Source organism: Citrobacter sp. S39 (genome assembly GCF_009495675.1).
GTDB lineage: Bacteria > Pseudomonadota > Gammaproteobacteria > Enterobacterales > Enterobacteriaceae > Citrobacter > Citrobacter freundii.
In genome coordinates this window covers 3,614,396-3,729,738 of record NZ_CP045555.1, presented here as the reverse complement: position 1 = coordinate 3,729,738, position 115,343 = coordinate 3,614,396, and the positions used below count along the sequence as shown (strand labels likewise).

Sequence of the window (115,343 nt, the reverse complement as noted above, 5' to 3'; positions counted from 1 at the left end):
GACTATATAGCGATAGGGGGGCTAATTATTGCTGGCCTTACAATAGTGATTCGATTATTCACTTCTCATCGAAAAGGAATTGTAGATGCAGAACGTAGAATAGGAGAAATTGAAAGTAAACTTGCGGTATTAGAAACACGTACTACAAATACCGAACGGGACGTAGACGATCTATATGAAGTTGTAAGGGAACTTTCAGAAATAAAAAGTGATATTTCCGAAATCAAAGGAATGTTAAAATCTAAATGAAGCCCCTTATGGGGCTTTATCTATTCTTGTGGTTATGACTATTTGGCTATTTGTCTCTCTAAATGTAGAGGTGCTTTTTATATTTGGCAAGTGCCGTGTTGTTTTGTTTTTAAATTTTTTATAATCCCAAATGATGAATGCTATTCCTAAAATAATAACTAAGGAATATATTAATGTATCGGGAAATTTAAACTTATCATTTACATAAAATGATGTTATGGATGCACTAATAGCTACAGCCACACTAAACACACCAATAAGATCAATTTCCCTTTCTAGGAACTGGTTTATCTTAGTTTTTACGCAATAAGTAGCCGCAATGAATGTCAAGATCAAAGATTGTGCACTAACCCAAAGTGAATAATCAGTATCTGGGCATAGATAAATCAACGCAATATTAGCGGCTATAGATAATAATGTAATGACTATAACTACTGCTAATAGTTTAAAGGTTTTCATTAATAATTCCCTAACTACCTGTGCATAAATTTTATAAGGGTATTCTATGGCAAAAGTAGCTAAAAAGAAATCTACTAATCATAATAGGGTTTTGCTGAATTATTGTACCAGTACTTGATGCTTCCTATATTGTAGTGATACCTAGTACTGCTAGGTCTGTGACAACAGATCTTATCAATTATGGTCGGTGGTAGTTAAAAGTAGCCTTGCTAATAAGGCTACCTTTTTGATGGATTAATCAATAGCTAGGATGAACTTTAAAGGCATTAAACAGTTCGTCTCTAATGCTTGCAGGTAATACGAAGTTTATTCCCAAAGGGCTTGCGTGCGGTAGTCGATTGCATATCAATAGCATGTTAAATATATCATGGTAAATTGGATCTATTTCTAATCTTTTGTACATTAGCCCGTTGATGTAGCGATTTAGGAACCCTGCAACAATATCTGCTATTTGTATTGCCGCACTGTCTTTCGAGTCGGTGAACTCAAGTCTAATTTTATCTCTAATGAGGAAGTCTGCATTAGGTATAGGAGGGATATTTGTAGGATCTATAGTTTTAATGTTTTCAATGCAAAATTTCAACGTTGAAGAGAACTCATTTTGCGTGTCATGAAAAAGAATAACATCTTCCCAATCACGGCAATGGTATTTATTTAATCGAGCAAGTAAGTTATAGAAGCAATGGACATGGGCCAGTAAAGCCATTGTGTTATTATTTGAATCAAAATCAGGGATTGGTATAAAATTTTTAAGAGCTTCTTGCTCTCCTATCTTTTCTTTTGCTATTCGATAATCATCAATTGTTTCATCAATCATGAGTATAGTAAAATTGTCATCCTGTAGTTCTTCATGAGGCTCGCTGAAAAAAACTCTGAGACTATTCATTGTAGCTAACAGGTTGTCTTCAGTTGGAGTCATACATGTTTTAAAAAATAGTTTAAAACATTCTTCAGGTGCATTTAAAGAAATGAAGTCAGCAAGTATGTTTCTAATGTATTGATTTTGTCCATCAGTTTCATCTTGCATTGGAGGTACTATAAGATGTGTTACCATTGACGTAGCAATTGTATATTTCTTATCTACTACCTCACAGAGAAAAGGTAATCTTTCATCTACAATAATTTTCACTAAATCAAGCATAACCTCAGGTTTTTTAAAATACACATCCTGAGATTTCAATTCCACACCTGAAATATCATGTTTTTGTTTTAGTTCATCTAATATGTGCTCGATATTAATATCTTCATCTATACCAATGCCAACGTGAGCAAAAATTGGTTGAGTGAAAAAACCTAGATCAAACTTTTCATTAATTAGATCGCCAGTGTTACCACTTTCATCAAAAAAATAATTCATTATTAATTTCCCTTAAATACCAGTACAACAACTGTGCAAGGGTATTTTATGGCAAGAGTAACTAAAAAGGAATCACAACTACATTTAAAAGTAATGGAGTTAGCACATTCAGATAGAGCACTAACAGAAGATGATAAAGAGTTTATCTACAATAACTACAAAGGTGATGGTATCGGTGTAACAGGTAGTTTTTTTTACACCTGAATTCCTTGCATGGGACTTCCTACTAGATGCTGGCTGTAGTGATGACTGTATAGAATTATGTGCGGGTATCGGGCGACTTAGCTACTACCAATTTATACGTAATAAACCATCGCACATAACATGTGTAGAACTGAATCCAGAGTACGTAATGATTGGAAAGCGGGTATTGCCACAAGCCGAATGGGTCACAGGTGACGCACTCCAATACACACCAGAACGTTTCTACCGTGTAGCCTATGGCAATCCCCCATTTGGGAAGATCAAAACGTCAGGGACGTATACAGGCCGTTATAGGGGTAGTGAATTCGAGTACAAGATAATTGATAGGGCAAGGGAGTATTCCAGTTATGGGGCATGGATTGTTCCACAGGGTAGTGCGGGATTTAAGTATTCAGGCCACACGTACTATGACCGTTCAGTACAGACAACCAAGTACCTGAAATTTGAAATGGATACGGGGCTAATCTTACATCCTGGTGTGGGCATCGATACATCAATTTACCGTGACCAATGGAACGGTACGAAGGTAACGTGTGAATCGGTGTTAGTGGACTATGACGGTACTAATCTTTAGTTAACTGTGAATCCAATGTTAGTTCTCTTTTGGGCTGAGGGAGGGATCGCCCCGGCGTCTGCTAGATGATGATAGAAGCAGTTTTGAGCGTAGGGATCAAAAAATTTTATGATGATAAAACAATAATATAGAATTTTATTTTGATTTTTTTGAGTGTTCCCATTGATGATTTTATGCGTCCTTTCGTTTTTTAGCACATGTTAAGAGCCGTTCATATGAATAGTAGAGGCCCCTGAAGAGGTAAACTGAACGACGTCGCTGCTGAAGAAATAAGCAACTCTCATGCCATTTTAGTGGTCAGGAGATCAACGTATTCGGTGATACACCTTCTAAAATTAAGCGTAGATGGCATTTGCAAAACTTGCCTGTGTGCGCAAATGAATTTCAATGGCATATCAATAACTCATCAGCAAAAAAAGCACATCTTATGTAAAGAATTGGAGCGGGATTCATGCGGTGTTCACCGTGCTGCAAGCAAAATGTCATCACTCGCTGAGAAATTAGGGGGTTACATTCTGGGGTGAATACGTAAAATAGTTGGGCTGAAGCGTATTGGCGGTTACACTTTGACCGCTACACATTTGAATAAGGAATTATGGATTGTGACCAAACTCAAACTTCTGGCACTTGGCGTCCTTGCCGCAACCGCAGTTAGCACCGCACAGGCGGAAAGTCAGTGGACTGTTGGCGCGGGTGTTGGTGTGATTAACAGCCCGTACAAACAGTATGACCGCGATGTTTACCCTGTTCCGGTTGTCACCTATGAAGGCGATAATGTGTGGTTCCGCGGCTTGGGTGGCGGTTACTATTTGTGGAATGATACGGCAGATAAGCTTTCCATCATGGCGTACTATGATCCGACGCATTTCAAGCCGGGTGATAGCGATAGCCATGCTTTACGCCAACTCGACAAGCGTAAAAGCAGCTTGATGGCTGGTCTATCATATGTACATAACACCCAGTATGGTTTCCTGCGTACCGCACTGGCGGGTGATACCCTGGATAACAGCAACGGCTTTATCTGGGATCTGGCCTGGCTCTACCGTTACACCAATGGTGGTCTGACCCTGACGCCGGGTATCGGTGTGCAGTACAGCAGCGAAAACTACAACGACTACTATTATGGTGTGTCCAATCACGAGTCTCGCCGCAGTGGTCTGAATAGCTACAACGCTGACGATGGATGGGATCCGTACCTGGAGTTGACCGCGAGCTATAACTTCCTTGGCAACTGGAACGTGTACGGCACTGGCCGTTATGTGCGTTTGAGTGATGAAGTGAAAGACAGCCCGATGGTCGATAAGTCCTGGTCTGGCATCTTCTCGGTAGGTGTGACCTACAAGTTCTGATACTACTCGGTGTCAAACTCAAGCCCGCGCGATATGCGGGCTTTTTTACGTCATTAAAATTAAGACAACCCCCAGATCATGATGGTGCAATTTGTGCACCCTAACAGGACACATGCACGTTGTTTTGCTTTACTGTGGTGCATTAACACAGGAGGGGGCGATGACAGCGAAACAGGTGACGTTTACAGACCAGGTATCGCTTCCTGCTATTGGGCAGGGAACATGGTACATGGGCGAGGATCCAAGCCGACGCCGGGATGAAGTGTCTGCGCTGCAGGCCGGACTGGATCTCGGCCTGCGATTGATTGATACCGCAGAAATGTACGCTGATGGTGCAGCGGAAGAGGTGGTGGGGGAAGCATTAACGGGACGGCGTGATAGCGCTTTTTTAGTCTCGAAAGTTTACCCATGGAATGCCGGTGGACAGAAAACCATTGCCGCCTGCGAAGCCAGTCTGCGTCGACTGAAAACTGATTATCTGGATCTCTATTTGCTGCACTGGATGGGCGATTTTTCATTTACAGAGACCGTCGATGCCATGGAAACACTGATTGCGCAGGGGAAAATCCGCCGTTGGGGCGTCTCAAATCTCGATTATGATGATATGCAGGCGTTATGGCAGGTACCCGGTGGACGGGAGTGTGCAACTAACCAGGTGCTTTATCATTTAGCCTCGCGCGGTATTGAATATGATTTACTGCCGTGGTGCCAGCAGCAGCAGATGCCGGTCATGGCATACAGTCCGCTGGCCCAGGCGGGACGACTGCGTGGCGATTTGCTTTCTAATTCCGTGGTGAATGACATTGCGCGCGTGCACAATGTTAGTGCTGCACAGATTTTGCTGGCGTGGGTAATTCGTCAGTCGGGTGTAATAGCAATTCCGAAAGCCGCAAGCGTAGCGCATGTCGAACAAAATGCCGCCGCGCTGGAGATAACGCTCTCTGTGGATGAGCTGAAGCAGTTAGATAAGGCATATCCGGCGCCAAAAGGTAAAACAGCGCTGGATATGGCCTGATTTGCCAAATGACGCTGCTCACGCAGCTTATCAGGCCAACGGCTGTGTGTGGTTTGTAGGCCGGATAAGGCGTTAGCCGCATCCGGCATGATGCGCAGAGTTGTCTTAGCGTTTAGCAACACGAATAGTCTGCGCGAGGCGAGATGGTTTTTCTTCGGTGGTTTCCTGCGGAGCGGTCGCGTAAGCCGTTTCTACACAAACAAACGTTTTGTAGCCATCATCCGGCATGTCGCCCATACTGACGGACAGCGCCGGGCCAGGGTTCCAGCCCACGACATTCAGGTGGTGGTGGTGGACCACGTCGATATTGCGATTCAACGCATCATCATGAATCACGCTGCACGCTTCCGGATTCAGATAGACACGATCGGTGCGGTCCGGGAAGGTCTGGATACCATCAGCCAGCACATCTTCTTTAGCATCATTCACTTTATCGATCAGGCGATCGCCGAGACCACTAACTTTCACTGCCGCAATGTCACCAACGTTGAAATAGGTATGCAGTGCCGAGGTGGTTTCAAACTCACCGTGAGCTTCCAGCTCCATCTCACAGGTGGCTCCCACTTTGAAACGGGCCAGCAGGCAGAACTCGTGCGGCCAAAGCTGACGCGTTTCGGCATTGCTCTGCAGTTCAAACGTTAACACCACGCCATTGTCGTCTTCGTTGTGCGCTTTCAGCGTCCATGGCAGGTTACGGGCAAAACCATGCGAAGGCAGGCCCTGCTGAGCAGCCGGACCAAACCAAGGCCAGCAAATTGGTACTCCGCCACGAAGCGCTACGCCGGTTTTAAACGGGGTATTGTTGCTTAACCACAGGACTTCCTCTTCGCCGTTTGGTTTCCAGGAAAGAAGATGTGCGCCCTGTAGCGCGAAAGACGCTTTAACCTGGGGGTGATCGACAACAAGAACCTCAAGCTCATCAAGCTGACGGCGGGAGAGGACAGGGGTAAGCTGTTCAATGACCGGGAGAGCGAAAATTTTGTTAATCATGATGCAATCCTTGGTATGTGAATATTTTGGTCATAAAAAAAGGCGACCGAAGTCGCCTTTTTGGATCAGATACTCATCTCAACTTATTTGGAGATGTGAGCAATCAGGTCCAGAACTTTGTTGGAATAACCGGTTTCGTTGTCGTACCAGGATACCAGTTTCACGAAGTTGTCGTTCAGTGCGATACCAGCTTTAGCATCGAACACAGAAGTGCAAACTTCACCGTTGAAATCGGTAGATACTACGTCGTCTTCGGTGTAACCCAGAACGCCTTTCATCGGGCCTTCGGAAGCAGCTTTGATTGCTTTCTTAATTTCTTCGTAAGAAGCAGCTTTTTCCAGACGAACGGTCAGGTCAACAACGGATACGTTCGGGGTAGGAACGCGGAACGCCATACCAGTCAGTTTGCCGTTCAGTTCTGGCAGTACTTTACCTACAGCTTTAGCTGCACCGGTAGAGGACGGGATGATGTTCTGGGATGCGCCGCGGCCGCCGCGCCAGTCTTTGTGAGACGGGCCATCAACGGTTTTCTGAGTAGCGGTGGTTGCGTGAACAGTAGTCATCAGACCTTCGATGATGCCGAAGTTGTCGTTGATAACTTTAGCCAGCGGAGCCAGGCAGTTAGTGGTGCAGGAAGCGTTAGAAACGATGTCCTGACCTTCGTATTTGTCAAAGTTAGCGCCTTTAACAAACATCGGAGTGTTATCTTTGGACGGACCAGTCAGAACCACTTTTTTCGCGCCAGCAGTGATGTGCTTACGAGCGGTTTCATCTGTCAGGAACAGGCCAGTAGCTTCAGCTACTACGTCAACACCAACTTCGTCCCATTTCAGGTTAGCCGGATCACGTTCAGCGGTAACACGGATTTTTTTACCGTTTACGATCAGATGACCGTCTTTCACTTCAACGGTACCGTTGAAACGGCCGTGAGTGGAGTCATATTTCAGCATGTAAGCCATGTAGTCAGCGTCTAACAGGTCGTTGATTGCAACGATCTCGATGTCAGAGCGTTCTTGAGCAGCACGGAAAACAATGCGACCGATACGGCCAAAACCGTTGATACCTACTTTGATAGTCATATATTCCACCAGCTATTTGTTAGTGAATAAAAGGTTGCCTGTAAAATTACAAAAACCTTACGCAGCGTCAAGCGGAATCGTGTCAATCATTGCGACAAATCAATCTGCTGCCTAAGCTTTGCGCAACTGACTCGCCTCACTCTTCCTTTGGGCTTGAAACCACATGGGGTCGGCGGCCCGAATTTTAAAGGGCAATCAAGATAAAAACGTGATTCTGATCACGAATTGCAGGCTGCCATTTCGCAAGGATCAAGTTTAGAACAAAAGTTCGCACTCCGGTGTTAATGTTTTGTTAGAATCTGTCTCGCGATGTGAGTTTAGATAAAGCGAGATGTGAGCAAATGGCTAATCAACCTTCTCCAGAAGAACTGAAAAAAAATTTAACCGAAATGCAGTTCTACGTGACGCAGAATCACGGGACAGAACCGCCATTTACCGGGCGTTTGCTGCATAACAAGCGTGACGGCATCTACCACTGTCTGATCTGCGATAAACCGCTATTTCGTTCCGAGACAAAATATGACTCTGGCTGCGGCTGGCCCAGCTTTTACGAGCCTGTCAGCGATGAGGCTATCCATTACATAAAAGATACGTCACACGGCATGCAGCGCATAGAAATCCGCTGCGGAAACTGTGATGCGCACCTGGGACACGTCTTCCCGGATGGTCCGAAACCTACCGGTGAACGGTACTGCGTTAACTCAGCGTCTTTGAACTTCACCGATAGTGAAAACGGTGAGCAAACCAAGGGTTGAAGAAACGATTCAGCAAATTATTCTACGGAGAGTGGATTTAACATGAATCTTGATGAGATGATCAACAGTATGACGCCGGAAGTTTATCAGCGCTTATCGACTGCCGTTGAGCTCGGAAAATGGCCGGATGGCGTAGCGCTAACGGCAGAACAAAAAGAGAACAGCTTACAGCTGGTAATGTTATGGCAGGCGCGAAACAATATTGACGCGCAGCATATGACGATTGATACCAACGGTGAGATGGTGATGAAGAGCAAGCAGCAGTTGAAGGTTGAGTTTGGTATTACGCCCGAACCGATTGCGACGTTTAAATCCTGATTAACCTGGCCCGGCAAACACAAACATCGGTGTCGGGCCCGCAGTTGCTGTTATTTCTTGTTCATCATCGCCTTCAGGTCGGCAAACGGATTGTATTTCGCCTCGCCGACGTCTTTCTGCGCATCTTCCCCTGCCACTACGGTAGAACCATACTGATCCACCTCAGTGTATTTCGAATGCTCATGATCGTGACAGTACAGGCATAACATCTCCCAGTTGCTACCGTCTTCCGGGTTATTGGAGTGATCGTGATCGATGTGATGTACTGTCAGCTCGCGCAAATTTGAATACACGAACTCACGGGAACAGCGTCCACAGACCCACGGAAAGAGTTTAAGCGCCTTCTCCCGGTAACCGACTTCCAGACGGGCGTAATTTTTAGGGATAAAAGCCATAAAGCTCATGCCTCCAGTAGAAAATGAAGAGCTGCGCCAAAGGTTGACGCAGCAGAATGCGCTAATCATAACCTATTGTGTCAGGCGTTGGGATCAGTGTTTGATGCCTAATGAATCGGCTAACTGCTTCGCCAATTGATTATTGTCATCTGCGCCGTACTCCCAGAACATGGCGCCTCCCAACCCTTTGCTTTTGATGTAGTCGGCTTTTATCGCCACCGAACGCGGATTTTCATAGGAGAGGGCAAAAAGTGCTTTTCCATCTGCAGACTGCACCGACAGCCACGGCACTTTCGCTTCATCATCCCAATGTTGGCTAAAGCGTTTTTGCGGATCGTTGATCAACTTCGCCACGATATCGTTGTACTTCACGTAGGTATCTTTGCTCAGGTCGACGCCCAGTGATTTGAACAACTCAATTTGCGCAGGCTCGAAATAGGGCTGGGTAACAGGATTTTTCTGCGCGTCAGGTTTGCTCCAGTCAATGCCTGGTTCAACGGCGCGTTTTGGTACGCGTCCATAAAAGCCAATGCCCAGATTCATTTGGCTCGGTTTCAGACCGGCAGCAAGATAGTTACTGACCACAAAATCGGCGCTGTACTTATCCGCCGCGGCGACCGTCGGCCATTGCGTCGAATCATACAGGTTCGAGTTAAAATACTGGGTGCCGTAAGCCATGTCATAGGTCATCAGGTTGATGTAGTCGAGCGATGGTGCAATGGCTTTTACATCTACCCAGCTTTTCGGACTTTCTGCATTTGCGCCCACGGCGATGGTCAGCAGTTTTTTATGCCCCAATGCGGCCCGCAGTTCTGTTAGCAGCGCGGTAAAGTTAGCGCGGTCAGCCGGTTGGCTTTCGACCAGTCCCCAGGCGCCGTTAACCGGATATTCCCAGTCGAGATCGATGCCATCCAGACCATATTTCGCAATTATCTCTTGCGCAGACTGAATAAACACTGCGCGCGTATCCTTCGTTGCCGCCGCACCAGAGAATCCACGCGCTCCCCAGCCGCCGACGGAAAGTAACACTTTCAGGTTTGGATTTTGTTTACGCAGCTGTGGAATTTTCAACAAATCATCCTGCACTTTCTGTGAAAGCCAAATTTGATGCAGTTTGCTGGCGTCTTTTAAGGCGTCATTGGTCTCGTCTTTTTCGTTGTTGTAGACAAGGCCAAACGAATAGTTGAGATGGGTTATCTGGCGAACATCCAGTTTATTGATGTCGCCGCCAGGACCGGCAGTGACGTCGCCACCGCCATTAAAGTAGCCAACTGACATCAGTGTATTGGCGGAAACAACGCTGGCGCAGAGCAGGGGTAATGCTGCCAACAAAGGCAATAGTTTCATCGGTGTTCCTCTTTGACATTTAAACAAGTAAACACGCCACGGAAATGGCGTGGCGAAAAAAACAGCATCCGCAGGTTAACAGTTTCATAACAGGAAAAATGCGAAGGGGTTCACGCCATTTTAGCGAAGCGGCTGCCAGGTTCACTTGGTTTTCAATTCATCTTTGCATTTATTTGTGATCTTGGTTGTGAAATGCAGATAATAATCTGTGTTTTAAAGATTTGATGTTGACCTCAAAAATTATATGGATAAGTATGATTGTCACTGATGCAAAACTGAACACAAAGGAAAATTCAATGAAAGCACTGGCAAGATTTGGCAAGGCCTTTGGCGGCTATAAAATGATTGATGTACCGGAACCGGTTTGTGGCCCGGATGACATCGTGATTGAAATCAAAGCGGCGGCTATCTGCGGCGCGGACATGAAACACTACAATGTTGATAGCGGTTCTGATCAATTTAACTCCATCCGCGGCCATGAGTTCGCCGGTAAAATTGTCCGCGTTGGCGACAAAGTTAAGGACTGGAAAGTCGGTCAGCGGGTGGTTTCTGACAATAGTGGACATGTCTGCGGTGTTTGCCCGGCCTGCGAACAAGGCGATTTTCTGTGTTGTACAGAAAAAGTGAACTTAGGTCTCGACAATAACACATGGGGCGGAGGGTTCTCTAAATATTGCCTGGTGCCGGGGGAAATCCTCAAAATTCACCGCCATGCGCTGTGGGAAATCCCACAAGGCGTTGATTATGAAGAAGCGGCGGTGCTGGATCCTATCTGTAACGCCTACAAATCTATTGCTCAGCAATCCAAATTCCTTCCCGGCCAGGACGTCGTGGTTTTCGGCACCGGCCCATTAGGGCTCTTTTCCGTGCAAATGGCGCGCATCATGGGGGCCGTAAATATCGTAATGGTCGGGCTGGAAGAGGACGTTGCCGTACGCTTCCCGATCGCCAAAGAGCTGGGGGCGACAGCTGTCGTTAACGGTTCGACCGAAGATGTGGTTGCACGCTGCCAGGAAATCTGCGGTAAAGACAATCTGGGGCTAGTCATTGAATGCTCTGGTGCCAATATCGCTCTGAAACAATCGATCGAAATGCTGCGCCCGAATGGTGAAGTCGTTCGCGTCGGCATGGGCTTTAAACCTCTCGATTTCTCCATCAACGACATCACCGCGTGGAACAAAAGCATCATTGGTCATATGGCCTACGATTCTACATCCTGGCGCAACGCCATACGCCTGCTGGCCAGCGGAGCGATCAAGGTCAAACCGATGATCACTCACCGTATCGGCCTGTCGCAATGGCGCGAAGGATTTGACGCCATGGTCAATAAAACCGCGATTAAAGTCATCATGACTTACGACTTTGATGAATAACATGTTTATTAAAAGGACGTTATCGCATGGAACAAATAGCAAAACCGCACTGCGGCGCCAGACTGGACAGGCTACCTGACTGTCGCTGGCATACGTCAATGTTTGCGATGGTTGCCTTCGGATTACTGGTTTGCTGGAGTAATGCCGTCGGCGGATTAATTCTCGCGCAGTTAAAAGAACTTGGCTGGACTGATAATTCCACCACCGCCACGTTCTCTGCCATTACGACGGCTGGAATGTTTCTCGGCGCGCTCGGTGGGGGAATTATTGGCGATAAAATCGGGCGTAAAAACGCATTTATTCTATATGAAGCGATTCATATTATTTCTATGATCGTGGGTGCGTTTTCACCCAATATGACCTTTCTGATCGCCTGCCGTTTTGTAATGGGAGTTGGATTAGGCGCGCTGTTAGTGACCTTATTTGCCGGGTTTACCGAATATATGCCTGGCAGAAATCGTGGTACATGGTCGAGTCGGGTCTCGTTTATCGGCAACTGGTCTTATCCACTCTGTTCGCTGATTGCGATGGGGCTGACGCCAGTTATCAGCGCGGAATGGAACTGGCGCGTACAGTTGTTGATTCCTGCGGTGCTGTCGCTCATAGCAACGGTTATTGCCTGGCGCAGTTTCCCTGAGTCGCCTCGCTGGCTGGAGTCTCGCGGGCGCTACCAGGAAGCCGAAAAGGTGATGCGGGCAATTGAGGAAGGTGTCATTCGACAGACCGGTAGGCCGCTGCCCCCAGTCGTAATAGATGATGATGGCAAACAACCGTGTTCTGTTCCGTACTCCGCATTATTAACAGGGGTGTTACTGAAGCGGGTTATTTTGGGTTCCTTTGTTCTGATTGCCATGAACGTCGTCCAGTACACCTTAATTAATTGGCTACCGACAATATTTATGACGCAGGGCATTAATCTGAAAGACTCCATTGTCTTAAATACCATGAGTATGTTCGGCGCGCCGTTTGGGATTTTTATCGCCATGCTGGTAATGGATAAAATTCCGAGAAAGACCATGGGTGTAGGGTTATTAGTGTTAATTGCCGTGCTGGGATATATCTATTCACTGCAAACCAGCATGCTGCTGATTACGCTAATTGGTTTCTTCCTGATTACTTTTGTCTATATGTACGTTTGCTATGCCTCGGCAGTCTATGTTCCGGAAATATGGCCAACCGAAGCGAAACTCCGCGGTTCTGGTCTGGCGAATGCAGTAGGGCGTATCAGTGGTATCGCTGCGCCTTATGCGGTCGCGGTATTGCTTAACGGTTATGGAGTGACGGGTGTATTTGTACTGCTGGGGGCGGTCTCCATTATTGTCGCTGTCGCCATTGCTACCATCGGAATTGAAACCAAAGGCGTCTCTGTCGAAAGTCTCGGTATTGATGCAGTTACCAGCAAATAATATTGATGGGAAATAAAATGAAAAATTCAAAAGCGATATTAAAAACGCCGGGCACGATGAAAATTATTGCCGCCGATATCCCGGTGCCAAAAGAGCACGAAGTGCTGATTAAAGTGGAATACGTTGGAATTTGTGGGTCAGATGTTCATGGTTTTGAATCGGGTCCTTTTATTCCGCCGAAAGATCCCAATCAGGAAATTGGTCTGGGGCATGAATGCGCCGGTACGGTGGTGGCAGTAGGGAACCGTGTGACTAAATTTAAACCCGGCGACCGGGTGAATATCGAACCGGGCGTGCCGTGCGGTCACTGCCGCTACTGCCTGGAAGGGAAATACAACATCTGCCCTGATGTTGACTTTATGGCCACGCAGCCTAATTATCGCGGCGCGCTAACCCACTATCTGTGCCATCCGGAGAGCTTCACTTACAAGTTGCCCGATAATATGGACACCATGGAAGGCGCGCTGGTAGAGCCCGCGGCGGTAGGGATGCATGCCGCAATGCTGGCGGACGTTAAACCGGGCAAGAAAATCGTCATTCTGGGGGCGGGCTGTATTGGTTTAATGACCCTGCAAGCCTGTAAATGTTTGGGTGCTACCGACATTGCGGTGGTTGATGTCCTGGAAAAGCGTCTGACCATGGCCGAGCAACTTGGCGCGACGACCGTGATCAACGGGGCGAAAGAGGACACCGTTGTCCGCTGCCAGCAGTTCTCCGGAGATATGGGGGCCGATATTGTTTTTGAAACCGCAGGTTCAGCGATCACTGTTAAGCAGGCTCCATATCTGGTAATGCGCGGCGGGAAAATCATGATCGTGGGTACTGTACCTGGTGATTCAGCGATTAATTTCCTCAAAATTAACCGTGAAGTGTCTATTCAGACCGTTTTCCGTTATGCCAACCGCTACCCGGTCACGATTGAAGCCATCTCCTCAGGGCGTTTTGATGTGAAGTCGATGGTGACGCATATTTACGATTATGAAGATGTTCAGCGCGCGTTTGATGAATCCGTTAATAACAAATGTGAAATTATCAAAGGCGTTATTAAAGTAAATTATTAATCTATTGAAATGGGAGAAATAACCATGCTGGCAGATATTAAATATTGGGAAAATGATGCTCAAAATAAACATTATGCAATTGCCCACTTTAACGTGTGGAATGCGGAAATGTTAATGGGAGTGATTGATGCGGCGGAAGAATCTAAATCGCCGGTAATTATCTCCTTCGGTACCGGCTTTGTGGGTAATACCTCGTTTGAAGATTTTTCGCATATGATGGTTTCTATGGCGAAAAAAGCCTCGGTGCCGGTTATTACCCACTGGGATCACGGACGCAGCATGGAGATAATCCATAACGCATGGGCCCACGGCATGAATTCACTGATGCGTGATGCTTCCGCTTTTGATTTCGAGGAGAATATTCGCCTGACCAAAGAGGCGGTCGATTTCTTCCACCCGCTGGGTATTCCCATCGAAGCAGAGCTGGGCCATGTGGGTAATGAAACGGTCTACGAAGAGGCGCTGGCGGGTTATCACTACACTGACCCAAGCCAGGCGGCTGAGTTTGTCGAGCGTACCGGCTGTGACTCGCTGGCGGTAGCGATTGGTAACCAGCACGGCGTCTACACCTCCGAACCGAAACTGAACTTTGACGTGGTTAAACGAGTGCGTCAGGCGGTATCCGTTCCGCTGGTGCTGCACGGCGCGTCCGGCATTAGCGACGCGGATATCAAAAAAGCCATTTCATTAGGCATTTCGAAAATCAATATTCACACCGAACTGTGCCAGGCCGCAATGGTGGCGGTGCAGGAGAACCAGGACCAGCCGTTCCTGCACGTTGAACGTGAAGTACGTAAAGCCGTAAAAGCGCGCGCGCTGGAGAAAATCAAATTGTTTGGTTCAGACGGTAAAGCGGAATGACAATATGGATAATATCGAGGTTATTTGTATAGGGGCGGCAATTGTTGATATTCCCTTGCAACCAGTGAGTAAAAATATCTTTGATGTTGAATCTTATCCATTAGAACGAATAGCTATGACCACGGGAGGTGACGCTATTAATGAGGCGACGATTATTTCTCGCCTCGGCCATCGCACGGCGTTAATTGGCCGGGTAGGTGACGATGCTGCGGGGCATTTTATTGTCGACCACTGCCGTCAGGAGAATATTGATATTAAAAGCCTGAAGCAGGATGCTGATATTGATACTTCCATTAACGTGGGTTTAGTCACCGCTGATGGTGAACGCACCTTTGTGACTAACCGTAACGGCAGCTTATGGAAACTGAATATAAACGATGTTGATTTTGACCGTTTCTCTCAAGCAAAGCTGCTGTCGCTGGCGAGTATTTTTAATAGCCCGTTGTTGGATGGCGATGCACTGACGGCAATTTTCACGCAGGCGAAAGCGCATAAGCTCATTATCTGCGCGGATATGATTAAACCGCGACTGAATGAAACGCTGGACGATATCCGTGAAGCGCTGAGCTACGTGGATTATCTGTTTCCCAATTTTGAAGAGGCAAAACTGCTCACTGGGAAAGAGACGCTGGATGAGATTGCCGACAGTTTTCTGAACTGTGGCGTGAAAACCGTCGTGATTAAGACCGGCAAGAGAGGCTGTTTTATAAAGCGTGTTGACATGAAAATGGAGGTCCCGGCGGTGTCAGGAATTACCGCCATCGACACCATCGGCGCGGGGGATAACTTTGCTTCAGGATTTATCTCCGCGCTGCTAGAAGGCAAACCGCTTCGCGACTGCGCGCTGTTTGCTAATGCAACGGCGGCAATATCGGTACTGAGCGTGGGTGCCACGACGGGTGTGAAGAACAGAAAGCTGGTTGAACAACTTCTTGACGAATACGAAGGGTAATAGCGGCAGATGAAAATGATTCCTTTAGGAAGTACGGATATTACGCTTTCCCGCATGGGATTAGGCACATGGGCTATTGGCGGTGGTCCGGCATGGAATGGCGATCTCGATCTGCAGATTTGTATCGATACCATTGTTGAGGCGTATCGCTGCGGTATCAATCTGATTGATACCGCGCCAGGCTACAACTTTGGCAACAGTGAAGTGATTGTCGGTCAGGCGCTGAAAAAGCTGCCGCGCAGCGAGGTAGTGGTTGAAACCAAATGCGGCATCGTCTGGGAGCGAACAGGCAGCCTGTTTAACAAAGTGGGCGATCGCCAGCTGTATAAAAACCTTACGCCTGAGTCTATTCGCGAAGAGGTTGATGCCAGCCTGCAAAGATTGGGTATCGACAGTATTGATATCTATATGACCCACTGGCAGTCGGTCGAACCCTGTTTTACGCCGATTGCGGAAACCGTAGACACGCTGAACGCACTGAAAAAAGAGGGGAAAATCCGTTCGATTGGTGCGGCGAACGTCAATGCCGGGCATATCAGGGAGTATCTCAAACACGGTGAGCTGGATATTATCCAGGCTAAGTACAGCATTCTTGACCGGGCGCTGGAAGCTGAACTGCTGCCGCTATGCCAGCAGAATGGCATCATCGTGCAGGTCTATTCACCGCTTGAGCAGGGGTTGTTGACCGGTACTATCGCCCGAGATTATGTTCCTGGCGGCGCGCGGGCTAACAAGGTCTGGTTTCAGCGGGAAAATATGCTGCGGGTGATTGATATGCTAGGGCAGTGGCAGCCGCTGTGTGAAAAATACCGCTGCACAATCCCCGCACTAGCTCTGGCGTGGATTTTAAAGCAAAGCGATTTGATCACCTTACTGAGTGGCGCAACCGCACCTGAACAGGTTCGCGAGAATGTAGAGGCGTTAACCATTCCCCTGACAGATGATGATTCATTATTGATGAGGCGAATGGCGGAAGCGTTGGATATAAATTAATTCAGATAGGATTGACCTCTGTTTCTGTGTAAAAGAGTATTAAAATCTGTGATTCAGACATGTTCTTTTGAAAATAAATATAGCCTGTGAGATACTAGGGTCTTATTATTACTTTGCAGGAAACAGAGGTATCATCGTGGCGGCAAAAGACAGGATTCAGGCCATTAAGCAAATGGTGGCTAACGATAAGAAAGTGGTGGTATCTAATTTAAGTTCAATCTTTCAGGTGACTGAGGAAACGATTCGCCGCGATCTTGAAAAACTGGAAGATGAAGGTTTTTTGACCCGAACATATGGCGGTGCAGTGCTCAATACCACCGCGTTGTCCGACAATATTCATTTTTATAAGCGTGCAAAATCTTTCTTCGAAGAAAAGCAGATCATTGCACGTAATGCATTACCGTTTATTAAAAATAAGACCACAATGGCTGCCGACTCCAGCAGTACCGCGATGGAATTATTAAAGCTGTTGAAGGAAAGAAACGATCTGACGTTGCTTACCAATTCGGCTGAAGCATTTCATGAGCTGGCGCAGTCAGAAATTAACGTGGTCTCTACTGGCGGTGAGCTGAATAAGAATACGCTGTCGCTGCAGGGAAGAATCACCAAGGAGATTATCAGCCGCTATCATGTTGATATCATGGTGATGAGCTGCAAAGGTTTGGATATGCAGAGTGGGGCGCTTGATTCTAATGAAGCGGAAGCGGAAATCAAAAAAACCATGATCCGCCAGGCGACTGAGGTGGCCTTGTTAGTTGATCACTCAAAGTTTGATCGTAAAGCTTTCGTTCAGCTCGTGGACTTTAGCCATATTAATTACCTAATAACCAATAAGGCACCGGGTGCAGAGTGGATTGCATTTTGCAAAGAGAATAATATTCAACTCGTTTATTAACTATAGCGAGGGTTGTGTCGATATTATTCTAGTTTGCACCTGGGAAATGCCATAAGAATCTAATGATGATGGATGGCGCGGCAAAATTGCTTCTGCCGCGATCGCCATACTTTCTATTTAGCTGAATTTGAGGCATCCAGATGGAACAATGTGACCCTATCGGCGCAAGATTAGATCGCTTACCTTTATCTCGATTTCATTTTCGTATTTTCGGCATTATTAGTTTTAGTTTGTTAACAACCGGTTTTCTCAGCTATTCCGGGAATGTGGTATTAGCAAAATTAGTCAACACTGGCTGGTCAAACAATTATCTAAATGCCGCGTTTACCTCAGCGCTGATGTTCGGCTACTTTATCGGTTCACTAGCCGGCGGCTTTATTGGTGATTATCTCGGTCGACGCAAAGCGTTCCGTATCAATTTGTTAATCGTCGGGGCCTCAGCCTGCGCTGCAACGTTTGTGCCCAACATGTACTGGCTTATCTTCTTCCGCTGTCTGATGGGGATTGGAATGGGGGCGCTAATTATGGTGGGCTATGCCTCATTTACAGAATTCATTCCACCCGCGGTACGTGGGAAATGGTCTGCCCGTCTGTCATTTGTCGGCAACTGGGCACCAATGCTATCTGCGGCAATTGGCGTCGTGATCATTGCACTTTTAAGCTGGCGGGTGATGTTTCTGCTCGGTGGCATGGCAATGCTGTTGGCCTGGTATCTGTCGGGAAAATACTATATTGAATCCCCACGTTGGCTGGCTGGTAAAGGGAAGAGAAGCGAAGCTGAAAAACATCTTATGCAGGTTGAATCGCAAATTGAGCTAGAAAAAAACATCACTTTACCATCCTGCCGGAACGAATGCCCGTCGGCGGATTTAAGCACGGCAAGTGGTTCATTTTGGCTATTGTTTAAGGGGCCAATGTTGCGCTGTACACTGGTGGCGATCACGGTGCTTATCGCAATGAATATTTCGCTCTACACCATTACGGTATGGATCCCGACTATATTTGTTAATTCGGGAATCGATGTAACGAAATCCATATTTATGACCGCGATAATTATGATTGGCGCGCCAGTTGGGATATTTATTGCCGCGTTAATTATCGATCGCTTTCCACGGCGATTGTTTGGCTCATTCTTGTTGATTATTATCGCATTGCTCGGGTATTTCTATTCACTTCAAACTGAAGAGTGGGCCATTCTGAGCTACGGGCTGGTGATGATTTTTTTTCTGTATATGTATGTCTGCTTTGCCTCTGCAGTTTATGTCCCAGAACTATGGCCCACGCACCTTAGATTGAGAGGATCAGGTTTTGTGAATGCGGTGGGAAGGATTGTCGCTGTGTTTACGCCCTATGGCGTCGCTATTTTGTTGACCCGCTATGGATCCATTACGGTCTTTATCGTGTTAGGAATAATGTTGGTTCTATGCGCGCTGATTCTTTTTTGTTTTGGCATCGAAACACGCAAAGTATCGCTGGAAGAGATTTCAGCGCTGGCCTGAGATAACGCGCCGACAGGAGTGACCCTGTCGGCATCGCTTACGGTTGGGTTTCCAGCCAGTCATCCAACGTATACAGCGTTGCACCCGCCGCCGACATTTCTATAAAGGCGTTTGCACTGTCCTGGGGTTGAATATTAACCCCACGGCAGCCGTCGGTAATAACGCTGACGGTGTAGCCAAGATCGAGCGCATCCAGTACGGTGTATTTAACGCAATAGTCGGTTGCCAGACCCATGATGATGAGCTCGGCAATGCGGCGCTCGAGTAGCCAAGCATTTAGCGCGGTAGCCTGACGACGACCGTTATCAAAAAACGCACTATAGCTGTCGACCAGCGGGTTCTCACCTTTAGTGAACGTTTGAGTTATCGCACGCTGGTTCAGCAGCGGATGCAGGGCCGCACCTGCGCTGTTTTGTACGCAATGATCGGGCCAGAACGTCTGCGCCAGGCCATCGAGTTGTCCCTGGCTGTAGGGCTCGACCTGATGCTGGCTGGCAAAACTACCGTGATTAGCCGGGTGCCAGTCCAGACTGGCAACGACCATGTCGCCGCGTAAGGCACACCAGTCAATCAGACGGTTGGCAATATCGATTGTGCTGTCACCTTGTGGGACCGCGAGGGCACCACCGGCACAAAAGTCATTTTGTAAATCGACCAACAGTAAGGCTCGGGCCATGGGCATAGACTCCTTTAATCGTCAGGCGTGAGCTCACCACGCAGATTTTGCGTCATCGCTTCACGGATCGTCTGCGTATCCAGTCCCTGACTCAGCAAATAGTGCAGTTTGGTGAGTGTGGCTTCGACGGTCATATCCGCGCCGCCAATCACGCCAGCATGCGCCAGCGCATTGCCTGTCGCGTAGCCCCCCATGTTCACCTTGCCGGACATACACTGCGTAAGGTTCACCACCACAATGCCACGCGAACTCGCATCTTCAAGTTCTTTCAGGAACTCTTTATTCTGCGGCGCATTCCCCACGCCGTAGGAGCGCAAAATTAATGCTTTTACAGGTTGGCGCAGGAAGTTGCGTACTACATCAGCGGAGATCCCCGGATAAATGGTGACCACGCCAATCGGTTGCGGAGTGATAGGATGCACAATCAACTCACCTGTACCGTGAGGTGCGGGCGGAGTTCCCAGCCGACGAATGTGGATCCCGGCTTCCAGCAGTGGTGCAAGGTTGGGTGAGGCAAACGCGTCAAAACCATCAGCATGCGCTTTAGTGGTACGGTTGCCACGAAACAGTCGATTGTTGAAAAACAGGGTAACTTCATTGATCGGGTAATTTGCTGCAACGTACAACGCATTCAGCAAATTGATTTGTCCGTCAGAACGTAGCTCTGCTAATGGGATTTGTGACCCTGTCACAATGACCGGCTTGCCAAGATTTTCCAGCATAAAAGAGAGCGCCGAAGCCGTAAACGCCATGGTGTCAGTGCCGTGCAGAATGACAAAACCATCGTAATCGTCGTAGTGCGCTTTAATGTCTTCCGCAATATGCTGCCAGTCTTCCGGCGTCATATCGGAGGAATCCATCAGCGGGGCGTATTCGTGGATGGTGAAGTCTGGCATCTCCGGACGGTGGAATTCAGGCATCAATGCCAGCTGGCGCTGCAGATGACCGGAAACGGGAATATAACCCTGTTCTGAGCGCTGCATACCAATGGTACCGCCGGTATAGGCAACGTAAATTGATTTTTTCTGCATGACTTTTCTTCTGTCTCAAAGAAAACCCCTCTTCATCCCGAAGAGGGGTCAATAGTTAGCGAACGTTGGCGCAGGTCAGGCAAAACGCATAGCGGTTTTGCGGATCGTTGAATGCGGCCAGCTTATCGCTTTCGGCTTTTACTGCACTGGCCGCAGAGGCCAGCGGTGGTGGGAGCATAGCCTGAATGGCGTCAGGCAGCATGGCACGAACGGAGCCTGACATGCTGTCCATCACCATATCAACGAATGTCGGTTCGTCCTGATAATACTCAATGTGCCATTGTTTCAGTTTGGCCAGCTCAGCCGCTTTCGCCACGGCGTCATCAAAATCACCCAGACTGTCTACCAGACCGTTGGCTTTCGCATCCTGGCCGGTCCAGACGTGGCCCTGCGCGATTTTGTCAATCTGCTCAGGCGTTGTCTTACGCGCATCTGCGACCAGTGTGATAAAGCGCTTATAGCCGTTCTCGATGCTCAGTTGCATCATTTGCTGCACTTCAGGCGGTAACGCTTTGGTGATGGAGATATCCGCCAGTGGGGATGTCGCTACGCCGTCAGTATGTACGCCGATAGAGTCCAGGCTGTTCTCAACGGTGTTGATCACGCCAAAGATCCCGATTGAACCGGTCAGCGTGCTGGGGTTCGCCACAATGTAGCTTGCTGGGGTGGAGATCCAGTACCCACCGGATGCCGCCATGCCGCCCATGGACACCACAACCGGTTTACCCGCCGCTTTTGCCGCAGCCAGCTCAGCACGAATGACTTCGGAGGCACTGACGCTTCCGCCAGGGCTGTTCACGCGCAGAACAATTGCTTTCACTTTCGGATCAAGACGGGCTTCGCGGATCTGCGCGGCAGTCGTGTCACCGCCCACATTCCCAGGGGTTTCTTCACCGTCCATAATCGCGCCATTGGCGAAGATAACGCCAATGCTGTCTCCAGTATCCGCTGGCGTTTTCAGTGAGTAATCGTAATAGCTGACAGCGCGATAATTTTTATCCGCTTTGCTCCAGCCAAACTGTTTGGTCAGCATTTTTTCGACTTCAGCGCTGGAGGCCAGTGCATCCACCAGTTTGTTGTCGAGCGCATATTTCGCGGTATCACCCCCGACTTTTGTCAAACCGTCCAGCATGGCCTGTGCGCCAGGGAACACCTGCTGAGCAGGGATCTGGCGATTGGCAGCAACCGTATCGAGATAGTTCTGCCACAGCTCGCCGATCCAGCGGCTGTCGGCTTCACGCGCGGCAGGAGACATATCATCACGGATAAACGGTTCTACGGCAGACTTATAAGTCCCGACACGGAACACGTGTGTGGAAACTTTCAGCTTGTCGAGCAGGGACTTGTAGTACAAACCGTTGGTGGCAAAGCCGTGCAGATCAACGGACCCCTGTGGAGAAAGATAAATTTTATTGGCGAAACTGGCGAGGTAGTACTGCCCCTGGCTGAAGTTATCGCCTACGGCAAAGACCGGTTTGCCGCTGTCGCGGAATTCCCGCAGCGCTTTACCGATATACTGCATGGAAGGCTGGTCGGCCCCGGCAAAATTTTTCAGATCCATCACAATGCCGGTGATGTTGCGATCATCTTTTGCCTGGCGAATAGTATTCACGATATCGAACAGGGAGTTTTCCTGCAGGCGATCGGAACTGGCACCAAACAGCTGACGACCAATAACGCTTAAGCGACTGGTGCTCGACGGCTTATCGACAATCACCCCCGAGATATCCAGCAGCAGTGCGCCTCGCTCAGCGTGTTCACTGGTATTGCTGCTGCTGACCTGCATCCAGATACCCACGCCCACCAGCACCAAGAAGATGAAGAACAGGTTAAGCACAAATTCACGGACGAAATTAAGTAATCGCCACGTCCATTTAAAAAATCCGGCAATAAATCGCCACAGGGTTCGCATGTATTCTCCCTACCGATTAACAACACGCCATCCCGAAATCCCGGAGAAAGGCGATAAGATGAGGCTATCGTAATGACCAGACAGGCACTTGTCAGCAGGAATCACCGCCTGTGCTGTAACAAAATCCGCTCACGTGTTAATTTTGTGAACAAATCTCATTGTTGGAGTTAAGCAAATGGATGCACTCGAATTACTTATCACCCGTCGTAGCGCTTCTCGTCTTGTCGAGCCGGCCCCGGCCGGAGAGCAACTGCAAAACATTCTGCGGGCGGGAATGCGCGCACCGGACCACAAAACGCTGCAACCGTGGCAATTCTATGTCATTGAGGGTGAAGGGCGTGAACGCTTTAGCACCGTACTTGAGAAAGGCGCGATTGCCGCAGGTAGCGATGAGAAAGCTCAGGAAAAAGCGCGCAACGCACCGTTTCGCGCGCCGCTGATTATTACCGTGGTGGCGAAATGTGAAGAAAACGACAAGGTTCCTCTGTGGGAACAAGAAATGTCTGCCGGTTGTGCGGTGATGGCTATGCAGATGGCCGCAATTGCCCAGGGCTTTGGCGGTATCTGGCGCAGTGGTGCATTAACCGAAAGTGCGGTCGTTCGTGAAGCATTCGACTGTCGCCCGCAAGATAAAATCGTCGGTTTCCTCTATCTGGGTACACCGCAGCTAAAAGCATCCACGACGATCAACCTTGCCGATCCGAGCGCATTCGTCCGTTATTTCTGATATCAACGGCAAAACTGTCTGGATTCTGAGCAAAGACACTCGAATTCAGACAGTCACTCTTACCACATCATGGAATGAGCGCTACCATATCCGGATTGCAATGACAGGAGATGTCCATGAGCGAGCAAGCTATTCGTTTAACGCAATACAGCCACGGAGCCGGTTGCGGTTGTAAAATTTCCCCAAAAGTGCTGGAAACCATCCTGCACAGCGAGCAGGCGAAGTTTGTTGATCCGAACTTACTGGTGGGTAATGAAACTCGCGACGACGCGGCCGTATACGATTTGGGAAACGGCACCAGCGTTATCAGCACCACCGATTTCTTTATGCCGATTGTCGATAATCCGTTTGATTTTGGCCGCATCGCCGCGACTAACGCCATCAGCGATATATTCGCTATGGGCGGCAAACCGATTATGGCAATTGCTATTCTGGGCTGGCCGCTGGATAAGCTGGCGCCGGAAATCGCCCGCGAAGTCACCGAAGGCGGACGTTTTGCCTGCCGTCAGGCGGGTATTGCGCTGGCGGGCGGCCACTCTATCGATGCCCCAGAGCCTATCTTTGGCCTTGCGGTAACCGGCGTTGTGCCGACCGAACGCGTGAAGAAAAACAGCACCGCAGAGGCAGGGTGTAAGTTATTCCTGACCAAGCCTCTGGGGATTGGCGTTCTGACGACAGCAGAGAAAAAATCACTACTGAAGGAAGAACACAAAGGACTGGCGACAGAAGTGATGTGTCGGATGAACATTGCCGGTGCGGCATTCGCCGATATCGACGGCGTGAAAGCCATGACCGACGTTACCGGTTTTGGTCTGCTGGGGCATCTGAGTGAAATGTGTCAGGGCGCAGGCGTTCAGGCGCAAATTATCTACCAGGATATTCCTAAGCTGCCTGGCGTTGAAGAATACATCGCGCAAGGTGCAGTACCCGGCGGTACCCAACGTAACTTTGCCAGCTACGGACACCTGATGGGTGAAATGCCGCAATCGGTACGCGATCTGTTGTGCGATCCGCAAACTTCCGGTGGCCTACTGCTGGCGGTAACGCCGGAAGCTGAAGCCGAAGTGAAAACGGCAGCGGCGCAGTTCGGTATCGATCTCACCGCCATTGGTGAGTTAGTGGAAGCTCGTGGCGGTCGCGCCATGGTTGAGATTCGTTAACTCGATGCGGTTGTTTATTGCCGAAAAACCAAGTCTGGCGCGTGCTATCGCCGATGTGCTGCCAAAGCCGCATCGCAAAGGCGATGGTTTTATCGAATGCGGAAATGGACAAGTGGTGACCTGGTGTATTGGTCACCTGCTTGAACAGGCGCAGCCGGATGCCTACGACAGTCGTTATGCTCGCTGGAGTCTGGTCGATCTGCCGATTGTCCCGGAAAAGTGGCAACTGCAACCGCGCCCCTCGGTGACCAAACAGCTCAACGTCATTAAGCGCTTTTTGCATGAGGCCAGCGAAGTTATTCACGCCGGTGACCCCGATCGTGAAGGGCAGTTGCTGGTGGATGAAGTGCTGGATTACCTGCAACTGGCGCCTGAAAAGCGCCAGAAGGTGCAGCGTTGCCTGATTAACGACCTCAACCCGCAGGCCGTTGAGCGGGCTATTGAGCGGCTGCGCGCCAACAGTGAGTTTATTCCGCTGTGCGTGTCGGCACTGGCGCGAGCGCGTGCGGACTGGTTGTACGGTATCAATATGACGCGCGCTTACACCATTCTCGGACGTAACGCGGGCTATCAGGGCGTACTTTCGGTCGGGCGCGTACAAACGCCGGTGCTCGGGCTGGTTGTGCGTCGTGATGAAGAGATTGAGAACTTCGTCGCCAAAGACTTCTTCGAAGTGAAAGCGCATATCGTAACGCCCGCCGATGAGCGGTTTACCGCTATCTGGCAGCCGAGCGAAGCGTGTGAGCCGTATCAGGATGAAGAAGGGCGCTTGCTGAATCGCACGCTGGCTGAACACGTGGTGAACCGAATTAACGGTCAACCGGCGATAGTCACCAGCTATAACGATAAACGGGAATCAGAATCCGCGCCGTTACCGTTCTCGCTGTCGGCGTTGCAGATTGAAGCGGCGAAGCGCTTCGGTTTAAGTGCGCAAAACGTTCTGGATATCTGCCAGAAGTTGTATGAAACCCATAAGTTGATTACCTATCCGCGTTCGGATAGCCGTTATCTGCCGGAAGAGCATTTTGCCGGACGTCATGCGGTACTGAACGCGATTAGCGTCCATGCACCGGATCTGCTCCCGCAACCGGCGGTCAATCCCGATACGCGAAATCGCTGTTGGGACGACAAAAAAGTGGATGCGCACCACGCCATCATTCCTACCGCGCGCAGTTCGTCCATCAATCTGAATGACAACGAAGCGAAAATTTACAACCTGATTGCCCGTCAGTATCTGATGCAATTTTGCGCAGACGCGGTATTCAGGAAGTGCGTTATTGAGCTGGATATTGCCAAAGGCAAGTTTGTCGCTAAAGCGCGTTTTCTGGCGGAAGCCGGATGGCGCACGCTGCTCGGCAATCAAGAGCGCGACGAAGATAATGACGGGACGCCGCTGCCGGTGGTGGCAAAAGATGACGAACTGCTGTGCGAAAAAGGCGAAGTGGTTGAACGTCAGACTCAACCACCACGTCACTTTACCGATGCCACGCTGCTGTCAGCGATGACCGGGATTGCGCGATTCGTGCAGGATAAAGATCTGAAAAAGATCCTGCGCGCAACGGATGGTTTAGGTACGGAAGCGACGCGCGCCGGTATTATCGAACTGCTGTTTAAGCGCGGGTTCCTGGTGAAAAAAGGGCGGTATATTCATTCGACCGACGCGGGAAAAGCGCTGTTCCACTCGTTGCCAGAAATGGCGACGCGTCCGGACATGACCGCGCACTGGGAATCTATCCTGACCCAAATCAGCGAAAAGCAATGTCGCTATCAGGATTTCATGCAGCCGCTGGTGGGGACGCTGTATCAGCTTATCGATCAGGCGCGCAGCACACCGGTACGACGCTTTCGTGGAATTGCTGCACCTGGCGGCAGTGGTGGCGATAAGAAAAAGAGTGCGCCGCGTAAACGTCCGGCGAAAAAAAGCCCGCCATCTGAAGAGGCGGGTCTGTAAGTTTGTAGGCCTGATAAGCATAGCGCATCAGGCTTAGCCGGATACGGCACCCGTGCCTTATCCGGCCTACGGGCCTGCAGAGACAATATTAAATCACACCCTGACTCAACATCGCGTCGGCAACCTTTACGAAGCCTGCGATGTTGGCGCCACGTACGTAGTTGGTCTGCTTGCTTTCGCCGCCGTATTCAACGCAGGCATGGTGAATATCCAGCATGATGTGGTGCAGGCGCGCATCCACTTTCTCCGCTTTCCAGCCCAGACGAGCGGCGTTTTGCGCCATTTCCAGACCGGATGTCGCTACACCACCGGCGTTGGCGGCTTTACCCGGTGCGAACAGTACACCTGCCTCGAGGAACAGATCGGTGGCCTCGATAGTGGTCGGCATGTTTGCCCCTTCGGCGACAGCTTTCACGCCGTTGGCGATCAATACGCGTGCTGCATCGACATCCAGCTCGTTCTGCGTGGCACACGGCAGGGCGATATCGACCGGAACCGACCACGGCTGTTTGCCTTCCAGATAGGTCAGGCCAAATTCACGGGCGTAATCTGCTACACGACCGTCGCGGCTGTCTTTGATTGCGCACAGGCGCGCCAGTTTTTCTTTGGTAAATCCGCTTTCGTCGACTACGGTACCGCTGGAATCGGAGGCGGTAACCACCCGCGCGCCAAACTCCATGGCTTTCTCAATGGCGAATTGCGCCACGTTACCGGAGCCAGAAACCGCTACGCGCATGCCTTCAAAGCCCAGACCATGGCGTTTGAGCATCGCTTCGGTGAAATACACCAGACCGTAGCCGGTGGCTTCCGGGCGGATCAGACTGCCGCCGAAAGAGAGACCTTTACCGGTAAAGACGCAGGCGCTGTTATTGGAGAGTTTTTTCATCATCCCGGCCATAAAGCCAACTTCACGGCCGCCCACACCGATATCGCCCGCCGGAACGTCGGTATCGGGACCTAAATGGCGGAACAGTTCGGTCATCAGCGCCTGGCAGAAACGCATGATTTCGCCTTCGCTTTTCCCTTTCGGATCGAAATCGCTCCCGCCTTTACCCCCGCCCATTGGTAGCGTGGTGAGGGCATTCTTAAACGTCTGCTCGAAGCCAAGGAATTTCAGGATCGACAGGTTCACGGAAGGGTGGAAACGCATACCGCCTTTGTATGGGCCAATGGCAGAGCTAAACTGCACGCGCCATGCGCGGTTGACCTGCACCTGATTGCGATCGTCCAGCCATACTACGCGGAACTGGATCACGCGCTCCGGTTCAACCAGACGTTCCAGCAATGACATCTGGCGATAACGCGGGTTTTGCTCAAGGAAAGGCCACAGCGTGGTCATTACCTCACGAACGGCTTGCGCGAACTCGGTTTGATTCGGGTCGCGCTTTTGCACATGGTTAAGGAATGACTCCAGAGAACATGTCTGATCCATAGATATAAGAACCTCTTATGTATTGATATGGTTATATTTTTGATTTTTGTGTTAAGTGTTGTGCAGTTTTTGACTATACCATCAGCACTGTGACGCGACGCAAGAAAAAATTAACCCCGCTAAGTAAATTAATATTGCGTCGTGGGTCATAACCAAAAACGATGATCGAAGAGGCTAAAGTTTCTGCCGATTTATACCGTTATACTGAGCATAATTGTCAGTTAAAAAGGAAAGAATATGCGCCGTTTAATCGTGGCAGGCGTGTTGGCCCTGGTGTCTAGCGCGACGCTGGCAAATCAGCCTTATCGCCCGGATGTGCAGGTTAACGTACCGCCGGAAGTATTCAGTTCCAGCGGTCAGCGGGCGCAGCCCTGTAGCCAGTGCTGTATTTATCAGGATCAAAACTATTCAGAAGGGGCAGTGATTAAAGCTGACGGCGTCTTGCTTCAGTGCCAACGCGATGAGAAAACGATCAGCACAAATCCACTTGTCTGGCGTCGCGTAAAAGAATAAACGCTTCCAGTAGTGGAATATCGGCAGGCGCCAGCGGATAACGCAGCGCCTCTTCGGGTGAACACCAGACGATATCCTGATGTTCATACGCCTTCAGTTCCCCCTGATATGACGGTACATGCCAGGCATGTAAGTGAATCAGTCGGCCCGAAACCTCGCGTTGATGGCTGGCAATGTAGTGCCCCACGACTGCCTCAATGCCCAACTCTTCACGCAGTTCACGAAACAGCGCCTCGGGCTGACTTTCGCCCGATTCAACCTTACCGCCGGCAAACTCCCACATGCCTGACTGATCCGCATGTAGCGGACGCTGAGCCAGTAAAATTTTGCCATCACGTTCAATGATAGCGGCGACCACGTCGAGGGTTTTCATTATATTCATCAAGATCTAACAGCAGAAAATGACATACTATCGTTATCTTTGTTTTATCTAAAGTATTCAGGAGCCACCGTTGAACGAACCTCAGTCGTGGGTAAAGCCGTTAACGCGTATCCCTTCCAGTCTAAAACCGCTCGTTGCTACGCAGAAAAAACATTATGGCGATGTGCTGCATCCCACGCGCTGGTGGGGGCGGATGCCGTTTCTGTTCTGGCTGGTGGCGCTGTTTGTCGGGTTTCTGGAGCGTAAAAAGGCGCGCTTAACGCCGGTGATGCGCGCGCTGTTGATGACCCGCGTTTCTCAGGTGTGCCACTGCGCTTTCTGCGTTGATGCCAACAGTTTACGGCTGGCTGAACGCTGTGGCGCGCTGGATAAAGTCTTACAGGTTGCCAACTGGCAAGAATCGGCGCTATTTAGCGCAGAAGAGCAAGTAGCTCTGGCCTATGCCGATGCGGTGACCGCAACGCCTCCACAGGTTGATGATGCGCTGAAAGCGCAGATGAAGCAGCATTTTACCGATGATGCCATTACGGAAATGACCGCGCTGATTGCGTTTCAAAATCTCTCTGCGCGTTTTAATGCTGCTCTCGATATTCCTTCCCAGGGGCTGTGCGACAGCTTTAAAGGACGCCCGCATGCTTGATCGTCATATTCATCCGCGATTAAAACCGCTTTTGCATCGCTGCGTAAGCATTATTGATAAACCGGCGATTACCCCGGACGGGCTTACGCTGGTCGGTTTTGCCATTGGCGTGTTGGCCTTGCCATTTTTGGCGTTAGGCTGGTATCTGGCAGCGCTGGCGGTCATTGTGCTCAATCGGCTTTTTGATGGGCTGGATGGGGCTCTGGCGCGGCGCAGAGGGCTAACCGACGCAGGCGGATTTCTTGATATCACGCTCGATTTTCTGTTTTACGCCTTAGTGCCATTCGGTTTTATGCTCGCCGATCCGGCGGCTAACTCGCTGGCTGGCGGCTGGCTGCTGTTCGCCTTTATGGGAACCGGCAGCAGCTTTCTGGCCTTTGCCGCGCTGGCGGCGAAACATCAAATTGATAACCCGGGCTACGCGCATAAATCGTTTTATTATCTGGGGGGACTGACCGAAGGTACTGAGACGATTTTGCTATTTGTGTTGGGTTGTCTGTTCCCGGAATATTTTGCCGTGATGGCGTGGGTCTTTGGCGCGCTGTGCTGGATGACGACATTTACCCGGATCTGGAGCGGATACCTGACACTGAAAGCGGTCCAGCGTCAGGAGTAAGATATTGCGTTGCCGGATGCGCTTCGCTTATCCGGCTTACAACGATGGTATATCCAGGCAGAGTAAAGCGTTCTCGCCGCATCCGGCAATAATGACAATCTTACTTACTGGCGTCCGGGCCCCGTTCACCGCTGGCAACCGGATTTTTTGGATTGCTGCTCCACTCATACCAGCCGCCGTCGTAGACGGAGACGTTTTTCCAGCCCATCGCGCGGGCATACATAAACGTTTCTGAAGCGCGCCAGCCGGTACCGCAATAGAAAGAGACCTGTTGATTCGGCAGGATATTCCATTGCTTCCACATGGCGGCGATGTCATCCGCGCTGCGCATGGTGCCATCCGGGTTATGAAAATCTTCCATATGCGTGGAGTCGCTGCCTGCGTGGCCCCAACGTGCACCTGCAATCTCACCTTTTGGCTTAATGTAGCTATAGCCACTGGTGGTACCGACAAATTCTGGCCATGAACGAATGCTCACCAAAGACGCATCCTGGCGATGCAGCAGACCGCGAGCCTGTTCCATATCGAGCATCAACTGCGGCTGGGCAGGGATTTTCACGCCGAAATCAGGTTCTGGTTTCACCGTTGGCGGAGTGCCGCGCTCGACCGGTAAACCTGAGTCGGACCAGGTTTGCCAACCGCCGTCGAGAAGACGAACATCTTTCACGCCTGCATACAGCATAATTTGCGCCACGCGAGCGGCGGCATAGACATCGCGACCGTATAAAATCACCGTGGTGTCGTGGCGGATACCGTGTTTCGCCAGCATCGCTTTGAGCTGCGCGTCGGAAACTTTATTCCACAGCGGTTCGCTTTCAACTTCGTTGGTATCAATGTAGCCCGCACCAGGGATGTGGCTGAGCAGATACAACTTCGGCGCGCCCCAGGCGGCCTCAATCACTTTCCAGTCACCCGCCGGTTTAGCGGTTACGTTTTTACCCTGCTGCAGGTCGTGCAGCCACTGCGGGTACACCAGCTGTTCGAAGTGCGGCAGACGTTGCAGGCGGGCTGGGTCCGTAAGCGCATCGCTGAGGGTGGAGATATGGTTAAAGCCAACTTTTTGCAGGCGGGCTTTGACAGCCTGTATGTCGTTATCGCTACCATACAGCGCTACTGGCGCATCAGTTTTCAACTGATGTGACTGAACCCAGGCGCTGAGTTGTTCATCATTCATCTTGTCGAGCCAGGCGGCAGACAGGTTCAGTGCGGAAGGTTCGTGTCCTGAAGGACCATTAAGCGACTGCGGCCAGCCGTTGTAAAAAGCGCTCTGACGGGTATCGATCGCCGCGCCTTGCTTTTGCTGTAACTGGTCGAGGGTGAGCGTCTGTGCTGTTTCAGTAGCCCAGGAAGAAGCGCAAGCGAGCCCTAAAGCCAGTGCCAGCGCGGTCATTTGAGAAACACGTTTCATCGAATAGCCCGACGTTGAAAAAAAGAGGACGACATTCTGTGCCGCCGGTTACGTAAAAACCTTGCGTTAACGCAGCATATCGCCACATTCACGCCCAGTTTTCCATCTGAAGTACGCGGCCTGCAGGCGGAATGTCCTGCGCGTCATGGGTCACCTGTACTACCGGGATCCCTAGCTTACGCACCTCGGTGAAGACCCATTGGCGAAAGGTGTCGCGTAGCGACGCATCCAGCCGACTAAAGGGTTCATCAAGTAACAGTGCCTGGGGCTGCGCCAGTAGCGCGCGGAGCAGGGCGACACGCGAGCGTTGTCCGCCGGAGAGCGACGCCGGATCGCGAGAATAAAAACCGGCCAGGTCAGCGCGTGCGAGAGCACTTTCCACCGCATGTCGTCTGGCGGAACCCTGCAGGCTGGCAGGTAGGGCCAGCAGTAAATTCTGCCCAACGCTGAAATGGTCAAACAACAACGCATCCTGGAACAGAATGCCAATCTGGCGCTGCGCCGTAGGCAGCGCGTCAACGCGTCGTTCGTTGAGCCACAGCTCGCCTGATGCCTGAAACTGAGGCGACAACGCCCCGACCATCCACGAAAACAACGAAGACTTTCCGCTGCCGGAAGACCCCATAATCGTGACAATGTCACTTTTGTCCACCTGAAAGGTAACGTTCTTCAGCAGCGCAGTCGCCCCCTGGTACAACGAAACGTTTTGCACAATGAGCATTAGCGGAGTCCTTGTCGAAAGCGGCCAATCCACGCGGCGAGAAAGGCTGCGAGTGCGAAAACGAGCAGTGGTAGAAGAAGCTGCCACAACGCTTGTGTTGCCAGAATCTCGCTGCTACCGCCGCTGCTTAATGCCACCGCTTCGGTGGTCAGAGTGGAATAGCGTCCGGCACCTAGCCACAGCGTCGGCATATACTGGGCGATACTGACCGAGAAGCCAACCGCGAAGGCAATCAATGCCGGGCGCACCAGCAGCGGGCATTTCACCAGCCAGAATATCCGCCCCTGCGACCAGCCCAGCGTTTGTGCAATCAAAATTAATCGCGAGTCAATGCGCTGCCAGGCCGGTTTAAGCACAAATAGCATCCAGGGCATCACCCACAGCAGGTGGCCCCAGATAATGGTCGTCATCAGTCCATCCTGTCCGGCATATAACGCCAGCAGATATTGTCCGGTTACCAGTGGTAGCGCAGGCAAAATGAGCGGTAGCCAGACCCAGCGGTGCCCGGTTTGTGGACCCCATTCCAGCCAGACAAAAAGTATCAGTAGCGCTAACACGCTGGAAAGGAGCCCTAGCTGCAGGCTATTGCTGAGCGCCTCGTGGTTTAGTGAGGAATAGCTGGCGATAAGCGCCAGTACAAGCGCGCATACCACACCGTTGACGGGCAAGATCTGTACCAGCGGGCGTGCGATTGTTATAGGTGAAAAATGCAGACGTTCACCATTTACTGCCGGGATAGTACGTCGCCAGGCGCGCCACAACAGATAACTCACCAGCGCGATAATGAGGAGTAACAGCACCAGCAACAGGCTGGCGAGTGCGCCTTTCGCCTGCTGTTCGACATCGCCCTGACTGAGCCATTGCCAGCTCAATACGGCCAGTGTTGGCGGATTTCCGGGGCCGAGGACGATTGCCACATCCACAACGGAGAGTGACCAGGCAACAATCGCCAGCATAGCTTTACCTAATGCCGGGCCGATAGCGGGCAGTACCAGCCAGTTCAGGCATTGCAGTCGGCTGTAACCCAGCGAATCCAGCACGATAACCTGCTGCGAAAGTTGTTTTTCACTCAGTAGAGCCGAGAGGATCCATAACAAAAAAGCGCTCTCTTTCACCGCCAGCGTCACGCCAAGCCCGATGCCGTAACGGTCTGGTTGTGGGCTGAGGAACGGTAGCCATTGCCAGATTTTACCGCCTTCGGCAAAAACCAACAGCACGCTGGTGGCGAAGGCAACATGCGGGATCGCCAGCAGCCACGGAAGACGGGTGCTTAGTCGCGCCCAGCCTGCACCGGGCCATAAAGTGAGGATCGCCAGCAGCGCGATGATTAGCGCGCCGCCGGCAGCCAGTCCTGTGGAAACCAGCGTCGCCAGTAACGCCTGCGGAAGTTGAGGGTCGGCAAAGAGAGCCAGCCAATGGGTTAGGCTAAGGGCTGGCGCTATCAGAGAGAAAGCCGCTGGCGCCAGCGGCAGATAAACTGCCGCCATGATGGCCCAGAGTAGCAAAATTAATGTGTACCGTAGCGGCGTAGCCATTCTTGTTCCAGAGCGTTTACCCAGGCAGCATGCGGTTCCGGCAGAACGGCAGGGAGTCCTTGTGGGATCCGCGCCAGCAGCGCATCACGCTGTTCGACAGGTAATTTTTGTGGATCAAGCACCGAAGGATCTCCCCAGACAGTTGAGTCGGCTTTACGCAGTTGTGCTTCGGGCGAAAGCAGGAAGTTTGCCACGACTTTTGCTCCGGCACTGGCGCGGGCATTCGCCGGAATGGCAACAAAGTGCACGTTGCCGAGCATGCCCTGTGAGAAACCAAAACTGTAGCTGCTTTTAGGCAATTCGCCGCTGGCTACTTTTTGCTGCGCGTGGGCAGGGTTAAAGGTCAATGATAAACGCAGGGTGCCGCTATTGAGCAGTGCATCCATTCGCGCAGGCGTGGGTGGAAAATCTTTGCCTTCACGCCAAAGTACAGGGTGCAAGGTATCAAGATAATGCCACAATGGCGCGGTAACGTCGGCGAATGTCGCTGCCTCTGGCGCAACTTTCAATGCCTGTGGTTTGGTGGTGAGCGATATTAACAACTGCTCCAGAAACGCCGTGCCGGTAAAGTCTGGCGGGCGCGGATAGGTCACCGTGCCAGGGTGCGCCTGCGCAAATTCAAGCAGTGCTTGCGGAGATTGCGGCGGCTGCGCGGTGAGATCGCGCCGGGCAATAAAGGTGAGTTGGGCACCGCCCCACGGTGATTCAGCTCCCTCCGTTGGAACGGAGAAATCTTCGGTCACCGGTTTCTGGGTATCAACATAGCGCCAGTTAGGTAGCGTTTGCGCCCACTGAGTTTGCAGAAGCCCGGCTTCTTTCAGAGTGCGGAAGTTTTCGCCGTTAACCCACAATAAATCGACAGAACCCCCGGTTTTTCGCCCGGATGCTGCTTCTGTCTGGATACGTTTTACCGCGTCGGCGGCATCTGCGAGACGTACGATTTTCAGGTTAATGGCATAGTGCGTTTTCATCTCGCCGCTAACCCAATCGAGATACTGGTTAACTGCATTGTCGCCACCCCAGGCGTTGAACCACACCGTCTGACCGCGGGCATCATTTTTGATTTGTTGCCAGCCGTCGTCCTGGGCAAACGTCGCCAGCGGACAGAGCATTAAACTCAGGCACAATAAGCAGTAACGCATAGTATCTCCATGGCTAAAAATGGGGGAAGTCTCAGGTTTTTTTTCGCTGATGTTCAAGATAAAGGCTTCTCGCCACTGAAATTATTACGCTCAGAGCGAACAGGATGAACAGGCCGGTTACAAACCAAAATGTACCGCCGGTTAACAGGCTACCCGCCCATGAATAGACGATAGTGGCGGGTAACTGACCGATACCGGTGGCGATGAAAAAATGGCGAAACCGAATCGAGGTCAGGCCTGCTGCGTAGCTTACCGGATCGAACGGTACAAAAGGTAACAGTCGACAGACCAGAATGGTGTGCTTGCCATAACGCTCGAAAAAAGCGTCCATGTTGTTCAACACCGTTTTTCCGGTCAGTTTCTCCACCGCGCCACGGCCTAAAACACGGGCAATAAAAAAGCACAGCGCCGCGCCGGCCATTGCGCTGCACCAGGACAATATGCCGCCCCAAAATGCACCAAACAGCGAGGCGTTGGCAAAGGTGATCACAAAAGCGGGAAGCGGGGCGACGATGGCCTGCAAGATCATCAGGAAGAATGAAACGACCGCCGCCTGAGTTCCGTAAGAACGAATAAAATTCTCAATTGCATGCTGATCGAGCGTGGCAAATGCCGCCAGGCTGGCGTGGAGAAAATCGCTCACGCCAGGTATCCACGCCCACGCCATCAGCGCGAGCAGCAGCAGGATTATCACTCCTGCGCTGTAGTAATGGATGCGTCGTTTTATCATTTATCTGCGCACTCGTGAGGAGCTGACGGATCGATATGCTTATACCGGGCCCAGGCTTTGGCTGCCTGAACGAGGGCGAATAACGCCAGCCCCGCCACGCTGAGCTTACCGATAAATGCCCAACTAATTCCTTCGCTGGCCAGTTCGTGCGACATCAGCGTATAAATAAAAATGCCTGGTAAAGTGGTTGCCGCAGATATCACGGTAAATGACCAGAACGGAATAGCCGTCAGCCCATAGGCGTAATTTTGAATGTTATAAGGGAACAGCGGCACGAGCCGGGTGAGGATCAGAAAGTCAACTCCGCTATGGGCAATACCTTTTTCGATAGCCTGAAACATTGTCGTATGCCCAACGTATTTCAGGAGCAGATCCCGTCCAAGCCAGCGAGCCAGCAAAAACGACAGCGCCGAGGCCACGGTTGCTGCCACTAACGAGATAAGCGTCCCTGCCACGGGGCCAAACAGCACACCGCCGACGATCACCAGGATGCTACCGGGGATCAGACACAGCGCCGCAACAATAAACAGCAGGATATAAAGCGTATAGCCGAACATACCGCTTTGGCGGATGACGTCTTGCAAATGATGGAAATTGGTTATCAGGTCGGTCAGACCATAATGATGGAAAACTCCCGCCAGAACGCAGAACAGGACCGCGACAATCAGCAGCCGGTATTCTGCTTTATGCGAACTTCTTTTTCATGGGGGTTCTCCTGTAAAACCGAGTGCAATGGAGCATTTTCATCAGCGAAAAGTGCGCGCGAAGATATAGTAAAATTCCGACTACAACAATGAATTACCGTTGCTTTATTGATTTTGCACCAAATAAACACACTCTCCAGGCCTGGCCCGGAGAGTGCAAAAACGCAAAAGATTATACGCGGAATTTAGCCCATACCGGCGCATGGTCGGACGGTTTTTCCATGCTGCGAATTTCATAGTCGATGCCGGTTTCTTCGCAGCGTTCCGCCAATGGGTTGCTCGCCAGCAGCAGATCGATACGTAGGCCACGGTTATCGTCAAAGCCTTTTGAGCGGTAATCAAACCACGAGAACTGGTCATTCTTTTCAGGATTTGCGTGACGGTAGGTATCCACCAGACCCCAGCCCAGCAGGCGTTCCATCCACTCACGCTCCTCCGGCAGGAAGGAACATTTTCCGGTACGCAGCCAGCGCTTACGGTTCTCTTCGCCAATGCCGATATCGAGATCGGTTGGGCTAATATTCATATCGCCCATGATCAATACCGGATTGTCGCGCTTCAACTCTGTCTCAAGATAGTTTTGCAGGTTCTGATAAAACGCGGCTTTGGCCGGGAATTTAGTTTCATGGTCGCGGCTTTCGCCCTGCGGGAAATAGCCGTTGATCACAGTGATGCTGCCCAGAGGGGACGGAATTTCTGCCATGATGATACGACGCTGCGCTTCTTCGTCATCGCCCGGGAAGCCACGACGTACCGCAATTGGCGTTTCTTTCGTTAACAACGCGACGCCGTAATGGCCTTTCTGGCCGTGATAAAAGACGTTGTAACCGAGCTTTGCTACCTCTTCGAGAGGGAACATATCGTCGTGGACTTTTGTCTCCTGTAAGCCAATAACATCCGGTTGGTGTTTTTCGACAATGGCTGCCAGTTGATGGGGACGGGCACGCAGGCCGTTGATATTAAAAGAGACAAATTTCATAGTCACTGCCACTTTGCAAGATGAATAGTGCAAGGATGGTAGCAGAATTTCTGCAGACTGACTGCTTCTTGTCACCTGATTCCAACAATGATTGCTAATGGTGTTAACGATGGAGCAAAAACTGCACCGTTTTGGCGCGAAGCGCGTCGGAATGGAGCAATAATTTCCGAAAAATTTCGTATACGATCACAATTCCAGAATTATATTTGGCGACTGAATAAAACTGCGTTTTTTCCTCTGTTTAGTCACCTGATGCGCAAACATATTCACTTTATATGCACATATAGTGAATATCGTCACGTTGTAACCTGTTGATATTCCGTTCTCGCCCTCCGTTTATGCACTTTTTTCGCTGGCTGGCACGAACCCTGCAATCTACATTTACACCGCAAACACTATATTTATTAACATATAAATAACCTTTTATTTACCGTTGAGGTCGCTATGTCTCTGTCAATTACGCGTGAAAATTTTGATGAATGGATGATGCCCGTATACGCTCCGGCCCCTTTTATTCCGGTGCGGGGTGAAGGTTCACGTCTGTGGGATCAGCAGGGTAAAGAGTATATCGATTTCGCGGGAGGCATTGCGGTTAACGCGCTGGGTCACGCCCATCCGGCATTGCGCGAGGCATTAAACGACCAGGCGAGCAAATTCTGGCATACCGGAAATGGCTACACCAACGAGCCGGTATTGCGTCTGGCGAAAAAACTGATTGACGCCACCTTCGCCGAGCGCATTTTCTTCTGTAACTCCGGCGCAGAAGCCAACGAAGCGGCACTAAAACTGGCGCGTAAATATGCCCACGATCGTTTTGGTAGCCAGAAGAGCGGGATTGTGGCGTTTAAAAATGCCTTCCATGGCCGCACGCTGTTTACCGTCAGCGCCGGCGGTCAGCCCGCCTATTCACAGGATTTCGCGCCGTTGCCGCCGGATATCCGCCATGCCGTGTATAACGATCTCGATTCTGCCAGCCAACTGATTGATGACACGACCTGTGCGGTCATCGTCGAGCCTGTCCAGGGCGAAGGCGGCGTGGTGCCAGCAACAAACACGTTTTTGCAGGGGTTGCGTGAATTATGCGATCGCCATAATGCGCTGCTGATTTTTGATGAGGTTCAGACCGGGGTTGGCCGTACTGGCGAGCTGTATGCCTATATGCATTACGGCGTTACGCCGGACCTGCTGACGACAGCTAAAGCGCTGGGCGGTGGTTTCCCCATCGGCGCACTGCTGGCGACAGAGCATTGCGCCAGTGTGATGACGGTGGGTACGCACGGTACAACGTACGGCGGCAACCCGCTGGCGACGGCTGTGGCGGGTAAACTGCTGGAAATTGTTAACACGCCGGAAGTGCTCAACGGAGTAAAACAGCGCCACGACTGGTTTGTGGAGCGTATTAACGCCATTAACGAACGTTTTGGACTGTTTAGTGAAATTCGTGGACTCGGGCTGCTGATCGGCTGCGTGCTGAACGCGGAATTTGCCGGGAAAGCGAAACTCATCTCGCAAGAAGCGGCTGTTGCCGGGGTGATGGTACTGATTGCTGGCGCTAACGTGGTGCGTTTTGCGCCAGCGCTCAATGTCAGCGAAGAAGAAGTCGCCACCGGACTTGATCGCTTTGCGCTGGCCTGCGAACGCATTAAAGCAGGAGGTTCATCATGATGGTGATTCGTCCCATTGAACGTGCTGATATCACCGCGTTGATGCAGCTTGCCGGTAAGACCGGCGGTGGGTTGACCTCGCTACCGGCGAATGAAGCGACGCTGATGGCGCGTATCGAACGTTCGCTACAAACCTGGCGCGGTGAGTTGCCCAAAAGTGAGCAGGGATATGTATTTGTGCTGGAAGACAGCGCCAGCGGAACCGTGGCCGGGATTTGCGCCATCGAGGTGGCAGTCGGGCTTAACGATCCCTGGTACAACTATCGGGTCGGCACACTGGTCCACGCCTCGAAAGAGCTGAACGTGTATAACGCGCTGCCGACGCTGTTTCTGAGTAACGATCACACGGGTAGCAGCGAGCTTTGTACGCTGTTTCTCGATCCGGACTGGCGAAAAGAAGGCAACGGCTATTTGTTGTCAAAATCGCGCTTTATGTTTATGGCCGCGTTTCGTGACAAGTTTAATGAGAAGGTCGTGGCTGAGATGCGCGGCGTGATCGATGAACACGGTTACTCGCCGTTTTGGCAAAGCCTCGGCAAACGCTTTTTTTCAATGGAGTTCAGCCGGGCGGATTTTCTCTGCGGAACAGGGCAAAAAGCGTTTATTGCTGAATTAATGCCCAAGCATCCTATTTACACCGATTTCCTGTCTGATGAAGCACAAAGCGTGATTGGTCAGGTACATCCGCAAACGGCGCCCGCGCGGGCGGTGCTGGAGAAAGAGGGCTTTCGCTATCGCAACTATGTCGATATTTTCGACGGCGGGCCGACGCTGGAATGCGATATTGATCGGGTGCGGGCGATTCGTAAAAGCAGGCTGGTGGAAGTGGCGGAAGGTCAGCCAGCAACCGGCGATTATCCGGCCTGTCTGGTTGCCAATGAAAACTATCAAAACTTCCGCGTCATGCTGGTTCGCGCAGACCCGGATACCCAACGTCTGGTACTGACGGCGGCACAACTGGATGCCCTGAAATGCCACGCGGGCGACCATGTACGTTTTGTGCGTCTTTGTGCAGAGGAGAAAACAGCATGACACTATGGATAAACGGTGACTGGGTGACGGGACTGGGCGAGCGTCGGGTGAAAACCAACCCAGTAGGTGGTGATGTGCTGTGGCACGGCAATGATGCCGATGCCACGCAGGTGACGCAAGCGTGTCAGGCTGCGCGTGCAGCTTTTGTCGGTTGGGCTAAACAGCCCTTCAGCGAACGCCAGGCGATTGTTGAAAAGTTTGCTTCATTGCTGGAAAGCAATAAGTCCGAGCTAACCCAGATTATCGCCAGGGAAACCGGCAAACCGCGCTGGGAAGCCGCGACTGAACTGACGGCGATGATCAATAAAATCGCCATCTCCGTCAAAGCTTACCATGCCCGTACCGGAGAGCAGCACAGTGAACTACCGGATGGCGCGGCAACGTTGCGCCATCGCCCACACGGCGTGCTGGCGGTTTTTGGTCCGTATAACTTCCCGGGCCATTTACCCAATGGCCATATTGTTCCGGCACTGCTGGCTGGCAATACGTTGATTTTCAAACCCAGCGAGCTGACGCCGTGGACCGGAGAAGCAGTAGCAAAGCTGTGGGAACAGGCGGGATTGCCGCCGGGCGTGCTGAACCTGGTGCAGGGCGGACGTGAAACAGGGCAGGCGCTGAGTGCGCTGGAAGACCTCGATGGTCTGCTGTTTACCGGCAGCGCCAATACCGGTTATCACCTTCATCGACAGTTATCTGGCCAGCCAGAAAAAATCCTCGCCCTCGAGATGGGAGGGAATAACCCGCTGATTATAGAGAACCCGGAGGATATTGATGCCGCCGTGCATCTGACCATTCAGTCCGCATTTGTCACCGCCGGACAACGCTGTACCTGTGCCCGCCGCCTGCTGGTAAAAAAAGGCGCGCAGGGTGATGCGTTCCTGACGCGTCTGGTGGAGGTTAGTCAGCGTTTAATGCCCGGCAACTGGGATGCGGAACCGCAGCCGTTTATGGGCGGACTGATTTCCGAACAGGCCGCGCAGCATGTCTATGATGCCTGGCAGCGTCTGGCGTCGTTGGGGGGACGTACGCTGTTGGCGCCACGTCTGGTGAAAGCCGGAACGTCACTGCTGACCCCTGGAATCATTGAACTGACCGGGGCGGCGAACGTACCTGATGAAGAGGTTTTTGGGCCGCTGCTTGGCGTATGGCGTTATGACAGTTTTGATGAGGCGATTCGTGTGGCGAACAACACCCGCTTTGGACTGTCGTGTGGGTTAGTTTCGCCCGATCGCGGCCAGTTTGAACAGCTACTGCTGGAGGCTCGAGCAGGGATCGTCAACTGGAATAAGCCGTTAACCGGCGCTGCGAGTACCGCACCGTTTGGCGGCGTTGGCGCTTCCGGGAACCATCGCGCCAGCGCGTGGTATGCCGCAGATTATTGCGCCTGGCCGATGGCAAGTCTGGAATCACCGGTCTTAACGCTGCCAACGGCGCTTAGCCCCGGGCTGGATTTTTCTCGCGAGGATAATCTATGAAAGCCCGTGAGGTAAATTTTGATGGCCTGGTGGGATTGACTCACCACTATGCTGGATTGTCATTTGGTAATGAGGCCTCAACCAAACATCGATTTCAGGTGTCGAACCCGCGTCTGGCGGCGAAGCAAGGTCTGCTAAAGATGAAAGCGCTGGCGGATGCGGGTTTTCCTCAGGCGGTGATCCCCCCCCACGAGCGGCCTTTCATTCCGGTTCTACGTCAGTTGGGTTTTAGCGGCAGTGACGAACAGGTGCTGGAGAAAGTGGCGCGTCAGGCACCTCACTGGCTCTCCAGTACCAGCTCCGCATCGCCTATGTGGGTAGCGAATGCGGCAACGGTTTGCCCTTCAGCAGATTCGCTGGACGGGAAAGTGCATCTGACGGTGGCGAATTTGAATAATAAGTTCCACCGTTCGCTGGAAGCGCCTACTACCGAAGCTTTGCTATGGGCGATTTTCCGTGATGAGAATAGTTTTGCTGTCCACGGTGCGTTACCCCAGGTTGCGCTTTTCGGTGATGAAGGGGCGGCAAACCATAACCGCCTCGGTGGAGATTACGGCGATCCCGGTGTACAGCTATTTGTTTACGGTCGTGAAGAAGGCAATGCATCCCAGCCGAAGCGCTATCCGGCAAGGCAATCCCGTGAGGCCAGTGAGGCGGTCGTACGACTGAATCAGGTTAACCCGCATCAGTGTATTTTTGCTCAGCAAAACCCGGATGTCATCGATCTTGGTGTGTTTCATAACGATGTGATTGCGGTGTCGAATCGCCAGGTGCTGTTTTGTCATCAGCAGGCGTTTGTCAGACAGCAGGCGTTATTAGAGCAGTTGCGTAGCCAGGTGGCAGGTTTTACCCCGCTGGAAGTCCCGACAGCGGAAGTTTCGGTGCAGGATGCGGTGACCACCTATCTGTTTAACAGTCAGTTGCTGAGTCGTGATGACGGTTCGATGATGCTGGTCCTGCCGCAGGAGTGCCGGGAGCATGCTGGTGTGTGGCGGTATCTGAACCGTCTTGTCGAGGAAGACAATCCGATCGATGATCTGCGGGTATTCGATCTGCGTGAAAGTATGTCCAACGGCGGCGGTCCGGCATGCTTGCGCCTGAGAGTGGTGCTCACCTTGCAGGAACAGCAGGTGGTGAATCCGGCGGTTATCATGAACGATATGCTGTTTAACACGTTGAATAACTGGGTTGACCGTTACTATCGCGATCGTCTTACCGCTGCCGACCTTGCCGATCCACAGCTGTTGCGCGAGGGGCGTGAAGCGCTGGATACGCTGACGCAATTGCTTAACCTCGGCTCTGTGTATCCTTTCCAGCAGGAGTGGCCGCGCCATGGATAACTTTCTGGCTATCACGCTCGCAGGCGCCACTCCAGAAAAAATGCAAGGAACCACTCATGGTTTTGACTGGCAGTGGATCGGTCACGGAATTCTGGAACTGACGCCGCTTGCACCCGTTGAACATTCTCTGGTGCTGTCTGCGGGGATCCATGGCAATGAAACGGCTCCGGTAGAGATGCTGGATTCATTGTTGTCCAGACTGTTTAGCGGCGAGCTGGCACTAACATGGCGGCTACTGGTGATTCTGGGAAACCCGCAGGCACTTGCTGCGGGAAAACGGTATTGTCATAGCGACCTGAATCGTATGTTTGGCGGCCGGTGGCAGATTTTTACCGCGAGTGAAGAAACGCACCGAGCCCATGAGCTTGAGCTGTGTCTGGAAGATTTTTATTCGCGGGCGAAAGAGCCAGCACGCTGGCATCTGGATCTACACACCGCGATTCGCGGTTCACAGCATCTGCGCTTTGGCGTGTTGCCACAACGCAACGTTGCCTGGGATGAGGGTTTTCTTGAATGGCTGGGATATGCGGGACTGGAGGCGCTGGTCTTTCATCAGACGCCTGGCGGCACGTTCACCCATTTTAGCGGGGAACATTTTGGCGCACTGGCCTGTACGCTGGAACTCGGTAAAGCGCTGCCGTTTGGACAAAACGATCTGTCCCAGTTTGCGCAAACGGCAGACGCACTGGCGCAGTTGCTGCGAGGCGAGCGAGTATCGACGGGAGAAACATCTCCGCTGCGCTACCGCGTAGTGTCGCAAATCACGCGACGTAGCGACGATTTCATTCTTCATATGGATAACCAGACGCTCAACTTTACCCCTTTTAAAGAGGGAACCTTGCTGGCGCAGGACGGTGATGAACGTTTTATTGTCACCCATGATGTTGAATACGTTCTCTTTCCGAATCCCAACGTGGCCTGTGGTTTACGTGCCGGGCTGATGCTCCAAAAAATGTGATAAATATATATGCCTTGCAGGTTTATCCTTCAGGGCTTATTTTTGCGTGCTGTTTTTATTTATTACGGATTATTCCTGGTGAATTGCTTTCTTAATAAGCAGGGTTCAGGTATAGTTCTTCATAATCCTTTCAAAATCATCTTGTTGTAATTTTTTATTGCAACTCTGCGCAATTTATTCTTTTTTTCTTCATAATTGATGAAAATTTGTTTTTTATACTTTCACTGTTTTACCGTTGCTCTGATTAATTGACGCTTAAGCCGGTAAAGTTAATCTCGTCAACACGACATCACATTGCATAAGAGTCGCATGAGTGTCGTAAAAATAACTGAAAGAAAGGATAGAAATTATGCGTAAACTGACTGCTCTGTTTGTTGCCTCTACTCTGGCCCTGGGTGCTGCCAACCTGGCTCACGCCGCTGACACGACAACAGCTGCGCCAGCTGATGCCAAACCGATGATGCACCACAACGGTAAATTCGCCCCGCATCACGACATGATGTTCAAAGACCTGAACCTGACCGATGCTCAGAAACAGCAGATTCGCGAGATCATGAAAGGTCAACGCGACCAGATGAAACGTCCGCCGCTGGAAGAGCGTCGCGCGATGCACGACATTATTGCCAGCGATAGTTTCGATAAAGCGAAAGCCGAAGCGCAGATTGCGAAGATGGAAGAACAGCGCAAAGCCAACATGCTGGCGCATATGGAAACTCAGAACAAGATTTACAACATTCTGACCCCGGAACAGAAAAAGCAGTTTAATGCCAATTTTGAGAAGCGTCTGACAGAACGTGCAGCGCAGAAAGGTAAAATGCCACAAGCTGCCGAGTAATCGATCAGCGTCTACACTAAATCATTCATGCTGTGTTGCACTGATTGCCGCACAGCGTGAAACCAAACTCAAGACCGCCGCTCTTGTCCACAACACGTTTAACGATGTGGGCAGGATCGGCGGTTTTTTCTTTCCTGCCTATTGCACCGGACACACGACACGCTATTCTCCTGAAGCCCGTGAAAATTCTACCTGGATCAGCGCGTTATTCTTTTTTGCAAAACACCGGGTTCATCGCTAAGGCAAATCAACTCTGCTGCCGATAACAATAATCTGCAGGGTGAACATACCAATGATGATTTATGGCTGCCTGTTTACGGCGGGTTGCCGTGCTGCGTCTTTCTGGAGGGATGATGGAATACTTTGATATCCGCAAAATGCCGGTCAATCTGTGGCGAAATGGTGCGGGAGAAACCCGTGAGATTTGCTGTTTTCCGCCAGCAACACGAGATTTTCACTGGCGGGCGAGTATCGCCTCCATTGCAGCCAACGGAGAGTTTTCTCTCTTTCCCGGCGTAGAACGCGTGATTACCCTGCTGGAAGGTGGAGAAGTGACCCTGGAAGAGTCAAACACCTTCACACATACTCTGAAACAGCATCAGCCTTTTACCTTTGCCGGTGACAAGGTGGTAAAAGCGAAGCTGACAGAAGGGCAGATGTCGATGGATTTCAATATCATGACCCGACGGGATGTCTGCCAGGCGAAAGTCAGAGTTGCCGACCGCACGTTTACGACTTTTGGTTCGCGCGGCGGCGTGGTATTTGTTATCAGCGGTGCCTGGCAACTGGGCGATAAGCTACTGACCGCCGATCAGGGTGCAAGCTGGCACGACGGTAAACACACCTTACGACTGCTGGAGCGCGAGGGAAAACTGCTGTTCAGCGAGATTAACTGGATGCCGGGCCATTCTCCGGACGCAGTTCAATAATGTCATATTGACCAGACAGAACAGGCCGGCAGAGAATTTTGTAGCCATCATGGTCAAAGCCGGCCGGCATACGCGCCAGGGTAGCCGCTTCATCCAGCGTTGAAACGGCTCCCAGCCACAGCCAGTTGTTGATGATATGGTACTGTGTCATTTCAGCGCGGGTTTCCTGCAGCGCAATGGCATTGCTCCATGGCCAGCAAATCACTCTCACTCTTTCCAGCGCCTCTAACAGACGCAAATGATGGGCTTCATGACTCTCTTTCCCGCAGCACGCTCCGGCGCATCGCTTAAGCGCGGAGCGAAAACAGGCGCGCCCGCGACTCAGGGGTTCCAGCCCCAACAGGCCGTAGCACAGCTGCTGTTCATCCGCGAGGCTTTGCAACGCTTGTAGCGCTGCGCGACGATTGGCAAACAGGCCAAACAGATTGGGGGCATGGGAGAAATCAATATCTCGTGCGTAGACAACCTGAACAGTTCGGTCGGTAAGCTGCAAGGCGCAAAGCTGACGATTGCGCCGCAGTCGTTTATTAAACAACGGCTGTTGTTCTTTGATCAATCGCGCTTCCAGCAGCAGGGCACCAATTTCTCCCGCGGTACAAATCCAGCTAATGCGTTTGGCCTGACGCAGCATTGCTGCTTCGTTTGCGGTACGCAGATGTGCCATCACGCGGCTGCGAATATTGACGCTTTTACCAATATAGAGCGGCATAGTGTCGCTTTCACTGTGAAACAGATAGACGCCTGGCACGGCGGGAAGCGCACTCAAAAATGGACGCAGGTGCTCAGGATATTCATAGATTGCCGCTGCCTCAAATGTCAGGCGCGGGGCTGATTGACGCCGTACCACTTCTCACTCCGGATGCTGGTTATCCATCCAGTGTAACAGTTTGGAACCGATTAAAAAAGCGGCATCAGATCAGGAAAAGGGACCGGACAGCGGTGATCCCAGTGCTATCCGGCAATATGTGACTAAAAGAATTACGCTTTTTTCCAGAAGTCATCAAACACCGTAATCGGTGTGCGACGTTTGTGCTCGGTCTTCAGATACCAGCCTTCAATTTTTTTCGCGACGTCGGCAGCCAGCGTTTTTCCTTCCAGATAATCGTCGATGTTGTCATAGGTGACGCCTAATGCGGCTTCATCCGGCAGAGAAGGACGATCGTCTTCGAGATCGGCGGTTGGTGCTTTCTTATATAAATGTTCCGGGCAACCCAGCGCGGCAAGCAGTTGCTTACCCTGACGCTTGTTCAAACGGAAAATAGGGTTAATGTCAGTACCGCCATCGCCGTATTTGGTGAAAAATCCGGTGATGGCTTCTGCTGCATGATCGGTTCCCACGACAACGCCGCTGGTCATGCCGGCGATACTGTACTGAGCCTTCATACGTTCACGGGCTTTTTCATTGCCACGGACAAAATCGCTCAGTTCAATACCCGCATCACGCAGGGCCTGTTCACTGGCCAGTACCGCACCCTTAATATTGACGGTGAGTACGCGGTCCGGTTGGATAAAGGCGATGGCATCCTGACAGTCCTGTTCATCAGCCTGAACGCCATATGGCAGACGTACGGCAATAAACTGCAGCGCGTCATTCCCCGTTTCTTCGCGAAGCTCGGAAATAGCCATCTGGCATAGTTTTCCCGCGAGCGTTGAGTCCTGCCCGCCGCTAATCCCTAATACCAGTGATTTCAGAAAGGGGTAGGTCTGCAGATAAGATTTAAGGAAATCCACGCTGCGGCGAATTTCTTCTTCTGCATTGATGTGCGGTTTTGCGCCAAGCGCCTGGATTATCTCTTGCTGCAGAGTCATTTAACCCCCTATGGAAAATGAAATGATCAAAAAAATGATGTGTTAAAATTATCGCGTTGAGGCCCAAACGACAAGGGATGCGAGCATCATTTTGTTTTAATAGAATTTTCCGAAACTGCCTAAGTATCATCTGATTGCTTGAAAAATGCGTTGTTGTGCTCCAGGCTTATATAACACGCTGAAATACAAGAGGACGGAATATGAACAAGAACCTAACAGGAATTCTGAGTGCAGCGGCTGTTTTGACTATGCTGGCAGGGTGTACGGCTTACGATCGTACCAAAGACCAATTTGTTCAGCCCGTGGTGAAAGATGTGAAGAAAGGGATGAGTCGGGCGCAGGTGGCGCAGATTGCCGGCAAACCTTCTTCTGAAGTCAGCATGATTCATGCGCGAGGGACATGCCAGACCTACATCCTGGGTCAACGAGATGGTAAAGCTGAAACCTATTTTGTTGCTTTAGATGACACCGGACATGTGATTAACTCCGGTTACCAGACCTGCGCAGAGTACGACACCGACCCGCAGGCGGCGAAGAAGTAACAACTGCTTATTGCCTGAGCATTCAGACGAACCGGCCATCGTGCCGGTTTTTTTGTGCCGAACGATCTTATTTATTGCCGCGAATTATTTGCCCGAAATGTGAGGGGGGTCATAACAACAGGTCAAGGAGAGACAATTTAGTTGGTCAAGGAAATACCATCAACTGGTGCAATCCCGTATACTCATTTCAGCCACCTAAAAAAGTAATTTAGCTGACGCAAGTTACCCAGAGCATGGATGCAGGTTATGGCTTGCGGAGTGTCTGGTTGACAGATAATCGCACATGAGGATCGTTTTAATGGAAAAGAAACACATTTATCTGTTTTGTTCTGCGGGCATGTCGACTTCATTGTTGGTTTCGAAGATGCGTGCTCAGGCCGAAAAATACGAAGTGCCGGTTATTATTGAAGCGTTTCCTGAAACGCTGGCCGGAGAAAAAGGTCCAGCCGCCGATGTCGTGTTATTAGGTCCACAAATTGCTTATATGTTGCCCGAAATTCAGCGTTTGTTACCCAACAAACCTGTGGAAGTGATTGACTCGCTGCTGTATGGCAAAGTCGATGGTTTAGGCGTGCTTAAGGCTGCTGTTGCAGCAATTAAAAAAGCCGCAGCAAATTAATTATTTTATTTTAATTTTTCCCGTCAAAGAGTTATTTCATTAACATTCACCGCAATTATTAATTGCGGTATTTAAGGGTATTTTTCTATGAGTAACGCTATTGCTTCACTTGAAAAGGTACTCCTTCCTTTTGCTGTAAAAATTGGAAAGCAGCCACACGTTAATGCAATCAAGAACGGTTTTATTCGTTTAATGCCGTTAACCCTCGCAGGGGCCATGTTTGTATTAATCAATAACGTTTTCCTGAGCTTTGGGGAGGGGTCGTTTTTTTATTCAATGGGCATTCGACTTGATGCTTCAACTATTGAAACGCTGAATAGCTTGAAAGGCATTGGTGGAAACGTCTATAACGGTACGCTGGGTATCATGTCATTGATGGCACCGTTCTTTATCGGCATGGCGCTGGCAGAAGAACGTAAAGTCGACTCACTGGCTGCCGGGCTGTTATCTGTCGCCGCGTTTATGACCGTAACGCCTTATAGCGTGGGTGAAGCCTATGCCGTTGGCGCGAACTGGCTCGGCGGTGCCAATATTATTTCCGGTATCATTATCGGCCTCGCGGTCGCGGAAATGTTCACCTTTGTGGTTCGTCGCAATTGGGTCATTAAATTACCTGATAGCGTACCGACATCTGTATCGCGCTCTTTCTCTGCGCTGATTCCTGGCTTCCTTATCCTCTCCATTATGGGGATCATCGCCTGGGCATTGAACACCTGGGGTACGAACTTCCACCAGATCATTATGGATTCCATTTCAACTCCGCTGGCGTCGTTGGGCAGCGTGGTGGGCTGGGCCTACGTGATTTTTGTTCCGCTGCTGTGGTTCTTCGGTATTCACGGTTCACTGGCGCTGACTGCGCTGGACAGCGGTATCATGACGCCATGGGCGCTGGAAAACATCTCTATCTACCAACAGTTTGGTTCCGTAGATGCCGCGCTGGAAGCCGGTAAGACGTTCCACGTCTGGGCGAAACCGATGCTCGACTCCTATATTTTCCTTGGGGGTAGCGGGGCAACGCTGGGTCTGATTATCGCTATCTTCCTGGCATCGCGTCGTCCTGACTATCGTCAGGTTGCTAAACTGGCACTGCCATCAGGTCTGTTCCAGATTAACGAACCTATCCTGTTCGGTCTGCCGATCATCATGAACCCGGTGATGTTTATCCCGTTCATCCTGGTGCAACCGATACTGGCGGCGATTACGCTGGCAGCTTATTACTCAGGCATTATTCCACCGATTACCAACATTGCACCGTGGACCATGCCAACCGGTTTGGGCGCGTTCTTTAACACCAACGGTAGTGTCGCTGCTCTGCTGGTCGCGCTGTTCAACCTCGGTATCGCAACGCTGGTTTACCTGCCGTTCGTGGTGGTAGCCAACAAAGCGCAGAACGTTATTGACCAAGAAGAAAGCGAAGAAGATATCGCTAACGCATTGAAATTCTAAATTTAATCCGGCATGGCTTCACGGTCATGCCGGACTGAACCAGAGGAAAAAAGTATGTTGGACATCGAGAATATCGTCGACACGCAGTCCGAAGCAGAAGAACTTGAAGAAGTGGTGATGGGCCTCATCATCAACTCCGGTCAGGCGCGTAGCCTGGCGTACGGCGCACTCAAAATGGCCAAGCAAGGCGATTTCGAGTCGGCCAAGGCGATGATGGACCAGTCTCGTCTGGCGCTGAACGAAGCGCACCTCGTGCAAACGAAACTGATTGAAGGCGATCAGGGCGAAGGTAAAATGAAAGTTAGCCTGGTGCTGGTCCACGCGCAGGACCACCTGATGACATCAATGCTGGCGCGTGAGCTGGTGACTGAACTGATTGAACTTCACGAAAAGCTGAAATAGCGAGGAGTGCATAATGCAGCTACAGATTAACGCACCGGAAATCAAAACCGTTTATGAACAGCAGCTGTTTAATGGCAAAAATTTCCATGTGTTCATCTATAACAAAACTGAGAGTATCAGCGGGCTGCATCAGCATGACTACTATGAATTTACCCTGGTTTTAACCGGGCGCTATTATCAGGAAATCAACGGTAAACGCGTACTACTCGAACGTGGAGACTTTGTCTTTATCCCGTTGGGATCGCACCACCAAAGTTTTTATGATTTTGGTGCGACAAGGATCCTTAACGTCGGCATCAGTAAACGTTTTTTTGAACAGCACTATCACCCGCTACTGCCATTTTGTTTCGTTGCATCGCAGGTCTATCGGGCGAATAACTCGTTTCTTACCTATATTGAAACGGTTATTGCATCACTTAACTTTCGCGAGAGCGGACTGGATGAATTTGTAGAAGTGGTCACCTTCTATATTATTAATCGGTTACGTCATCATCGCGAAGAGCAGGTGTTGGATGATATTCCGCAGTGGCTTAAAACCACCGTCGAGACCATGCACGACAAACGGCAGTTTAGCGAGAACGCGCTGGAAAATATGGTACACCTTTCCGCGAAATCCCAGGAGTATCTGACCCGTGCAACCCAGCGTTATTACAGCAAAACGCCGATGCAGATTATTAATGAAATCCGCATTAACTTTGCTAAAAAACAGCTGGAAATGACGAACTATTCTGTAACGGATATTGCTTACGAGTCTGGCTACAGTAGTCCAAGCCTGTTTATTAAAACGTTTAAAAAGCTGACGTCGTTTACACCGAATAGCTACCGTAAGAAATTAACTGAATTTAATCAGTAGAAATTATTTGCCAATAACCCATTTTTTATAGCTTGCCCAAAATAGCGTCGGGACAGCCACGCTATACCTGACATACGGGTTGAGCATAATACACGTCAGTGTTTTGACACTGAAGGGAGAAAGTATGAGCCAGAAATTAAAAGTCGTCACTATCGGTGGCGGGAGCAGCTACACCCCTGAATTACTTGAAGGCTTTATTAAGCGCTATCATGAATTACCGGTTTCTGAGTTGTGGCTGGTTGATGTCGACGGTGGAAAAGAGAAACTGGACATTATTTTTGACCTATGCCAGCGCATGATCGATAAAGCCGGCGTGCCGATGAAGTTGTTTAAAACGCTGGATCGCCGTGAAGCACTGAAAGATGCTGATTTCGTTACCACCCAGCTGCGTGTAGGGCAGCTGCAAGCCCGTGAAAAGGATGAACGCATTCCGCTGAGCCACGGGTATCTGGGGCAGGAAACCAACGGCGCTGGCGGGTTGTTCAAAGGCCTTCGTACCATTCCGGTTATCTTTGATATTGTTAAAGATGTGGAAGAACTGTGCCCGAATGCGTGGGTGATCAACTTCACTAACCCAGCCGGGATGGTGACTGAGGCGGTTTATCGCCATACGAATTTTAAGAAATTCATCGGCGTATGTAATATTCCGATCGGCATGAAAATGTTCATCAGCGACGTGCTGGCGCTGAAAGAGAGCGATGACTTATCTATCGACCTGTTTGGTCTGAACCATATGGTCTTCATTAAGGATGTTCTGGTCAACGGTGTGTCACGCTTTGATGAACTGCTGGACGGCGTTGCTTCGGGTCAGTTGAAAGCCTCTGGCGTGAAGAACATCTTCGACCTGCCGTTCAGCGAAGGGTTGATTCGTTCGCTGAAGCTGCTGCCGTGCTCGTATCTGCTGTACTACTTCAAGCCAAAAGAGATGCTGGCGATCGAAATGGGCGAGTACTATAAGGGTGGCGCACGTGCTCAGGTAGTACAAAAAGTAGAAAAACAACTGTTTGATCTCTATAAAAATCCTGAGCTAAACGTTAAACCGAAAGAGCTGGAGCAGCGCGGCGGGGCCTATTACTCCGATGCGGCCTGTGAAGTGATCAATGCCATCTACAACGACAAACAGACTGAGCACTATGTCAACATTCCACATCATGGGCATGTTGATAATATTCCTGCGGACTGGGCGGTTGAGATGACCTGTACGCTGGGGCGTAACGGTGCTACGCCGCATCCGCGAATTACCCATTTTGATGAGAAAGTGCTCGGCCTTATCTATACCATTAAAGGTTTTGAAGTGGCGGCGAGCAACGCAGCGTTGAGCGGTGAGTTGAATGATGTGCTGCTGGCGCTGAACCTGAGCCCGCTGGTGCATTCTGACAGCGATGCCGAAATTCTGGCGCGTGAGCTGATTCTGGCGCATGAAAAATGGCTGCCAAACTTCGCCGGGTGCATTGAGAAACTCAAAAGCGAACAACACTAACTGAGGTCGGCTATGGAACGCGTACTGATTGTGAATGCGGATGATTTTGGCCTGAGTAAAGGACAAAACTACGGCATTGTTGAAGCTTGTCGCAATGGTGTTGTCACCTCGACCACGGCGCTGGTTAACGGTGCGGCAATTGACCATGCGGTACAACTGAGTCGCGACATACCTGAACTTGCCGTCGGAATGCACTTTGTTCTGACACTGGGCAGGCCGTTGACGGCAATGCCAGGCCTTACTCGTGACGGTGTACTGGGGAAATGGATCTGGCAGATGGCGGAGGAAGACACTCTGCCGCTGGATGAAATTTCTCAGGAACTGGCCGCACAGTATCAGCGTTTTATTGACCTGTTCGGGTGGGAGCCGACGCATCTGGATAGCCATCACCATGTGCATATGTTCCCGCAAATTTTCCCTATCGTAGCAAGGTTTGCTGCCCAGAAGGGGATTGCGTTGCGTATCGATCGTCAGGCGATATTCCAGGCGTCTGACTTACCGGAAACCTTACGGACTTCCCAGGGATTCAGCAGCGAGTTTTACGGTGAGGCGATTTCTGAAGCTCTGTTTTTGCAGACGCTTGATGCGTCAGCCGATCGCGGAGAATCCTCGCTGGAAGTGATGTGTCATCCGGCTTTTATCGATGACATTATTCGTCAAAGTGCCTACTGTTACCCCCGCTTAACTGAGCTCGACGTGCTGACGTCTTCGTCACTGAAATATGCTATTGCGGAGCGCGGTTATCGTCTTGGCAGTTTTCTGAACGTGTAATTCCTGAGTTTGCGGCGCTTAATGCGCCGCATTTTTTTAGGCCGGAATCGTGTCTATTTTTCCGGCGCGTGACCAGACGCGGTGCGCGGTCATCAGCGTCAGCAGGGTATCCATGAACTGTGTGTCTGCACTGTCCGCTTCCACCACGCCTTCTTCTCCTTCCTTTTTGATATTCAACGTTGCTTTAAACTGACGAGCATCGCCAGCCAGGGGGATAGGTTTCAAGTGCTTATACGCTTCGAATAAGTAATATCGGGCATCATCGTTCGTAACGATATCCGCGAGATTGCCGCACGGAACGATAACCGCATCGACCGTCAGGGTAGATCCATCATCGGCAACTACATTCCCCATCCGGGAATAGAGTAGTTTGGCATGAACACCTTCGGCCTGTAGGGCTTGCATGATGGCGAGCAGAACGGCCGATTTCACCTGGTTATTAAGTAAAATGGCGACCATGCGGCCAGTTATCATTGATGGAATTCGGTTCATAGTTGGCCGGATTGGTATCGATGTCCATGCAATGCATGCCGTCACGCTGGAAATTATGATACGGACAGGTTGGGCGATTAATTGGGATTTCATGGAAGTTGGGTCCACCCAGACGACTGATCTGGGTATCGGTATAGGAGAACAAGCGGCCTTGCAACAAGGGATCGTTAGTAAAATCGATGCCCGGGACGATGTGTCCGGGATGAAAAGCCACTTGCTCATTTTCGGCGAAAAAATTGTCCGGATTGCGGTTTAGCACCATTTTACCGACGAGTTGTACCGGAACCAGTTCTTCAGGTATCAATTTCGTTGGATCGAGCAGGTCAAAATCGAACTTGAATTCGTCCTCTTCGGGAATGAGCTGTAGCCCCAGTTCATATTCCGAATAATCGCCCGCTTCAATCGCTTCCCACAGTTCGCGGCGATGAAAGTCGGGAGCCCGACCTCAGCGGCGCAGGTACAGGCCGATGACGTAAAGCGCGATGAACCAGGCAAACAGCGCACGCAAGGCAGGACGTCAGGAGGCAAAATCGGCTAAGATAGTGGTTTTCTGATTTTTAGAATTTGTCTTTAGTGAAGCAACTGATTATGAAACCTCTTCGCCAACAAAATCGTCCGGTTATCAGCTATGTTCCTCGCGTGGAGCCCGCTCCACCAGAGCATGCGATTAAAATGGATGCGTTTCGTGACGTATGGATACTGCGCGGAAAATATGTCGCTTTTGTCTTAATGGGGGAGTCGTTTCAACGTTCGCCTGCATTTACGGTCCCGGAATCAGCGCAGCGCTGGGCTAATCAGGTTCGTCAGGAAAATGAACTGAGCGATTAATGGATATAAAAAAACCGCCGGAGCATGATACTCCGGCGTTTTTTTGTTTTTTAGCTGACCGACTTAGCGATGCGCCAGTTCGGCGTTATCGTCGCTGTCCAGAATTGTTTTATCGGTCTGCTTCAGCCATTGACTGGTCAGCGTACCGGCAGTCATGGAACCGCTTACGTTCAACGCAGTACGACCCATGTCGATCAGCGGTTCAACGGAGATCAACAGCGCAACCAGCGTGACCGGCAGACCCATAGCAGGCAGAACGATCAGCGCGGCAAACGTTGCACCGCCACCGACTCCCGCAACCCCTGCGGAACTCACGGTCACGATACCAACCAGCGTGGCAATCCACATTGGGTCCAGCGGGTTGATTCCAACGGTCGGCGCGACCATTACTGCCAGCATTGCCGGGTACAGACCCGCACAACCGTTCTGACCAATCGTGGCGCCAAAAGAGGCGGCGAAAGAGGCGATGGATTCAGGCACGCCCAGACGACGGGTTTGCGCTTCAACGTTCAGCGGAATTGAGGCTGCGCTGGAACGGCTGGTGAAGGCGAAAGTCAGCACCGGCCACACCTTACGGAAGTATTTCAGCGGGCTAACGCCGTTAATACCCAAGAGGATCCCGTGAACCACGAACATAATGCCCAGACCGAGATAAGAGGCCACGACGAAGCTACCCAGCTTAATGATGTCCTGAAGGTTGGAACCGGCAACCACTTTGGTCATCAGCGCCAGAACACCGTACGGCGTCAACTGCATCACCAAACGAACCAGCTTCATTACCCAGCTTTGCAGGGTATCGATAGCCACCAGAACGCGCTCGCCTTTTGGTGCATCATCTTTCAGCAGTTTCAGTGCGGCTACACCCAGGAATGCTGCGAAGATAACTACGCTGATAATCGACGTCGGGTTGGCGCCAGTCAGATCGGCAAACGGGTTTTTCGGAATAAACGACAGCACCAGTTGCGGAACGCTGAGGTCAGCCACTTTGCCAACATAGTTGGTTTCAATCGCGTTCAGACGGGCCGTCTCGGCACCACCTTGCACCAGACCTTCGGCGGTCAGGCCGAACAGGTTGGTCACCAGAACCCCAACCAGTGCGGCAATCAGCGTGGTAAACAGTAGCGTTCCGATGGTCAGGAAGCTGATTTTACCTAACTGAGAGGCATTGTGCAGACGCGCAACGGCGCTGAGAATAGATGCAAATACCAGCGGCATAACAATCATCTGCAGCAACTGGACATAACCGTTGCCGACAATGTTGAACCACTGTACGGAATCTTTAAGAACCTGGCTGTCGGAACCATAAATGGTGTGCAGGGCAAGGCCGAACACGACACCCATGATCAGACCGACCAGTACTTTTTTGGCCAGACTCCACTGTTTGTGACGGGCTTGCGCCAGCACGAACAGCAGCACTACGAACACGATAATGTTCGCGATTAATGGAAAGTTCATCCCCGTTCTCCTGATCTTATTATACGTATCACCGTTTAAAGGTGATTCTGTTGGCGCAAGATTAGCAGAACTGTGACTTGCCTCTTATATTCAAATGGAATTGTTTATACCGAAAATGACTTTTTGGCTGATTTATTAGTCAATCTGATGCGTTATGAAACGATTGAACTGCATTTGTAGCGTATTAATCATCTGCGAAGACCAGCGTACCGCGCTGTTCTCTTGTACGGTCTGCGGCATCCAGATTGCCCATGCGAACAGTGCCATGCACAGAAACCGCTCCAGTTGGTTGCCTTTTTGCGGCACGAGGATGGGCAGACGAAAACGCCAGCGGCAGGGCCAAAGCAGGGGGACGCCCGCCGGGGTCAGCATATCGGCCAGAATATGGCTGAGATAACCGAGAACCATACCTTGTAAGGCATCAGCCGGTATTATCCAGGTGTCCGGGACTTTCAGGTAAAACGTAGTCAGTAGGGCAAAGACTGCAAGCAGGCTATGCGTAAACCCGCGATGACCAAATGCCCGGGCAATGGGTTTTGATATCCACTTCAGACGCTGCCCCAGCAGGGATTTGGGATGATCAATATCCGGCAGCAGGCACGTTAAAATGGCGGAAGGAACAATATGCCACCAGTCACCCTGAGCAAGAACGGGCGTTAGCTCGGCATTCTTGGCAAATACCGCACAGGCAATAGAAAAAAGAAGGTGGCCTTCCGCCGTCATGATAAAACCCAATAAACTGTCGATTCATACAGTATAGGGGTTTTATACAGTAGGCGGAAGAGGTGACGTTGTAACCCTTTGTCACAAGTGCGCCATTACCGCGCCAGCCAACCGCCATCCACGGCTAGCGTATAGCCATGAATATAGTCAGAGGCGGGACTTGCGATGAATACGACCGGGCCTTTCAGGTCATTTGGTGTGCCCCAGCGCCCTGCGGGAATACGATCGATAATCTCCTGATTGCGCTCGCTGTCTGCGCGCAGCTGCTGGGTATTATTGGTCGCCATATAGCCGGGTGCGATAGCATTGACATTAATTCCTTTGGCCGCCCATTCATTGGCGAGCAGGCGAGTGATGCCCAGTACGCCGCTTTTTGATGCTGTATAGGAAGGGACGCGGATTCCGCCCTGAAAAGAGAGCATCGAGGCAATGTTAATAATTTTTCCGCCATTGCCCTGAGCCTGAAACTGGCGCGCCACGGCCTGTGACAGAAAGAAAACGGATTTAAGATTCAGATTCATCACGTCATCCCAATCCTTTTCGCTGAAGTCCAGCGCATCCTGACGGCGTATGGTTCCCGCATTGTTGACCAGAATATCGATCCGGCCAAACGCCGACACCGATTGTGTCACGATGCTGGTGAGAGCATCTTGTTGGCTGAGGTCGGCCCGAATAGCCATAAAACGTCGACCGAGAGCGTTAATTTTCTCTGCGGTTTCATGTGGTATTTTACGATTCACGCCGACTACATCGCAGCCCGCTTCAGCCAGCGCCACTGCCATACCCTGCCCAAGGCCGGTGTCACATCCAGTGACGATGGCTACTTTACCTTCGAGACGAAAAGCTTCCTGAATCATGCTCACCTCAACTATTTATGTCATTAACGCTTGCTCTATAGGGCAAGGATAGGAGAGGTTAAACAGAAATTCAATTAAAGATGAAACGCTGTTTTAAAAATAAGGAGCTGAGAAAACGGGCAATACGATCATTGCCCGTTACAGGATTAGCCGCGCAGATGAGCGGCAGTAAGTTCCGTGAGCGAGGTTAGTTTGACGTCGGCAAGGACGAAGCGGGGATCGTCCTGATTTTCATGTGCAGGTACCACGATGGAACGCATACGGGCGGCTTTCGAAGCAATCATGCCGTTTACCGAGTCTTCCAGTGCTACGCAGTTTAACGGGTCAATGCCCAGTTTTGTGGCGCAATCGAGATAAACCTGCGGGTGCGGTTTGCTGTAGGGCAGTTTTTCTGCAGAAGCCAACGCGTCGAAGCTGCTGCGCAGATCAAACATGGTCAGCACTTTTTCCAGCATATGCAGCGGCGAGGCGGATGCCAGTCCTACTTTGATTCCCTGAGATTTGCACAACGCCACGGCTTCACGCACACCCGGCAGCAGCGGTTTTGTTTCTTCCACTAACGCAATGGCCCGGGTGATGATGCGCTCGGTGACCTCCTGACGTGAGGGACCGTTCCACGGTTGCTGCGCAAACCACAAATCGACCACCATATCGATGCGTAAGCCAAGGGTGTCGGGAAGTTCATGGCGGCGGGAGATATCAACGCCTAAACTTGCTATCACATCCAGTTCAGCCTGATCCCAAAGCGGTTCAGAATCGACCAGTAATCCATCCATATCGAAAATTGCAGCAAGAATTTGACGCGGGGTTGACATTACAACCTCTCCTTTACGGTGATAAAAGGGATTAAGAGCCAGTCAAAACAGGCTCTGAGCGTTCATTATGGCTAATTCAGCAGTATACCGCCTTTAAAGATCAGGCGAAAACGGTTATCAACGGGTAAACTTAGGCCAAAATGACACGTCTTTATCAAGGGGAACTCATGACGTATCAACAAGCTGGACGCATTGCCGTCTTGAAAAGGCTGGCGGGATGGGTAATTTTCATTCCTGCGCTGATTTCAACACTGGTTTCTGTACTGAAGTTTATGTATGCGCACAGCGAAAAGCAGGAAGGAATTAACGCGGTCATGCTCGATTTTGCTCACGTGATGATCGATATGATGCGGGTTAATACACCTTTTCTTAACGTGTTCTGGTATAACTCGCCAACGCCCGATTTTCAAAGTGGACTGAATCTTGTTTTTTGGCTGATATTCATCCTGATTTTTATCGGTCTGGCGTTGCAGGATTCAGGCGCCAGAATGAGCCGCCAGGCACGTTTCTTACGCGAAGGCGTTGAGGATCAGCTGATTCTGGAACAGGCAAAAGGCAGTGAAGGATTATCCCGCGAGCAACTTGAATCGCGAATTGTAGTACCGCACCATACGATCTTCTTACAAATTTTCCCGCTTTATATTTTGCCGGTGATCGTTATCGTGATCGGCTACTTCTTCTTCTCATTGCTGGGCTTTTTGTAAGTGCCGCTCTATCGGGCCTGCCACGTTGCGAAACGGCAGGCCTGATAATCAACGCGGTACGTAGCTAAGCAGCGAGTAATCTATCCAGCGCTTTCTGCGCCACAACCAGATGCTGCCCTCCGAACAGAATTGCTCGATTCAGCAGCGTATAGAGCTGGTAGATTGGCTGCCTGTCGAGAAAGTCCAGCGGTAGTGGTGAGACAGACTGGTAACCGTCATAAATTTGCGGCGGCTGATCGGTATGCAACGGCAGCATTGCCAGGTCACACTCTCTGTCCCCCCAGTAGCAGGCAGGGTCAAAGATGTACGGACCGTTAGGACCGAGGGCGCAGTTCCCGGACCACAAATCACCGTGCAGGAGAGACGGCTGCGGCTGATGAGAAGAGAGACGTTGCTGGACATGTTCGACGATGGCATCAATATTGCCAAACGCAATGCCTTTTTCAGCGGCGAGTTCCAGTTGCCAGCCTATTCGCTGCTCGGCGAAAAAGGTTGACCAGCGACGTTGCCAGGTATTGGGCTGCGGCGTGGTAGAGAGCGCGTTATCGAAGTCGAGGCCAAACTGAGGCTGGTCGCTCCATTCGTGCAAATGCGCAAGCTGTTGACCGAGGATAAACGCGTTATGCGCATCAAGCGGACGGGGAGGGAGGAAATCCATCACCAGAAAGCTGTAATCTCTGTCTGCGCCTACTGCCCAGACTTTCGGTACAGATACAGTTTGACTGCGGGAAAGTAGCTCCAGCTGATCGGCTTCTGCCGTAAAGCCGGTTAACAGCTCTCTTTCATCGCATTTGACGAAAAAATCTCGCCCCGCATAGCGTAAATGCCATGCGGCGTGAATCTCTCCGCCGGGCAGTTCATTACGCAGTTCGATTTCGCCTTCACCTAATTGCTCGCTTAAAAGACGACTGATAGCCTGCCACATGATGTCTCTCCCCATGTTGTCTGCCAGATCATAAGGTTAGCGCAAGAATGCGGTTAAAAAACACGAACTGACGCACACCACGGACGCGTCATCGCTGGAAAGGCACTTAATGTTTGTCGCTCTTCTTCACCCCGTACCGTTGTGGAGACGTCTGACTGCACATGATTCACTTCTTTGTAATCACGTGATTTTTTATCATAGTCGCATAACATCCATGCTGACAGTTTTACGCGAGAATCCCTCTTTCTCTTCATAAGAGGGACGGTGTCATTACTGAGTGAGATACGAATAAATTTTTTGCGTGTCGTCCAAAGAGCACAGGCGCGTACCCTGATTGAGCGTTGCTGCGCTACCTGCGGCGACGCCGTAACGGACAATATCCTCAAAAGGTGCATTCTCAGCCAGTTTAAGCGTCATGGCCCCGACCATGCTGTCGCCCGCGCCTACGGTGCTTTGACTTTTCACCGGTGGCGGAACCACCTGAACGCAGGTTTCTCGATCTACGCCCAGCGCCCCTTGCGGCCCAAGCGAGACCACAACGCGGTGCGCTTTCCCACTATGTACGATTTCCTGCGCGGCCTTGCGCACATCATCGGGCTGTGTCAGTTCGCGGTTTACCAGCGCACTCAGTTCTTTGAGGTTGGGTTTGACCAGTTCGATATTGCCGATGGCTAACGCCGCCGTCAGTGCTTCGCCTGAACTGTCGACAATACAGCGGATCCCCTGTTTTTGTGCGGTGGTAATCAGTCGGGTCAACTTCTCAAGCTGTACGCCGGGCGGCAAACTACCGCTGATGACCAGCAATGCACCAGATTCAATTTCCAGCACCTGATCCTGAAGTTGGTAGAACTCGTCATCGGTCAGCGCAGCGCCAGGCATGACAAAACGATACTGTTCGCCGCTGGACTCAATGTGGACATGAAGATTTTGTCGGGTCCAGTCTTTGGCTTCGACGGTGGATACGGGAACATTTTCGTCGGCGAGCAATGCAACAAGATGCTCTCCGGTTGCACCCCCCGCGGGGAAAATCGCCGTTGCGGTTCCGCCAAGATGGGCAATTGCGCGAGCGACGTTGATGCCGCCGCCGCCGGGTTCAAAAACCGGCGAGGTACAACGAAGCTTACCTTCCGGGTAAATTTGTGGAGTGATTGTTGCGCTATCGAGAGAGGGCGCAAGTGTTAACGTATAGATACGTACCATCTTTACCTCCTGTTAGGCTGTCCTCAGTCTGGCACTTAACCTCCCGAAAGTGAAGTAATTAACAACATGATTTTTCATATCTTTATTTAAAATTATCGTCATAAAGTTATATAAATAAAATAAAGGTTTAGGAACGCTCTTATTCAAAAAATGAAATAAGAATTTATTGCTATGTTATTCGAGTCTTTTTATAATTTGTTACCTTTCAAGGGTCTTTTGTCATTGATCCATATGAAAGTTTCCGAGACCGTAATGGTCTCTTTTTTTGTTGTACGGACTCTTAATAAATGAAGCTTTTGAAGACAGTGCCCGCAGCATTACTGCTGACGGGGGGCCTGCTTGCGTCAATGCATGCTGCCGCCGATGATTCCGTTTTTACTGTCATGGATGACCCTTCCAGCGCGAAAAAACCCTTTGAAGGTAACCTGAACGCGGGATATCTCGCCCAGTCAGGCAACACAAAAAGTTCTTCTTTAACCGCAGACACCACCATGACCTGGTACGGTGAAACCACGGCGTGGTCTCTGTGGGGAAATGCCAGCAATACCTCCTCAAATGATGAGCGTTCATCAGAGAAATATGCCGTAGGTGGTCGTAGTCGTTACAACATGACTGACTATGACTATCTCTTTGGGCAGGCAAGCTGGTTGACCGACCGTTACAACGGCTATCGCGAGCGTGACGTGCTGACCGCCGGTTATGGTCGTCAGTTCCTTAACGGGCCAGTACATAGCTTCCGTTTTGAATTCGGTCCTGGCGTGCGCTATGACGAGCATACGGATGGCACCACCGAAACACAGCCGCTGGGCTATGCGTCCGGGGCCTATGCGTGGCAGATGACGGACAATACTAAATTTACGCAAGGCGTGTCGGTATTCGGTGCGGACGATACAACGCTCAACTCTGAAACGGCCTTGAACGTTGCCATCAACGAACACTTTGGGTTAAAGGTGGCTTACAACGTCACCTGGAACTCTGAACCACCGGCAACAGCGCCGGAACATACCGATCGTCGTACTACTGTTTCACTCGGCTACCGGATGTAATGACAAACCGGGTCAAATAATTGGCCCGGCTTTTATCTATTAAAGTTAAGGTTATTTAATAGATAATCTGTGTTTTATTTTTAGTACTTATCAATAACGCGCTTTTTTTCAGACGAATTCGATTTAATTGATAAATAAACGAAACTGGAATAGCGGGTGAGCGTCATTTAACCCCAGATCATCGCTGCCCAACGTAGCATTAGCATTGCTGCACAAATAACGAGCAGGATCACAACCATCTTCCAGTGTTTCTTTGCAAAGCGATTTGTTGGCATTGTTCTTTTCCTGCTCAGATTAGATGACTTTCTGCAAGTGTAACAAAGACGTCAGGGTGTCAGTGAATTGATTTACATCATAGAGCGCGCGTTGATTGTTGCTTTGATCGGCTCGAAATGCCGTGTACACTGTGAAACGGTGTTATCAAAAAGCGGGTGTAGGTCCAGTGTAGCCATTGAGGCAATCAGTGACATATTTCGCAGAGTGAAGCGGGAATCAGCCCACACCTTTTTGATAATTTTAAATATTGAATCTTTGTATGTGATCTTACGTGTGGGTCACCACTGCAAATAAGGATATAACATGCCTGTTATTACTCTTCCTGATGGCAGCCAACGCCATTACGACCACGCTGTAAGCCCCATGGATGTTGCGCTGGACATCGGTCCTGGTCTGGCGAAAGCCACTATTGCTGGCCGTGTTGACGGTGAGCTGGTAGATGCTTCCGATCTGATTGAGCATGATGCGAAGCTCTCCATCATCACCGCGAAGGATGAAGAAGGTCTGGAGATCATTCGTCACTCCTGTGCGCACCTGTTAGGGCACGCGATCAAACAACTCTGGCCGCACACCAAAATGGCGATCGGACCGGTTGTTGATAACGGTTTTTACTACGATATCGATCTTGACCGTACGTTAACCCAGGAAGACGTCGACGCGCTCGAAAAGCGGATGCACGAGCTCGCTGAGAAAAACTACAATGTCATTAAGAAGAAAGTCAGCTGGTACGAAGCGCGTGAAACCTTCGTGAAGCGTGGCGAGACCTATAAAGTCTCTATTCTTGATGAAAACATCGCCCATGATGACAAGCCTGGCTTGTACCATCATGAAGAATATGTCGATATGTGCCGTGGCCCGCACGTGCCGAACATGCGTTTCTGCCATCATTTCAAACTGATGAAGACCGCTGGGGCATACTGGCGTGGCGACAGCAATAACAAGATGCTGCAGCGTATTTATGGTACTGCATGGGCAGATAAAAAAGCCCTGAATGCCTATCTGCAACGTCTGGAAGAAGCGGCCAAACGCGACCACCGTAAAATCGGCAAGCAGCTTGACCTGTATCATATGCAGGAAGAAGCACCGGGTATGGTGTTCTGGCACAACGATGGCTGGACTATCTTCCGTGAACTGGAAGTCTTTGTTCGCTCAAAACTGAAAGAATACCAGTATCAGGAAGTGAAAGGTCCGTTCATGATGGACCGCGTGCTGTGGGAAAAAACAGGTCACTGGGATAACTACAAAGATGCAATGTTCACCACCTCTTCTGAGAACCGTGAATACTGCATTAAGCCAATGAACTGCCCGGGTCACGTACAGATCTTTAATCAGGGTCTGAAATCCTATCGCGATCTGCCGCTGCGTATGGCTGAGTTTGGTAGCTGCCACCGTAATGAACCGTCAGGTGCGCTGCATGGCCTGATGCGTGTTCGTGGCTTCACTCAAGATGATGCGCATATCTTCTGTACTGAAGAGCAGATTCGTGATGAAGTTAACGCGTGCATTCGTATGGTCTACGATATGTACAGCACCTTTGGCTTCGAGAAAATCGTCGTCAAACTGTCCACTCGCCCCGAAAAACGTATCGGTAGCGATGAAATGTGGGACCGTGCTGAAGCTGACCTGGCCGTTGCGCTGGAAGAAAACAACATCCCGTTTGAGTTCCAACTGGGTGAGGGCGCGTTCTACGGTCCGAAAATTGAATTTACCCTGTATGACTGCCTCGATCGTGCATGGCAGTGCGGTACTGTACAGCTGGACTTCTCCCTGCCGTCCCGTTTAAGCGCCTCTTACGTTGGCGAAAACAACGAACGTCAGGTGCCGGTTATGATTCACCGTGCAATTCTTGGGTCGATGGAACGTTTCATCGGTATCCTGACCGAAGAGTTCGCTGGCTTCTTCCCGACCTGGCTTGCGCCGGTTCAGGTTGTGGTCATGAACATCACCGATTCTCAGTCTGAATACGTTAACGAATTAACGCAGAAACTACAAAATGCGGGTATTCGTGTAAAAGCAGACTTGAGAAATGAGAAGATTGGCTTTAAAATCCGCGAGCACACTTTACGTCGTGTCCCTTACATGTTGGTCTGTGGCGACAAAGAGGTAGAAGCAGGCAAAGTTGCCGTGCGCACCCGTCGTGGCAAAGACTTGGGCAGCCTGGACGTAAATGAAGTGATTGAGAAGCTGCAACAAGAGATTCGCAGCCGCAGTCTTCAACAACTGGAGGAATAAGGTATTAAAGGCGGAAAACGAGTTCAAACGGCACGTCCGAATCGTATCAATGGCGAGATTCGCGCCCTGGAAGTTCGCTTAACAGGTCTGGAAGGCGAAGCTTTGGGTATTGTGAGTCTGAGAGAAGCGATCGAAAAAGCTGAAGAAGCTGGAGTAGATTTAGTTGAAATCAGCCCTAACGCCGAACCGCCAGTTTGTCGTATTATGGACTACGGCAAGTTCCTTTATGAAAAGAGTAAGTCTTCTAAGGAACAGAAGAAAAAGCAAAAAGTTATCCAGGTTAAGGAAATTAAATTCCGTCCTGGCACCGACGATGGCGATTACCAGGTAAAACTCCGCAGCCTGGTACGCTTTCTGGAAGATGGCGATAAGGCTAAGATCACGCTGCGTTTTCGCGGTCGTGAGATGGCCCACCAACAGATCGGTATGGAAGTGCTCAACCGCGTCCGTGACGATCTGAGTGAACTGGCAGTAGTCGAATCCTTCCCTACGAAGATCGAAGGCCGCCAGATGATCATGGTGCTCGCTCCTAAGAAGAAACAGTAAGGCCTTCAAGTAGCAATGTCTGTGGAGCCTACGGGTTCCACAGCCGTTGTTCGCCTACGTTTCGTTTATTAACAATGCGAAGTGGAAGTTATTAAAATGCCAAAAATTAAGACCGTACGCGGTGCTGCTAAGCGTTTCAAAAAAACCGGTGGTGGTGGATTTAAGCGTAAGCACGCAAACCTGCGTCATATTCTGACCAAAAAATCTACTAAGCGTAAACGTCACCTGCGTCCAAAAGGCCTCGTGTCTAAAGGCGATCTGGGTCTGGTTATCGCGTGCCTGCCGTACGCATAAGCCGTTAACGTTTAATTCATTTTTTTACTAAGAATATAGATACAGGAGAGCACATATGGCTCGCGTAAAACGTGGTGTAGTTGCCCGTGCACGTCACAAGAAAATTTTGAAACAAGCTAAAGGCTACTACGGTGCGCGTTCTCGCGTATACCGCGTTGCCTTCCAGGCTGTTATCAAAGCTGGTCAGTACGCTTATCGTGACCGTCGTCAGAAAAAGCGTCAGTTCCGTCAACTGTGGATTGCGCGTATCAACGCAGCAGCACGTCAGAACGGTATTTCTTACAGCAAATTCATCAACGGCCTGAAAAAAGCCTCTGTTGAAATCGACCGTAAGATCCTGGCTGACATCGCAGTATTCGACAAAGTAGCGTTCACCGCTCTGGTCGAAAAAGCGAAAGCAGCTCTGGCATAAGCCGGTGAAAAGAGGGAGCCTGGCTCCCTCTCTTTTATTTGCAGTACAATCAATTAGTTGACAATTTATCCGTAAGCCTTTTCAATAAAGGTTGTCCGGTTTTTACCACACAAGGTAACGCAAGCATGAATGCTGCTATTTTCCGCTTCTTCTTTTACTTTAGCACCTGAAATCAGGAGGCTTGCGCGTGAAAGAAGAAACGGAAAACAGCGCCTAAAAGCCTCCCTGGTGGAGGCTTTTTTTATACGCGTCATCCTTCAAGTTGTCTCTGTATTGGCTGCATTCGCTCTTTTGCTGCGTTGATACAACTTGAATGATTTTGCGTATATATGAGCGACTAGTGAATATCGCAACATAACGAGGAAAACCATGTCACATCTCGCAGAGCTGGTTGCCAGTGCAACGGCCGCCATTAACCAGGCTTCAGATGTTGCCGCGTTAGACAATGTCCGCGTCGAATATTTGGGCAAGAAAGGGCACCTGACCCTTCAGATGACAACCCTGCGCGAACTGCCGCCAGAAGAGCGCCCGGCAGCAGGTGCGGTGATAAACGAAGCCAAAGAGCAGGTGCAGCAAGCGCTGAACGCGCGTAAGGCCGAATTAGAAAGTGTTGCCCTGAATGCCCGTCTGGCAGAAGAAACTATCGATATCTCCCTGCCAGGGCGTCGTATCGAAAACGGCGGTCTGCATCCTGTAACGCGTACAATTGACAGGATTGAAAGTTTCTTTGGTGAGCTGGGCTTTACCGTGGCGACTGGTCCGGAAATCGAAGATGACTATCATAACTTCGATGCGCTGAACATTCCTGGCCATCATCCGGCGCGCGCTGACCACGACACTTTCTGGTTTGACGCGACGCGTTTGCTGCGTACGCAGACTTCCGGCGTGCAGATCCGCACCATGAAGGAAAAACAGCCGCCGATCCGTATTATCGCCCCGGGCCGTGTATATCGTAACGATTACGATCAGACTCACACCCCGATGTTCCATCAGATGGAAGGGCTGATTGTTGATACCAACATCAACTTCACCAACCTGAAAGGCACGCTGCACGATTTCCTGCGCAACTTCTTTGAAGAAGACCTGCAGGTTCGTTTCCGTCCTTCCTACTTCCCGTTCACTGAACCTTCTGCGGAAGTAGACGTGATGGGCAAAAACGGTAAGTGGCTGGAAGTGCTGGGTTGCGGGATGGTTCACCCGAACGTGCTGCGTAATGTTGGCATCGATCCGGAAATCTACTCGGGCTTTGCATTTGGTATGGGGATGGAGCGTCTGACCATGCTGCGTTACGGTGTTACCGATCTGCGTTCTTTCTTCGAAAACGATCTGCGTTTCCTCAAACAGTTTAAATAAAGGCAGGATAAAACAATGAAATTCAGTGAACTGTGGTTACGCGAATGGGTAAACCCGGCGATTGACAGTGATGCTCTGTCAAACCAAATCACGATGGCGGGTCTGGAAGTTGACGGTGTGGAACCTGTTTCCGGCGCGTTCAACGGCGTTGTGGTGGGTGAAGTGGTTGAATGTGGCCAGCACCCGAACGCTGACAAACTGCGTGTCACCAAAGTGAATGTAGGCGGCGACCGTCTGCTGGATATCGTCTGCGGTGCGCCAAACTGCCGTCAGGGGTTGAAAGTGGCTGTGGCAACCGTTGGTGCCGTTCTGCCGGGCGATTTCAAAATCAAAGCCGCGAAACTGCGCGGTGAGCCGTCTGAAGGTATGCTATGCTCATTCTCTGAGCTGGGGATTTCCGACGATCATAACGGTATTATCGAACTGCCGGCCGATGCGCCAATTGGCACCGATATCCGTGAATACCTTAAGCTTGACGACAACACTATCGAAATCAGCGTCACGCCGAACCGCGCCGACTGCTTAGGCATTATCGGTGTCGCACGTGATGTTGCTGTGCTGAACAAAGCTCCGCTGGTTGAGCCGGAAATCGCGCCTGTAGCGGCAACCATTAGCGACGTCCTGCCGATTCAGGTTGAAGCCGTGGAAGCCTGTCCACGCTATCTGGGCCGCGTGGTTAAAGGCATCAATGTTAAAGCGCCGACCCCGCTGTGGATGAAAGAAAAACTGCGTCGTTGCGGTATTCGTTCAATCGATGCCGTGGTTGACGTGACTAACTATGTGCTGCTCGAACTGGGCCAGCCGATGCACGCATTCGACAAAGACCGCATTGAAGGCGGAATTGTTGTCCGTATGGCAAAAGAGGGTGAGACCCTGGTATTGCTGGATGGCAGCGAAGCGAAGCTGAATGCGGATACGCTGGTGATTGCGGACCATAACAAAGCGCTGGCGATGGGCGGCATCTTTGGTGGCGAACATTCCGGCGTGAATGATGAAACGCAAAACGTCCTGCTGGAATGTGCATTCTTTAGCCCGCTGTCTATTACCGGTCGCGCACGTCGTCACGGTCTGCACACCGATGCTTCTCACCGCTATGAGCGTGGTGTCGATCCGGCTCTGCAACATAAGGCCATGGAACGTGCAACGCGCCTGCTGATCGATATCTGCGGCGGCGAAGCGGGTCCAGTCATTGACGTGACGAACGAAGACACGCTGCCAAAACGCGCAACCATTACGCTTCGTCGTAGCAAACTGGATCGTCTGATCGGACACCATATTGCGGATGAGCAGGTGAGCGACATTCTGCGTCGTCTGGGTTGTGACGTGACGGAAGGGCAGGATGAGTGGAAAGCGGTCGCGCCGAGCTGGCGTTTCGATATGGAAATCGAAGAAGACCTGGTCGAAGAAGTCGCCCGCGTATACGGTTATGACAATATCCCGAACACGCCGATTCAGGCTGGTCTTATCATGGGTACGCATCGTGAAGCGGATTTGTCGCTGAAACGTGTAAAAACCATGCTGAATGACAAAGGCTACCAGGAAGTAATTACCTACAGCTTCGTCGATCCGAAAGTCCAGTCGCTGCTGCACCCGGGTGAAGAAGCACTGCTGTTGCCAAGCCCAATCTCTATTGATATGTCGGCTATGCGTTTGTCCCTGTGGACCGGCTTGCTGTCTACGGTAGTGTATAACCAGAACCGTCAGCAGAACCGCGTACGTATTTTTGAAACGGGTTTACGTTTCGTACCGGATACACAGGCCAATCTCGGGATCCGTCAGGATCTGATGCTGGCGGGCGTGATCTGCGGTAACCGTCATGATGAACACTGGAATCTGGCAAAAGAGACCGTTGATTTCTATGATCTGAAAGGCGATCTGGAAGCGGTTCTCGACCTGACCGGCAAACTGGCAGACATTCAGTTCAAAGCTGAAGCGAATCCAGCACTGCATCCGGGTCAGTCTGCGGCGATTTATCTGAAAGGTGAACGTATTGGTTTCATTGGGGTTGTTCATCCTGAACTGGAACGTAAACTGGATCTGAACGGTCGCACTCTGGTGTTTGAACTGGAGTGGAATAAGCTCGCAGACCGCGTGGTGCCTCAGGCGCGTGAAGTTTCTCGCTTCCCGGCAAACCGCCGCGACATCGCGGTCGTTGTGGCCGAAAACGTTCCCGCTGCGGATATTTTATCCGAGTGTAAGAAAGTTGGCGTAAATCAGGTAGTTGGCGTAAACTTATTTGACGTGTACCGCGGTAAGGGTGTTGCGGAGGGTTATAAGAGCCTCGCTATCAGCCTGATCCTTCAGGATACCAGCCGTACACTTGAAGAAGAGGAGATTGCCGCTACCGTCGCCAAATGTGTAGAGGCATTAAAAGAGCGATTCCAGGCATCATTGAGGGATTGAACCTATGGCGCTTACAAAAGCTGAAATGTCAGAATATCTGTTTGATAAGCTTGGGCTTAGCAAGCGGGATGCCAAAGAACTGGTCGAGCTGTTTTTCGAAGAGATCCGTCGTGCTCTGGAAAATGGTGAGCAGGTAAAACTCTCTGGTTTTGGTAACTTCGATCTGCGTGATAAGAATCAACGTCCGGGCCGTAACCCGAAAACGGGCGAAGATATTCCCATTACAGCACGGCGCGTGGTGACCTTCAGACCCGGACAGAAGTTAAAAAGCCGGGTCGAAAACGCAACGCCCAAAGAAGAGTGATTTAACGATCCGTTAAGTCACTTGCTCTGCCATCAAAGCGGCAGCGCAAACCATGATATATAACTAAAAAGGCCGCTCTGCGGCCTTTTTCCTTTTCACTACCGAATCAGCACCGTAGAATCACCTTCATCTCTTTTCAGCAGAATGGAAAACATGCTGACTTTCGCCCATCAACAGCAGCGTCGAAATGTGCGCTGGATACTGTCACTGTCAGTACTTATGCTACTGGCAACGATTCTAAGCTTGTGCGCAGGAGAACAATGGATCGCTCCCGGCGACTGGTTCAGCGCCCGCGGCGATCTGTTCGTCTGGCAAATCCGACTTCCCCGTACCCTTGCCGTTTTGCTGGTAGGCGCTGCGTTGGCCTTATCAGGCGCAGTGATGCAAGCTCTCTTTGAAAATCCGCTCGCCGAGCCGGGATTATTAGGCGTGTCTAACGGCGCGGGAGTCGGGCTCATCGCGGCGGTGCTGCTGGGGCAGGGGCAACTTCCCGGCTGGGCATTGGGCCTTTGCGCCATTGCCGGGGCGCTGATTATCACGCTCATACTGCTACGTTTCGCCCGCCGCCATTTGTCTACCAGCCGTCTGCTGCTGGCAGGGGTGGCGCTGGGGATTATCTGTAGCGCGCTGATGACATGGGCCATCTACTTCTCCACCTCATTTGACTTACGACAGCTGATGTACTGGATGATGGGGGGCTTCGGTGGCGTAGACTGGCATCAGGCCTGGCTCATGATAGCGTTGATTCCGGTACTGGTGTGGATCTGCTGTCAGTCGCAGCCGATGAATATGCTGGCATTAGGAGAGATATCTGCTCGTCAGCTGGGGCTGCCCCTATGGTTCTGGCGCAACCTGCTGGTGGTCGCCACGGGCTGGATGGTCGGCGTGAGCGTGGCTCTGGCAGGGGCGATTGGTTTTATTGGGCTTGTGATCCCGCATATTTTGCGACTGTGCGGCCTCACCGATCACCGTGTTTTATTGCCAGGTTGTGCGTTGGCTGGTGCAATCGCATTACTGTTTGCTGATGTTGTCGCGCGTTTGGTGCTGGCCTCGGCTGAGTTACCTATCGGCGTGGTGACGGCCACCATGGGCGCACCGGTATTTATCTGGCTATTGTTAAAAGCCGCGCGCTAGAACGCGTTGGTTCGGTCTATGATTAAACACTGAAAATCCACCTGTTGTTCTGGAGATGCTATGCAAAACACTATCCTCGATACAGAAGTGACGACCATCGACGGCGAGGTTACCTCACTGCAGCCGTATTCCGGAAATGTGCTGTTAATCGTCAACGTTGCTTCAAAATGTGGACTGACGCCGCAGTACGAGCAACTGGAGAATCTGCAGAAAACCTGGCACCAACAGGGCTTCAGCGTTCTTGGTTTCCCTTGCAATCAGTTTCTGGGCCAGGAGCCGGGCAGCGAAGAGGAAATAAAAACGTACTGCAGTACCACCTGGGGCGTAACTTTCCCGATGTTCAGCAAAATTGACGTCAACGGCGAGGGACGCCATCCGCTGTATCAGAAGCTGATTGATGCCGCACCAACGGCCGTTGCACCTGCGGACAGTGGGTTCTATGAGCGAATGGCGAGCAAAGGTCGTGCGCCGCTCTACCCGGACGATATTCTTTGGAATTTCGAGAAGTTTTTAGTGGGTCGCGATGGAAAAGTGCTGCAACGATTCTCACCGGATATGACGCCTGAGGATCCCATTCTGGTGCAAACCATCAAGCAGGCGCTGGCAAACTAATGTCTCGATTGATGCAGCTACAGGACGTCGCGGAATCGACCCGTCTTGGCCCGCTTTCTGGTGAGATAAAAGCAGGAGAGATCCTGCATTTAGTGGGACCAAACGGTGCCGGAAAAAGTACGCTGTTGGCGCGTATGGCGGGTCTGACGAACGGAGAGGGCAGCATCACTTTTGGTGATATGCCGTTGGAGGAATGGCCGGCTGCCAGGCTGGCGCAATATCGTGCCTATCTTGCGCAACAGCAAAATCCGCCGTTTGCGATGCCGGTCTGGCATTTTCTGACGCTGCATCAACCCGACAAAGCACGTACCGATCTGTTACAGGAGGTCGCCGATGCGCTCGGCCTGGGAGATAAACTGGGGCGTGGCGTGAACCAACTCTCCGGCGGTGAGTGGCAGCGTGTGCGTCTGGCTGCGGTTATCCTGCAGATTTGCCCACAAGCGAATCCATTAGGTCAGCTTTTACTCCTGGATGAGCCGATGAACAGTCTGGACGTCGCGCAACAAAACGCACTGGATCGATTGTTGAGTCAGCTGTGTTTGCAGGGCATAGCGATTGTGATGAGCAGTCACGACCTTAATCACACCTTACGCCATGCGCATAAAGCTTGGCTACTCAAACGCGGGAAACTACTTGCCAGTGGTTCTCGAGATGCGGTACTGACGCCGGCAAATCTGTCTGCGGCCTATGGCGTCAACTTCCGACGTTTGGATATTGAAGGGCACAGAATGCTCATATCAACCACTTAAGTTAAATGGGTTCTTGAAAATCATATAATTTCCACGCTAAATTGGTATAAAAATAAAATTCAGAGGATTCGTACTGAATGCGCTTTTGGCTCCTTTTAATCACAGCATTGTTTTTGGCGGGCTGCAGCAGCCATCGTGCGCCTGCGCCAAATGCCCGCTTGTCGGATTCAATCGCCGTTATCGCCGGTCTTAATGATCAGCTACAAACCTGGCATGGCACACCCTATCGTTATGGTGGTATGAGTCGTAGCGGGGTGGATTGTTCTGGATTTGTTTTGATGACGATGCGCGATAAATTCGATCTGCAACTCCCACGCGATACGCGTACGCAATCAAAGATTGGTACCGAAATTGATAAAGACGATTTGCTGCCTGGCGATCTGGTTTTCTTTAAAACCGGGTCTGGGGAACGCGGTCTGCATGTCGGTATTTACGATACCAATAATCAATTTATTCATGCTTCAACCAGCCGTGGAGTGATGCGCTCGTCTCTGGATAACGTTTACTGGCGTAAAAACTTTTGGCAGGCGCGACGTATTTAATCCCCACAACTCCGAGGCTGCCATCGAGTGGCAGCCTCGACATCACCGTTTGAAAGTTAACTTTTATTTCTGCTTTGGGTTAGACAATACCCATGAACATTAAGAGCGTATCTTGCTAAAAATATGATTTATTCCGAGATATTAAAAAGTGCAAAGCTGGATATTCGCTTATAATCAGGATAAGCTAAAAAAAAGGATTCGATTTACCGGCTAAAAAGGGAAAAATGAAAGGGCCTCTACTTGCATCAGCAGTAACGTATTTCTTCATCCTTTGCTACAGGATGCCGGATAACACCCATGCAGCGGGGCTGGCACGATGATTGTTTCACTGGATAATCTTTACCATTCTGAGTTCTCTTTTCTTCCTGCGAGAAGCGAAAAAGGCGATCTTGAATTCGTCGACATCATCACCAATTTCGCCAGTGCACATGGGGATGTGCGTATACCCACCGAGCTGGTCCTACCTCGGATGTCAGACGACGAAGAATGTCGTTTATTTGTAGAAAAACTAGAATTAATCGAAACGTGCCAACATTTTTTTATTCAGCGAAAAGTATTTGCCTGGGTTAATTTAACGCCAGCAATTGCTAATACTTTATTATCAGATACTGAACTTGCTTCACAAGTTGAACGATTTTCATTTCTGGAGCTGACTATTAATGAAAGCTATCCGGAGTTAAACAAAGGCAAAGATAATCCAACATTGGCCGCACTTGCTGCGCGATTTCCATTAGCCCTGACAAACTATGGTGCTGGCGGTATATCAACCCGGGCAATTTTTGACGGCCTGTTCAAACGCGTCGTTCTGGATAAAAACTTTGTTCAACAAAGGATTGCACATATTTCGTTTGAACCGTTTATGCGGGCTATTCTGGCGCAACTATCTCCCAGCTGTGAGTCAATAATCATTAGCGGAATTGATACACAAGAGATGCTGGAGCGCGTTTTGCCTGTGGGATTCAGTGCCATGCAGGGAGGATTGTGGCCTGCAGTGCCTCCTGCGCAGATAATTTCGCTTGCTAAGATATAACCCTTTTATTTGCTGGTGTTTAACAGGCTATTAACAGTCTACACTAGAGGCAGGAGGCCCTATGACCCTGTCTTTTACCACTCGCTGGCGTGATGAACTACCAGCAACTTATACCGCGCTTTCACCCACCCCTTTGAAAAATGCGCGCCTTATCTGGCATAACGATGCGCTGGCGGAGCAATTAGCTATTCCTGCGGCGCTATTTGATATTCCAACTGGTGCGGGCGTTTGGGGAGGCGAATCGCTGCTTCCCGGAATGTCGCCTTTAGCCCAGGTTTATAGTGGGCATCAGTTCGGCGTCTGGGCTGGTCAGCTTGGCGACGGACGTGGGATCCTGCTGGGCGAACAACAGCTTGCGGATGGTTCAACGTTTGACTGGCACCTGAAAGGCGCCGGACTCACGCCGTATTCCCGCATGGGTGATGGGCGCGCCGTGCTGCGCTCGACCATTCGCGAAAGCCTGGCCAGTGAAGCGATGCACTACCTGGGAATACCGACCACGCGGGCATTGTCGATTGTCACCAGCGACACGCCGGTGTATCGCGAAACGGTCGAAGCGGGGGCGATGCTTATCCGCGTGGCGCAAAGCCATATGCGGTTTGGCCATTTTGAGCATTTTTACTATCGCCGGGAGCCGGAAAAAGTGCGCCAGTTGGCTGACTTTGCGATTCGCCATTACTGGCCGCAATGGCAGGAAGACGCCGATAAATATCAGCTGTGGTTTAACGATGTTGTCACGCGTACAGCGACGTTAATCGCTGACTGGCAGGCGGTAGGATTTGCGCATGGTGTTATGAACACGGACAACATGTCGATTCTGGGTCTGACGATGGATTACGGTCCATTCGGTTTTCTTGATGATTACGTGCCCGATTATATCTGCAATCACTCTGACAACCAGGGGCGATACAGTTTCGATAATCAACCGGCCGCCGCGTTGTGGAACCTGCAACGTCTGGCGCAAACCCTGTCGCCGTTTATCCCGGTCGAGGCGCTCAATGATGCGCTGGACAGTTACCAGCTGGCGCTGTTAACTCGCTACGGTCAGCGGATGCGGCAAAAGCTCGGCTTCTTTAGCGAGCAGAAAGACGATAACGAACTGCTTAGCGAGCTGTTTAGTCTGATGTCGCGGGAAAGAAGCGACTATACGCGAACGTTTCGCATGCTCAGCCAAACGGAACAACACAGTGGGCAATCTCCGTTGCGCGATGAGTTTATCGACCGCGCAGCGTTTGACGACTGGTTCACGCGGTATCGCTCGCGCCTTCAGCAAGACAATATTGCCGATGCTGTCAGACAAACCCAGATGAAGGCGGCTAACCCGGCGATGGTATTACGTAACTGGCTGGCGCAACGGGCGATTAGTCAGGCAGAACAGGGGGATTACGCCGAGCTGCATCGGTTGCACCAGGCGTTGCGTACCCCGTTTGCCGATCGTGATGATGACTATGTCAGCCGTCCACCTGACTGGGGCAAACGGCTGGAAGTGAGTTGTTCAAGCTAAGGGGCCAGAAATACCTGCGGGGAGGCGTTGGCCGGATGCTGGCCAACGTGTACCTGAGCACCGTACCAGCGCTTCAGGTCATCGGCCTGTAACACAGTTTCCGGTGTTCCCTGCGATACCAGCCTGCCGTTGTGCAGCAGCACTATTCTGTCTGCCCACAGTGCGGCGAGGTTCAGATCGTGAAGCACAATGCACACATGCAGCTCTCCCGAAGAGGTAAGCGTTTTTAGCATGCGCAACAGATGCTGCTGGTGGTAAAGATCCAGCGCGGAGGTCGGTTCATCAAGGAATAACCAACCGCGAGGCGCACCGTCGCACCAGAGTTGTGCCAGCGCACGGGCTAACTGTACTCGCTGTTGCTCGCCGCCGGAAAGCGCGGCGTATTGCCGACCCGCCAACGGTGTGCATCCGGTCATTTCCATCACCTGAGCGATAAGCCGGGGCTCCTGCTGTTGGGTCCACGGCGCGCGGCCCATCGCGATGACGGCCTCTACCGGCCAGTCGAATCCCAACAGTGTTTGCTGGCGCATCACTGCCCGATGCCGCGACAGGGTCTGGGTAGACCATTCATGCAGCGGTTTGCCCGCCAGCACGCAGCGTCCGCTAGCGGGCTGCAGAAAACCGGTCAGCAGGCGCAGCAGGGTGGATTTTCCCGCACCGTTTGGGCCGATGAGCGCAACCAGTTCACCTCTTGTAAGGGCGAGCGATACGTCGTCAATCACCGGTCTGCCAGCTACGTGATAGCGAAGCCTTTCAGCGATGAAATGTTCAGCCATGCGCTCCTCGCTGACGAAAAATAAGCCATAAAAACCACGGTGCGCCGAGAAGACTGGTCAACAGACCGACCGGCATCTCCGCAGGCGCAACCGCCGTACGAGCCAGGGTGTCGGCAATCAGCAATAAAAACGCGCCCGCCAGCACGGAACCCGGAATAACGGCCCGATGGTCTGAGCCGAGCCACATACGTATTAAATGTGGGATTACCAACCCGATAAAGCCAATCACGCCGCTTACCGCCACGGCTGAGGCAACCAGTAATGCGCTACAAAGCAGCAAAATACGCTGGATTGTACGTACATCAACGCCGAGATAATGCGCCTCTTCCTCACCCAGTTGCAGAAGATTCAGCGCCGGAGCAAGTCGCCAGATGATCAGCACTGTCGGGATTGTCAGCGAAGTGACAGCCAACAGCGTGGACCACTGTGCGGCCCCCAGACTTCCCATTCCCCATAGCGACAGCTGGCGCAGTTGCGCATCATTACTGACCCACGACAGTACGCCAACCGCCGCCCCGCAGAGCGCGTTGATGGCAATGCCGACCAGCAGCAGGCGGGAGAGCGAACCGTCGCGCTGTTGGCTGAGGATAAAAATCACTACGGTTGCCGCCAGCGCGCCGAAAAAAGCGGCCAGCATTGGAGCATACAACATCATCAGCGCGGGCAAAGAGACAGGCAGCACCACCCACAGGGCCACAGCGCAGGCAGCGCCGCTGCTTATTCCCAGTAATCCAGGGTCTGCAAGCGGATTGCGAAACAGCCCCTGCATCACGCAGCCAGCGAGCGCCAGAGAGCCGCCAATCACCAGTGCCAGCAGGACGCGGGGAAGACGAATCGTGAGCCAGATTTGACGCAGTGCCTCATCGCCATCACGCCAGAGCAGACTTACCGGCAGGCGCAACGCGCCAAAACCGGTAGCCAGAATCGTCATTGCAACCAGCATCAATGCCAACATCCACAACGAACAGGTGATCCGCCGGGACATCAGGGCAATTGCTCTGCTTTAGCACGAAGCTGCAAAATAGCCTGTGGCGTGCGAACGCTGAAGCCCAACAGCGCCATATCGTCAACCTGCAATACCTGTTTATTCCTTCCGGCAGGTGTTTGCGCAAGTCCCGGTAGCGCCCACAGGTTATCTTCGCCACCCATCGCCTTAACGCCGTCCTGCGAAATCACCACCAGATCGGGCTGGCTGGCAATGACGCCTTCTTGTGACAGCGGCTGATAGCGATTAACGCCCTGCATCGCGTTGCGTAGACCTGCGGCACGAATCGCCGCATCGGCTCCGGTTTGCTGGCCCGCCGCCATCGCGGTCATCCCGCCATGATTGAGAATAAACAGCACACGTTTATTAAGTTCAGACGACGGGAGCGTCGCCAGTTCCTGACGTAACGTTGCGCGCAGCGTTTCGCCGTCGGCCTCCCGATGAGTAGCCTCAGCGATAACCCGAACTTTTTCATCAATCGCGTTAAGATCGTTGCTTGCTGGGATCGTGACAACCTTGACGTTGCTCTGCTCAAGCTGTTTTAGCGCTAAAGAGGGCTGTGCCTGCGCGCTGGCAAGGACCAGCGTAGGGCGGGTAGCCAGGATCCCTTCGGCGTTGAGCTGGCGCAAATAACCAACATCAGGTAACGCGGTTGCCGCAACAGGCCACTGGCTGGTGCTGTCTCTCGCCACAAGGGAGGGTTGTGCTCCCGGTGCGTAGACAATCTCGGTGACATCGCCACCGAGCGCAACAACCCGTTCCTCGGACGCAGCCAGCGCCGCGAAGGGCAGCAGCGCGATCAGGGCCAGCAGTTTTTTCATGCGGCCAGTCCTTTCGGCGTCAGTGCGTCAATCTGTTCGCGCCATTGCGTCTGCTCCGGCTCGCCTTCCGTACGTTGACCATACAGCTGGGCGATTTGCGTGCCGTCGGCAGCAAACAGCTCCAGACTGGTGACGTGACCATCGGCGGTCGGTTTACGCGTCACCCACGTTTCTGCCACGCTCTCTTCCAGTAGATGCAGGGTAAAGGTTGGGTTGAAGATGTTCAGCCAGCCTTTCATCGGTACCAGTTTTTCAATCACGCCGGTAAATATCTGTACACAGCCGCGATTACCCACAAAAACCATAATTTCGTTGCCATCCTGACGCGCGGTGTCGAGTAATTGCGCCAGTGCGCTATTAGAAACCTTACAGGCCAGATCGTCGCCAACCAGATTAAACGCCTGTTGACGGGTGAGATCGTGGCGTTTCAGCAGACCGAAGAACTGATGTACATCGGTCATGGCTCGCCACTCTTGATCAACAGTCTGTGCGTCGACAGTGACGGCGGCAGGCACAGAATTGTTGACGGGTTGCAGCACCAGCGGCGGGTTTTCTGCAAAGATGAAACGGGTCAGCAATGCCGCCCATTCCTCAACGAGGGTATTTTGTGTGGTATAGACCTTCAGCAGTGCGTCTCCCTGATGGTCAAAGAATTGAATGCTCTGACGCTCGCCGTGGGCGGTGGTCTCACTGATATGAAAAGCGCTTGCCCACTGATTTAAGAACAGACGCAGGTCGAGTGCACGCGGATTAAGAACCAGCCCGGCATGGCCGTTCAGGTGCTGATTGGTAAAAGCGCCAACCTGTTCATGCACCGCATATTCGTTGCGGCAAATGCATTTGGTTTCACCAACCGCTTCCAGTGCGCCGAGGATTTCGCGGACTTCGCCACGTAAGCGCCAGGCGTCATGGCCGACGCGCGCAAAGGTCAGTTCGGCTTCGCTAATATTCATCAATCCTGCAATGTCACGTGCGTATTTTCCGGGATTTTCTTTCTTCAGTTCCAGCCAGCGTGTGTAATGATTCATTGTCTCTTCCTTCCAGATTGCGGCCCCGGCGAACCGGGGAAAAGTGATTACCACTGATAACTCACGAAAATTTTGCCATTACGACCATCCTGCGGAATGCCTTGCGGCGACCAGTACTCTTTGTCAAAGGCGTTGCCCAGTACCAGCGTGGTGGTCATGCCTTTCAGTGCTTGTTGGCCCTGATAGCTCACGTAAAAATCGTTTACCGCATAGCCAGGCTGTTTAGCGTAGGTGCTGCTGATATGCGTTGAACGGTCAGCAAATGTCCCGATCCAGCCTACGGAGAAACCGCTGTGCGCAACCGGCACATTCAGTTTGCTGGTGACGGTGTCCGGATTAATGCTGGAAATGTATTCACCTGTGTCAGTATCTTTGCCGCGTGTGCGGTTATAGGCCATGTCGAGGCTGAACAGGTCGGCGGTATATTTCGCCATCACGTCCCAACCCCAGATTTTGGCATTGGGAACGTTATAGGACATGGTTGTCGCAGCGGCGAAGTCGACGCTGGTGGAGATGTAATCTTTTGCTTTGGTGTCGAAATAGCTGGCTTTAAATTCGAGCGCATCGCTCGCCATCAGCAGATCGTCAAAGCGCAGGCCAAATCCGTATTCCTGTGTTTCGTTGGTTTCCGGGCGCAGGTTAGGGTTTGGCACCCAGTAGTTAGTGTAGAAACGACCAATCGAGAAGTGTTTCGCATCGTTATACATCTCGCCCATGGTTGGCGCACGGAAGGCCTGAGCGTATGAACCGAACAGCATCAGCCAGTCGGCTGGCGTAACGGTGAGTCCGGCGCGGGACGACCATTTGTCAGCATCAACATCTTCATAGCCGTCGCTGCTGCCGCGATAAGAGTCATAACGGGTACCGCCCAGCAGCGTAACCGGCAGGTCACGCAGGGTGATTTCATCCTGTAGCCAGCCTGAGCTGAAATCGATCTTTGCCTCCGGGAAACCGGTGGTTGAACCACCCGGTTGTTGTTCCTGGCGATAGTATTCACCGCCGTAGGTCAACAGGTGAGATGCAAAAGAGTCGGTAAACAGGCGGCTGCGGTTGTCGATCTTCCCGCCTTTGGTGGTTTGCTTGCGAAATTCGCCAGTGTTATCTGCGTTCTGAGCATTAATGCGCGCTTCGGACCAGTAGATACGGGCATCCGCGTTCAGCCAGTCATTGTCTGCAGGAGCAAGCGAGTAGGTCAGTTGCGCATCACGCTGGATCGTTGAACGGTTGGTCATCGGGTTGCTGGCATCCGCCGCACTGGTCTGCGGGTTTTTAGGTTCCCGGGCGTCATTGTTGTAGTAACGCAGCGAGCCGGCCAACGTCTGGGCGCTGTCAATTTTCCAGCTACCTTTCGCCAGCATATTGTTGATCGCTTCATCGTTTGGCGCTGTAGTACCGTCGCTCTGGCGCAAATCACCGCGATCGCGACTCGACCATGCAAGCAGTCCGTCCAGCGTATCGGTGCGCCCAAATGCGCTGGCGCCCATACCGAGGCTGTGATCGCCGGTTGCCGCGGTACCGAACACGCGGTAACCGCTGTTTTGTCCGGCTTCCAGCAGATCTTTGGCATCCGCAGTGTCATAGGCGATCACGCCGCCCAGCGCGCCGCTACCGTACAGTAGTGCGGAAGGGCCACGCACGACTTCGATACGTTTGATAAGCGCCGGGTCGAGGAAGGTGCTGTTCAGGTGTCCGGTGTCAGTTCCCTGACGAACGCCGTCAACCAGTACCAGAACGCCACGTCGATCGTAGCCGCGCAGATTCACGTCCTGGCCATTGGTACGACCCGTTCCATCGAGGGTTAGACCCGGAACCGTCCGCAACAGATCGGCTGCCGAACTGGCGGTCTGGTTTTCCGGGGCGGTGGCATCAATCACGCTGACCATCATCGGCGCTTCAAAGGCACTACGGGCATTGCCGGTGGCGGTAACGGTCATATCTTCGACCGCCGCATAGGCTACGGCGGGCAGGTTACTGACAATCGCCAGCGCCAACAGCGATGGGCGCAGGGAAGCGGTGTGCAGGTAAGGCATAGCAACTCTCCATTAGGAAATCGAAAAGCGCTGGCTGCCTGGGTATGACCTGGGTGGCTGGCGAAATGTGTTGTTTATTTAGTCAGAATGAGTTTTCCGGCTTGCGTCTGGCGCAGCAGGTAGTGCTGACCATCATGTTCTATGATCACGCGTCCTTCGTTACCCAGCAGGGTTTTACTGTCAATTCGTCGCTCGTTTGGCGCGACGGAAGGCGGTGTTGTGTCTTTTGTAGGCGTAGCCGTTGTGTTATCCATACGTGACATAGTGTTTAAAAATAACAATCAATGTAACAATGATAATCATTATCATCAAACTGCAAATTTGCGGCAAGCGTTTTTGTGAAATAATTGTGACGAGAACGTTTTTTGCACAACAATTGGGGAAAAACAAAGGATTAGCACCGGGCAAAGTGATATTGCCCGGTGAACAGCATTAAAAACGGCTATCAACCGCAGAGGCGAGTTTTTCAACCAACAGTTCAGTATCTTCCCAGTTCAGGCACGGGTCGGTAATAGACTGACCGTAAACCAACGGCTGGCCGCTAACGATTTTTTGAGTACCTTCACGGAGGAAACTCTCCGCCATGATCCCGGCAATTGCCGTTGAACCGTTACGAATTTGCTGGCACACATCATCACAAACGTCCAACTGACGACGATGCTGCTTCTGGCAATTGCCGTGGCTAAAATCGACCACCAGATGCTCAGGCAGGGAAAATTCGTGCAGGGTATCGCAGGCGGCGGCAATATCTTCAGCATAATAATTCGGCTTTTTACCGCCACGCATGATGATATGCCCGTAAGGGTTACCGCTGGTCTGATAAATGGTCATCTGACCGGTTTTATCCGGCGAGAGGAACATGTGACTGGCGCGGGAGGCGCGAATCGCATCGACGGCGATGCGCGTGTTGCCATCCGTTCCGTTCTTAAAACCGACCGGGCAGGAGAGCGCGGAGGCCATTTCACGATGGATCTGACTTTCGGTGGTGCGCGCGCCAATAGCTCCCCAACTGATTAAATCGGCAATAAACTGGCCGGTCACCATGTCGAGGAATTCAGTCGCCGTGGGGACGCCCAGTTCGTTGACCTGCAACAGCAGTTTTCGCGCCAGTTCAATACCGTGGTTTACACGATAACTGCCGTTCAAATCCGGGTCGGAAATCAGGCCTTTCCAGCCCACGACGGTGCGTGGCTTTTCAAAATAGGTACGCATCACGATTTCCAGACGCGCCTGGTGCTTTGTGCGCAGCGCCTGTAATCGTGTCGCGTATTCCATCGCGGCATCAAGATCGTGAATCGAGCAGGGACCTACGATCACCAGTAAACGGGGGTCTTCACCATTTAAAATTTTTTCTATCCGACGTCGGGAGTCCGTAACATGACGGGCGACGGAGGATGAAACAGGATGCCGTTGCGCAAGCTCTGCTGGAGTGACCAGGTTGTCAATACGCGCAGTACGGAGTTCATCGGTTCTGTTCATTACTTGTCTCAGAAATTTGTTGCTTCAACGGCAGGACTACCGGGAAGTGATGTACATCACAATATCACACTCATCCTGCCTGGTGGCGAGCATAATAACAAAAAATCGAACCAATGCACTAGCATTCTAGTACATGCGGCGATTCAGTCCCATGATATCGAGGATCTTGGTAGCAATCTCTTCTACCGAATAATTGGTACTGTTCAGCCAGGGGATCTGGTTTTTCCGGTACAGCGCTTCTACCTCAGCAACTTCCATTCGGCACTGTCGCAGCGAGGCGTAACGGCTGTTCTCACGGCGCTCTTCGCGGATGGCCGCCAGGCGCTCAGGGTCGATAGTCAGACCGAACAGCTTATGCTGCAACGGCTTCAGAGAGGCGGGCAGCACCAAATTATCCATATCATCGGCAATAAAGGGGTAGTTGGCGGCGCGGATACCAAACTGCATGGCCAGATACAAACTGGTTGGGGTTTTGCCGCAACGAGAAACACCGAGCAGGATCACCTGGGCCTGATCGAGGTTGCGCAACGAAATACCGTCGTCGTGGGCGAGGGTGTAGTCAATGGCGGCAATGCGCGCGTCGTACTTGTTGAGGTTACCGGGATTCAGACCGTGCGTGCGATGGGCGATAGGTGTAGGGTCGAGCTTCATCTCATGCTGCAGCGGAGCAACCAATGCCTGCACGATATCCTGACAAAATCCCTCGCTTTGCAGAATGATTGAGCGAATTTCTGGCAGGACGATGGAGTAAAACACCAAAGGGCGCACGCCAGTTTGTTGGTAGATCGCGTCAATCTGGTCTTTAACCGCGCGCGCACGACTCTCATTTTCCACAAACGGCAGCGTAATGCTGCTGATCGTGACCGGGAATTGCGACATCACCGCGTGACCCAAGACCTCGGCGGTGATGGCCGTACCATCAGAAATATAAAATACGTGACGATCAACAGCATTATCCATTTTGCTCATCCTGGGCAGACATAATTCTCTGAAAGCATAAATTAAAATTCGCCAGAAGCGAATATTGCTGCATCTTTTTTATAAAATGAAACGGTATTTTTATAATTAATGAAAAGTGCATTTCATTTTTCGGAACAAATATTTATACCGGTAGTTTTTGTGGAGATCCCCTGTGGCTCGCGGGTTTGCGCAAATGCGGAAACAATCTGAAAAAATAAAAAATAAAGTTGCTTGAACGATTCACCGTTTTTTTCGCTGGAGTAAATATGCAAAGATAATTACGCAAAATTGAGTTTCCTAACCTCGTTCAAATATAAGGATTGTTCGATGTCCAACAATGGCTCGTCACCGCTGGTGCTTTGGTATAACCAACTCGGCATGAATGATGTAGACAGAGTTGGGGGCAAAAATGCCTCCCTGGGTGAAATGATTACTAACCTTTCAGGTATGGGTGTTTCCGTACCGAATGGTTTTGCAACGACCGCCGACGCGTTTAACCAGTTTCTGGACCAGAGCGGTGTAAACCAGCGCATTTATGAGCTGCTGGATAAAACGGATATTGACGATGTCACCGAGCTTGCAAAAGCCGGCGCGCAGATCCGCCAGTGGATTATCGACACTCCTTTCCAGCCGGAGCTGGAAAATGCCGTCCGCGATGCCTACGCGCAGCTGTCAGCGGACGATGCCCATGCCTCTTTTGCTGTGCGATCTTCCGCAACCGCAGAAGATATGCCAGATGCGTCATTTGCCGGTCAGCAGGAAACCTTCCTCAACGTCCAGGGATTTGATGCCGTGCTGGTTGCCATCAAACACGTATTTGCCTCGCTGTTTAACGACCGTGCGATCTCTTATCGTGTCCACCAGGGTTATGACCATCGTGGCGTAGCGCTCTCTGCGGGTGTGCAGCGGATGGTGCGTTCTGACCTCGCGTCTTCCGGCGTCATGTTCTCCATCGATACCGAATCCGGTTTCGATCAGGTGGTGTTTATCACGTCTGCATGGGGCCTGGGCGAGATGGTCGTGCAGGGGGCCGTTAACCCGGATGAATTCTACGTGCATAAACCGACGCTGGCGGCTAACCGTCCGGCTATCGTTCGTCGCACCATGGGTTCGAAAAAAATCCGCATGATCTACGCGCCGACTCAGGAACACGGTAAGCAGGTAACGATCGAAGATGTGCCGCAGGAACAACGCGACATTTTCTCCCTGACTAACGAAGAAGTGCAGGAACTGGCCAAGCAGGCGGTGCAGATCGAGAAGCACTACGGTCGTCCGATGGATATCGAATGGGCGAAAGACGGTCATACCGGTAAGCTGTTCATTGTGCAGGCGCGCCCGGAAACCGTGCGTTCTCGTGGCCAGGTGATGGAGCGTTATACGCTGCATGCGCAGGGTAAAATTATTGCTGAAGGTCGTGCCATCGGTCACCGCATTGGTGCGGGTCCGGTCAAAGTCATCCAAGACATCAGCGAAATGAACCGTATCGAACCAGGCGACGTACTGGTTACCGACATGACCGACCCGGACTGGGAACCGATCATGAAGAAAGCAGCGGCGATTGTCACCAACCGTGGTGGTCGTACCTGTCACGCGGCAATCATTGCCCGTGAACTGGGGATCCCAGCCGTGGTGGGCTGTGGCGATGCGACCGAGCGTATGAAAGATGGTGAGAAGGTTACTGTCTCTTGTGCCGAAGGCGACACCGGTTATGTTTACGCTGACATGCTCGACTTTAGCGTGAAGAGTTCCAGCGTGGAGACCATGCCGGATCTGCCGTTGAAGGTGATGATGAACGTCGGTAACCCGGACCGCGCTTTCGACTTCGCCTGCCTGCCAAACGAAGGTGTCGGTCTGGCGCGTCTGGAATTTATCATCAACCGCATGATTGGCGTACACCCTCGCGCGCTGTTGGAGTTCGATGACCAAACGCCTGAGTTGCAAAACGAAATCCGCGCCATGATGAAAGGTTTCGATTCTCCACGTGAATTCTACGTTGGTCGTCTGACGGAAGGGATCGCGACGCTGGGGGCGGCATTTTATCCTAAACGCGTCATCGTGCGTATGTCTGACTTTAAGTCCAACGAATATGCCAACCTGGTCGGCGGTGAGCGTTATGAGCCGCATGAAGAGAACCCGATGCTGGGCTTCCGTGGGGCGGGCCGTTATGTTGCCGATAGCTTCCGCGACTGTTTCGCGTTGGAATGTGACGCAGTGAAACGTGTCCGTAACGATATGGGCCTGACAAACGTTGAAGTGATGGTACCGTTTGTACGTACCGTTGCCCAGGCGAAAGCGGTGGTGGAAGAGCTGGCACGCCAGGGGCTGAAACGCGGTGAGAACGGACTGAAGATCATCATGATGTGTGAGATCCCGTCTAACGCCTTGCTGGCCGAGCAGTTCCTCGAGTACTTCGACGGCTTCTCCATCGGCTCAAACGACATGACACAGTTGGCGCTGGGTCTGGATCGTGACTCTGGTGTAGTTTCTGAACTGTTTGATGAGCGTAACGACGCGGTGAAAGCCTTGCTGTCGATGGCGATTCGCGCAGCCAAGAAACAAGGCAAATACGTGGGTATCTGCGGTCAGGGTCCCTCTGACCACGAAGACTTCGCGGCCTGGTTGATGGAAGAGGGGATCGACAGCCTGTCGCTGAACCCGGATACCGTCGTGCAGACTTGGCTGAGCCTGGCTGAACTGAACAAGTAACATCATGCCGGATGGTGGCGTAAGCGCCTTATCCGGCCTACGGTGAGTATCATTCGTGGGCCGGATAAGATGCGGCAGCATCGTCATCCGGTATTTTATCCTTCCACGCTTAAGCCTGATGCAATATTGTCAGTACAGTGCGCAGATCGGTCACTGCGATTTGCCCTGGAGCAGATGCTTTTTTCACCGCACCGAACGTGGCTGCTGAACCAAAAACCTCGCCAGCTAAACGAGAAATCACCCCGTTTTTTGCCATCGACATCGTGATAATTGGACGATCGGCATAGCGTTCATGCATTTCCAGCGTCGCGCTGAGCAGCGTCAGCACATCCGTTTTGCATTGCGGCATCAGCGCAATTTTGGGGATATCGGCGTCCAGTTCCTGCATTTTACGCAGACGCTGAACAATCTCCTCAGCGGCCGGCGTTTTATGAAAATCATGATTCGACATAATAACCAGGACGTTTTTGGCGTGAGCTTGCTCAACGGTTGCTTTAACCTGCGCATCACCAGTGAATAGCTCGAGATCGATCATATCCACTAGGCCACAGTCTATCGCTGCACGGTTTAGTGCGAAATAGTCTTCGGCAGGTAAGGCCTGCTCGCCGCCTTCCTGCGCAGTACGGAAGGTAAAAAGTAACGGCTTGTCAGGCAGAATCTCGCGGATGGCGCGCGCAGCGTCCAGTACTGCGTCAATGGATGCGACATCGGCAAAATGGTCAACGCGCCATTCCAGAATATCGAAATCCGCTTCGCGATAGGTCAGCGCTTCACTTTTTACCATTGCGATGTCTTTAGCCATCAGTGAGACAATGATCTTCGGTGCACCCTTGCCAATTACGACATTTCTTACAGTTACGGTTTTCATTGATTACCTTATAAATATTGGCTGATATCTGTCCGTCAGCCCCCTGAGCCTTCAACAATATCACGGTTTTGTGCTTGATATCGAAACCACTTTTTTTAATTGGTACAGACCGTTGAATGGTGGGAAAGTTAAGAAAGGAGAGTACGGCGATTAGAATGGTACGAAGGACAAAAAAAAGCCCACCGTGGGAGATGGGCAAAGACTACACACAGCAATTCGTTGTTTCACTCAGGGGATTTCCATGCTTATAAATCAATGTGTTGATCTAAAGCCATGGGCTAATAGTAGGCATACTGTTTTTTTACGTCGATCAGATTCATCTCAATAGTTTAAAAACTGTAAAGAATTTGCGACACAAATGAGTATTGAAAGAAGGACGGCGTTGGGTCTAATCCCGTAAGAGGGAGGGATTGATTAGTATTGTTAAACAATCAGGCGGCGTTGCCGCCTGATGTTGGATTACTTATTGCGTTCGATTTCAGCAATTTCTTCGAGGATTTCATCCGGATTGGTACCTGGCGCAGGGGCTTCATTTACCCACGCGGAGAACAGACGCCAGGAAACGGCCAGTACTACTGGACCTATAAACAGACCAATCATGCCGAAGGCAATCAATCCGCCGATGACTCCGGAGAGAATCAGGAGCAGTGGCAAATCGGCGCCCATGCGAATCAGCATCGGTCGAATCACGTTATCCAGTGTTCCGACCACGCCGCTCCACACCAACAGCACGGTGCCCCAGGTTGAATCCCCCGTCCAGTATAGCCAGATAATGGCCGGAATCAGTACCGGTAGCGGCCCCAGTTGCACCAGACATGACAGGATCATCAATACCGCCAGCAGTGTGGCATACGGCACACCGGTTACCGCCAGACCAATACCCCCGAGCACTGCCTGTACCAGAGCGGTGACCACAACGCCTAATGCGACGGCGCGAATGGCTTGTGCTGCTAGCAGAATGGCAGCATCTCCACGTTTTGAGGCAAGACGGCAGGCGAAGTGACGAATACCTAATGCGACTTGTTCACCGCGCCAGTACAACAGGGCACTGAACAGCAGCATCAGGCCACAGTGCATCATAAAGCGGCCGATATGCGCGGCCTGACCGACGAACCAGGTTGTGGTGGTGCCGATATAAGGACGAACCTTGGCCATAATCGCCGAACCGCCCATATCCAGTAAGCTGTGCCATGCGCCATACATTTTGGCACCCACCAGTGGAATGCTGTTCAACCATGCCAGATCCGGTAGCGTCATATCACCTGCGGTTACGGCATGGATCAGCGGCCCACTGCCATCGACGATGCTGTTAACCAGCAGCGCGATGGGGATGATGAACAACAGCACCAGCAACAGCGTCATCACCAGTACGGCAAGTGAACGGCGTCCCCAGAGCAATTTTTGTAAGCGTAGCAGGATAGGCCAGGTTGCAATGACAATCGTGCCTGCCCAGGCAAAACCGAGGATAAAGGGCTGAACAATCCAGAGACAGGCCACAATCAGGATGGCTAAAAACAGCACCGATAGCAGCACTTGTGCAATATCCCTGGGCTGACGGAAATTTACCATAAATACTTTTCACCTTTGTCTTTGCGCCAGAACGTTGACGCGACGTGAATACTTAAATGACACCCTGTAATGATGAGCAATTTCAGCGGTTTTGAACAGGCGGATTCTGCCTGTAAATCTGCTGAGCGTATTAGAAAAAAATGTGATACAACAAACAAAGCAACACGCAAACGATTAAATTCACAACACAGACCGCAGGAAAGGGTCACTATAATGATTCCACAAATTTCTCAGGCACCAGGTGTCGTTCAACTGGTGCTCAACTTTTTGCAGGCGCTGGAGCAGCAAGGATTTACGGGCGATACGGCAACGAGCTATGCCGATCGTCTGACAATGTCGACGGATAACAGTATTTATCAGCTGCTACCTGATGCTGTCGTTTTCCCTCGTTCAACCGCAGATGTGGCGCTAATCGCCCGTCTGGCGGCAGAACCGCTTTTCTCGTCGTTGATTTTTACCCCGCGCGGCGGCGGCACCGGGACCAACGGTCAGGCGCTGAACCAGGGCATTATTGTTGATATGTCCCGCTATATGAGCCGCATTATTGAAATCAACCCGCAAGAAGGTTGGGTGCGGGTAGAAGCCGGGGTGATAAAAGATCAGCTCAACCAGTTTCTGAAGCCTTACGGCTATTTCTTTGCCCCGGAATTATCCACCAGTAACCGGGCAACGCTCGGCGGGATGATCAACACCGATGCGTCCGGGCAAGGATCGTTGGTTTACGGTAAAACTTCCGATCATGTGTTGGGCATCCGTGCGGTGCTGATGGGCGGCGATATTCTTGATACTCAGCCAATGCCGATCGAGCTTGCCGAAATGCTGGGGAAAAGCAATACCACCATTGGCCGCATCTATAAGACCGTTTATGAACGTTGTCGCGATAACCGACAACTGATCATGGATAAATTCCCGAAACTTAATCGCTTCCTGACCGGGTACGATTTACGGCACGTCTTTAATGATGAGATGACCGAATTTGATTTAACCCGCATTCTCACCGGCTCTGAAGGTACGCTGGCGTTTATCACCGAAGCCCGTCTGGATATCACGCCGCTGCCAAAAGTCAGACAACTGGTTAACGTCAAGTACGACTCTTTCGACTCGGCGTTGCGTAATGCCCCGGTGATGGTGGAAGCGCGGGCATTGTCGGTAGAAACTGTCGACTCCAAAGTACTCAATCTGGCGCGGGAAGATATCGTCTGGCACTCGGTAAGTGAATTGATTACCGATGTACCTGATCAAGAGATGCTGGGTCTGAACATTGTAGAGTTTGCCGGTGACGACGAAGTATTGATTAATTCGCAGGTCAGCGCACTGTGTGAACGTCTGGATGGCTTAATCGCTCGCCAGGAAGCGGGTGTCATTGGCTGGCAGCTGTGTACCGAACTGGCGGGAGTCGAACGAATTTACGCCATGCGCAAAAAGGCAGTCGGTCTGCTGGGCAATGCAAAAGGTTCCGCGAAGCCAATTCCGTTCGCTGAGGATACCTGCGTTCCGCCGGAGCATCTGGCGGACTATATTGCCGAGTTCCGCGCGCTACTCGACAGCCACGCCCTGAGTTACGGCATGTTTGGTCACGTGGATGCTGGCGTGCTTCACGTCAGACCGGCGTTGGATATGTGTGACCCGCAGCAGGAAGTGCTGATGAAACGCATTTCTGATGATGTTGTGGCGCTGACGGCGAAATATGGCGGTTTGCTGTGGGGCGAGCATGGGAAAGGTTTTCGTGCAGAATACAGCCCGGCGTTCTTCGGCGAGGAGCTGTATCGCGAACTGCGCAAAGTGAAATCGGTGTTTGATCCGCAAAACCGGCTGAATCCTGGGAAAATTTGTCCACCGGAAGGCGTATATGCGCCGATGATGAAAGTGGACGCGGTGAAACGCGGAACGTATGACCGTCAGATCCCTCTGGCCGTACGCCAGGAGTGGCGCGGGGCAATGGAGTGTAACGGCAACGGGTTATGCTTTAACTTCGATGCGAAAAGTCCCATGTGTCCGTCGATGAAAATCAGCCTCAACCGTATTCATTCGCCAAAAGGGCGAGCCACGTTGGTGCGTGAATGGCTGCGTTTGTTAGCGGATCGCGGGATCGACCCAATACAGCTGGAAAAAGAGCTACCGGAAAAACGCGCCAGTTTACGTGCGCTGATTGCCCGTACCCGCAACAGTTGGCATGCGCGCAAGGGTGAATACGATTTCTCGCACGAAGTAAAAGAGGCAATGTCCGGCTGTCTGGCATGTAAAGCATGTTCAACACAGTGTCCAATTAAAATTGATGTACCGGAGTTCCGTTCGCGCTTCCTCCAGCTGTACCACACGCGTTATCTGCGCCCGTTGCGCGATCACATGGTGGCGACCGTTGAGAGCTATGCGCCGTTAATGGCACGAGCGCCCAAAACGTTTAACTTCTTCATCAACCAGCCGCTGGTGCGAAACCTGGCTAAAAAGCACATTGGAATGGTTGATTTACCGCTGTTGTCTGCACCGTCGCTGCAACGCCAACTGGTGGGACATCGTTCCGCCAATATGACGTTGGAACAGCTCGAATTACTCAGCCTTGAGCAAAAAGCGCGTACGGTGCTGGTGGTGCAGGACCCTTTCACCAGCTATTACGATGCGCAGGTGGTTGCTGACTTTATACGTCTGGTAGAGAAGCTGGGCATGCAGCCGGTACTGCTGCCGTTTTCACCAAACGGCAAGGCGCAGCACATTAAAGGCTTCTTAAACCGTTTTGCCAAAACGGCGAAAAAGACATCCGAGTTTCTTAACCGGGTAGCGAAGCTGAATATTCCGATGGTGGGTGTTGATCCGGCGCTGGTGCTTTGTTATCGCGATGAATACAAGCTGGCGCTGGGCGAACAACGGGGTGATTTCCATGTGTTGCTAGCCAACGAATGGTTATCGAAAGCTGTGGAAGCACAGCAGCCAGTCGCTGTTGGCGGTGAACCGTGGTACTTCTTTGGCCACTGTACCGAAGTGACGGCTTTGCCAGGCGCGCCTGCGCAGTGGGCGGCTATTTTTGCCCGTTTTGGCGCAAAGCTGGAGAACGTCAGCGTGGGATGCTGTGGTATGGCTGGCACCTACGGCCACGAAGTAAAGAATCACCAAAACTCATTGGGGATCTATGAGCTATCATGGCACCAGGCAATGCAACGATTGCCGCGTAACCGTTGTCTGGCTACCGGGTACTCCTGTCGCAGTCAGGTTAAACGCGTTGAAGGTACGGGCGTTCGCCACCCATTACAGGCACTGCTGGAGATTATAGGATGATCTGGAAACGTGAAGTCACACTCGAGGCGCTCAATGCCATGGGTGAAGGAAATATGGTTGGGTTGCTCGATATTCGTTTTGTGCACATTGGTGACGATACGCTGGAAGCTACAATGCCGGTGGACCATCGCACCAAACAACCCTTTGGGTTGCTGCACGGCGGCGCATCCGTGGTGCTGGCGGAAAGTATTGGTTCGGTAGCGGGATACTTGTGTACTCAGGGTGAGCAGAAAGTGGTGGGCCTGGAGATCAACGCCAACCATATCCGTTCTGCGCGGGAAGGGCACGTCAGGGGCGTATGTCGCGCGTTACATACCGGCTCTCGTCACCAGGTTTGGCAAATAGAGATCTTCGATGAGCAGGGACGATTGTGCTGTACGTCGCGTCTGACGACCGCAATTTTGTGATGCATATTGCTTTTGGTCATTATCTGCACAGGGAATGGTGTTATACTGTGCAGGTTTTGAACACAAGCGAGGATGATATGTCTACCCAATTAGACCCTGCCCAACTGGCAATAGAATTTTTACGTCGTGATAAAACCGATCTTTCACCGGCTCAGTACCTGAAAAGGCTGAAACAGCTTGAGCTGGAGTTTGCTGATCTGTTGGCGCTCTCTTCAACTGAACTGAAAGAAGAGATCTATTTTGCCTGGCGCATGGGCGTTCATTGATTCCGGTATGCTTATCGTAACGAAACCCCGACACGTGTTCGGGGTTATTTTTGCCTTAAATCTTCATTACCACTTCATCTCACCGCTGTTAACCTTCGCACTTAGTTCAAGCGAGCTTGCGTCCGCCAGACCTGGCCATGCTGCCGTCATGGTTTTAATCACATAATCCGATCCTTTCTTCGCCCCTAACGCCTGCTCAAACGACTGCAAATAGTCATGGGTGAAGCGAATAGCTTTATCGCCAGTAGGGCGTTCGCCAATGTAGTGACCCGGGACCACCTGAGTGGGCTGTAAGCTCTGCATTTCGCTCAGTACGTTACGCCATGCACTACGCTGTTCTTCAGATTGTGTATCCGCCGTCCAGACGTGAATACCTGAAGCCACGCCTGTGCCGCCAATAATGGCCCGATTCGCCGGGATCCAGATATACGCTGCATAATCGTTGGAGTGACGCAGTTCCAGCGGTTCGCCATCAACCGTGAACTGCGTTTGCGTCGTCGCCTGCGGAACGGTGAGCGATGTTGGCGCGCCGTCCTTCATTTGCGGGCCCCAGAACTGCAGCTTGGCCTCTTTGGTGGCGCGGATATGGTCTACCACCTGCGGTGTTGCCAGAACTTTTACCTGTGGGAAAGCGTTGACGATGGGTTGCAGACCGAAATAGAAATCCGGATCGCCGGAAGTGATCACGATAGCCTTCAGCGTTTTACCGCTGGCGCGAATCATCTGCACCAGCTGTTCGCCATCTTTGGTGCTGAACTGGGCGTCAAACAGAATCGCCTCTTTGGGACCAGACACCAGCGTCGAAGAGACCGGGAAAATACCCTTCTCCTGCGGATTATAGACGTCCAGCTGTAGCGGTGCGGCGAAAGCTGAAGACGCAAACAGAGGTAACAGCAGGGCCAGAGATTTAACTTTCATACCAGGTAACCTTATGCAGGGAATTGTCTTTTGATAGTTCCCGTATTTTAAGCATATTCGTATCTGTTAGAATTCCCTCATTAGGACATGCTGAGTTTCATAAAACGATCGGATGGGATGCAATGGACAGAGTGATGGCGGCAACGGTATTTAACCATATCTGTGATTTGGGCAGTCTGAGCGCCGCTGCACGTGCATTGGGGCTTTCCCGTCCGATGGTCAGTCGTTACCTCGACGAGATGGAAAAATGGGCAGGCGCAAGGCTTATCCATCGCTCATCGCGTCGCTTGACGATCACGCCAGCGGGTGAAGAGGCATTACTGAAAACGCGTTCTCTGGCGCAACTTTCGCTGGATATTGGTGCCGCCAGTGGCGCGCAAATTCCCTCCGGCACGCTACGTGTGGCCTGCGCCCATTTTACCGCCATGCATATTCTTGCTCCGGTTCTGCCGGCGTTTATGGAGCAATATCCGCAATTACGTATTGAGGTGGAGATCAATAATCAACCGGTAAGCCTGGTAGGAGAACGTATCGATGTGGCGATCCGCATAACGGATAATCCCGAGCCTGGGACCATCGCCCGTCGGTTGGGCGACTGTAAATCGGTACTTTGCGCGTCCGCAGATTATCTGCATCAACATGGCACGCCTGAGACAGTCGACGATCTCACTCGGCACAATTGCCTGTACTACAGCGGTTTTGCCGGACAATCCTGGCACTTTTTGGATGCCCAGGGGCAGTCTGTCTCGGTTGCAATCAAAGGGAATTTAAGTGCAGGGATCTCTTCGCTGCTCTGTGAGTCGGCGGTGGCAGGAATGGGGATCGCGTTGGTGCCAGAGCTGGAGGCGCAGGAAGGGCTGGCGCAGGGAGCGTTAATTCGATTACTGCCAGAACTTCAACCTAAATGCTTGCCAATTTATGGTTTATACCTTTCTCGGGAGCATCAGCCTGCGGGGCTACGTTTGCTGCTGGATGCGCTTAGTGGGGCGGCGCAATGCTAAAAAGGTAGCTAAACGTGCTCACAAAATAGTCAAACCGCAAGTTGTGTTAAAAAAAACTTATCGGTGTATGAGATTCTTCTTATCGCCCCTTCAAGAGCTAAGCCATCGTGAGTGCCGGAGATAAGCGCCGGATGGGGCCGGAACCCTTAAGCCTGCCAGCAAGCAGACTTAAGGGTTTTTTGTTGTCTTTATATGTCGCCGCTGCGGGATTGTACGTACTTGTTGCGCGTCTGCAGAACGGAGTTGTCTAAAAATAGCGGTGGTGACATTTAAGTTTAATGAATCATAACCGCTTTATACCGCACAGAGAATGCAGAATAGATTCCTTGGTAACCGTTACTGTGTGAGCTGTTCTGGAAGCCCTGAAACGTTAACAGAGTTTAGCGAATGGTAGAGAATCTTGTTTTCAATTTTAAAAATCAGATCCCGATTCACTATCGGTTCAAACCTGCCTCAAGAGATTGTCGGCATTTGTTGATTGTCATGTCTGGATTTAATATCCCGGATGCTACGATCTATGACTTTATAATGCTTGATCACTGCCATTCTGCAATTCTATGGATTAAAGATGATTTTGCCGGTCTGCCAGCCTATTACTTGTGTAATAATATGAATTTCGATATCGAGCAGGGTGTTAGTCTGCTCATTCAGGGGGTGATTGATTTTGTAAAACCTACGAACACGACGATTCTCGGTGCTTCCAAAGGTGGGTCGATGTCAATTTATTACGGTATTAAGCTTAATATTCGGAACATCATTACAGCAGTACCTCAGTTTTATATCGGTAGTTATGTTGCAAAAGGATATTGGACGCAGGTCGGACAACAGATGATGGGCACTATCTCACCGGAGAATATCTCCAGACTGGATAATCTGCTTCGTGATGTTATCTATAAGGATAAATGTAAAACTGCGAATATCTATCTTTTCACCTCACCAAATGATAAGCAGTTTCCTGTCGAGATCGTGCCAAATTTAGAACTTCTGCAAGAATATAATTATTTCAATCTTGTGGAAACTAATTCATCTTTTGCAACAGAACACAATCAAATAACACGATATAACTTGAATATTATTTTATCCATAATCTACCAACTTGAAAATAATATAACACCTGCCTATGGGCGAGTGAAAAATGGAAATGGGTGGTAAGTCAGCAGTTAGCTTTTTATCCTTTTACCTTTCACTGCTCTTCGAAACTCACCCCCTGATAACTCCCTGGTTGGGTTTCGCCTGGTAGAGGTAGTTACCTCTGCTATCACAGAAATAGTCATTTTCTATACATCTTTTGATGTTTGACCTGCCTGAACGATTAGATTTCTATAATCCATTATTAATCAATGTATTGAACAAATAACTCCATTCCTGTAAACCCTCGCTGCAGGGTCTATGCTTAGTAAAAGTAGTCAAAAAGGGCGGTTAACCCGAATGCCCCTGCTGTTGAGGGGTTGAAGTGATAATCATTATCACTAACATGTTGTTATAGCTTAAAAGCTAGTGACTCGAGGTAACCCTATGGAATTGCATTCAGGAACATTTAACCCGGACGATTTTGCCTGGCGTGGACTGACGTTAACACCTGCGGCTGCGGCGCATATCCGTGAACTGGTGGCAAAGCAACCCGACATGTTGGGCGTACGCCTGGGCGTGAAGCAAACGGGATGCGCGGGATTCGGCTACGTGCTGGATACCGTGCGCGAGGCCCAAAAAGACGATCTCCTGTTTGAAACGGATGGCGCCAGACTGTATGTGCCTTTACAGGCGATGCCGTTCATCGACGGCACAGAAGTCGATTTCGTTCGCGAAGGATTAAATCAGTTATTTAAATTTCATAACCCGAAAGCCCAGAACGAATGCGGCTGTGGCGAAAGTTTTGGGGTATAGGCGGTACTATGTCTCGTAATACTGAAGCAACTGACGATGTCAACACCTGGGCTGGTGGGCACCTTAATTACAAAGAGGGCTTCTTCACCCAACTGCAAACCGATGAGCTGGCGAAAGGGATCAACGAAGAGGTCGTGCGCGCGATTTCGGCAAAACGTAATGAACCCGACTGGATGCTGGAATTCCGCCTGAATGCCTTTCAGGCATGGCTGACCATGGAAGAGCCGCACTGGCTAAAAGCGCACTACGACAAGCTGAATTATCAGGAGTATAGCTACTATTCCGCACCGTCCTGCGGTAACTGCGATGAAACCTGCGCATCTGAGCCGGGAGCGGTGCAGCAAACGGGGGCGAATGCGTTTTTAAGTAAAGAGGTCGAGGATGCCTTTGAACAGCTTGGCGTACCGGTCCGTGAAGGCAAAGAGGTGGCGGTTGATGCTATTTTTGACTCGGTATCGGTGGCGACCACCTATCGCGACAAACTGGCGGAACAGGGCATTATTTTCTGTTCGTTCGGTGAGGCGATTCACGATCATCCTGAGCTGGTAAAACAATATCTGGGCACGGTGGTTCCAGGTAATGACAACTTCTTTGCCGCGCTGAATGCAGCGGTGGCATCTGACGGCACGTTTATTTATGTACCGAAAGGCGTGCGTTGCCCAATGGAACTGTCGACTTATTTCCGTATCAATGCGGAGAAAACCGGGCAGTTTGAACGCACTATTCTGGTCGCGGATGAGGGCAGCTACGTCAGCTATATCGAAGGCTGTTCGGCTCCGGTGCGCGACAGCTACCAACTGCATGCGGCGGTGGTAGAAGTCATCATCCACAAAGATGCCGAAGTGAAATACTCGACGGTGCAAAACTGGTTCCCCGGGGATGGTAACACCGGCGGCATTTTGAACTTCGTCACCAAGCGCGCTCTGTGCGAAGGTGAAAACAGCAAAATGTCATGGACGCAGTCGGAAACCGGCTCGGCCATTACCTGGAAATACCCAAGTTGCATTTTGCGTGGCGACAACTCTATCGGCGAATTCTACTCCGTGGCCCTGACCAGTGGTCATCAGCAGGCCGATACAGGCACCAAGATGATCCACATCGGCAAAAACACCAAATCGACCATTATCTCGAAAGGGATCTCCGCCGGACACAGCCAGAACAGCTATCGCGGTTTAGTGAAAATCATGCCGACCGCCACCAATGCCCGCAACTATACCCAATGTGACTCGATGTTGATCGGGGCGGATTGCGGAGCGCACACATTCCCATATGTGGAGTGTCGTAACAACAGCGCCCAGCTTGAGCACGAAGCCACGACGTCGCGCATTGGTGAAGATCAGCTGTTTTACTGCCTGCAGCGCGGTATCAGCGAAGAGGATGCCATTTCGATGATCGTGAATGGTTTCTGTAAAGACGTGTTCTCTGAACTGCCGCTGGAATTTGCCGTGGAAGCGCAAAAACTTCTCGCCATAAGTCTTGAACACAGCGTCGGTTAAAATTTAAGGAAAGCACATGTTAAGCATCAAAGATTTACAGGTCAGTGTGGAAGATAAGGCGATCCTGCGTGGGCTGAGTCTTGAAATTCGCCCCGGAGAAGTGCACGCCATTATGGGGCCAAATGGTTCCGGGAAAAGTACGCTTTCCGCCACCCTGGCCGGACGTGATGACTATGAAGTCACCGGCGGGACGGTAGAATTCAACGGTAAGGATTTACTGGAACTGTCACCGGAAGACCGGGCCGGTGAAGGGATCTTTATGGCATTTCAGTATCCGGTAGAAATTCCCGGCGTCAGTAATCAGTTTTTCCTGCAAACGGCACTGAATGCGGTGCGCACCTACCGTGGCGAAGAGTCACTGGACAGGTTTGACTTCCAGGATCTGATGGAAGAGAAAATAGCGTTGCTGAAGATGCCGGAAGATTTGTTGACGCGTTCGGTAAACGTCGGTTTCTCCGGCGGCGAGAAAAAGCGTAATGACATTTTGCAAATGGCGGTGCTGGAGCCTCAGTTGTGCATTCTGGATGAGTCGGACTCCGGGCTCGATATCGATGCGCTGAAAATCGTCGCCGACGGCGTGAACTCGCTACGCGACGGGCAACGCTCATTCATTATCGTCACCCATTATCAACGCATCCTGGACTATATCAAACCCGATTATGTTCACGTTCTCTACCAGGGGCGAATAGTGAAGTCCGGTGATTTTACGCTGGTCAAACAACTTGAGGAGCAAGGTTATGGCTGGCTTAGCGAACAGCAGTAACGTGCTGCAACAGTGGCACCATCTGTTTGAAACGCAAGGTGAGACGCGCTCGCAACATGCCCAGCAGCATCTGCAGCAGATGCTGCGTCTGGGGCTGCCAACGCGTAAGCATGAGGACTGGAAATACACGCCGCTGGAGGGGTTAACCAATAGCCAGTTTGTCAGTCATGTCTCTGAGATAACGTCTGCCCAGTGTGAAGCGTTAGCGCCGGCAATTGATGCCATACGACTGGTATTTGTCGACGGGCAATTCTCTCCAACGCTGAGCGACAGAGCGGAAGGTAGTGGTTTTGACATTACCATTGACGATGCGCGCCAGATGTTGCCAGCGGCTATCCAACCGGAAGTGTTTCTGCACCTGACCGAAAGCCTGTCGCGTAGCGTCACTCACATTCAGGTGAAGCGTAACCAGCGCCCAGCGAAACCGCTGCTGCTGCTGCACATTACCCAGGGGCTGGCGGGCGATGAGGTGAACACGGCGCACTATCGCCACCATCTGGAGCTGGCGGAAGGCGCAGAAGCCACCGTTATTGAACACTATGTCAGCCTCAGCGAGCTTCGCCATTTCACCGGCGCACGTTTAACCATGAATGTCGCGGCGAATGCGCACTTGCGCCACATCAAACTGGCGTTTGAGAACTCACAGAGCCACCATTTCGCGCATAATGACATTCAATTGGGGGCGGATGCCACGGCCGCCAGCCACAGTTTTTTACTCGGTGATGCGGTGCTGCGTCATAACACCAGCACCCAGCTTAACGGCGAAAACACCACGCTTCGGCTCAACAGCCTGGCAATGCCGGTGAAAAATGAAGTCTGCGACACCCGCACCTGGCTTGAGCATAACAAAGGATATTGCAACAGCCGCCAGCTGCATAAAACGATCGTCAGCGATAAGGGGCGGGCGGTATTCAATGGCCTGATCAACGTCGCTCAACACGCTATTAAAACCGATGGCCAGATGACCAACAATAATTTGCTGCTTGGTAAACTGGCGGAAGTGGATACCAAGCCGCAGCTTGAAATCTATGCCGACGACGTGAAATGCAGTCACGGGGCGACGGTAGGGCGGATCGACGACGAGCAGATGTTCTATTTGCGTTCGCGCGGGATCGGCCAGCAAGATGCCCAACAAATGATTCTCTATGCGTTTGCCGCTGAGCTAACGGAAGCCCTGGGCGAGGAAACGCTGAAACAACAGGTACTGGCACGGATCGCCCAACGCTTGCCGGGAGGCGTAGCATGACATTTCCCATTGAAAAAGTGCGGGCCGATTTTCCGGTTCTGACGCGTGAAGTGAATGGTTTACCGTTGGCGTATCTGGATAGCGCGGCCAGCGCGCAAAAGCCGAACCAGGTGATTGATGCCGAAGCCGAGTTCTACCGTCACGGCTATGCGGCGGTCCACCGCGGTATCCATACGCTGAGCGCTCAGGCTACGGAAAAAATGGAGAATGTGCGCAAGCTCGCTTCGCTGTTTATTAACGCCCGCTCCGCCGAAGAGCTGGTGTTTGTTCGCGCTACGACGGAGGGCATCAACCTGGTGGCGAACAGCTGGGGCAGCAGCAATGTGCGGGCGGGCGATAACATTATCATCAGCGAAATGGAGCACCATGCCAATATTGTGCCCTGGCAGATGCTGTGTGCACGCGTAGGTGCAGAACTGCGCGTTATCCCGCTCAATGCCGATGGTACGTTGCAGCTGGAAACGCTGCCGACGCTGTTTGATGATCGCACGAAGCTGTTGGCGATTACCCACGTATCTAACGTGCTGGGCACGGAAAACCCGTTGGGTGAGATGATCGCGCTGGCGCATCAATACGGCGCGAAAGTGCTGGTGGATGGCGCGCAGGCGGTGATGCATCATCAGGTGGATGTGCAGGCGCTGGATTGCGATTTTTATGTTTTCTCCGGGCATAAACTTTACGGTCCAACCGGTATTGGCGTTCTGTATGCCAGAGAGTCGCTGCTGCAGGAGATGCCGCCGTGGGAAGGCGGTGGTTCAATGATTGCGACGGTGAGTTTGAGTCAGGGAACGACGTGGGCCAAAGCGCCCTGGCGGTTTGAAGCCGGAACGCCGAACACCGGGGGCATTATCGGACTCGGCGCGGCTATTGAATATGTTTCAGCGCTGGGGCTGACTGAAATCAGCGAATATGAACAGTTCATGATGCGCTATGCGTTGGAACAGCTGGCGGATGTGCCGGATTTAACAATCTACGGACCGGATAACCGTCTGGGTGTGATTGCGTTTAACCTCGGCAAGCATCACGCCTATGACGTCGGGAGTTTTCTCGATAACTATGGAATCGCCGTGCGGACGGGGCATCACTGCGCAATGCCGCTGATGGCCTTTTATAACGTTCCCGCGATGTGCCGGGCGTCGATTGCAATGTATAACACCCATGAAGAAGTGGATCGCCTGGTAACGGGCCTCAAGCGTATTCACCATTTACTGGGCTAACAGGGAGGCGTTATGGCTGCGCTACCGGATAAAGAAAAGTTGTTGCGTAATTTTCTGCGTTGCGCTAATTGGGAAGAGAAATACCTGTACATTATTGAACTGGGTCAGCGTTTGCCGGAACTAAACGATGACTTACGCTGCCCGGAAAATAGCATTCAGGGATGCCAAAGCCAGGTATGGATTGTTATGCGTCAGAATGGTGAAGGGATTATTGAATTACAGGGCGACAGTGATGCGGCAATTGTGAAAGGGCTTATTGCCGTGGTATTCATTTTGTATGATCGCATGACGGCCCAGGATATTGTGAATTTTGATGTGCGCCCGTGGTTTGAAAAAATGGCGCTCGCACAGCATCTCACACCGTCTCGTTCACAAGGGCTGGAGGCGATGATTCGGGCTATTCGCGCCAAAGCCGCAACTCTTAGCTAAACTGATAAAACACGTCAACTTTCAGACCGACTTGAAAGCGTTCGTGTAAGGCAACGCAGTGACTCGTAGGCCGGATCGGGCGCTCGCCGCCGTCCGGCAAGAACGCCAGGGGGGTGAGTGAGTATGAAACGCGCGTCTGTTATTACGTTAATGCTAATCGGCGCCTACAGCGCTATTCAGGCCGCATGGGCGGTCGATTATCCTTTGCCCCAGGCGAACAGCCGCCTTGTTGGGCAAAACCAAACCTACACCGTGCAGGAAGGCGATAAAAACCTACAGGCGATAGCCCGTAAGTTTGATACCGCTGCAATGCTGATCCTTGAAGCCAACAATACTATTGCCCCCGTACCTAAACCCGGAACGCTGATCACTATTCCCTCACAATTACTGCTACCGGATGCACCACGCGAAGGCATTATTGTGAATCTGGCGGAATTGCGTCTGTATTACTTCCCGCCGGGAGAGAATATTGTTCAGGTATTCCCGATTGGTATCGGTTTGCAGGGGCTGGAAACGCCGGTAATGGAAACCCGGGTTGGGCAGAAAATCCCGAATCCAACCTGGACCCCTACACCAGGCATCCGTAAACGCTCTCTGGAGCGCGGCATCACATTACCGCCTGTTGTACCTGCCGGACCAAATAACCCGTTAGGACGCTTTGCACTGCGTCTGGCGCATGGAAACGGTGAATATCTGATTCATGGCACCAGCGCGCCGGACAGCGTGGGCCTGCGAGTGAGTTCTGGGTGTATTCGCATGAACGCGCCGGATATCAAAGCGTTGTTTGCTCAGGTCCGCACAGGCACGCCGGTCAGGGTGATTAATGAGCCGATAAAATATTCGATAGAGCCGAACGGCATGAGGTATGTCGAAGTGCATCGACCGCTGTCGCCTGAAGAGGAACAAAACGTCCAGACCATGCCGTATGTGTTACCAGCCGGCTTTACCCAGTTTAAAGACAATAAAGCGGTGGATAACAGTCTGGTGGAAAGGGCGTTGTATCGTCGTGCAGGTTATCCGGTCACCGTCACTGCCGGGCAAGCATCGGTCGCGAGCAATGGGCCAGAAGTGAAGTCTGCGCAAAATGGTGTGCCGGGAGAAGATGCTGAGGTGCGCGCTACGCAATAACAGGGAAGGGGAATTCAGAGCAAAAAAATGGCGCACAATGTGCGCCATTTTTATTACACAGATACTATTACTTGCGGTATTTAGTAGCTGCGTTGTCCAGACGCTGGTTAGCGCGAGCTGCGTCATCTTTAGCAGCCTGAACGTCGGAACGCATTGCGTTCACGTCGTTGCTCAGCTGGTCAACTTTAGCGTTCAGAGTCTGAACGTCAGAAGACAGCTGATCGATTTTAGCGTTGCTGGAGCAACCTGCCAGCAGAGTAGAACCCAGGATTACCGCGCCCAGTACCAGTTTAGTACGATTCATTATTAATACCCTCTAGATTGAGTTAATCTCCATGTAGCGTTACAAGTATTACACAAAGTTTTTTATGTTGAGAATATTTTTTTGATGGGAATGCACTTATTTTTGATCGTTCGCTCAAAGAAGCATCGAATTGTGCCAAAACGGCTAAAAAACCGAGTGAAAACAGAAAGCTTCCATCGGATTCATCTTAGATAATCACGGATTAGATAGTGAAATCCGATTTGATTTTTTATTAATTGTGGCTATCGATTAAATAAAAAAAGCGCCACCAGGGCGCTTTTTTAAGCAAATTAATTCGCGATGGAATTATTACAGCACGTGAACGGATGCGGTGTTGGTGGTGCCGCTCGGAACCAGTGCACCAGAAACCATAACCACAACGTCACCTTTCTGAGCCAGACCGCTTTCCAGAGCGACTTCTTTACCCAGGCGATAGAAATCATCGGTAGAGCTGATTTCTTTAACCACCTGTGCAACAACGCCTTTGCTCAGCACCAGCTGACGCGCGGTAGTTTCGTTGGTGGTCAGCGCCAGGATGGTAGCATCCGGGAAGTATTTACGTACTGCACGAGCAGATTTACCACCCTGGGTTGCGACGACGATCAGCGGCGCGTCCAGTTTTTCAGCAGTTTCAACCGCGCCACGGCAAACGGCTTCGGTGATGCGCAGTTTGCGGCTGTCGTTGTTGAAGTCCAGACGGCTGGTCATCACACGGTCAGTACGCTCACAGATGGTCGCCATGATGGTAACGGCTTCCAGCGGGTATTTACCTTTTGCTGACTCGCCAGACAGCATTACTGCGTCGGTACCGTCGAGGATGGCGTTCGCTACGTCACCGGCTTCTGCACGGGTCGGACGCGGGTTTTTGATCATGGAATCCAGCATCTGGGTCGCAGTGATAACGACTTTACGTGCGCGGATACATTTTTCGATGATCATTTTCTGCGCGAAGATAACTTCTTCAACCGGGATCTCAACGCCCATATCGCCACGCGCAACCATGATGCCGTCAGACGCTTCGAGGATTTCGTCGAAGTTGTTCAGGCCTTCCTGGTTTTCGATTTTGGAGATGATCTGGATGTTTTCGCCGCCGTGCGCTTTCAGGTGCTCACGGATTTCAACGACGTCAGAACGTTTACGGATAAAGGACGCTGCAACGAAGTCAACGCCTTGCTCGCAACCGAAGATAAGGTCTTGTTTGTCTTTTTCAGCCAGTGCAGGCAGTGCGATGGAAACGCCCGGCAGGTTAACACCTTTGTTTTCGCCCAGGTCGCCGTTGTTCAGCACTTTACAGATAACTTTGTTACCTTCGATGGCGGTAACTTCCATGCCGATCAGACCATCGTCAACCAGAACGGTGTTGCCGACGGACAGATCTTTCGTGAAGCCTTCATAAGTAACAGCAACGATTTCGTTGTTGCCTACGACAGATTTGTCGGTGGTGAAGGTGAAGGTCTGGCCTGCTTTCAGGGAAACGTCGTTACCGCCTTCCAGTTTGATGGTACGGATTTCTGGACCTTTGGTGTCGAGCAGGATTGCTGCTTTCTTGCCGGTTTTGCTCATGACGTTGCGCAAATTCTTGATGCGCTGACCGTGTTCTGCATAGTCGCCGTGAGAGAAGTTCAGACGCATGACGTTCATGCCCGCGTCCAGCATTTTGGTTAACATCTCTTCGGATTCGGTTTTCGGACCGATGGTGCAAACAATTTTCGTCTTTTTCATGACAGTCTTAGTCTTTAAGTTGAGAAGGATATGGAAATCTGGCTCCCGCCGCGCACGGACGGGAAGCTAAACCTGAGTTACGAAAGTTGTGATGCCTCGCTCTAAGGATAGGTGACATCGAAAGAGCGTGCAGAGGAATGTGTGCTTGTGTTTCAGCCCAACGGGATGGTGAGTTTTGTAGTCGTTGAGTTTTACAGGTCAATGTGCTGAAACCATTCAAGAGACAATTGGCGCGCATTATACGCTGAAAATTATCAAAAAGGAAAATGGAAACAGCGTTTCAAAACACTTCTGTGCAGTTTTACAAAAAATATTCATTAATTTGTTCAGGTGTATGGATAAAGCAGTTGTTTGCAGCCGTGGTTTGTTGCGCAACACGCTGTAAGCGCCATCCCGATGCCTGTATTTTGCGCGCATTCCGTCACCCACAAAGACATATTTCTAAAAGTTATATCAAATACTTTTTAATTCATTTTAAAAGACCATTCCGCTGATTACACTCGTTTGGACATCCATACTGCTAAACAGCCAAAAGCGATAGCAGAAGAACAATAAGCAGCAGCGGATACCCAAACGACATGATTGTCCTGAAAAATATTTCGAAAGTGTTTACGCCAGGCAGGCTTGCCATTACCGCTGTCGATGACGTCAACCTGACGGTTGAACAGGGACAGATTTACGGCATTATTGGTTACAGCGGGGCAGGTAAAAGCACCTTAATTCGTTTGCTCAATGGGCTGGAAAAACCGACCTCAGGCAGCGTGATGATTAACGGCCACGATATCTCTGCCGCCCGTGGGGAATCGTTACGCCAGGCACGACTGAAAATCAGCATGGTGTTTCAACACTTCAATTTGCTGTGGTCACGGACCGTTAGCGAAAATATTGCTTTCTCTATGCAAATCGCTGGCGCGTCCAAAACGTCCATCAAACAGCGGGTTGCTGAACTGATTACGCTGGTTGGGCTGAGCGGTCGTGAAAATGCGTATCCGTCCCAGCTCAGCGGCGGGCAAAAACAGCGTGTAGGAATTGCCCGCGCGCTGGCGAACAATCCGGATGTCCTGCTGTGTGACGAAGCCACCTCGGCGCTGGATCCGCAAACTACCGATCAGATCCTCGATTTACTCCTCGATATTAACCGTCGCTTCAAATTGACCATTGTGCTGATCACTCATGAAATGCACGTGGTACGCAAAATCTGCGATCGCGTGGCGGTAATGGAAAATGGCAAAGTTGTTGAGGAAGGCGACGTACTCAGCGTCTTTACCCATCCACAGCAGCCGATCACCCGACAGTTCGTTCGTCAGGTGAGTCAGTACACCGAGGAAGACGAGTTTAATCCGCAGTTGGCAAGCGAGCTTGGCGGCGTAGTTATCAAGCTTACGTTTACCGGGCAACGCACGCACCGGCCTGTGGTTGGCGAGTTGACCCTGCGCTATGGCCTGCCATTCAATATCTTGCACGGCAAAATGACGCAAACCGCACACGGTGTGTTTGGTCAACTTTGGGTGCACGTGGTGGCCTCTGAGGAACAATTGAACAATATTTTGGCCGACCTGCGCCAGAGCGACATTGAAGGCGAGGTGATTCAACATGGCTGAAGAACTGTTTCCCCATCTGAAGTGGGAGCAACTGTTAGCGGCAACCCAGGAAACGCTGTATATGACAGCCCTTTCGGGTGCTGCGACCTTTATTCTGGGCATCGCGCTTGGTCTGGCATTGTTCCTGACCGCGCGAGGCGGATTGTTCCCCAACCGAGCGGTATATAGCGCTATTTCGCTGGTGGTGAATATCTTTCGTTCAATCCCATTCATCATTTTGATCGTGCTGCTGATCCCGTTTACCAAAGCGATGGTAGGCACCATTCTCGGCGCCAATGCCGCGTTGCCTGCGCTGATCGTCGGTGCTGCGCCGTTTTATGCACGTCTGGTCGAAATCGCTCTGCGTGAAGTGGATAAAGGCGTTATTGAAGCGACACGTTCGATGGGCGCACGGCTGAGCACGCTTATTTTTCGGGTTTTACTGCCGGAATCCTCTCCTGCTCTGGTGTCCGGGATCACCGTGACGCTAATTGCGCTGGTTAGCTACAGCGCGATGGCAGGGGTAATTGGTGCCGGTGGTTTAGGGAATTTGGCCTATCTGGAAGGATTCCAGCGCAACCACAGCGACGTCACGCTGGTGGCGACGGTGACGATTTTGCTCATTGTCTTCATCATCCAGCTTTGCGGCGATGTGATCACCTCTCTGTTAGATAAACGCTAATAAAATACGGAAACCATTATCATGAAAAAATCACTGACGTTACTCGCCGCAGCAACCTTAAGCGCCCTGAGCTTTGCCTCCTGGGCAGACACTCTGACCGTTGGTGCGTCTAACGTGCCGCACGCGGAGATCCTTGAACAGGCCAAACCGATTCTGGCGAAACAGGGGATCGATCTGGAGATTAAACCGTTCCAGGATTACATTCTGCCGAACACCGCGCTGGCTGGTCGTGAGATTGACGCTAACTACTTCCAGCATATTCCGTACCTGAACAGTGTGATAAAAGATCATGCGGGCGATAAAACGTATGACTTCGTCAGCGCCGGAGCAATTCACATTGAGCCAATTGGTATCTATTCGAAAAAAGTGAAATCGCTTAAAGATCTACCGGAAGGCGGCAAAGTCATCATGCGCGACGCGGTATCTGAGGAAGGCCGTATTCTGTCGATTTTCGAAAAAGAGGGTGTTATTAAGCTGAAGCCGGGCGTGGATAAAGTAACCGCGCGCATTAGCGATATCGTCGAAAACCCGAAAAAGCTGAAGTTCCTGCCAAACGTGGAAGCCGCGCTGTTACCGCAGATGTATAACAACGACGAAGGCGATGCGGTGGTGATTAACGCCAACTACGCCATCGACGCCGGGCTGGATCCGGTGAAAGATCCGATTGCCGTTGAAAGCGGTGAAAACAACCCGTACGCCAACATCATTACCGTGCATCGTGGCGACGAGAAGAAGAAGGATATCGTCGCATTGGTCGATGTCCTGCACTCCAAAGAAATCCAGGACTGGATCCGTACTAAATATAAAGGCGCGGTGATCCCGGTTAATAACTGATCCGCTTTTTGCTGAGTGGCGGCAGTGCCTTATCCGGCCTACGACGTCTTGTAGGCCGGGTAAAACGCGTTCACGCAGAACTACACTCGCTCAATTCTCGCTGGCAACCCCTGACGCACCGACGCACCCGACACCCAGTCAAGCCAGGTATTGGCAACCTGCCGGGTAGGATCCGCAAAGCCCAAATCATTGAGATTAATCCCTGACTTTATCTGTGCATCAAATGCCATTGGCTTGCCGTCGAGCGTATGCTGAGCTGCGCCCATCTCTTTATGCCCGTAACCGTGTTCAATGGCGATGACACCCGGCATGACGCCATGCAGCAGACTTATCTGCGCTTGCGCCTGACCGCCAGGGGTGGTGATACGCACGATATCGCCATGTGCTAAACCATACCGCTGACCATCCTGCGGATTGAGCGCCACCAGATTAACCGGTTTCAGATGATGAAGGCGCGGGATAACCGCCGTGGCACTGGACATGGTATTGGATTTAAAGGAAATCAGTTTCAACGGCCACTCTTGTTCCGGGAACAACTCCTCGACCGCACGTCCATCAGACAGACGTGAAGGATACCAGGCCGGGCAACCGCTGTAGCGCTCGCCGGTAATTGCATGACGGTGCGCGGCGACGTTCGCATTCCAGATTTGGAGCGGTTTTTCCCAGGCATTGCCGACGCGGTTATCAACTCGTCCGCTGATGTCCGGCGCAAAGCGCCCGCCGCGGGAGTAGATAAACGCAACTCGGCTGATTTCATCGGGTTTCAGCGTTTGGGTCATCACAGGCATGATCCGCTGTACTCCGGTCAGCGCTATGTCTTCCGGCTGTGCCTCTGCAACCGGGGCTTTGCCCATAAACGCAATATTGGCCGCGAGGCGCAGGTAGTAATCTTCCGCACGATTCAACGGATAGTGATTACCTTGCGGATCGGTAATCGCATTGTCGCCGAATCCAGGTAGCCCAATGCGCTTTGCCACTGCGATACAGAAAGATTCCATCGAGGCCGATTGACCGTCAGCCGTGAGGCTGGTCGCAGGTCTGACGACAGGCCAACGCGCGGTGGTGGCTTTGCTGGCCACGCCTGCCCACGGAGCGCTAAATCCCCAGCTTTCGAAGTTGTGGGTATCCGGCACGATGTAATCTGCCAGCGCCGTGGTTTCGTTCATAAAGGCGTCAATCGCGATAAACAGCGGCAAGCGAGCAGGATCCTTGAGCTTTTCTTCCGCCACGCCACGTAATCCCGCAATGCCGTAAAACGGGTTGGTCATGTTTGAGATCCAGGCTTTCAGCGGATAAGGGTAACCTTCAAGCGCTGAGACGAGGAGTTCGGTAAGCTGACCTGCGACAAACGGATACCACGGGGCCTTAGCCGGGAAGGGGGATTGTCCGGCAGCTACCTTATTGCGGTACTCTTCGGAAGACTCATAAGCGGTTTTACTGCGCGCGATGCTTAACCCTTTCGGCTTTACCTTCCCGGCGAAGCTGTCCATGTTGTAGCGCGGACCGTCGGTGGCACCATTGAATTTGCCGCCACCAACAAACACACCGCCTTCAAGACTGAGGTTGCCAATCAGCGCATTGAGCATCATTACCGACCAGGCGTTATAAAAACCATTGCCTGCCATCATTCCGCCGTGCGTAATTACTGCCGCTTTACGTCCGTGGCGGGTGAATGCGTCGGCCAGAGCGCCAATGTCTGCTTCTGACACCCCACACTGCTGGCTGTACTGCGTTAGCGACAGTTTCTCTGCGGACTCTCGCAGACACTGGAAACTGCTTTTTACCGTTACCGTCTGCCCGTCAGCCAGCGTCACCTCGCGGGTAACAAACAGTTGCGCACGCGGGCAACTGTTGGCGGCGACAATCTCACCGGCCTCGTTGACGACCACCGGCTCCTGGGCGGCGTTTGTGCTCAGATGGGCGAGGGTCAGGTGTTGTCCGGCAAGCGTTGGAATTTCATCGGTAATCACAAGATGAGTGGCGTTAGTCCAGCTTTTTTCTCCTGCCTGCTGCATGGCCTGCACGCCGGGAATGGCGAGATAATCAGCGTTATAGCGTTGTTTATCGATAATCCAGCTTATCATCCCCATCGCCAGCGCGGAGTCGCTTCCCGGTCGTACGGGCTGCCAGTGGCCGCGATCGTCAGCAAGCACCGTGGTTAATGGCAGGGCGGGCGCTACCACAACATAGCGGAAGTCGTCACGTAAACGGGCGCTGGCCAACTGGCGGGCCTGGCGCTTAAACGGGTTGCCGGATTGCGCCGGAGAGGTGCCCATAAACAGCGCGAATTCGACGTTATCCCAGTCTGGTTTCACGTGGGTATTTTTATCCAGATCGCCCATTAACGCGCCGGAACCGGCCCGATAGGCCAGCCCGCAGTAAGCGCCATGAGCACCGAAATTTTTACTGCCGAAACTGTTCAGTGCGAAGCGACGTAAAAAGGTATCGCGTCCTTCATCGCTGGTATTAGTGACCAGCAGTTGATTGGATTTTGGGCCAAAGCCGGGATGTTTCATATCAAGCGGTGTAGCGGGATCGTGGATGGCTCTCAGACCATCAACGTGGCCTTCACCAAACAGATCTCCGCCTTCCACCACCTCTTTGATCAGCTGTTCGAAGCTGATGCGCTGCCATTTTCCCTCACCGCGCTTACCGACGCGCTTCATGGGCTCCAGAATACGTAACGGGCTGTACAGACCTTCGAGTAAAGTTGCACCACGGGCGCAGGCGGTGGAACGTGCGTCAAGACCTGACTCCCCGGCCAACTGTTCCATCGCCGTGGTAAAGGGGACGGAGGCGTCGATATGGTGCTCGTGCGACAACGGGTGATAAGGGTTGCCCGCAATGCGCAGCACCTTGCCTTGCTCAGTGTCAACGCGAACCCGCACGCCACACTGCGTCCAGCAACCAAAACACTGTGTCATTGAGATCACCTGCTGCGGGTTTTGCTGCCAGTGCGGCCGGGCGTTGGCTTCAGGGATGAGCGCGTTTGCAAAGATGCGGTCACGGGTAATTTTGCCCGAGGTTCCGTCCAGCAAACCGTCTATCGCGCGCTTTGCCACATCCCGATAACTCAGGCCAAAAGTCACCATGCCACCTACGGCAAGGCCCACTTTAAGCCACTGACGACGGGTTAAATTAGCCATGTTGCATTCTCCTTGCGATCGCGTTCAGGGCTTCACGAACAATAATAATCAGTGCTATCCACAGGCCGAAGGTACCCACAATGGCCAGCCAGCCATCGGTGCCGCCGGGCAGGGTGTAGGGATTAAACTGCGCGTTAAATTTCGGTATGGTCTGCACCTGGATGAGTAACGTCCAGCGCATTAGCCAGCACAGCGCCATGGCGCTAAAAGCGAGTAATATGCGCAGCGGTAGCGATAAGGGGTAACGTACAACCAACCCGCAAAGAACAAGTGAAACAAGCCATAACGCAACCCAACCGATAGCGTAGTGTTGTGCTGAAGAAGCCACATCCAGCCATTGGCGGATAGCCGAACCGGAAAGCGTATTACCGCTCGCCCAGATCAACACCACGATAGCCAGTGCGATCAACGTGACCATTTGCCCCCACGCTAGCTTACGCGGCAGTACGTCCTTGTTATTTGTCGTGGCAATAAGCAGGGCAAGAAACGTTTGCAGCGCGCTGAGGAACATCGCAACCGGAAAGGCGTAACTGAACCAGATGGGACGCGCCTGCACCACCGACACTTCACGGCCGGTGTAAACCAGCAATCCGATGGCGGACAGTGCGCTACCAAGTGCTAACCATTTTGTGACGTTGTAACTTTTTAGCGTTAGCCGTTTAACGTGCTGCGCCAGAAACCACAGACCTAAAAAACCGGTAAACAGCGGTAAGAACAGTGCGCCCCACGGCATCCAGGACCACGGCGTCGGATACGCATAGAAATGCCAGACGCGGGCGGTTTGGTGTAGATCAGCGGTCAGCGCCAGCGGTGCGGTAATCGCGCAGGTCAGGGCGATTAACAGCGTCAGATTCTCCAGATCTGCCGTTTCTTTTTTGCGCCAGTGGAGAACGCTGGCAAACAGTGCGGCGCAGGCGGCAATGCCGATGAAAAAGAAATATTGTACGGCCCAGGGTAACCAGCTTACGTCCTGGGGATGGGCCAGAACCTCGTCGATAATTAGTGAATGGTTCATTTAAACCTCCTGCCAGAGAGCGGGTTGAGCACGTCCAATCAATGGGGTGACAAATGCCTCATCCAGTCCCAGATAGAACACGTGAGGAGACGTACCGCTTTCCGGCTTCAGGACTTTGATGGTGTCATGGTGTTCATGCAGCATTTGTGAAATGCGGCTGTGTGGATCTTTAATATCACCAATGATGCGCGCGCCGCCGACGCAGGATTCTACACAGGCCGGAAGCAGCCCCGCTTCGAGGCGGTGAACGCAGAAGGTACATTTATCGGCGGTTTGCGTTTCATGGTTGATGAATCGCGCATCATAAGGGCAGGCCTGCACGCAATAGGCGCAGCCAACGCAGCGTGTGTTGTCGACCACCACGATGCCGTCTTCGCGTTGGAAAGTGGCCTGTACCGGGCAAACGGGCACGCAAGGGGGATTATCACAATGGTTGCATAGTCGCGGCAGCAGGACGTTGGTGACGCTTTGCTGACCTTCAATCTGTACTTGATACTGGTTGACGAGGGTACGAAATTCGCCCTGTGGCGTCTGGTTTTCAATGGCGCAACTGACGGTACAGGCCTGGCAGCCAATACAGCGTCGCAGGTCAACCAGCATGGCGTAGCGATGCTGTTGTGAGCCTTCATGGCGTTCAGGCGAAAAGGGAAATTGTGCCTGAGCCAGCGGTACCAGTGATGCGCCAGCGGTCAGGACGCCAAGTTGCTGGAGAAACTGCCGTTTACTGCTGTCCATATTTTCTCCCGTCACGATGCAACAACGAAACATTGGTCACGCCGTTGATTTGCGTGTGATGAATAAAGAATCTCAATGATTTACAGTGTAAAAATCGTGACGGGGTATACTCTATTGTGGTTAACCACATACCCGGCTTGTTGTTGATCTAAAACAACATAATTGACAGGGACAATTGAGTGGGACGCAACGTAGTAAGATGTCTGACAGTGCTGGCGTCGCTGTGGATGCTAAGCGGCGCGGTCAGGGCGCAGACATGGAACATTGGCGTTTTGGCGATGCGCGGGGAGGTTTCTACACGTAATCACTGGCAGCCGCTGGAAACCTTGTTGAATCAGCAAATCCCCGGTGAGCAGTTTCATATTCAACCGCTGGACCTGCGACAGATGCAGGAGGCGGTGAATCGTGGAACGGTGCAGTTTGTTGTCACTAATCCGGCGCAGTTTGTTCAGCTAAACAGCCGTTCTGCGCTGCGCTGGCTGGCTTCGCTACGCTCCACCCGTGGTGGGAAAGCCACCAGTAACGTGATCGGCAGCGCGATCCTCGTCAGACGCGACAGCGGGATAACCTCCCCACACGATCTGATCGGCAAAACGGTTGGCGCCATTGATGCTCAGGCTTTTGGCGGCTATTTGCTGGGATATAAAGCGCTCAGTGATGCCGGTCTGCGCCCTGAACGCGATTTACGTCTGACGTTTACCGGATTTCCCGCCGATGCCTTACTCTATTTATTACGTGAAAAAGCCGTGCAGGCGGTGATCGTGCCGGTGTGCCTGCTGGAAAAAATGGATGAAGAAGGCCTCATTCGTAAAACCGATTTTATGACCGTGTTGAACCATCCGACCTCAATTCCCTGTCTGACCAGTACACCGCTCTATCCTGACTGGTCATTTGCCGCACTACCTGCAGTGAGTGACGAGCTGGCCGATCGCGTCACGCGGGTGCTGTTCAATGCACCGCAAAACGCGACATTTCGCTGGGGAGCGCCCGCCTCGACCCGCGAGGTGGAAGCGTTGTTGCGCGATGTCCGCCAGCATCCGCAGCAGCGTCAGCTGTGGCTGGATGTCAAAAGCTGGTTTATTCAACATCGGCTGGCGATGGGAGCGGCGGCCATCGTGCTGTTGTTGCTGACGCTCAACTACATCTGGGTAATGCTGTTGGTTCGCCGACGCGGCAGGCAGCTAGAGCGGAACAACGTGTTGTTGCACAAACAGGAACAGGCGCTGGAGACTGCCCGACAAATGAGCGTGCTGGGGGAGATGACCTCCGGTTTTGCCCATGAGCTCAATCAGCCGTTGTCAGCTATCCGCCATTATGCCCAAGGCTGTCTGATTCGCCTGCGCGGTCAGGATGAACAGCATCCGTTGCTGCCCGCGCTTGAGCACATCGACACCCAGGCACAAAGGGGGGCCGATACGCTGCGCAATCTCCGGCAGTGGGTCAGCCAGGCACAGGGCAATCCGGTACTTCCCGATGACTGGCAAGCCATCAACGTTCACGATGCTATCCATCACGTCTGGCAATTACTGCGCATGCCCCAGCAATTCCCGGCGGTAACGCTGCACACACAGGTCAGCAAGGCGTTAACATTGACGCTGCCAAGCGTTCTTCTTGAGCAGGTGCTGGCCAATCTGGTACTCAATGCCGCCCAGGCAGGGGCTACCACAGTATGGTTTAGCGCCCTGCATAAGGATGGTGGTGTGAGTATTCAGGTGCAGGATAATGCCGGAGGCATTGACGAGACTCAGTTGTACCAAGCTTTTCAGCCGTTTATGACCACTCGCAAAGAAGGCATGGGACTAGGACTGGTCATTTGTCAGCGACTGGTGCGCTACGCAAACGGAGATATTGAGATCAACAATCAGAAGGCCCCGGACGGAAAAGCGGGGGCGAGAGTGACATTATATTTTAAACCAAATCGGGAAGGAGGCCGTAGTGGCGATAATTCATCTGCTGGATGACGACATTGCCGTCACCCAGGCCTGTGCGTTTTTATTGGAAAGTCTGGGATATGACGTGTCTTGCTGGGAGCAAGGTGAGCAATTCCTCGCTGAGGCAAATCTGCACCAGGTGGGTGTACTGCTGCTGGATATGCGT

The 115,343-nt window shown here is 51.6% G+C and carries 113 protein-coding genes, 1 other RNA gene, 1 pseudogene and 1 other annotated feature (2 of these 116 running past the window's edge); of the genes and pseudogenes, 69 read left to right on the top strand and 46 right to left on the bottom strand.

The features are described 5' to 3' along the window. Window positions 1-249, top strand: partial view of a DUF2746 domain-containing protein gene (locus GFB57_RS17805; protein WP_137370806.1) — the 3' portion only. The gene continues 3 nt to the left of window position 1, outside the view; only the last 249 of its 252 coding nucleotides appear in the window; its start codon lies off the left edge, out of view; its stop codon occupies window positions 247-249. 6 nt (window positions 250-255) lie between these two features. On the opposite strand, the gene GFB57_RS17800 is transcribed toward GFB57_RS17805, so the two are convergent. Both GFB57_RS17800 and GFB57_RS17795 read right to left on the bottom strand, forming a co-directional pair. Further along, entirely contained in the window at window positions 256-708 is a 453-nt protein-coding gene (locus GFB57_RS17800) for a hypothetical protein (RefSeq protein ID WP_290366846.1), read from the bottom strand. A 238-nt stretch (window positions 709-946) separates the two neighbouring features. After that, on the bottom strand, window positions 947-2,065 hold the full coding sequence (locus tag GFB57_RS17795; protein WP_290366845.1) for a DUF3800 domain-containing protein: 1,119 nt from the start codon (window positions 2,063-2,065) through the stop codon (window positions 947-949). Window positions 2,066-2,113: 48 nt separating this feature from the next. On the opposite strand from GFB57_RS17795, the gene GFB57_RS17790 reads away from it, so the two are divergent. The 3 genes from GFB57_RS17790 (at window position 2,114) to GFB57_RS17780 (ending at window position 5,207) form a co-directional block, all read left to right on the top strand. Beyond that, window positions 2,114-2,269, top strand: a complete 156-nt coding sequence (locus GFB57_RS17790; protein WP_290366844.1) for a hypothetical protein — start codon at window positions 2,114-2,116, stop codon at window positions 2,267-2,269. A gap of 1,176 nt (window positions 2,270-3,445) precedes the next feature. Then, window positions 3,446-4,192, top strand: a complete 747-nt coding sequence (locus GFB57_RS17785) for a MipA/OmpV family protein (protein ID WP_003030706.1) — start codon at window positions 3,446-3,448, stop codon at window positions 4,190-4,192. Window positions 4,193-4,352: 160 nt separating this feature from the next. Beyond that, window positions 4,353-5,207, top strand: a complete 855-nt coding sequence (locus GFB57_RS17780; protein WP_008320441.1) for an aldo/keto reductase — start codon at window positions 4,353-4,355, stop codon at window positions 5,205-5,207. A gap of 105 nt (window positions 5,208-5,312) precedes the next feature. On the opposite strand, the gene GFB57_RS17775 is transcribed toward GFB57_RS17780, so the two are convergent. Then, the gene (locus GFB57_RS17775) at window positions 5,313-6,197 is read right to left on the bottom strand and encodes a D-hexose-6-phosphate mutarotase (RefSeq protein WP_003030700.1); all 885 of its coding nucleotides are present in this window, start codon (window positions 6,195-6,197) and stop codon (window positions 5,313-5,315) included. 83 nt (window positions 6,198-6,280) lie between these two features. After that, complete coding sequence (gapA, locus tag GFB57_RS17770; protein WP_003030697.1) at window positions 6,281-7,276, bottom strand: glyceraldehyde-3-phosphate dehydrogenase; 996 nt, start codon at window positions 7,274-7,276, stop codon at window positions 6,281-6,283. A 341-nt stretch (window positions 7,277-7,617) separates the two neighbouring features. On the opposite strand from gapA, the gene msrB reads away from it, so the two are divergent. Continuing rightward, complete coding sequence (gene msrB / locus GFB57_RS17765; protein WP_003030695.1) at window positions 7,618-8,031, top strand: peptide-methionine (R)-S-oxide reductase MsrB; 414 nt, start codon at window positions 7,618-7,620, stop codon at window positions 8,029-8,031. 42 nt (window positions 8,032-8,073) lie between these two features. Next, window positions 8,074-8,349 (top strand): YeaC family protein, encoded by a 276-nt coding sequence (locus tag GFB57_RS17760; RefSeq protein ID WP_003030693.1) that lies wholly within the window; start codon window positions 8,074-8,076, stop codon window positions 8,347-8,349. 50 nt (window positions 8,350-8,399) lie between these two features. Here the strand turns inward: GFB57_RS17760 and yajD are convergent, their stop codons facing one another. Together yajD and GFB57_RS17750 are read right to left on the bottom strand one after the other, a co-directional pair. Then, window positions 8,400-8,744: an HNH nuclease YajD gene (yajD, locus tag GFB57_RS17755; RefSeq protein ID WP_003030690.1), complete on the bottom strand. Its 345-nt coding sequence runs from the start codon at window positions 8,742-8,744 to the stop codon at window positions 8,400-8,402. A 93-nt stretch (window positions 8,745-8,837) separates the two neighbouring features. Further along, entirely contained in the window at window positions 8,838-10,091 is a 1,254-nt protein-coding gene (locus tag GFB57_RS17750) for a glycoside hydrolase family 18 protein (protein WP_003030688.1), read from the bottom strand. 296 nt (window positions 10,092-10,387) lie between these two features. Between GFB57_RS17750 and GFB57_RS17745 the strand changes: the two genes are divergently transcribed. The 8 genes from GFB57_RS17745 to GFB57_RS17710 all read left to right on the top strand — a co-directional run bounded on the left by GFB57_RS17745 (window position 10,388) and on the right by GFB57_RS17710 (window position 19,131). Then, window positions 10,388-11,464: a zinc-binding dehydrogenase gene (locus tag GFB57_RS17745; protein ID WP_003030686.1), complete on the top strand. Its 1,077-nt coding sequence runs from the start codon at window positions 10,388-10,390 to the stop codon at window positions 11,462-11,464. Between the two features lie 26 nt (window positions 11,465-11,490). Continuing rightward, the gene (locus tag GFB57_RS17740) at window positions 11,491-12,870 is read left to right on the top strand and encodes an MFS transporter (RefSeq protein ID WP_003030684.1); all 1,380 of its coding nucleotides are present in this window, start codon (window positions 11,491-11,493) and stop codon (window positions 12,868-12,870) included. Window positions 12,871-12,887: 17 nt separating this feature from the next. After that, entirely contained in the window at window positions 12,888-13,931 is a 1,044-nt protein-coding gene (locus GFB57_RS17735; protein WP_003030683.1) for an NAD(P)-dependent alcohol dehydrogenase, read from the top strand. Window positions 13,932-13,955: 24 nt separating this feature from the next. Next, complete coding sequence (locus GFB57_RS17730) at window positions 13,956-14,792, top strand: ketose-bisphosphate aldolase (RefSeq protein WP_003030682.1); 837 nt, start codon at window positions 13,956-13,958, stop codon at window positions 14,790-14,792. 4 nt (window positions 14,793-14,796) lie between these two features. Next, on the top strand, window positions 14,797-15,744 hold the full coding sequence (locus GFB57_RS17725; RefSeq protein WP_003030681.1) for a sugar kinase: 948 nt from the start codon (window positions 14,797-14,799) through the stop codon (window positions 15,742-15,744). Window positions 15,745-15,753: 9 nt separating this feature from the next. Continuing rightward, window positions 15,754-16,737 carry an aldo/keto reductase gene (locus GFB57_RS17720; protein WP_008320453.1) on the top strand — a complete coding sequence of 328 codons (984 nt, stop codon included), beginning with the start codon at window positions 15,754-15,756 and terminating at the stop codon, window positions 16,735-16,737. 136 nt (window positions 16,738-16,873) lie between these two features. Further along, complete coding sequence (locus tag GFB57_RS17715) at window positions 16,874-17,632, top strand: DeoR/GlpR family DNA-binding transcription regulator (protein WP_003030679.1); 759 nt, start codon at window positions 16,874-16,876, stop codon at window positions 17,630-17,632. A 140-nt stretch (window positions 17,633-17,772) separates the two neighbouring features. Then, window positions 17,773-19,131: an MFS transporter gene (locus GFB57_RS17710; protein WP_003030676.1), complete on the top strand. Its 1,359-nt coding sequence runs from the start codon at window positions 17,773-17,775 to the stop codon at window positions 19,129-19,131. 37 nt (window positions 19,132-19,168) lie between these two features. Here the strand turns inward: GFB57_RS17710 and pncA are convergent, their stop codons facing one another. The 3 genes from pncA to sppA are packed head-to-tail and all read right to left on the bottom strand — an operon-like array spanning window position 19,169 to window position 22,750. Further along, window positions 19,169-19,813, bottom strand: coding sequence for a bifunctional nicotinamidase/pyrazinamidase (pncA, locus tag GFB57_RS17705; protein WP_085952494.1), 645 nt, complete (start codon window positions 19,811-19,813; stop codon window positions 19,169-19,171). Between the two features lie 8 nt (window positions 19,814-19,821). Continuing rightward, window positions 19,822-20,838: an asparaginase gene (gene ansA, locus GFB57_RS17700; protein WP_003030673.1), complete on the bottom strand. Its 1,017-nt coding sequence runs from the start codon at window positions 20,836-20,838 to the stop codon at window positions 19,822-19,824. 55 nt (window positions 20,839-20,893) lie between these two features. After that, window positions 20,894-22,750 (bottom strand): signal peptide peptidase SppA, encoded by a 1,857-nt coding sequence (gene sppA / locus GFB57_RS17695; protein WP_290366843.1) that lies wholly within the window; start codon window positions 22,748-22,750, stop codon window positions 20,894-20,896. 175 nt (window positions 22,751-22,925) lie between these two features. Here sppA and GFB57_RS17690 point away from each other — a divergent pair, with 175 nt between their 5' ends. From GFB57_RS17690 to GFB57_RS17680, 3 genes are all read left to right on the top strand, one after another. Then, entirely contained in the window at window positions 22,926-23,477 is a 552-nt protein-coding gene (locus GFB57_RS17690) for an NAD(P)H nitroreductase (RefSeq protein WP_003030670.1), read from the top strand. A gap of 116 nt (window positions 23,478-23,593) precedes the next feature. Continuing rightward, window positions 23,594-24,637 carry a selenide, water dikinase SelD gene (gene selD / locus GFB57_RS17685; RefSeq protein WP_003030669.1) on the top strand — a complete coding sequence of 348 codons (1,044 nt, stop codon included), beginning with the start codon at window positions 23,594-23,596 and terminating at the stop codon, window positions 24,635-24,637. Between the two features lie 4 nt (window positions 24,638-24,641). Next, on the top strand, window positions 24,642-26,588 hold the full coding sequence (locus tag GFB57_RS17680; RefSeq protein ID WP_290366975.1) for a DNA topoisomerase III: 1,947 nt from the start codon (window positions 24,642-24,644) through the stop codon (window positions 26,586-26,588). Window positions 26,589-26,676: 88 nt separating this feature from the next. Here GFB57_RS17680 and gdhA read toward each other — a convergent pair whose 3' ends face one another. Beyond that, on the bottom strand, window positions 26,677-28,020 hold the full coding sequence (gene gdhA, locus GFB57_RS17675; protein ID WP_003030666.1) for an NADP-specific glutamate dehydrogenase: 1,344 nt from the start codon (window positions 28,018-28,020) through the stop codon (window positions 26,677-26,679). Between the two features lie 237 nt (window positions 28,021-28,257). On the opposite strand from gdhA, the gene GFB57_RS17670 reads away from it, so the two are divergent. After that, complete coding sequence (locus GFB57_RS17670) at window positions 28,258-28,533, top strand: YnjH family protein (RefSeq protein WP_003840883.1); 276 nt, start codon at window positions 28,258-28,260, stop codon at window positions 28,531-28,533. On the opposite strand, the gene GFB57_RS17665 is transcribed toward GFB57_RS17670, so the two are convergent. Then, a complete protein-coding gene (locus tag GFB57_RS17665) occupies window positions 28,493-28,906 on the bottom strand; it encodes a pyrimidine (deoxy)nucleoside triphosphate diphosphatase (RefSeq protein ID WP_003030662.1) in 414 nt (137 codons plus the stop codon). The genes GFB57_RS17670 and GFB57_RS17665 overlap by 41 nt on opposite strands. A 79-nt stretch (window positions 28,907-28,985) precedes the next feature. Here GFB57_RS17665 and GFB57_RS17660 point away from each other — a divergent pair, with 79 nt between their 5' ends. Beyond that, the gene (locus GFB57_RS17660) at window positions 28,986-29,555 is read left to right on the top strand and encodes a carboxymuconolactone decarboxylase family protein (RefSeq protein WP_003030660.1); all 570 of its coding nucleotides are present in this window, start codon (window positions 28,986-28,988) and stop codon (window positions 29,553-29,555) included. Then, complete coding sequence (locus tag GFB57_RS17655; protein ID WP_003030659.1) at window positions 29,548-30,171, top strand: CDP-alcohol phosphatidyltransferase family protein; 624 nt, start codon at window positions 29,548-29,550, stop codon at window positions 30,169-30,171. The genes GFB57_RS17660 and GFB57_RS17655 overlap by 8 nt, the downstream gene beginning before the upstream one ends. A gap of 100 nt (window positions 30,172-30,271) precedes the next feature. Here GFB57_RS17655 and GFB57_RS17650 read toward each other — a convergent pair whose 3' ends face one another. The 7 genes from GFB57_RS17650 to xthA all read right to left on the bottom strand — a co-directional run bounded on the left by GFB57_RS17650 (window position 30,272) and on the right by xthA (window position 37,390). Beyond that, the gene (locus tag GFB57_RS17650) at window positions 30,272-31,579 is read right to left on the bottom strand and encodes a sulfurtransferase (RefSeq protein WP_003030657.1); all 1,308 of its coding nucleotides are present in this window, start codon (window positions 31,577-31,579) and stop codon (window positions 30,272-30,274) included. Window positions 31,580-31,667: 88 nt separating this feature from the next. After that, window positions 31,668-32,300, bottom strand: coding sequence for an ATP-binding cassette domain-containing protein (locus GFB57_RS17645; RefSeq protein ID WP_003030654.1), 633 nt, complete (start codon window positions 32,298-32,300; stop codon window positions 31,668-31,670). Continuing rightward, the gene (locus GFB57_RS17640) at window positions 32,300-33,835 is read right to left on the bottom strand and encodes a hypothetical protein (RefSeq protein ID WP_003030652.1); all 1,536 of its coding nucleotides are present in this window, start codon (window positions 33,833-33,835) and stop codon (window positions 32,300-32,302) included. Before GFB57_RS17640 ends, GFB57_RS17645 begins: the two co-directional genes overlap by 1 nt. Continuing rightward, a complete protein-coding gene (locus GFB57_RS17635) occupies window positions 33,808-34,977 on the bottom strand; it encodes an ABC transporter substrate-binding protein (protein WP_003030650.1) in 1,170 nt (389 codons plus the stop codon). The genes GFB57_RS17640 and GFB57_RS17635 overlap by 28 nt, the downstream gene beginning before the upstream one ends. A gap of 31 nt (window positions 34,978-35,008) precedes the next feature. Then, window positions 35,009-35,707, bottom strand: coding sequence for a TVP38/TMEM64 family protein (locus GFB57_RS17630; protein WP_003030649.1), 699 nt, complete (start codon window positions 35,705-35,707; stop codon window positions 35,009-35,011). Continuing rightward, complete coding sequence (locus tag GFB57_RS17625; protein ID WP_171847546.1) at window positions 35,704-36,360, bottom strand: TVP38/TMEM64 family protein; 657 nt, start codon at window positions 36,358-36,360, stop codon at window positions 35,704-35,706. The genes GFB57_RS17630 and GFB57_RS17625 overlap by 4 nt, the downstream gene beginning before the upstream one ends. Window positions 36,361-36,583: 223 nt before the next feature. Then, on the bottom strand, window positions 36,584-37,390 hold the full coding sequence (gene xthA, locus GFB57_RS17620; protein WP_003030642.1) for an exodeoxyribonuclease III: 807 nt from the start codon (window positions 37,388-37,390) through the stop codon (window positions 36,584-36,586). 444 nt (window positions 37,391-37,834) lie between these two features. Between xthA and GFB57_RS17615 the strand changes: the two genes are divergently transcribed. The 7 genes from GFB57_RS17615 to ves all read left to right on the top strand — a co-directional run bounded on the left by GFB57_RS17615 (window position 37,835) and on the right by ves (window position 45,623). Next, window positions 37,835-39,055, top strand: a complete 1,221-nt coding sequence (locus tag GFB57_RS17615; RefSeq protein WP_003030639.1) for an aspartate aminotransferase family protein — start codon at window positions 37,835-37,837, stop codon at window positions 39,053-39,055. Beyond that, on the top strand, window positions 39,052-40,086 hold the full coding sequence (astA, locus tag GFB57_RS17610; RefSeq protein ID WP_003030637.1) for an arginine N-succinyltransferase: 1,035 nt from the start codon (window positions 39,052-39,054) through the stop codon (window positions 40,084-40,086). The genes GFB57_RS17615 and astA overlap by 4 nt, the downstream gene beginning before the upstream one ends. Next, window positions 40,083-41,561, top strand: coding sequence for a succinylglutamate-semialdehyde dehydrogenase (astD, locus tag GFB57_RS17605; RefSeq protein ID WP_003030636.1), 1,479 nt, complete (start codon window positions 40,083-40,085; stop codon window positions 41,559-41,561). The genes astA and astD overlap by 4 nt, the downstream gene beginning before the upstream one ends. After that, window positions 41,558-42,901 carry an N-succinylarginine dihydrolase gene (gene astB / locus GFB57_RS17600; protein ID WP_290366842.1) on the top strand — a complete coding sequence of 448 codons (1,344 nt, stop codon included), beginning with the start codon at window positions 41,558-41,560 and terminating at the stop codon, window positions 42,899-42,901. The genes astD and astB overlap by 4 nt, the downstream gene beginning before the upstream one ends. Further along, window positions 42,894-43,859, top strand: a complete 966-nt coding sequence (gene astE, locus GFB57_RS17595; RefSeq protein ID WP_003030631.1) for a succinylglutamate desuccinylase — start codon at window positions 42,894-42,896, stop codon at window positions 43,857-43,859. Before astB ends, astE begins: the two co-directional genes overlap by 8 nt. A gap of 349 nt (window positions 43,860-44,208) precedes the next feature. Further along, on the top strand, window positions 44,209-44,694 hold the full coding sequence (gene spy / locus GFB57_RS17590; RefSeq protein WP_003030629.1) for an ATP-independent periplasmic protein-refolding chaperone Spy: 486 nt from the start codon (window positions 44,209-44,211) through the stop codon (window positions 44,692-44,694). A gap of 353 nt (window positions 44,695-45,047) precedes the next feature. Next, window positions 45,048-45,623: an environmental stress-induced protein Ves gene (gene ves, locus GFB57_RS17585; protein ID WP_003030626.1), complete on the top strand. Its 576-nt coding sequence runs from the start codon at window positions 45,048-45,050 to the stop codon at window positions 45,621-45,623. On the opposite strand, the gene cho is transcribed toward ves, so the two are convergent. Continuing rightward, window positions 45,583-46,470, bottom strand: coding sequence for an excinuclease Cho (cho, locus tag GFB57_RS17580; protein WP_003030624.1), 888 nt, complete (start codon window positions 46,468-46,470; stop codon window positions 45,583-45,585). The genes ves and cho overlap by 41 nt on opposite strands. A gap of 131 nt (window positions 46,471-46,601) precedes the next feature. Further along, the gene (gene nadE / locus GFB57_RS17575; RefSeq protein ID WP_003030622.1) at window positions 46,602-47,432 is read right to left on the bottom strand and encodes an ammonia-dependent NAD(+) synthetase; all 831 of its coding nucleotides are present in this window, start codon (window positions 47,430-47,432) and stop codon (window positions 46,602-46,604) included. Window positions 47,433-47,632: 200 nt separating this feature from the next. On the opposite strand from nadE, the gene osmE reads away from it, so the two are divergent. The 7 genes from osmE (at window position 47,633) to chbG (ending at window position 53,545) form a co-directional block, all read left to right on the top strand. Then, window positions 47,633-47,974: an osmotically-inducible lipoprotein OsmE gene (gene osmE / locus GFB57_RS17570; RefSeq protein WP_003030621.1), complete on the top strand. Its 342-nt coding sequence runs from the start codon at window positions 47,633-47,635 to the stop codon at window positions 47,972-47,974. A gap of 298 nt (window positions 47,975-48,272) precedes the next feature. After that, entirely contained in the window at window positions 48,273-48,593 is a 321-nt protein-coding gene (chbB, locus tag GFB57_RS17565; RefSeq protein ID WP_003030620.1) for a PTS N,N'-diacetylchitobiose transporter subunit IIB, read from the top strand. An 87-nt stretch (window positions 48,594-48,680) separates the two neighbouring features. Further along, on the top strand, window positions 48,681-50,039 hold the full coding sequence (gene chbC, locus GFB57_RS17560) for a PTS N,N'-diacetylchitobiose transporter subunit IIC (RefSeq protein ID WP_003030619.1): 1,359 nt from the start codon (window positions 48,681-48,683) through the stop codon (window positions 50,037-50,039). A gap of 54 nt (window positions 50,040-50,093) precedes the next feature. After that, window positions 50,094-50,441, top strand: a complete 348-nt coding sequence (chbA, locus tag GFB57_RS17555; RefSeq protein ID WP_003030618.1) for a PTS N,N'-diacetylchitobiose transporter subunit IIA — start codon at window positions 50,094-50,096, stop codon at window positions 50,439-50,441. 10 nt (window positions 50,442-50,451) lie between these two features. Next, entirely contained in the window at window positions 50,452-51,294 is an 843-nt protein-coding gene (chbR, locus tag GFB57_RS17550) for a transcriptional regulator ChbR (RefSeq protein WP_085951046.1), read from the top strand. Window positions 51,295-51,418: 124 nt separating this feature from the next. Then, window positions 51,419-52,774, top strand: a complete 1,356-nt coding sequence (locus GFB57_RS17545; RefSeq protein ID WP_003030616.1) for a 6-phospho-beta-glucosidase — start codon at window positions 51,419-51,421, stop codon at window positions 52,772-52,774. A 12-nt stretch (window positions 52,775-52,786) separates the two neighbouring features. Further along, the gene (chbG, locus tag GFB57_RS17540) at window positions 52,787-53,545 is read left to right on the top strand and encodes a chitin disaccharide deacetylase (RefSeq protein ID WP_003030615.1); all 759 of its coding nucleotides are present in this window, start codon (window positions 52,787-52,789) and stop codon (window positions 53,543-53,545) included. A gap of 36 nt (window positions 53,546-53,581) precedes the next feature. On the opposite strand, the pseudogene GFB57_RS17535 reads toward chbG, so the two are convergent. Continuing rightward, window positions 53,582-54,482: pseudogene (locus GFB57_RS17535) on the bottom strand (catalase); the annotation flags it as partial. 119 nt (window positions 54,483-54,601) lie between these two features. Between GFB57_RS17535 and cedA the strand changes: the two are divergent. After that, window positions 54,602-54,865, top strand: a complete 264-nt coding sequence (gene cedA, locus GFB57_RS17530) for a cell division activator CedA (RefSeq protein WP_071524328.1) — start codon at window positions 54,602-54,604, stop codon at window positions 54,863-54,865. Between the two features lie 63 nt (window positions 54,866-54,928). On the opposite strand, the gene tcyP is transcribed toward cedA, so the two are convergent. From tcyP to hxpB, 4 genes are all read right to left on the bottom strand, one after another. Further along, the gene (tcyP, locus tag GFB57_RS17525) at window positions 54,929-56,320 is read right to left on the bottom strand and encodes a cystine/sulfocysteine:cation symporter (protein WP_003030608.1); all 1,392 of its coding nucleotides are present in this window, start codon (window positions 56,318-56,320) and stop codon (window positions 54,929-54,931) included. A 135-nt stretch (window positions 56,321-56,455) separates the two neighbouring features. Further along, entirely contained in the window at window positions 56,456-57,055 is a 600-nt protein-coding gene (locus tag GFB57_RS17520) for a metal-dependent hydrolase (protein WP_086551139.1), read from the bottom strand. 83 nt (window positions 57,056-57,138) lie between these two features. After that, window positions 57,139-57,900 carry a 2-dehydro-3-deoxy-D-gluconate 5-dehydrogenase KduD gene (gene kduD, locus GFB57_RS17515; protein ID WP_003030604.1) on the bottom strand — a complete coding sequence of 254 codons (762 nt, stop codon included), beginning with the start codon at window positions 57,898-57,900 and terminating at the stop codon, window positions 57,139-57,141. Window positions 57,901-58,046: 146 nt separating this feature from the next. Further along, on the bottom strand, window positions 58,047-58,715 hold the full coding sequence (hxpB, locus tag GFB57_RS17510; protein WP_003030602.1) for a hexitol phosphatase HxpB: 669 nt from the start codon (window positions 58,713-58,715) through the stop codon (window positions 58,047-58,049). 167 nt (window positions 58,716-58,882) lie between these two features. Between hxpB and GFB57_RS17505 the strand changes: the two genes are divergently transcribed. Beyond that, complete coding sequence (locus GFB57_RS17505; RefSeq protein ID WP_003030600.1) at window positions 58,883-59,419, top strand: YniB family protein; 537 nt, start codon at window positions 58,883-58,885, stop codon at window positions 59,417-59,419. A gap of 64 nt (window positions 59,420-59,483) precedes the next feature. Here GFB57_RS17505 and GFB57_RS17500 read toward each other — a convergent pair whose 3' ends face one another. Both GFB57_RS17500 and pfkB read right to left on the bottom strand, forming a co-directional pair. After that, complete coding sequence (locus GFB57_RS17500) at window positions 59,484-60,344, bottom strand: fructosamine kinase family protein (RefSeq protein ID WP_003030598.1); 861 nt, start codon at window positions 60,342-60,344, stop codon at window positions 59,484-59,486. A gap of 270 nt (window positions 60,345-60,614) precedes the next feature. Next, the gene (pfkB, locus tag GFB57_RS17495) at window positions 60,615-61,544 is read right to left on the bottom strand and encodes a 6-phosphofructokinase II (RefSeq protein WP_003030596.1); all 930 of its coding nucleotides are present in this window, start codon (window positions 61,542-61,544) and stop codon (window positions 60,615-60,617) included. 287 nt (window positions 61,545-61,831) lie between these two features. Between pfkB and GFB57_RS17490 the strand changes: the two genes are divergently transcribed. Further along, window positions 61,832-62,590, top strand: a complete 759-nt coding sequence (locus GFB57_RS17490) for a YdiY family protein (protein WP_003030592.1) — start codon at window positions 61,832-61,834, stop codon at window positions 62,588-62,590. A gap of 167 nt (window positions 62,591-62,757) precedes the next feature. On the opposite strand, the gene yniD is transcribed toward GFB57_RS17490, so the two are convergent. Beyond that, entirely contained in the window at window positions 62,758-62,865 is a 108-nt protein-coding gene (gene yniD, locus GFB57_RS17485) for a small membrane protein YniD (RefSeq protein WP_003030590.1), read from the bottom strand. 304 nt (window positions 62,866-63,169) lie between these two features. Here yniD and thrS point away from each other — a divergent pair, with 304 nt between their 5' ends. The 14 genes from thrS (at window position 63,170) to selO (ending at window position 75,981) form a co-directional block, all read left to right on the top strand. Next, window positions 63,170-65,098 carry a threonine--tRNA ligase gene (gene thrS / locus GFB57_RS17480; RefSeq protein WP_003030588.1) on the top strand — a complete coding sequence of 643 codons (1,929 nt, stop codon included), beginning with the start codon at window positions 63,170-63,172 and terminating at the stop codon, window positions 65,096-65,098. Window positions 65,099-65,101: 3 nt separating this feature from the next. Beyond that, window positions 65,102-65,644, top strand: coding sequence for a translation initiation factor IF-3 (gene infC, locus GFB57_RS17475; RefSeq protein ID WP_048997935.1), 543 nt, complete (start codon window positions 65,102-65,104; stop codon window positions 65,642-65,644). A gap of 96 nt (window positions 65,645-65,740) precedes the next feature. Continuing rightward, window positions 65,741-65,938 (top strand): 50S ribosomal protein L35, encoded by a 198-nt coding sequence (gene rpmI, locus GFB57_RS17470; protein WP_003030583.1) that lies wholly within the window; start codon window positions 65,741-65,743, stop codon window positions 65,936-65,938. Window positions 65,939-65,993: 55 nt separating this feature from the next. Continuing rightward, window positions 65,994-66,350, top strand: coding sequence for a 50S ribosomal protein L20 (gene rplT, locus GFB57_RS17465; RefSeq protein WP_003030578.1), 357 nt, complete (start codon window positions 65,994-65,996; stop codon window positions 66,348-66,350). A 120-nt stretch (window positions 66,351-66,470) separates the two neighbouring features. Continuing rightward, window positions 66,471-66,595 (top strand) — a sequence feature (Phe leader region). Further along, window positions 66,476-66,520, top strand: coding sequence for a pheST operon leader peptide PheM (pheM, locus tag GFB57_RS17460; RefSeq protein ID WP_001386830.1), 45 nt, complete (start codon window positions 66,476-66,478; stop codon window positions 66,518-66,520). Its footprint overlaps the feature before it by 45 nt. A 124-nt stretch (window positions 66,596-66,719) precedes the next feature. Continuing rightward, complete coding sequence (pheS, locus tag GFB57_RS17455; protein ID WP_003030576.1) at window positions 66,720-67,703, top strand: phenylalanine--tRNA ligase subunit alpha; 984 nt, start codon at window positions 66,720-66,722, stop codon at window positions 67,701-67,703. A gap of 15 nt (window positions 67,704-67,718) precedes the next feature. Further along, window positions 67,719-70,106, top strand: a complete 2,388-nt coding sequence (gene pheT, locus GFB57_RS17450) for a phenylalanine--tRNA ligase subunit beta (protein ID WP_003030574.1) — start codon at window positions 67,719-67,721, stop codon at window positions 70,104-70,106. Window positions 70,107-70,110: 4 nt separating this feature from the next. Further along, the gene (ihfA, locus tag GFB57_RS17445; protein ID WP_003030571.1) at window positions 70,111-70,410 is read left to right on the top strand and encodes an integration host factor subunit alpha; all 300 of its coding nucleotides are present in this window, start codon (window positions 70,111-70,113) and stop codon (window positions 70,408-70,410) included. Window positions 70,411-70,563: 153 nt separating this feature from the next. Continuing rightward, the gene (gene btuC, locus GFB57_RS17440) at window positions 70,564-71,544 is read left to right on the top strand and encodes a vitamin B12 ABC transporter permease BtuC (RefSeq protein WP_003030570.1); all 981 of its coding nucleotides are present in this window, start codon (window positions 70,564-70,566) and stop codon (window positions 71,542-71,544) included. Between the two features lie 60 nt (window positions 71,545-71,604). Further along, window positions 71,605-72,156, top strand: coding sequence for a glutathione peroxidase (locus GFB57_RS17435; protein WP_003030569.1), 552 nt, complete (start codon window positions 71,605-71,607; stop codon window positions 72,154-72,156). Then, window positions 72,156-72,905, top strand: a complete 750-nt coding sequence (btuD, locus tag GFB57_RS17430; RefSeq protein ID WP_003030567.1) for a vitamin B12 ABC transporter ATP-binding protein BtuD — start codon at window positions 72,156-72,158, stop codon at window positions 72,903-72,905. The genes GFB57_RS17435 and btuD overlap by 1 nt, the downstream gene beginning before the upstream one ends. A gap of 77 nt (window positions 72,906-72,982) precedes the next feature. Then, a complete protein-coding gene (locus GFB57_RS17425) occupies window positions 72,983-73,447 on the top strand; it encodes an NlpC/P60 family protein (RefSeq protein ID WP_003030566.1) in 465 nt (154 codons plus the stop codon). A gap of 316 nt (window positions 73,448-73,763) precedes the next feature. Beyond that, complete coding sequence (locus tag GFB57_RS17420) at window positions 73,764-74,477, top strand: EAL domain-containing protein (RefSeq protein WP_290366841.1); 714 nt, start codon at window positions 73,764-73,766, stop codon at window positions 74,475-74,477. 61 nt (window positions 74,478-74,538) lie between these two features. Further along, a complete protein-coding gene (selO, locus tag GFB57_RS17415) occupies window positions 74,539-75,981 on the top strand; it encodes a protein adenylyltransferase SelO (RefSeq protein WP_008323845.1) in 1,443 nt (480 codons plus the stop codon). Here the strand turns inward: selO and GFB57_RS17410 are convergent. The 8 genes from GFB57_RS17410 to ppsR form a co-directional block, all read right to left on the bottom strand. Next, window positions 75,978-76,757 carry a heme ABC transporter ATP-binding protein gene (locus GFB57_RS17410; RefSeq protein ID WP_003030561.1) on the bottom strand — a complete coding sequence of 260 codons (780 nt, stop codon included), beginning with the start codon at window positions 76,755-76,757 and terminating at the stop codon, window positions 75,978-75,980. The two genes, selO and GFB57_RS17410, sit on opposite strands and share 4 nt — an antisense overlap. After that, window positions 76,750-77,742 carry an iron ABC transporter permease gene (locus tag GFB57_RS17405; RefSeq protein WP_008323854.1) on the bottom strand — a complete coding sequence of 331 codons (993 nt, stop codon included), beginning with the start codon at window positions 77,740-77,742 and terminating at the stop codon, window positions 76,750-76,752. The genes GFB57_RS17410 and GFB57_RS17405 overlap by 8 nt, the downstream gene beginning before the upstream one ends. Then, window positions 77,742-78,563, bottom strand: coding sequence for a hemin ABC transporter substrate-binding protein (locus GFB57_RS17400; protein ID WP_290366840.1), 822 nt, complete (start codon window positions 78,561-78,563; stop codon window positions 77,742-77,744). Before GFB57_RS17400 ends, GFB57_RS17405 begins: the two co-directional genes overlap by 1 nt. After that, complete coding sequence (gene chuS, locus GFB57_RS17395) at window positions 78,560-79,591, bottom strand: hematinate-forming heme oxygenase ChuS (protein ID WP_003030558.1); 1,032 nt, start codon at window positions 79,589-79,591, stop codon at window positions 78,560-78,562. Before chuS ends, GFB57_RS17400 begins: the two co-directional genes overlap by 4 nt. Before the next feature lie 47 nt (window positions 79,592-79,638). After that, complete coding sequence (locus GFB57_RS17390) at window positions 79,639-81,621, bottom strand: TonB-dependent hemoglobin/transferrin/lactoferrin family receptor (protein ID WP_003030557.1); 1,983 nt, start codon at window positions 81,619-81,621, stop codon at window positions 79,639-79,641. Window positions 81,622-81,695: 74 nt separating this feature from the next. Beyond that, a complete protein-coding gene (hemP, locus tag GFB57_RS17385) occupies window positions 81,696-81,884 on the bottom strand; it encodes a hemin uptake protein HemP (protein ID WP_003030556.1) in 189 nt (62 codons plus the stop codon). Window positions 81,885-82,053: 169 nt separating this feature from the next. Then, window positions 82,054-83,100: a 3-deoxy-7-phosphoheptulonate synthase AroH gene (gene aroH / locus GFB57_RS17380; RefSeq protein WP_003030555.1), complete on the bottom strand. Its 1,047-nt coding sequence runs from the start codon at window positions 83,098-83,100 to the stop codon at window positions 82,054-82,056. 126 nt (window positions 83,101-83,226) lie between these two features. Continuing rightward, on the bottom strand, window positions 83,227-84,060 hold the full coding sequence (gene ppsR, locus GFB57_RS17375; RefSeq protein WP_003030553.1) for a posphoenolpyruvate synthetase regulatory kinase/phosphorylase PpsR: 834 nt from the start codon (window positions 84,058-84,060) through the stop codon (window positions 83,227-83,229). Between the two features lie 327 nt (window positions 84,061-84,387). On the opposite strand from ppsR, the gene ppsA reads away from it, so the two are divergent. Continuing rightward, window positions 84,388-86,766: a phosphoenolpyruvate synthase gene (ppsA, locus tag GFB57_RS17370; protein ID WP_003030548.1), complete on the top strand. Its 2,379-nt coding sequence runs from the start codon at window positions 84,388-84,390 to the stop codon at window positions 86,764-86,766. 109 nt (window positions 86,767-86,875) lie between these two features. Here the strand turns inward: ppsA and aroD are convergent, their stop codons facing one another. The 3 genes from aroD to ydiK all read right to left on the bottom strand — a co-directional run bounded on the left by aroD (window position 86,876) and on the right by ydiK (window position 89,203). Beyond that, a complete protein-coding gene (gene aroD, locus GFB57_RS17365) occupies window positions 86,876-87,634 on the bottom strand; it encodes a type I 3-dehydroquinate dehydratase (RefSeq protein ID WP_003030546.1) in 759 nt (252 codons plus the stop codon). Window positions 87,635-87,801: 167 nt separating this feature from the next. Then, window positions 87,802-87,909: antisense sRNA RprA (gene rprA / locus GFB57_RS17360), an RNA gene on the bottom strand. A gap of 184 nt (window positions 87,910-88,093) precedes the next feature. Next, complete coding sequence (gene ydiK, locus GFB57_RS17355; protein WP_003030544.1) at window positions 88,094-89,203, bottom strand: AI-2E family transporter YdiK; 1,110 nt, start codon at window positions 89,201-89,203, stop codon at window positions 88,094-88,096. A gap of 213 nt (window positions 89,204-89,416) precedes the next feature. Between ydiK and GFB57_RS17350 the strand changes: the two genes are divergently transcribed. From GFB57_RS17350 to GFB57_RS17340, 3 genes are all read left to right on the top strand, one after another. Next, window positions 89,417-92,473, top strand: a complete 3,057-nt coding sequence (locus GFB57_RS17350; protein ID WP_003030543.1) for an FAD-binding and (Fe-S)-binding domain-containing protein — start codon at window positions 89,417-89,419, stop codon at window positions 92,471-92,473. Further along, the gene (menI, locus tag GFB57_RS17345; protein ID WP_003030541.1) at window positions 92,470-92,880 is read left to right on the top strand and encodes a 1,4-dihydroxy-2-naphthoyl-CoA hydrolase; all 411 of its coding nucleotides are present in this window, start codon (window positions 92,470-92,472) and stop codon (window positions 92,878-92,880) included. Before GFB57_RS17350 ends, menI begins: the two co-directional genes overlap by 4 nt. A 77-nt stretch (window positions 92,881-92,957) precedes the next feature. Beyond that, the gene (locus GFB57_RS17340) at window positions 92,958-93,146 is read left to right on the top strand and encodes a YdiH family protein (protein WP_003030540.1); all 189 of its coding nucleotides are present in this window, start codon (window positions 92,958-92,960) and stop codon (window positions 93,144-93,146) included. Window positions 93,147-93,212: 66 nt separating this feature from the next. Here the strand turns inward: GFB57_RS17340 and GFB57_RS17335 are convergent, their stop codons facing one another. Continuing rightward, the gene (locus tag GFB57_RS17335; protein WP_008323863.1) at window positions 93,213-94,064 is read right to left on the bottom strand and encodes a Vmh family MBL fold metallo-hydrolase; all 852 of its coding nucleotides are present in this window, start codon (window positions 94,062-94,064) and stop codon (window positions 93,213-93,215) included. Window positions 94,065-94,186: 122 nt separating this feature from the next. Between GFB57_RS17335 and GFB57_RS17330 the strand changes: the two genes are divergently transcribed. The 9 genes from GFB57_RS17330 to GFB57_RS17290 all read left to right on the top strand — a co-directional run bounded on the left by GFB57_RS17330 (window position 94,187) and on the right by GFB57_RS17290 (window position 103,228). Next, on the top strand, window positions 94,187-95,065 hold the full coding sequence (locus GFB57_RS17330) for a LysR family transcriptional regulator (RefSeq protein ID WP_008323864.1): 879 nt from the start codon (window positions 94,187-94,189) through the stop codon (window positions 95,063-95,065). A 387-nt stretch (window positions 95,066-95,452) separates the two neighbouring features. Beyond that, window positions 95,453-96,217, top strand: coding sequence for a hypothetical protein (locus GFB57_RS17325; RefSeq protein WP_003029387.1), 765 nt, complete (start codon window positions 95,453-95,455; stop codon window positions 96,215-96,217). A gap of 363 nt (window positions 96,218-96,580) precedes the next feature. Then, window positions 96,581-96,949 carry a Fe-S cluster assembly scaffold SufA gene (sufA, locus tag GFB57_RS17320; protein WP_003029385.1) on the top strand — a complete coding sequence of 123 codons (369 nt, stop codon included), beginning with the start codon at window positions 96,581-96,583 and terminating at the stop codon, window positions 96,947-96,949. Between the two features lie 8 nt (window positions 96,950-96,957). After that, window positions 96,958-98,445 (top strand): Fe-S cluster assembly protein SufB, encoded by a 1,488-nt coding sequence (sufB, locus tag GFB57_RS17315; RefSeq protein ID WP_003029384.1) that lies wholly within the window; start codon window positions 96,958-96,960, stop codon window positions 98,443-98,445. 16 nt (window positions 98,446-98,461) lie between these two features. Beyond that, entirely contained in the window at window positions 98,462-99,208 is a 747-nt protein-coding gene (gene sufC, locus GFB57_RS17310; RefSeq protein ID WP_003029383.1) for a Fe-S cluster assembly ATPase SufC, read from the top strand. Beyond that, on the top strand, window positions 99,183-100,454 hold the full coding sequence (gene sufD / locus GFB57_RS17305) for a Fe-S cluster assembly protein SufD (RefSeq protein ID WP_003029382.1): 1,272 nt from the start codon (window positions 99,183-99,185) through the stop codon (window positions 100,452-100,454). Before sufC ends, sufD begins: the two co-directional genes overlap by 26 nt. Further along, entirely contained in the window at window positions 100,451-101,671 is a 1,221-nt protein-coding gene (gene sufS / locus GFB57_RS17300; protein ID WP_003029381.1) for a cysteine desulfurase SufS, read from the top strand. Before sufD ends, sufS begins: the two co-directional genes overlap by 4 nt. 12 nt (window positions 101,672-101,683) lie before the next feature. Beyond that, window positions 101,684-102,100 carry a cysteine desulfuration protein SufE gene (gene sufE, locus GFB57_RS17295; protein WP_003029378.1) on the top strand — a complete coding sequence of 139 codons (417 nt, stop codon included), beginning with the start codon at window positions 101,684-101,686 and terminating at the stop codon, window positions 102,098-102,100. Between the two features lie 123 nt (window positions 102,101-102,223). After that, complete coding sequence (locus tag GFB57_RS17290; protein ID WP_003029376.1) at window positions 102,224-103,228, top strand: L,D-transpeptidase family protein; 1,005 nt, start codon at window positions 102,224-102,226, stop codon at window positions 103,226-103,228. 67 nt (window positions 103,229-103,295) lie between these two features. On the opposite strand, the gene lpp is transcribed toward GFB57_RS17290, so the two are convergent. The 3 genes from lpp to GFB57_RS17275 form a co-directional block, all read right to left on the bottom strand. Further along, window positions 103,296-103,532 carry a murein lipoprotein Lpp gene (gene lpp, locus GFB57_RS17285; RefSeq protein WP_003029373.1) on the bottom strand — a complete coding sequence of 79 codons (237 nt, stop codon included), beginning with the start codon at window positions 103,530-103,532 and terminating at the stop codon, window positions 103,296-103,298. A gap of 309 nt (window positions 103,533-103,841) precedes the next feature. Then, window positions 103,842-105,254 carry a pyruvate kinase PykF gene (gene pykF, locus GFB57_RS17280; protein WP_003029366.1) on the bottom strand — a complete coding sequence of 471 codons (1,413 nt, stop codon included), beginning with the start codon at window positions 105,252-105,254 and terminating at the stop codon, window positions 103,842-103,844. Between the two features lie 7 nt (window positions 105,255-105,261). Continuing rightward, window positions 105,262-105,456: a hypothetical protein gene (locus tag GFB57_RS17275; protein WP_242637968.1), complete on the bottom strand. Its 195-nt coding sequence runs from the start codon at window positions 105,454-105,456 to the stop codon at window positions 105,262-105,264. Window positions 105,457-105,832: 376 nt separating this feature from the next. On the opposite strand from GFB57_RS17275, the gene GFB57_RS17270 reads away from it, so the two are divergent. Genes GFB57_RS17270 through GFB57_RS17260 form a run of 3 tightly spaced genes read left to right on the top strand, consistent with a single transcriptional unit; the run spans window position 105,833 to window position 108,350 of the window. Beyond that, window positions 105,833-106,855 carry an ATP-binding cassette domain-containing protein gene (locus GFB57_RS17270; protein WP_003029363.1) on the top strand — a complete coding sequence of 341 codons (1,023 nt, stop codon included), beginning with the start codon at window positions 105,833-105,835 and terminating at the stop codon, window positions 106,853-106,855. Continuing rightward, on the top strand, window positions 106,848-107,516 hold the full coding sequence (locus GFB57_RS17265; RefSeq protein WP_003029361.1) for a methionine ABC transporter permease: 669 nt from the start codon (window positions 106,848-106,850) through the stop codon (window positions 107,514-107,516). Before GFB57_RS17270 ends, GFB57_RS17265 begins: the two co-directional genes overlap by 8 nt. Before the next feature lie 21 nt (window positions 107,517-107,537). Beyond that, entirely contained in the window at window positions 107,538-108,350 is an 813-nt protein-coding gene (locus GFB57_RS17260) for a MetQ/NlpA family ABC transporter substrate-binding protein (protein ID WP_003029358.1), read from the top strand. Window positions 108,351-108,430: 80 nt separating this feature from the next. Here GFB57_RS17260 and ttrA read toward each other — a convergent pair whose 3' ends face one another. The 3 genes from ttrA to ttrB are packed head-to-tail and all read right to left on the bottom strand — an operon-like array spanning window position 108,431 to window position 113,246. After that, window positions 108,431-111,496, bottom strand: coding sequence for a tetrathionate reductase subunit TtrA (gene ttrA / locus GFB57_RS17255; RefSeq protein ID WP_003029357.1), 3,066 nt, complete (start codon window positions 111,494-111,496; stop codon window positions 108,431-108,433). Next, window positions 111,489-112,511, bottom strand: a complete 1,023-nt coding sequence (gene ttrC, locus GFB57_RS17250) for a tetrathionate reductase subunit TtrC (RefSeq protein ID WP_003029354.1) — start codon at window positions 112,509-112,511, stop codon at window positions 111,489-111,491. The genes ttrA and ttrC overlap by 8 nt, the downstream gene beginning before the upstream one ends. Continuing rightward, on the bottom strand, window positions 112,512-113,246 hold the full coding sequence (ttrB, locus tag GFB57_RS17245; protein WP_003029352.1) for a tetrathionate reductase subunit TtrB: 735 nt from the start codon (window positions 113,244-113,246) through the stop codon (window positions 112,512-112,514). A gap of 227 nt (window positions 113,247-113,473) precedes the next feature. Here ttrB and ttrS point away from each other — a divergent pair, with 227 nt between their 5' ends. Then, complete coding sequence (ttrS, locus tag GFB57_RS17240; RefSeq protein WP_085952530.1) at window positions 113,474-115,207, top strand: tetrathionate respiration histidine kinase TtrS; 1,734 nt, start codon at window positions 113,474-113,476, stop codon at window positions 115,205-115,207. Then, window positions 115,182-115,343 carry the start of a tetrathionate respiration response regulator TtrR gene (gene ttrR / locus GFB57_RS17235; RefSeq protein WP_003029348.1) on the top strand. 423 nt of this gene lie beyond the right edge of the window, so only the first 162 of its 585 coding nucleotides appear in the window; it begins with the start codon at window positions 115,182-115,184; its stop codon lies beyond the right edge, outside the window. The genes ttrS and ttrR overlap by 26 nt, the downstream gene beginning before the upstream one ends.

Coding starts and splice junctions, on each gene's coding strand:
- GFB57_RS17800 (WP_290366846.1), bottom strand. CDS start 708: ATGAAAACCTTTAAACTATTAGCAGTAGTTATAGTCATTACATTATTA.
- GFB57_RS17795 (WP_290366845.1), bottom strand. CDS start 2,065: ATGAATTATTTTTTTGATGAAAGTGGTAACACTGGCGATCTAATTAAT.
- GFB57_RS17790 (WP_290366844.1), top strand. CDS start 2,114: ATGGCAAGAGTAACTAAAAAGGAATCACAACTACATTTAAAAGTAATG.
- GFB57_RS17780 (WP_008320441.1), top strand. CDS start 4,353: ATGACAGCGAAACAGGTGACGTTTACAGACCAGGTATCGCTTCCTGCT.
- GFB57_RS17775 (WP_003030700.1), bottom strand. CDS start 6,197: ATGATTAACAAAATTTTCGCTCTCCCGGTCATTGAACAGCTTACCCCT.
- gapA (WP_003030697.1), bottom strand. CDS start 7,276: ATGACTATCAAAGTAGGTATCAACGGTTTTGGCCGTATCGGTCGCATT.
- msrB (WP_003030695.1), top strand. CDS start 7,618: ATGGCTAATCAACCTTCTCCAGAAGAACTGAAAAAAAATTTAACCGAA.
- GFB57_RS17760 (WP_003030693.1), top strand. CDS start 8,074: ATGAATCTTGATGAGATGATCAACAGTATGACGCCGGAAGTTTATCAG.
- yajD (WP_003030690.1), bottom strand. CDS start 8,744: ATGGCTTTTATCCCTAAAAATTACGCCCGTCTGGAAGTCGGTTACCGG.
- GFB57_RS17750 (WP_003030688.1), bottom strand. CDS start 10,091: ATGAAACTATTGCCTTTGTTGGCAGCATTACCCCTGCTCTGCGCCAGC.
- GFB57_RS17745 (WP_003030686.1), top strand. CDS start 10,388: ATGAAAGCACTGGCAAGATTTGGCAAGGCCTTTGGCGGCTATAAAATG.
- GFB57_RS17740 (WP_003030684.1), top strand. CDS start 11,491: ATGGAACAAATAGCAAAACCGCACTGCGGCGCCAGACTGGACAGGCTA.
- GFB57_RS17735 (WP_003030683.1), top strand. CDS start 12,888: ATGAAAAATTCAAAAGCGATATTAAAAACGCCGGGCACGATGAAAATT.
- GFB57_RS17730 (WP_003030682.1), top strand. CDS start 13,956: ATGCTGGCAGATATTAAATATTGGGAAAATGATGCTCAAAATAAACAT.
- GFB57_RS17725 (WP_003030681.1), top strand. CDS start 14,797: ATGGATAATATCGAGGTTATTTGTATAGGGGCGGCAATTGTTGATATT.
- GFB57_RS17720 (WP_008320453.1), top strand. CDS start 15,754: ATGAAAATGATTCCTTTAGGAAGTACGGATATTACGCTTTCCCGCATG.
- GFB57_RS17710 (WP_003030676.1), top strand. CDS start 17,773: ATGGAACAATGTGACCCTATCGGCGCAAGATTAGATCGCTTACCTTTA.
- pncA (WP_085952494.1), bottom strand. CDS start 19,813: ATGCCCATGGCCCGAGCCTTACTGTTGGTCGATTTACAAAATGACTTT.
- ansA (WP_003030673.1), bottom strand. CDS start 20,838: ATGCAGAAAAAATCAATTTACGTTGCCTATACCGGCGGTACCATTGGT.
- sppA (WP_290366843.1), bottom strand. CDS start 22,750: ATGCGAACCCTGTGGCGATTTATTGCCGGATTTTTTAAATGGACGTGG.
- GFB57_RS17690 (WP_003030670.1), top strand. CDS start 22,926: ATGGATGCACTCGAATTACTTATCACCCGTCGTAGCGCTTCTCGTCTT.
- selD (WP_003030669.1), top strand. CDS start 23,594: ATGAGCGAGCAAGCTATTCGTTTAACGCAATACAGCCACGGAGCCGGT.
- GFB57_RS17680 (WP_290366975.1), top strand. CDS start 24,642: ATGCGGTTGTTTATTGCCGAAAAACCAAGTCTGGCGCGTGCTATCGCC.
- gdhA (WP_003030666.1), bottom strand. CDS start 28,020: ATGGATCAGACATGTTCTCTGGAGTCATTCCTTAACCATGTGCAAAAG.
- GFB57_RS17670 (WP_003840883.1), top strand. CDS start 28,258: ATGCGCCGTTTAATCGTGGCAGGCGTGTTGGCCCTGGTGTCTAGCGCG.
- GFB57_RS17665 (WP_003030662.1), bottom strand. CDS start 28,906: ATGAAAACCCTCGACGTGGTCGCCGCTATCATTGAACGTGATGGCAAA.
- GFB57_RS17655 (WP_003030659.1), top strand. CDS start 29,548: ATGCTTGATCGTCATATTCATCCGCGATTAAAACCGCTTTTGCATCGC.
- GFB57_RS17650 (WP_003030657.1), bottom strand. CDS start 31,579: ATGAAACGTGTTTCTCAAATGACCGCGCTGGCACTGGCTTTAGGGCTC.
- GFB57_RS17645 (WP_003030654.1), bottom strand. CDS start 32,300: ATGCTCATTGTGCAAAACGTTTCGTTGTACCAGGGGGCGACTGCGCTG.
- GFB57_RS17640 (WP_003030652.1), bottom strand. CDS start 33,835: ATGGCTACGCCGCTACGGTACACATTAATTTTGCTACTCTGGGCCATC.
- GFB57_RS17635 (WP_003030650.1), bottom strand. CDS start 34,977: ATGCGTTACTGCTTATTGTGCCTGAGTTTAATGCTCTGTCCGCTGGCG.
- GFB57_RS17630 (WP_003030649.1), bottom strand. CDS start 35,707: ATGATAAAACGACGCATCCATTACTACAGCGCAGGAGTGATAATCCTG.
- xthA (WP_003030642.1), bottom strand. CDS start 37,390: ATGAAATTTGTCTCTTTTAATATCAACGGCCTGCGTGCCCGTCCCCAT.
- GFB57_RS17615 (WP_003030639.1), top strand. CDS start 37,835: ATGTCTCTGTCAATTACGCGTGAAAATTTTGATGAATGGATGATGCCC.
- astA (WP_003030637.1), top strand. CDS start 39,052: ATGATGGTGATTCGTCCCATTGAACGTGCTGATATCACCGCGTTGATG.
- astD (WP_003030636.1), top strand. CDS start 40,083: ATGACACTATGGATAAACGGTGACTGGGTGACGGGACTGGGCGAGCGT.
- astB (WP_290366842.1), top strand. CDS start 41,558: ATGAAAGCCCGTGAGGTAAATTTTGATGGCCTGGTGGGATTGACTCAC.
- astE (WP_003030631.1), top strand. CDS start 42,894: ATGGATAACTTTCTGGCTATCACGCTCGCAGGCGCCACTCCAGAAAAA.
- spy (WP_003030629.1), top strand. CDS start 44,209: ATGCGTAAACTGACTGCTCTGTTTGTTGCCTCTACTCTGGCCCTGGGT.
- ves (WP_003030626.1), top strand. CDS start 45,048: ATGGAATACTTTGATATCCGCAAAATGCCGGTCAATCTGTGGCGAAAT.
- nadE (WP_003030622.1), bottom strand. CDS start 47,432: ATGACTCTGCAGCAAGAGATAATCCAGGCGCTTGGCGCAAAACCGCAC.
- osmE (WP_003030621.1), top strand. CDS start 47,633: ATGAACAAGAACCTAACAGGAATTCTGAGTGCAGCGGCTGTTTTGACT.
- chbB (WP_003030620.1), top strand. CDS start 48,273: ATGGAAAAGAAACACATTTATCTGTTTTGTTCTGCGGGCATGTCGACT.
- chbC (WP_003030619.1), top strand. CDS start 48,681: ATGAGTAACGCTATTGCTTCACTTGAAAAGGTACTCCTTCCTTTTGCT.
- chbA (WP_003030618.1), top strand. CDS start 50,094: ATGTTGGACATCGAGAATATCGTCGACACGCAGTCCGAAGCAGAAGAA.
- GFB57_RS17545 (WP_003030616.1), top strand. CDS start 51,419: ATGAGCCAGAAATTAAAAGTCGTCACTATCGGTGGCGGGAGCAGCTAC.
- chbG (WP_003030615.1), top strand. CDS start 52,787: ATGGAACGCGTACTGATTGTGAATGCGGATGATTTTGGCCTGAGTAAA.
- tcyP (WP_003030608.1), bottom strand. CDS start 56,320: ATGAACTTTCCATTAATCGCGAACATTATCGTGTTCGTAGTGCTGCTG.
- kduD (WP_003030604.1), bottom strand. CDS start 57,900: ATGATTCAGGAAGCTTTTCGTCTCGAAGGTAAAGTAGCCATCGTCACT.
- hxpB (WP_003030602.1), bottom strand. CDS start 58,715: ATGTCAACCCCGCGTCAAATTCTTGCTGCAATTTTCGATATGGATGGA.
- GFB57_RS17505 (WP_003030600.1), top strand. CDS start 58,883: ATGACGTATCAACAAGCTGGACGCATTGCCGTCTTGAAAAGGCTGGCG.
- GFB57_RS17500 (WP_003030598.1), bottom strand. CDS start 60,344: ATGTGGCAGGCTATCAGTCGTCTTTTAAGCGAGCAATTAGGTGAAGGC.
- pfkB (WP_003030596.1), bottom strand. CDS start 61,544: ATGGTACGTATCTATACGTTAACACTTGCGCCCTCTCTCGATAGCGCA.
- GFB57_RS17490 (WP_003030592.1), top strand. CDS start 61,832: ATGAAGCTTTTGAAGACAGTGCCCGCAGCATTACTGCTGACGGGGGGC.
- yniD (WP_003030590.1), bottom strand. CDS start 62,865: ATGCCAACAAATCGCTTTGCAAAGAAACACTGGAAGATGGTTGTGATC.
- thrS (WP_003030588.1), top strand. CDS start 63,170: ATGCCTGTTATTACTCTTCCTGATGGCAGCCAACGCCATTACGACCAC.
- rpmI (WP_003030583.1), top strand. CDS start 65,741: ATGCCAAAAATTAAGACCGTACGCGGTGCTGCTAAGCGTTTCAAAAAA.
- rplT (WP_003030578.1), top strand. CDS start 65,994: ATGGCTCGCGTAAAACGTGGTGTAGTTGCCCGTGCACGTCACAAGAAA.
- pheS (WP_003030576.1), top strand. CDS start 66,720: ATGTCACATCTCGCAGAGCTGGTTGCCAGTGCAACGGCCGCCATTAAC.
- pheT (WP_003030574.1), top strand. CDS start 67,719: ATGAAATTCAGTGAACTGTGGTTACGCGAATGGGTAAACCCGGCGATT.
- ihfA (WP_003030571.1), top strand. CDS start 70,111: ATGGCGCTTACAAAAGCTGAAATGTCAGAATATCTGTTTGATAAGCTT.
- btuC (WP_003030570.1), top strand. CDS start 70,564: ATGCTGACTTTCGCCCATCAACAGCAGCGTCGAAATGTGCGCTGGATA.
- GFB57_RS17435 (WP_003030569.1), top strand. CDS start 71,605: ATGCAAAACACTATCCTCGATACAGAAGTGACGACCATCGACGGCGAG.
- btuD (WP_003030567.1), top strand. CDS start 72,156: ATGTCTCGATTGATGCAGCTACAGGACGTCGCGGAATCGACCCGTCTT.
- GFB57_RS17425 (WP_003030566.1), top strand. CDS start 72,983: ATGCGCTTTTGGCTCCTTTTAATCACAGCATTGTTTTTGGCGGGCTGC.
- GFB57_RS17420 (WP_290366841.1), top strand. CDS start 73,764: ATGATTGTTTCACTGGATAATCTTTACCATTCTGAGTTCTCTTTTCTT.
- selO (WP_008323845.1), top strand. CDS start 74,539: ATGACCCTGTCTTTTACCACTCGCTGGCGTGATGAACTACCAGCAACT.
- GFB57_RS17410 (WP_003030561.1), bottom strand. CDS start 76,757: ATGGCTGAACATTTCATCGCTGAAAGGCTTCGCTATCACGTAGCTGGC.
- GFB57_RS17405 (WP_008323854.1), bottom strand. CDS start 77,742: ATGTCCCGGCGGATCACCTGTTCGTTGTGGATGTTGGCATTGATGCTG.
- GFB57_RS17400 (WP_290366840.1), bottom strand. CDS start 78,563: ATGAAAAAACTGCTGGCCCTGATCGCGCTGCTGCCCTTCGCGGCGCTG.
- chuS (WP_003030558.1), bottom strand. CDS start 79,591: ATGAATCATTACACACGCTGGCTGGAACTGAAGAAAGAAAATCCCGGA.
- GFB57_RS17390 (WP_003030557.1), bottom strand. CDS start 81,621: ATGCCTTACCTGCACACCGCTTCCCTGCGCCCATCGCTGTTGGCGCTG.
- hemP (WP_003030556.1), bottom strand. CDS start 81,884: ATGTCACGTATGGATAACACAACGGCTACGCCTACAAAAGACACAACA.
- aroH (WP_003030555.1), bottom strand. CDS start 83,100: ATGAACAGAACCGATGAACTCCGTACTGCGCGTATTGACAACCTGGTC.
- ppsR (WP_003030553.1), bottom strand. CDS start 84,060: ATGGATAATGCTGTTGATCGTCACGTATTTTATATTTCTGATGGTACG.
- ppsA (WP_003030548.1), top strand. CDS start 84,388: ATGTCCAACAATGGCTCGTCACCGCTGGTGCTTTGGTATAACCAACTC.
- aroD (WP_003030546.1), bottom strand. CDS start 87,634: ATGAAAACCGTAACTGTAAGAAATGTCGTAATTGGCAAGGGTGCACCG.
- ydiK (WP_003030544.1), bottom strand. CDS start 89,203: ATGGTAAATTTCCGTCAGCCCAGGGATATTGCACAAGTGCTGCTATCG.
- GFB57_RS17350 (WP_003030543.1), top strand. CDS start 89,417: ATGATTCCACAAATTTCTCAGGCACCAGGTGTCGTTCAACTGGTGCTC.
- menI (WP_003030541.1), top strand. CDS start 92,470: ATGATCTGGAAACGTGAAGTCACACTCGAGGCGCTCAATGCCATGGGT.
- GFB57_RS17340 (WP_003030540.1), top strand. CDS start 92,958: ATGTCTACCCAATTAGACCCTGCCCAACTGGCAATAGAATTTTTACGT.
- GFB57_RS17335 (WP_008323863.1), bottom strand. CDS start 94,064: ATGAAAGTTAAATCTCTGGCCCTGCTGTTACCTCTGTTTGCGTCTTCA.
- GFB57_RS17330 (WP_008323864.1), top strand. CDS start 94,187: ATGGACAGAGTGATGGCGGCAACGGTATTTAACCATATCTGTGATTTG.
- GFB57_RS17325 (WP_003029387.1), top strand. CDS start 95,453: ATGGTAGAGAATCTTGTTTTCAATTTTAAAAATCAGATCCCGATTCAC.
- sufA (WP_003029385.1), top strand. CDS start 96,581: ATGGAATTGCATTCAGGAACATTTAACCCGGACGATTTTGCCTGGCGT.
- sufB (WP_003029384.1), top strand. CDS start 96,958: ATGTCTCGTAATACTGAAGCAACTGACGATGTCAACACCTGGGCTGGT.
- sufC (WP_003029383.1), top strand. CDS start 98,462: ATGTTAAGCATCAAAGATTTACAGGTCAGTGTGGAAGATAAGGCGATC.
- sufD (WP_003029382.1), top strand. CDS start 99,183: ATGGCTGGCTTAGCGAACAGCAGTAACGTGCTGCAACAGTGGCACCAT.
- sufS (WP_003029381.1), top strand. CDS start 100,451: ATGACATTTCCCATTGAAAAAGTGCGGGCCGATTTTCCGGTTCTGACG.
- sufE (WP_003029378.1), top strand. CDS start 101,684: ATGGCTGCGCTACCGGATAAAGAAAAGTTGTTGCGTAATTTTCTGCGT.
- GFB57_RS17290 (WP_003029376.1), top strand. CDS start 102,224: ATGAAACGCGCGTCTGTTATTACGTTAATGCTAATCGGCGCCTACAGC.
- lpp (WP_003029373.1), bottom strand. CDS start 103,532: ATGAATCGTACTAAACTGGTACTGGGCGCGGTAATCCTGGGTTCTACT.
- pykF (WP_003029366.1), bottom strand. CDS start 105,254: ATGAAAAAGACGAAAATTGTTTGCACCATCGGTCCGAAAACCGAATCC.
- GFB57_RS17270 (WP_003029363.1), top strand. CDS start 105,833: ATGATTGTCCTGAAAAATATTTCGAAAGTGTTTACGCCAGGCAGGCTT.
- GFB57_RS17265 (WP_003029361.1), top strand. CDS start 106,848: ATGGCTGAAGAACTGTTTCCCCATCTGAAGTGGGAGCAACTGTTAGCG.
- GFB57_RS17260 (WP_003029358.1), top strand. CDS start 107,538: ATGAAAAAATCACTGACGTTACTCGCCGCAGCAACCTTAAGCGCCCTG.
- ttrA (WP_003029357.1), bottom strand. CDS start 111,496: ATGGCTAATTTAACCCGTCGTCAGTGGCTTAAAGTGGGCCTTGCCGTA.
- ttrC (WP_003029354.1), bottom strand. CDS start 112,511: ATGAACCATTCACTAATTATCGACGAGGTTCTGGCCCATCCCCAGGAC.
- ttrB (WP_003029352.1), bottom strand. CDS start 113,246: ATGGACAGCAGTAAACGGCAGTTTCTCCAGCAACTTGGCGTCCTGACC.
- ttrS (WP_085952530.1), top strand. CDS start 113,474: ATGCTAAGCGGCGCGGTCAGGGCGCAGACATGGAACATTGGCGTTTTG.